This is a genomic window from Streptomyces agglomeratus (assembly GCF_001746415.1).
GTDB classification, from domain to species: Bacteria; Actinomycetota; Actinomycetes; order Streptomycetales; family Streptomycetaceae; genus Streptomyces; species Streptomyces agglomeratus.
Genome location: NZ_MEHJ01000001.1, coordinates 6,267,724 through 6,380,388, shown reverse-complemented (window position 1 = coordinate 6,380,388; position 112,665 = coordinate 6,267,724). Strand labels below are relative to the sequence as shown.

At 71.0% G+C, this 112,665-nt stretch carries 107 protein-coding genes and 1 tRNA gene (2 of these 108 cut by a window edge); 45 read left to right on the top strand and 63 right to left on the bottom strand.

What is annotated here, in order from left to right; genetic code table 11:
• Both AS594_RS27900 and AS594_RS27895 read right to left on the bottom strand, forming a co-directional pair.
• Window positions 1-691 carry the start of an ABC transporter permease/substrate binding protein gene (locus tag AS594_RS27900; RefSeq protein WP_439794510.1) on the bottom strand. 1,205 nt of this gene lie to the left of the window's left edge, so the window shows 691 of its 1,896 coding nt (coding positions 1-691); its start codon is at window positions 689-691; the stop codon falls past the left edge of the window.
• A gap of 7 nt (window positions 692-698) precedes the next feature.
• Window positions 699-1,916: a quaternary amine ABC transporter ATP-binding protein gene (locus tag AS594_RS27895; protein WP_079144372.1), complete on the bottom strand. Its 1,218-nt coding sequence runs from the start codon at window positions 1,914-1,916 to the stop codon at window positions 699-701.
• Between the two features lie 195 nt (window positions 1,917-2,111).
• On the opposite strand from AS594_RS27895, the gene AS594_RS27890 reads away from it, so the two are divergent.
• Both AS594_RS27890 and AS594_RS27885 read left to right on the top strand, forming a co-directional pair.
• Entirely contained in the window at window positions 2,112-3,017 is a 906-nt protein-coding gene (locus tag AS594_RS27890; protein WP_069929599.1) for a 5'-3' exonuclease, read from the top strand.
• 65 nt (window positions 3,018-3,082) lie between these two features.
• A complete protein-coding gene (locus AS594_RS27885) occupies window positions 3,083-3,931 on the top strand; it encodes a siderophore-interacting protein (RefSeq protein ID WP_069929598.1) in 849 nt (282 codons plus the stop codon).
• Between the two features lie 93 nt (window positions 3,932-4,024).
• Here the strand turns inward: AS594_RS27885 and AS594_RS27880 are convergent, their stop codons facing one another.
• Window positions 4,025-4,666: a MerR family transcriptional regulator gene (locus AS594_RS27880; protein ID WP_069929597.1), complete on the bottom strand. Its 642-nt coding sequence runs from the start codon at window positions 4,664-4,666 to the stop codon at window positions 4,025-4,027.
• Between the two features lie 174 nt (window positions 4,667-4,840).
• On the opposite strand from AS594_RS27880, the gene AS594_RS27875 reads away from it, so the two are divergent.
• The 6 genes from AS594_RS27875 (at window position 4,841) to AS594_RS27850 (ending at window position 9,976) form a co-directional block, all read left to right on the top strand.
• Window positions 4,841-5,764, top strand: coding sequence for a hypothetical protein (locus AS594_RS27875; RefSeq protein WP_069930832.1), 924 nt, complete (start codon window positions 4,841-4,843; stop codon window positions 5,762-5,764).
• On the top strand, window positions 5,761-6,246 hold the full coding sequence (locus AS594_RS27870; RefSeq protein WP_069929596.1) for an ABA4-like family protein: 486 nt from the start codon (window positions 5,761-5,763) through the stop codon (window positions 6,244-6,246). The genes AS594_RS27875 and AS594_RS27870 overlap by 4 nt, the downstream gene beginning before the upstream one ends.
• A 45-nt stretch (window positions 6,247-6,291) precedes the next feature.
• The gene (locus tag AS594_RS27865; RefSeq protein WP_069929595.1) at window positions 6,292-6,876 is read left to right on the top strand and encodes a sigma-70 family RNA polymerase sigma factor; all 585 of its coding nucleotides are present in this window, start codon (window positions 6,292-6,294) and stop codon (window positions 6,874-6,876) included.
• Window positions 6,873-7,637, top strand: a complete 765-nt coding sequence (locus AS594_RS27860) for an anti-sigma factor (protein ID WP_069929594.1) — start codon at window positions 6,873-6,875, stop codon at window positions 7,635-7,637. Before AS594_RS27865 ends, AS594_RS27860 begins: the two co-directional genes overlap by 4 nt.
• A 69-nt stretch (window positions 7,638-7,706) precedes the next feature.
• A complete protein-coding gene (locus AS594_RS27855) occupies window positions 7,707-9,071 on the top strand; it encodes a cryptochrome/photolyase family protein (protein ID WP_069929593.1) in 1,365 nt (454 codons plus the stop codon).
• 239 nt (window positions 9,072-9,310) lie between these two features.
• Window positions 9,311-9,976 (top strand): fasciclin domain-containing protein, encoded by a 666-nt coding sequence (locus AS594_RS27850; RefSeq protein ID WP_069929592.1) that lies wholly within the window; start codon window positions 9,311-9,313, stop codon window positions 9,974-9,976.
• 106 nt (window positions 9,977-10,082) lie between these two features.
• Here the strand turns inward: AS594_RS27850 and AS594_RS27845 are convergent, their stop codons facing one another.
• The 14 genes from AS594_RS27845 to AS594_RS27780 all read right to left on the bottom strand — a co-directional run bounded on the left by AS594_RS27845 (window position 10,083) and on the right by AS594_RS27780 (window position 24,451).
• Window positions 10,083-10,724, bottom strand: coding sequence for a TetR/AcrR family transcriptional regulator (locus tag AS594_RS27845; protein ID WP_069929591.1), 642 nt, complete (start codon window positions 10,722-10,724; stop codon window positions 10,083-10,085).
• Window positions 10,725-10,782: 58 nt separating this feature from the next.
• Window positions 10,783-12,168, bottom strand: coding sequence for a cytochrome P450 (locus AS594_RS27840; RefSeq protein WP_069929590.1), 1,386 nt, complete (start codon window positions 12,166-12,168; stop codon window positions 10,783-10,785).
• A 311-nt stretch (window positions 12,169-12,479) separates the two neighbouring features.
• Window positions 12,480-15,299, bottom strand: a complete 2,820-nt coding sequence (locus AS594_RS27835; RefSeq protein WP_069929589.1) for a DEAD/DEAH box helicase — start codon at window positions 15,297-15,299, stop codon at window positions 12,480-12,482.
• A 45-nt stretch (window positions 15,300-15,344) separates the two neighbouring features.
• A complete protein-coding gene (locus tag AS594_RS27830) occupies window positions 15,345-16,241 on the bottom strand; it encodes a diacylglycerol kinase (protein WP_069929588.1) in 897 nt (298 codons plus the stop codon).
• 18 nt (window positions 16,242-16,259) lie between these two features.
• Complete coding sequence (gene tatC / locus AS594_RS27825; RefSeq protein WP_069930831.1) at window positions 16,260-17,162, bottom strand: twin-arginine translocase subunit TatC; 903 nt, start codon at window positions 17,160-17,162, stop codon at window positions 16,260-16,262.
• Window positions 17,163-17,259: 97 nt separating this feature from the next.
• Window positions 17,260-17,541, bottom strand: coding sequence for a Sec-independent protein translocase subunit TatA (gene tatA / locus AS594_RS27820; protein ID WP_069929587.1), 282 nt, complete (start codon window positions 17,539-17,541; stop codon window positions 17,260-17,262).
• A gap of 216 nt (window positions 17,542-17,757) precedes the next feature.
• Window positions 17,758-17,955 carry a hypothetical protein gene (locus tag AS594_RS27815; protein WP_069929586.1) on the bottom strand — a complete coding sequence of 66 codons (198 nt, stop codon included), beginning with the start codon at window positions 17,953-17,955 and terminating at the stop codon, window positions 17,758-17,760.
• A 17-nt stretch (window positions 17,956-17,972) separates the two neighbouring features.
• Window positions 17,973-18,242, bottom strand: coding sequence for a hypothetical protein (locus AS594_RS27810; RefSeq protein ID WP_069929585.1), 270 nt, complete (start codon window positions 18,240-18,242; stop codon window positions 17,973-17,975).
• Window positions 18,243-18,256: 14 nt separating this feature from the next.
• Window positions 18,257-19,219: a helix-turn-helix transcriptional regulator gene (locus tag AS594_RS27805; RefSeq protein WP_069929584.1), complete on the bottom strand. Its 963-nt coding sequence runs from the start codon at window positions 19,217-19,219 to the stop codon at window positions 18,257-18,259.
• Window positions 19,220-19,241: 22 nt separating this feature from the next.
• Window positions 19,242-20,198, bottom strand: coding sequence for a helix-turn-helix transcriptional regulator (locus AS594_RS27800; RefSeq protein WP_069929583.1), 957 nt, complete (start codon window positions 20,196-20,198; stop codon window positions 19,242-19,244).
• A 120-nt stretch (window positions 20,199-20,318) separates the two neighbouring features.
• On the bottom strand, window positions 20,319-20,690 hold the full coding sequence (locus AS594_RS27795) for an FKBP-type peptidyl-prolyl cis-trans isomerase (RefSeq protein WP_069929582.1): 372 nt from the start codon (window positions 20,688-20,690) through the stop codon (window positions 20,319-20,321).
• Window positions 20,691-20,741: 51 nt separating this feature from the next.
• Window positions 20,742-21,689 (bottom strand): FKBP-type peptidyl-prolyl cis-trans isomerase, encoded by a 948-nt coding sequence (locus tag AS594_RS27790; protein WP_069929581.1) that lies wholly within the window; start codon window positions 21,687-21,689, stop codon window positions 20,742-20,744.
• Window positions 21,690-21,808: 119 nt separating this feature from the next.
• Window positions 21,809-23,170 carry a Pup--protein ligase gene (gene pafA, locus AS594_RS27785; RefSeq protein WP_069929580.1) on the bottom strand — a complete coding sequence of 454 codons (1,362 nt, stop codon included), beginning with the start codon at window positions 23,168-23,170 and terminating at the stop codon, window positions 21,809-21,811.
• A 9-nt stretch (window positions 23,171-23,179) separates the two neighbouring features.
• The gene (locus AS594_RS27780; RefSeq protein WP_069929579.1) at window positions 23,180-24,451 is read right to left on the bottom strand and encodes an MFS transporter; all 1,272 of its coding nucleotides are present in this window, start codon (window positions 24,449-24,451) and stop codon (window positions 23,180-23,182) included.
• Between the two features lie 65 nt (window positions 24,452-24,516).
• On the opposite strand from AS594_RS27780, the gene AS594_RS27775 reads away from it, so the two are divergent.
• Window positions 24,517-25,632: a LacI family DNA-binding transcriptional regulator gene (locus tag AS594_RS27775; protein ID WP_079144374.1), complete on the top strand. Its 1,116-nt coding sequence runs from the start codon at window positions 24,517-24,519 to the stop codon at window positions 25,630-25,632.
• A 72-nt stretch (window positions 25,633-25,704) separates the two neighbouring features.
• Here the strand turns inward: AS594_RS27775 and prcA are convergent, their stop codons facing one another.
• The 5 genes from prcA to arc form a co-directional block, all read right to left on the bottom strand.
• Window positions 25,705-26,451, bottom strand: a complete 747-nt coding sequence (gene prcA, locus AS594_RS27770) for a proteasome subunit alpha (RefSeq protein WP_037650577.1) — start codon at window positions 26,449-26,451, stop codon at window positions 25,705-25,707.
• A 53-nt stretch (window positions 26,452-26,504) separates the two neighbouring features.
• Window positions 26,505-27,350, bottom strand: coding sequence for a proteasome subunit beta (prcB, locus tag AS594_RS27765; RefSeq protein ID WP_069929577.1), 846 nt, complete (start codon window positions 27,348-27,350; stop codon window positions 26,505-26,507).
• Between the two features lie 159 nt (window positions 27,351-27,509).
• Complete coding sequence (locus tag AS594_RS27760; RefSeq protein WP_069929576.1) at window positions 27,510-27,728, bottom strand: ubiquitin-like protein Pup; 219 nt, start codon at window positions 27,726-27,728, stop codon at window positions 27,510-27,512.
• A gap of 125 nt (window positions 27,729-27,853) precedes the next feature.
• Complete coding sequence (gene dop, locus AS594_RS27755) at window positions 27,854-29,365, bottom strand: depupylase/deamidase Dop (RefSeq protein WP_338120185.1); 1,512 nt, start codon at window positions 29,363-29,365, stop codon at window positions 27,854-27,856.
• 247 nt (window positions 29,366-29,612) lie between these two features.
• On the bottom strand, window positions 29,613-31,379 hold the full coding sequence (gene arc / locus AS594_RS27750; protein ID WP_069930830.1) for a proteasome ATPase: 1,767 nt from the start codon (window positions 31,377-31,379) through the stop codon (window positions 29,613-29,615).
• Window positions 31,380-31,626: 247 nt separating this feature from the next.
• Between arc and AS594_RS27745 the strand changes: the two genes are divergently transcribed.
• Entirely contained in the window at window positions 31,627-31,941 is a 315-nt protein-coding gene (locus tag AS594_RS27745; RefSeq protein WP_069929574.1) for a ferredoxin, read from the top strand.
• Between the two features lie 4 nt (window positions 31,942-31,945).
• On the opposite strand, the gene AS594_RS27740 is transcribed toward AS594_RS27745, so the two are convergent.
• The 3 genes from AS594_RS27740 to AS594_RS27730 all read right to left on the bottom strand — a co-directional run bounded on the left by AS594_RS27740 (window position 31,946) and on the right by AS594_RS27730 (window position 34,932).
• Complete coding sequence (locus AS594_RS27740) at window positions 31,946-32,512, bottom strand: hypothetical protein (protein ID WP_069930829.1); 567 nt, start codon at window positions 32,510-32,512, stop codon at window positions 31,946-31,948.
• Window positions 32,513-32,671: 159 nt separating this feature from the next.
• Window positions 32,672-33,580 (bottom strand): tRNA (adenine-N1)-methyltransferase, encoded by a 909-nt coding sequence (locus tag AS594_RS27735; RefSeq protein WP_069929573.1) that lies wholly within the window; start codon window positions 33,578-33,580, stop codon window positions 32,672-32,674.
• Window positions 33,581-33,708: 128 nt separating this feature from the next.
• Window positions 33,709-34,932: a site-2 protease family protein gene (locus tag AS594_RS27730; protein ID WP_069929572.1), complete on the bottom strand. Its 1,224-nt coding sequence runs from the start codon at window positions 34,930-34,932 to the stop codon at window positions 33,709-33,711.
• A gap of 167 nt (window positions 34,933-35,099) precedes the next feature.
• On the opposite strand from AS594_RS27730, the gene AS594_RS27725 reads away from it, so the two are divergent.
• Both AS594_RS27725 and AS594_RS27720 read left to right on the top strand, forming a co-directional pair.
• Window positions 35,100-35,993, top strand: coding sequence for a RecB family exonuclease (locus AS594_RS27725; RefSeq protein ID WP_069929571.1), 894 nt, complete (start codon window positions 35,100-35,102; stop codon window positions 35,991-35,993).
• A 13-nt stretch (window positions 35,994-36,006) separates the two neighbouring features.
• Window positions 36,007-36,678 (top strand): response regulator, encoded by a 672-nt coding sequence (locus AS594_RS27720; RefSeq protein ID WP_069929570.1) that lies wholly within the window; start codon window positions 36,007-36,009, stop codon window positions 36,676-36,678.
• A 79-nt stretch (window positions 36,679-36,757) separates the two neighbouring features.
• Here the strand turns inward: AS594_RS27720 and AS594_RS27715 are convergent, their stop codons facing one another.
• The 4 genes from AS594_RS27715 to metH all read right to left on the bottom strand — a co-directional run bounded on the left by AS594_RS27715 (window position 36,758) and on the right by metH (window position 44,853).
• Entirely contained in the window at window positions 36,758-38,347 is a 1,590-nt protein-coding gene (locus AS594_RS27715; RefSeq protein WP_069929569.1) for an ABC transporter substrate-binding protein, read from the bottom strand.
• An 87-nt stretch (window positions 38,348-38,434) separates the two neighbouring features.
• The gene (locus AS594_RS27710; RefSeq protein ID WP_069929568.1) at window positions 38,435-40,036 is read right to left on the bottom strand and encodes an ABC transporter substrate-binding protein; all 1,602 of its coding nucleotides are present in this window, start codon (window positions 40,034-40,036) and stop codon (window positions 38,435-38,437) included.
• Between the two features lie 497 nt (window positions 40,037-40,533).
• Window positions 40,534-41,235, bottom strand: coding sequence for an HAD family hydrolase (locus AS594_RS27705; RefSeq protein WP_069929567.1), 702 nt, complete (start codon window positions 41,233-41,235; stop codon window positions 40,534-40,536).
• A gap of 99 nt (window positions 41,236-41,334) precedes the next feature.
• On the bottom strand, window positions 41,335-44,853 hold the full coding sequence (metH, locus tag AS594_RS27700; RefSeq protein WP_069929566.1) for a methionine synthase: 3,519 nt from the start codon (window positions 44,851-44,853) through the stop codon (window positions 41,335-41,337).
• A gap of 239 nt (window positions 44,854-45,092) precedes the next feature.
• On the opposite strand from metH, the gene AS594_RS27695 reads away from it, so the two are divergent.
• From AS594_RS27695 to AS594_RS27665, 8 genes are all read left to right on the top strand, one after another.
• Window positions 45,093-45,857, top strand: a complete 765-nt coding sequence (locus tag AS594_RS27695) for an IclR family transcriptional regulator (RefSeq protein ID WP_069929565.1) — start codon at window positions 45,093-45,095, stop codon at window positions 45,855-45,857.
• Window positions 45,858-46,102: 245 nt separating this feature from the next.
• A complete protein-coding gene (locus tag AS594_RS27690; RefSeq protein ID WP_069929564.1) occupies window positions 46,103-46,891 on the top strand; it encodes an MIP/aquaporin family protein in 789 nt (262 codons plus the stop codon).
• 40 nt (window positions 46,892-46,931) lie between these two features.
• A complete protein-coding gene (gene glpK, locus AS594_RS27685; RefSeq protein ID WP_069929563.1) occupies window positions 46,932-48,458 on the top strand; it encodes a glycerol kinase GlpK in 1,527 nt (508 codons plus the stop codon).
• 15 nt (window positions 48,459-48,473) lie between these two features.
• Window positions 48,474-50,084, top strand: coding sequence for a glycerol-3-phosphate dehydrogenase/oxidase (locus AS594_RS27680; protein WP_069929562.1), 1,611 nt, complete (start codon window positions 48,474-48,476; stop codon window positions 50,082-50,084).
• A gap of 190 nt (window positions 50,085-50,274) precedes the next feature.
• Window positions 50,275-51,288 (top strand): PAC2 family protein, encoded by a 1,014-nt coding sequence (locus AS594_RS27675; protein WP_069929561.1) that lies wholly within the window; start codon window positions 50,275-50,277, stop codon window positions 51,286-51,288.
• Window positions 51,289-51,523: 235 nt separating this feature from the next.
• Window positions 51,524-51,895 (top strand): DegT/DnrJ/EryC1/StrS family aminotransferase, encoded by a 372-nt coding sequence (locus AS594_RS45470; protein WP_206281723.1) that lies wholly within the window; start codon window positions 51,524-51,526, stop codon window positions 51,893-51,895.
• On the top strand, window positions 51,780-53,171 hold the full coding sequence (locus tag AS594_RS27670; protein WP_338120215.1) for a DegT/DnrJ/EryC1/StrS family aminotransferase: 1,392 nt from the start codon (window positions 51,780-51,782) through the stop codon (window positions 53,169-53,171). The genes AS594_RS45470 and AS594_RS27670 overlap by 116 nt, the downstream gene beginning before the upstream one ends.
• Window positions 53,117-53,830: a dTDP-glucose 4,6-dehydratase gene (locus tag AS594_RS27665; RefSeq protein WP_107382714.1), complete on the top strand. Its 714-nt coding sequence runs from the start codon at window positions 53,117-53,119 to the stop codon at window positions 53,828-53,830. Before AS594_RS27670 ends, AS594_RS27665 begins: the two co-directional genes overlap by 55 nt.
• Before the next feature lie 9 nt (window positions 53,831-53,839).
• Here the strand turns inward: AS594_RS27665 and AS594_RS27660 are convergent, their stop codons facing one another.
• From AS594_RS27660 to AS594_RS27640, 5 genes are all read right to left on the bottom strand, one after another.
• Entirely contained in the window at window positions 53,840-54,445 is a 606-nt protein-coding gene (locus tag AS594_RS27660) for a dTDP-4-dehydrorhamnose 3,5-epimerase family protein (RefSeq protein ID WP_069929559.1), read from the bottom strand.
• Between the two features lie 180 nt (window positions 54,446-54,625).
• Window positions 54,626-55,855: a cysteine--1-D-myo-inosityl 2-amino-2-deoxy-alpha-D-glucopyranoside ligase gene (gene mshC, locus AS594_RS27655; RefSeq protein WP_069930828.1), complete on the bottom strand. Its 1,230-nt coding sequence runs from the start codon at window positions 55,853-55,855 to the stop codon at window positions 54,626-54,628.
• 104 nt (window positions 55,856-55,959) lie between these two features.
• The gene (locus AS594_RS27650) at window positions 55,960-56,802 is read right to left on the bottom strand and encodes an SCO1664 family protein (RefSeq protein ID WP_069929558.1); all 843 of its coding nucleotides are present in this window, start codon (window positions 56,800-56,802) and stop codon (window positions 55,960-55,962) included.
• On the bottom strand, window positions 56,766-57,356 hold the full coding sequence (locus AS594_RS27645) for a DUF3090 domain-containing protein (protein WP_069929557.1): 591 nt from the start codon (window positions 57,354-57,356) through the stop codon (window positions 56,766-56,768). The genes AS594_RS27650 and AS594_RS27645 overlap by 37 nt, the downstream gene beginning before the upstream one ends.
• Window positions 57,357-57,429: 73 nt before the next feature.
• Window positions 57,430-58,116, bottom strand: a complete 687-nt coding sequence (locus AS594_RS27640; RefSeq protein ID WP_069929556.1) for a histidine phosphatase family protein — start codon at window positions 58,114-58,116, stop codon at window positions 57,430-57,432.
• A gap of 59 nt (window positions 58,117-58,175) precedes the next feature.
• Here AS594_RS27640 and corA point away from each other — a divergent pair, with 59 nt between their 5' ends.
• Window positions 58,176-59,168: a magnesium/cobalt transporter CorA gene (gene corA / locus AS594_RS27635; protein ID WP_069935472.1), complete on the top strand. Its 993-nt coding sequence runs from the start codon at window positions 58,176-58,178 to the stop codon at window positions 59,166-59,168.
• A 109-nt stretch (window positions 59,169-59,277) separates the two neighbouring features.
• Here corA and AS594_RS27630 read toward each other — a convergent pair whose 3' ends face one another.
• Window positions 59,278-60,066, bottom strand: coding sequence for a hypothetical protein (locus AS594_RS27630; RefSeq protein WP_069929554.1), 789 nt, complete (start codon window positions 60,064-60,066; stop codon window positions 59,278-59,280).
• Between the two features lie 249 nt (window positions 60,067-60,315).
• Window positions 60,316-61,365, bottom strand: coding sequence for an LLM class F420-dependent oxidoreductase (locus tag AS594_RS27625; protein WP_069929553.1), 1,050 nt, complete (start codon window positions 61,363-61,365; stop codon window positions 60,316-60,318).
• A 142-nt stretch (window positions 61,366-61,507) separates the two neighbouring features.
• On the opposite strand from AS594_RS27625, the gene AS594_RS27620 reads away from it, so the two are divergent.
• Window positions 61,508-62,491 (top strand): aldo/keto reductase, encoded by a 984-nt coding sequence (locus AS594_RS27620; RefSeq protein WP_069929552.1) that lies wholly within the window; start codon window positions 61,508-61,510, stop codon window positions 62,489-62,491.
• A 248-nt stretch (window positions 62,492-62,739) separates the two neighbouring features.
• Window positions 62,740-65,082, top strand: a complete 2,343-nt coding sequence (locus tag AS594_RS27615) for a helix-hairpin-helix domain-containing protein (protein ID WP_107358048.1) — start codon at window positions 62,740-62,742, stop codon at window positions 65,080-65,082.
• 87 nt (window positions 65,083-65,169) lie between these two features.
• Here AS594_RS27615 and AS594_RS27610 read toward each other — a convergent pair whose 3' ends face one another.
• Window positions 65,170-65,865 carry a hypothetical protein gene (locus tag AS594_RS27610; RefSeq protein WP_069929551.1) on the bottom strand — a complete coding sequence of 232 codons (696 nt, stop codon included), beginning with the start codon at window positions 65,863-65,865 and terminating at the stop codon, window positions 65,170-65,172.
• Window positions 65,866-66,168: 303 nt separating this feature from the next.
• Here AS594_RS27610 and AS594_RS27605 point away from each other — a divergent pair, with 303 nt between their 5' ends.
• A complete protein-coding gene (locus AS594_RS27605; RefSeq protein ID WP_018535088.1) occupies window positions 66,169-66,357 on the top strand; it encodes a DUF5703 family protein in 189 nt (62 codons plus the stop codon).
• A 74-nt stretch (window positions 66,358-66,431) separates the two neighbouring features.
• Here the strand turns inward: AS594_RS27605 and AS594_RS27600 are convergent, their stop codons facing one another.
• From AS594_RS27600 to AS594_RS27590, 3 genes are all read right to left on the bottom strand, one after another.
• Window positions 66,432-67,262, bottom strand: coding sequence for a chaplin (locus AS594_RS27600; RefSeq protein ID WP_069929550.1), 831 nt, complete (start codon window positions 67,260-67,262; stop codon window positions 66,432-66,434).
• A gap of 144 nt (window positions 67,263-67,406) precedes the next feature.
• Entirely contained in the window at window positions 67,407-67,640 is a 234-nt protein-coding gene (gene chpH / locus AS594_RS27595) for a chaplin ChpH (RefSeq protein WP_069929549.1), read from the bottom strand.
• 179 nt (window positions 67,641-67,819) lie between these two features.
• Window positions 67,820-69,154 carry a M20/M25/M40 family metallo-hydrolase gene (locus AS594_RS27590; RefSeq protein ID WP_069929548.1) on the bottom strand — a complete coding sequence of 445 codons (1,335 nt, stop codon included), beginning with the start codon at window positions 69,152-69,154 and terminating at the stop codon, window positions 67,820-67,822.
• Between the two features lie 137 nt (window positions 69,155-69,291).
• On the opposite strand from AS594_RS27590, the gene AS594_RS27585 reads away from it, so the two are divergent.
• Window positions 69,292-69,379, top strand: a tRNA-Leu gene (locus AS594_RS27585).
• A 50-nt stretch (window positions 69,380-69,429) separates the two neighbouring features.
• On the opposite strand, the gene AS594_RS27580 is transcribed toward AS594_RS27585, so the two are convergent.
• Genes AS594_RS27580 through AS594_RS27565 form a run of 4 tightly spaced genes read right to left on the bottom strand, consistent with a single transcriptional unit; the run spans window position 69,430 to window position 74,378 of the window.
• Window positions 69,430-70,068: an MBL fold metallo-hydrolase gene (locus tag AS594_RS27580; RefSeq protein ID WP_069935471.1), complete on the bottom strand. Its 639-nt coding sequence runs from the start codon at window positions 70,066-70,068 to the stop codon at window positions 69,430-69,432.
• Entirely contained in the window at window positions 70,065-71,153 is a 1,089-nt protein-coding gene (locus AS594_RS27575; protein ID WP_069929546.1) for an S-(hydroxymethyl)mycothiol dehydrogenase, read from the bottom strand. Before AS594_RS27575 ends, AS594_RS27580 begins: the two co-directional genes overlap by 4 nt.
• 58 nt (window positions 71,154-71,211) lie before the next feature.
• The gene (locus AS594_RS27570) at window positions 71,212-72,861 is read right to left on the bottom strand and encodes an amidohydrolase (protein WP_069935470.1); all 1,650 of its coding nucleotides are present in this window, start codon (window positions 72,859-72,861) and stop codon (window positions 71,212-71,214) included.
• A 41-nt stretch (window positions 72,862-72,902) separates the two neighbouring features.
• Window positions 72,903-74,378 (bottom strand): APC family permease, encoded by a 1,476-nt coding sequence (locus AS594_RS27565; protein WP_069929544.1) that lies wholly within the window; start codon window positions 74,376-74,378, stop codon window positions 72,903-72,905.
• Between the two features lie 99 nt (window positions 74,379-74,477).
• Between AS594_RS27565 and AS594_RS27560 the strand changes: the two genes are divergently transcribed.
• Window positions 74,478-75,239, top strand: a complete 762-nt coding sequence (locus AS594_RS27560; protein WP_069929543.1) for a TetR/AcrR family transcriptional regulator — start codon at window positions 74,478-74,480, stop codon at window positions 75,237-75,239.
• A gap of 147 nt (window positions 75,240-75,386) precedes the next feature.
• Here AS594_RS27560 and AS594_RS27555 read toward each other — a convergent pair whose 3' ends face one another.
• From AS594_RS27555 to AS594_RS27545, 3 genes are all read right to left on the bottom strand, one after another.
• Window positions 75,387-76,847 (bottom strand): amino acid permease, encoded by a 1,461-nt coding sequence (locus AS594_RS27555; RefSeq protein WP_069929542.1) that lies wholly within the window; start codon window positions 76,845-76,847, stop codon window positions 75,387-75,389.
• On the bottom strand, window positions 76,840-77,580 hold the full coding sequence (locus AS594_RS27550) for a FadR/GntR family transcriptional regulator (RefSeq protein ID WP_079148760.1): 741 nt from the start codon (window positions 77,578-77,580) through the stop codon (window positions 76,840-76,842). Before AS594_RS27550 ends, AS594_RS27555 begins: the two co-directional genes overlap by 8 nt.
• Before the next feature lie 99 nt (window positions 77,581-77,679).
• On the bottom strand, window positions 77,680-78,381 hold the full coding sequence (locus AS594_RS27545) for a FadR/GntR family transcriptional regulator (RefSeq protein ID WP_069929540.1): 702 nt from the start codon (window positions 78,379-78,381) through the stop codon (window positions 77,680-77,682).
• A gap of 135 nt (window positions 78,382-78,516) precedes the next feature.
• Here AS594_RS27545 and AS594_RS27540 point away from each other — a divergent pair, with 135 nt between their 5' ends.
• On the top strand, window positions 78,517-79,038 hold the full coding sequence (locus AS594_RS27540) for a gluconokinase (RefSeq protein ID WP_069929539.1): 522 nt from the start codon (window positions 78,517-78,519) through the stop codon (window positions 79,036-79,038).
• A 7-nt stretch (window positions 79,039-79,045) separates the two neighbouring features.
• A complete protein-coding gene (locus AS594_RS27535) occupies window positions 79,046-80,443 on the top strand; it encodes a GntT/GntP/DsdX family permease (protein WP_069929538.1) in 1,398 nt (465 codons plus the stop codon).
• Here AS594_RS27535 and AS594_RS27530 read toward each other — a convergent pair.
• From AS594_RS27530 to AS594_RS27515, 4 genes are all read right to left on the bottom strand, one after another.
• A complete protein-coding gene (locus tag AS594_RS27530; RefSeq protein WP_069935468.1) occupies window positions 80,429-81,076 on the bottom strand; it encodes a cytochrome b/b6 domain-containing protein in 648 nt (215 codons plus the stop codon). The genes AS594_RS27535 and AS594_RS27530 overlap by 15 nt on opposite strands.
• Entirely contained in the window at window positions 81,060-81,725 is a 666-nt protein-coding gene (locus tag AS594_RS27525) for a molybdopterin-dependent oxidoreductase (RefSeq protein ID WP_079148885.1), read from the bottom strand. The genes AS594_RS27530 and AS594_RS27525 overlap by 17 nt, the downstream gene beginning before the upstream one ends.
• Before the next feature lie 190 nt (window positions 81,726-81,915).
• Window positions 81,916-83,466, bottom strand: a complete 1,551-nt coding sequence (locus tag AS594_RS27520; RefSeq protein WP_069935466.1) for an APC family permease — start codon at window positions 83,464-83,466, stop codon at window positions 81,916-81,918.
• Window positions 83,467-83,592: 126 nt separating this feature from the next.
• On the bottom strand, window positions 83,593-84,543 hold the full coding sequence (locus AS594_RS27515) for a hypothetical protein (protein ID WP_069935465.1): 951 nt from the start codon (window positions 84,541-84,543) through the stop codon (window positions 83,593-83,595).
• Between the two features lie 168 nt (window positions 84,544-84,711).
• On the opposite strand from AS594_RS27515, the gene AS594_RS27510 reads away from it, so the two are divergent.
• Window positions 84,712-85,167 carry an ASCH domain-containing protein gene (locus AS594_RS27510; RefSeq protein WP_069935464.1) on the top strand — a complete coding sequence of 152 codons (456 nt, stop codon included), beginning with the start codon at window positions 84,712-84,714 and terminating at the stop codon, window positions 85,165-85,167.
• A gap of 95 nt (window positions 85,168-85,262) precedes the next feature.
• On the opposite strand, the gene AS594_RS27505 is transcribed toward AS594_RS27510, so the two are convergent.
• The gene (locus AS594_RS27505) at window positions 85,263-86,918 is read right to left on the bottom strand and encodes an FAD-binding dehydrogenase (RefSeq protein ID WP_069929532.1); all 1,656 of its coding nucleotides are present in this window, start codon (window positions 86,916-86,918) and stop codon (window positions 85,263-85,265) included.
• Window positions 86,919-87,034: 116 nt separating this feature from the next.
• Here AS594_RS27505 and AS594_RS27500 point away from each other — a divergent pair, with 116 nt between their 5' ends.
• From AS594_RS27500 to AS594_RS27470, 7 genes are all read left to right on the top strand, one after another.
• Window positions 87,035-87,616, top strand: a complete 582-nt coding sequence (locus AS594_RS27500) for an NUDIX domain-containing protein (protein WP_069935993.1) — start codon at window positions 87,035-87,037, stop codon at window positions 87,614-87,616.
• A 132-nt stretch (window positions 87,617-87,748) separates the two neighbouring features.
• Window positions 87,749-88,147: a YidH family protein gene (locus AS594_RS27495; RefSeq protein WP_069929531.1), complete on the top strand. Its 399-nt coding sequence runs from the start codon at window positions 87,749-87,751 to the stop codon at window positions 88,145-88,147.
• Window positions 88,144-88,503 (top strand): DUF202 domain-containing protein, encoded by a 360-nt coding sequence (locus AS594_RS27490; protein WP_069929530.1) that lies wholly within the window; start codon window positions 88,144-88,146, stop codon window positions 88,501-88,503. The genes AS594_RS27495 and AS594_RS27490 overlap by 4 nt, the downstream gene beginning before the upstream one ends.
• 100 nt (window positions 88,504-88,603) lie before the next feature.
• Window positions 88,604-88,900 (top strand): hypothetical protein, encoded by a 297-nt coding sequence (locus AS594_RS27485; protein WP_069930826.1) that lies wholly within the window; start codon window positions 88,604-88,606, stop codon window positions 88,898-88,900.
• Between the two features lie 157 nt (window positions 88,901-89,057).
• Window positions 89,058-89,969, top strand: coding sequence for an MBL fold metallo-hydrolase (locus AS594_RS27480; protein ID WP_069929529.1), 912 nt, complete (start codon window positions 89,058-89,060; stop codon window positions 89,967-89,969).
• 129 nt (window positions 89,970-90,098) lie between these two features.
• Entirely contained in the window at window positions 90,099-91,124 is a 1,026-nt protein-coding gene (locus AS594_RS27475) for a phosphotransferase family protein (RefSeq protein WP_069929528.1), read from the top strand.
• Window positions 91,125-91,132: 8 nt separating this feature from the next.
• Window positions 91,133-92,353 (top strand): acyl-CoA dehydrogenase family protein, encoded by a 1,221-nt coding sequence (locus AS594_RS27470; RefSeq protein ID WP_069929527.1) that lies wholly within the window; start codon window positions 91,133-91,135, stop codon window positions 92,351-92,353.
• Between the two features lie 128 nt (window positions 92,354-92,481).
• On the opposite strand, the gene AS594_RS27465 is transcribed toward AS594_RS27470, so the two are convergent.
• The 3 genes from AS594_RS27465 to AS594_RS27455 are packed head-to-tail and all read right to left on the bottom strand — an operon-like array spanning window position 92,482 to window position 95,557.
• Window positions 92,482-93,075: a TetR/AcrR family transcriptional regulator gene (locus AS594_RS27465; protein WP_028815694.1), complete on the bottom strand. Its 594-nt coding sequence runs from the start codon at window positions 93,073-93,075 to the stop codon at window positions 92,482-92,484.
• A gap of 41 nt (window positions 93,076-93,116) precedes the next feature.
• A complete protein-coding gene (locus AS594_RS27460) occupies window positions 93,117-94,796 on the bottom strand; it encodes a class I adenylate-forming enzyme family protein (protein WP_069929526.1) in 1,680 nt (559 codons plus the stop codon).
• Window positions 94,793-95,557: an SDR family oxidoreductase gene (locus tag AS594_RS27455; RefSeq protein ID WP_069935463.1), complete on the bottom strand. Its 765-nt coding sequence runs from the start codon at window positions 95,555-95,557 to the stop codon at window positions 94,793-94,795. Before AS594_RS27455 ends, AS594_RS27460 begins: the two co-directional genes overlap by 4 nt.
• 179 nt (window positions 95,558-95,736) lie before the next feature.
• On the opposite strand from AS594_RS27455, the gene AS594_RS27450 reads away from it, so the two are divergent.
• The gene (locus AS594_RS27450) at window positions 95,737-96,987 is read left to right on the top strand and encodes an exo-beta-N-acetylmuramidase NamZ family protein (protein WP_069935462.1); all 1,251 of its coding nucleotides are present in this window, start codon (window positions 95,737-95,739) and stop codon (window positions 96,985-96,987) included.
• A gap of 97 nt (window positions 96,988-97,084) precedes the next feature.
• Here AS594_RS27450 and AS594_RS27445 read toward each other — a convergent pair whose 3' ends face one another.
• Window positions 97,085-99,922, bottom strand: a complete 2,838-nt coding sequence (locus AS594_RS27445) for a penicillin acylase family protein (protein ID WP_069935461.1) — start codon at window positions 99,920-99,922, stop codon at window positions 97,085-97,087.
• A 190-nt stretch (window positions 99,923-100,112) separates the two neighbouring features.
• On the opposite strand from AS594_RS27445, the gene AS594_RS27440 reads away from it, so the two are divergent.
• Complete coding sequence (locus AS594_RS27440) at window positions 100,113-100,724, top strand: hypothetical protein (RefSeq protein WP_069929522.1); 612 nt, start codon at window positions 100,113-100,115, stop codon at window positions 100,722-100,724.
• Window positions 100,725-100,815: 91 nt separating this feature from the next.
• Here the strand turns inward: AS594_RS27440 and soxR are convergent, their stop codons facing one another.
• A complete protein-coding gene (gene soxR, locus AS594_RS27435) occupies window positions 100,816-101,307 on the bottom strand; it encodes a redox-sensitive transcriptional activator SoxR (protein ID WP_069935460.1) in 492 nt (163 codons plus the stop codon).
• A gap of 123 nt (window positions 101,308-101,430) precedes the next feature.
• On the opposite strand from soxR, the gene AS594_RS27430 reads away from it, so the two are divergent.
• On the top strand, window positions 101,431-101,892 hold the full coding sequence (locus AS594_RS27430) for a MaoC family dehydratase (RefSeq protein ID WP_069929520.1): 462 nt from the start codon (window positions 101,431-101,433) through the stop codon (window positions 101,890-101,892).
• Window positions 101,893-101,928: 36 nt separating this feature from the next.
• On the opposite strand, the gene AS594_RS27425 is transcribed toward AS594_RS27430, so the two are convergent.
• The 3 genes from AS594_RS27425 to AS594_RS27415 form a co-directional block, all read right to left on the bottom strand.
• Entirely contained in the window at window positions 101,929-102,567 is a 639-nt protein-coding gene (locus AS594_RS27425; RefSeq protein ID WP_069929519.1) for a TetR/AcrR family transcriptional regulator, read from the bottom strand.
• Between the two features lie 74 nt (window positions 102,568-102,641).
• The gene (locus AS594_RS27420) at window positions 102,642-102,929 is read right to left on the bottom strand and encodes a YiaA/YiaB family inner membrane protein (RefSeq protein ID WP_069929518.1); all 288 of its coding nucleotides are present in this window, start codon (window positions 102,927-102,929) and stop codon (window positions 102,642-102,644) included.
• 98 nt (window positions 102,930-103,027) lie between these two features.
• Entirely contained in the window at window positions 103,028-104,179 is a 1,152-nt protein-coding gene (locus AS594_RS27415; protein ID WP_069929517.1) for an acyl-CoA dehydrogenase family protein, read from the bottom strand.
• Window positions 104,180-104,250: 71 nt separating this feature from the next.
• On the opposite strand from AS594_RS27415, the gene AS594_RS27410 reads away from it, so the two are divergent.
• The 6 genes from AS594_RS27410 (at window position 104,251) to AS594_RS27385 (ending at window position 109,206) form a co-directional block, all read left to right on the top strand.
• Window positions 104,251-104,937, top strand: a complete 687-nt coding sequence (locus AS594_RS27410) for a TetR/AcrR family transcriptional regulator (RefSeq protein WP_069929516.1) — start codon at window positions 104,251-104,253, stop codon at window positions 104,935-104,937.
• Between the two features lie 14 nt (window positions 104,938-104,951).
• Window positions 104,952-105,782 (top strand): ArsR/SmtB family transcription factor, encoded by an 831-nt coding sequence (locus tag AS594_RS27405; RefSeq protein ID WP_079148759.1) that lies wholly within the window; start codon window positions 104,952-104,954, stop codon window positions 105,780-105,782.
• A 115-nt stretch (window positions 105,783-105,897) separates the two neighbouring features.
• Window positions 105,898-106,737 carry an IS1634 family transposase gene (locus AS594_RS46325; protein ID WP_240509096.1) on the top strand — a complete coding sequence of 280 codons (840 nt, stop codon included), beginning with the start codon at window positions 105,898-105,900 and terminating at the stop codon, window positions 106,735-106,737.
• A gap of 32 nt (window positions 106,738-106,769) precedes the next feature.
• Window positions 106,770-107,645 carry a hypothetical protein gene (locus tag AS594_RS46320; protein WP_240509095.1) on the top strand — a complete coding sequence of 292 codons (876 nt, stop codon included), beginning with the start codon at window positions 106,770-106,772 and terminating at the stop codon, window positions 107,643-107,645.
• Window positions 107,642-108,409 carry a hypothetical protein gene (locus AS594_RS27390; protein ID WP_069929515.1) on the top strand — a complete coding sequence of 256 codons (768 nt, stop codon included), beginning with the start codon at window positions 107,642-107,644 and terminating at the stop codon, window positions 108,407-108,409. Before AS594_RS46320 ends, AS594_RS27390 begins: the two co-directional genes overlap by 4 nt.
• Complete coding sequence (locus AS594_RS27385; protein WP_069929514.1) at window positions 108,406-109,206, top strand: isocitrate lyase/PEP mutase family protein; 801 nt, start codon at window positions 108,406-108,408, stop codon at window positions 109,204-109,206. The genes AS594_RS27390 and AS594_RS27385 overlap by 4 nt, the downstream gene beginning before the upstream one ends.
• A 134-nt stretch (window positions 109,207-109,340) precedes the next feature.
• Here the strand turns inward: AS594_RS27385 and AS594_RS27380 are convergent, their stop codons facing one another.
• From AS594_RS27380 to AS594_RS27370, 3 genes are all read right to left on the bottom strand, one after another.
• Window positions 109,341-110,714 (bottom strand): MFS transporter, encoded by a 1,374-nt coding sequence (locus tag AS594_RS27380; protein ID WP_069929513.1) that lies wholly within the window; start codon window positions 110,712-110,714, stop codon window positions 109,341-109,343.
• Window positions 110,715-110,947: 233 nt separating this feature from the next.
• Complete coding sequence (locus AS594_RS27375) at window positions 110,948-112,033, bottom strand: Zn-dependent alcohol dehydrogenase (protein ID WP_069935459.1); 1,086 nt, start codon at window positions 112,031-112,033, stop codon at window positions 110,948-110,950.
• A gap of 20 nt (window positions 112,034-112,053) precedes the next feature.
• A protein-coding gene (locus AS594_RS27370) for an aldehyde dehydrogenase family protein (protein ID WP_069929511.1) crosses the window boundary here: on the bottom strand, window positions 112,054-112,665 show its final stretch. 783 nt of this gene lie beyond the right edge of the window; the window shows 612 of its 1,395 coding nt (coding positions 784-1,395); its start codon lies beyond the right edge, outside the window; it ends in the stop codon at window positions 112,054-112,056.

The window sequence follows — 112,665 nt, the reverse complement described above, 5'->3', positions numbered from 1 at the left end:
CCGCGCCGCCCAGGCCGCCGGCGCCGACCATGCCGGCGATGACCACCATGGACAGGCCCAGCATGATGACCTGGTTGACGCCGGCCATGATCGTCGGCAGGGCGAGCGGGAGCTGTACGCGCAGCAGGGTGTCGCGGGGGCTCGTACCGAACGCCTGGGCGGCTTCGACGAGGTCGCCGTCGACCTGACGGATGCCGAGTTCGGTCATGCGTACGCCCGGGGGCAGCGCGAAGATGATCGTGGCGATGATGCCGGGGACCGCTCCGACGCCGAAGAACAGCACGCCGGGGATCAGGTAGACCATGGCGGGCATGGTCTGCATGAAGTCCATGACGGGGCGGGTCGCGGCGCTGACCGTCTTCGAGCGCGCGGACCAGATGCCCAGGGGTACGGCGACGGCCAGCGTGATGACGGTCGCGACGAGGACCAGCGAGAGGGTCGACATGGCGTCGTCCCACATCTCGACCGAGTCGATGAGCGCGAAACCGGCGAAGGCCAGGGCACCGGCGGTCAGGCCGCGCAGCCGGCACGCGACGACCGCGAGGATGCCGGCGAGCAGGAGGGGGTGCGGGGCGGCGAGAACGGTGTAGATGCCGTCCTGCATGCCGCTGATGACGGTACTGGCCGCGTCGAAGACGGGCGCGAGGTGGGTCTGGAGCCAGTCGACGGCGTCGTTGACCCACTCGCCCATGGGGATCCTAGGCACGGGCGATCACCTTGCTCGTGGGGCGGTCCGGTGCGGTGGCGTCGCTCGTGGACCGGTCCGGTGTCGTGGCGTCATTGGGCTTCGCGGTGTCGCCGGGGCTCCTGGCGTCGACCGGGCCGGCGCCCTCGGGGTGCCGCCCGGAGGTCATCGGTTCGCCGAGGACCGCCAGCAGCCGGGCGCGCCCCACAACGCCGATGAGCGTGCCATCGGCGCCGGTCACGGCGACGGGCGCGCCGCTGGTGGAGCAGGGAGTGAACAGTTCGACGATCGGGGTGTCGGCGGGAACGGTCGCGGGGGCCGCGTCCAGCACGTCCCGCGCGTCGCGCAGCTCCCGGCCGTCGTCCGTCCTCGTACCGAAGGCGGTCCCGGGGTCCGTCATGACGGCGCCCGCCGTGAGCACGCGGGAGCGGTCCACGTCCTGGGTGAAGGAGGCGACGTAGTCGTCGGCCGGAGTGACGAGGATGTCCTCGGCGGTGCCCAGCTGGACGATGCGCCCGTCGCGCATGACGGCGATGCGGTCGCCGAGGCGCATGGCCTCGTTGAGGTCGTGGGTGATGAAGACGATGGTTTTCTTCAGGCGCTTCTGGAGTTCGAGGAGCTGGTCCTGCATGTCGCGGCGGATCAGCGGGTCGAGGGCGCTGAACGACTCGTCCATCAGCAGGAGATCGGCGTCGGTGGCGAGCGCGCGGGCCAGGCCGACGCGCTGCTGCATACCGCCCGACAGCTCGTCGGGCCAGGATTTCTCCCAGCCCTTGAGGCCGGCGAGTTCCAGGGCCTCGGTGGCGCGCTTCTCGCGTTCGGCGCGCGGGACGCCCTGTACTTCGAGGCCGTACCCGGCGTTCTCCAGAACGCTCCGGTGCGGGAACAGCGCGAAGTGCTGGAACACCATGCTGATCTTCGAGGACCGTACGGCGCGCAGCGCGGCGGGGTTCAGCGCGGTGAGGTCCTGTCCGTCGAAGAGGACCGTGCCCGCCGTCGGCTCCAGCAGCCCGTTGAGCATCCGCAGCAGCGTCGACTTGCCGGACCCGGACAGCCCCATGACGACGAAGATCTGGCCCGGCTCCACGGAGAACGAGGCGTCGATCACCGCGGCCGTCGTCCCGTCGGCGCGCAGCTCGTCGCGGTCCGCTCCGCTTTCGAGCCTCCGTACCGCCTCTTCGGGTCGTCTGCCGAACACTTTGTACAAGTGGTCGGCCTGAAGCCTGGACACATACACCTCACGTGTTGAACCGGGGAGCGGTACGGATTCGGCCCGCCGGCCCCGTCAAGAAGTTGAAATCCCAACGGGGTCCGCTCCGGGGCCGCGCCTGCCCTTACGTGTATAGGCCAAACACAAGAGTGATCCACTTCACGCACCGGCCGCCGGCACGGCGTACGGCATCATCAGGGTGTGACGCGACGCCTGATGCTCCTCGACACCGCTTCCCTCTACTTCCGCGCGTACTTCGGGGTTCCCGACTCCGTACGCGCCCCGGACGGCACGCCCGTCAACGCCGTACGCGGCCTGCTCGACTTCATCACCCGGCTCGTCCAGGACCACCACCCCGACGACCTCGTCGCCTGCATGGACGCCGACTGGCGGCCGCACTGGCGGGTGGAGCTGATCCCCTCGTACAAGGCGCACCGGGTCGCGCTGGAGACGGCGACCGGGCCCGACGAGGAGGAGATCCCGGACACGCTCTCGCCCCAGGTACCGGTCATCGAGGACGTGCTCGACGCGCTGGGGATCGCCCGGGTGGGCGTCGAGCCGTACGAGGCGGACGACGTGATCGGCACCCTGACGGCACGCGCCACCGGGCCCGTCGACATCGTCACCGGCGACCGCGACCTCTACCAGTTGGTGGACGACGCCCGCCGGGTGCGCGTGCTGTACCCGCTGAAGGGTGTCGGCTCGCTCCAGGTCACCGACGAGACGTGGCTGCGGGAGAAGTACGCCGTGAACGGTCCCGGGTACGTCGATCTGGCGCTCCTGCGCGGCGACCCGAGTGACGGACTTCCGGGCGTTCCCGGGATCGGCGAGAAGACGGCCGCGAAGCTCCTCGCGGCGTACGGCGACCTCGCCGGGATCATGGCGGCGGTGGGTGACCCGATGTCCCGGCTGACGCCGTCGCAGCGCAAGCGGCTGGACGAGTCGCGGGACTACATCGCGGTCGCGCCGAAGGTGGTGCGCGTCGCCTCCGACGTACCGCTGCCGGAATTCGACGCCGCGCTGCCCGCCGAGCCGCGCGATCCGGCCTCACTCGCCGAGCTGGCGGCGCGGTGGGGACTGGGCGGGTCGCTGGAGCGGCTTCTGACCACCCTGCGCGGCTAGGCTGCTACCGTGACTTAGGTAAGCCTAAGCATGGTCTGAGCGCGCGAGAGTCAGGGGACAGCGCCGTGGCAGAACGAACGGCTCGCAAGACACCGCAGGCCCGTGAGGCGCAGGTGGTGCGCACCGAGCGGATCACACCGCACATGGTTCGTGTCGTCCTGGGCAGTGAGGGGCTGGCCGGACTCACGGCCGACGAGTTCACCGACCACTACATCAAGGTGCTGTTCCCGGCGGCCGGAGCGGTCTACCCGGAGCCGTTCGACATGGCCCGGATCCGCGAGGAGTTCCCGGCCGAGCAGTGGCCGGTCACACGGACGTACACGGTGCGCGCGTGGGACGCCGTACAGCGCGAGCTGACGGTCGACTTCGTGGTGCACGGCGACGAGGGCCTGGCCGGCCCGTGGGCGGCGCGGGTGCGGCCCGGTGAGACGGTGCGCTTCCTGGGCCCCGGCGGCGGTTACGCGCCGGACCCGGCGGCCGCCTGGCATCTGCTGGTGGGCGACGAGAGCGCGCTCCCCGCGATCGCCGCGTCCCTGGAGCGGATGCCGGAGGGCGCCGTGGTGCACGCCTTCGTCGAGGTGGCGGGCCCCGAGGAGGAGCAGAAGATCGGCACGCCGGACGGCGTGGCGGTGAACTGGCTGCACCGCGGCGGGAAGCCGGTGGGCGAGGCCCTGATCGCCGCCGTGCGCGGGCTCGACTTCCCGGCGGGCGACGTCCACGCGTTCGTCCACGGTGAGGCGGGCTTCGTGAAGGACCTCCGCCGCCACCTGCGCGTGGACCGCGGGATCGCGCGTGAGCGGCTGTCCATCTCGGGTTACTGGCGCCTCGGGCAGGACGACGACGCCTGGCGCGCGGTCAAGCGCGAGTGGAACGAGCAGGTCGAGCGCGAGCAGGAGCCGGCCGCCTCCGCCTGACCCTGTTCCGTACGGACCGCACTCGGCCCCCCTCCGGCACCCGGTGGGGGGCCTCGCCGGTCCTCCGTACGGCCCGGCTCCCCCGCCCGGCACTCACCGGGGAGCCTTGCCACCTCCGTACGTACGGGCGGACTCGTCCACCTGCGCGAGTCTGCGCAGCGCCATGAAGACCGCGTCGCCCATCACCGTGCCGATCACCACGCTCTCCACCAGGTCGTCCATGGCCGCCCGCCCGGCGACGTACGCGAGGTCCGCGCGGGCCACCGCCTGCGCGGCGTCCGCGTAGTCGTCCAGCACGCGGGCGAAGCCGCCGTGCCCCAGCCGGCCGAGCGCGGCCAGCGCCGCCACCAGGGCGCCGACGGCCGGGTTGCCCGGATCGACCCGCCATGCGCGGCGGGCGATCAGTGCGGCCACCTCCTCCCGGGCCGCCGCCGCCTCGTCGTCCGTCTCGTCGCCGTGCCGCTTGATGATGCTGTTCGTCGCCTGACCCAGTACGTCGTGCACCGGCCGGCCGGGATCGTCGACCGCCGCGAGGACCTCCCGGATGGCGGCCACCTTCAGCCCGCCCACGTCGAGCAGTGCGCGGATCAGCCGCAGCCTGCGCTCGTGCGTCTCGTCGTACGCCGCCTGGTTCGGGCTGGTCAGCAGCCCGGGCGGCAACAGCCCTTCCCGTACGTAGTACTTGACCGTCGGCACGGGAACCCCCGTTCTGCGACTCAACTCACCGATGCGCACTTCGCGTTCACCTCTCCCTGCTTGCCAAGTCCCCATCTCATCATAGATAGTTCCGCTATCGGATAGCAGAGAGTGTCACTATCTATTTCTGAGAGGGGAATCCCTGTGCGCATCACGGCTTCATCCCGTCCATGGCTCGCCTGGCACCGGCCGTTGCTCGTCTTCTCCGCCGTGATGGCTGTCCTCGCCGCCGTCTCGGCGGTGGGGATGGCCGTCGACGACCGGGTACTGGCGGGCTCGGCGATCTGGTTCAAGCCCCTCAAGTTCTCGGTGTCGCTGCTGATGTACGCGATGACGCTGGCCTGGATGCTGTCGCTGGCCACGCGCGGCCGCAGGGTGGGGTGGTGGGCCGGCACGGTCGTCGCGGTGACCGGTGCGATCGAGATGGCCGTCATCGTCGGCCAGGTGGTCCGCGGCCGGCGAAGCCACTTCAACTACGCGACCGCCTTCGACGCGCTGCTGTTCAACGTCATGGCCGTGACGATCGTGACGCTGTGGATCGGCTCACTGGTCATCGCGGTGCTGCTCTTCCGCTCCCGGCTGGCCGACCGCGCCTCCGCCTGGGCCGTCCGGCTGGGCGCGGTGATCGCACTGATCGGCGCCGCCCTCGGCAATCTGATGACCCAGCCCACCCCCGAACAGCAGGCGGCCGGCGGCCGGGGCGTCTCCGACGTGGTCGGGGCGCACAGTGTCGGGGTGCCGGACGGCGGCCCCTCGATGCCGCTGACGGGCTGGTCGACGACCGGCGGGGACCTGCGCATTCCGCACTTCGTCGGCATGCACGCCCTTCAGCTGATCCCGCTCTTCCTGCTCGTCCTCGTCGCGCTCGCCCCGCGTCTGCGCCGGCTGCGCGACGCGCGGGTGCGACTGCGGCTCGTGCTGGTGGCGTCCGCCTCGTACGCCGCCGTCCTCGCCCTGGTCACCTGGCAGGCACTGCGCGGCCAGGCGCTGATACACCCGGACGGCGCGACACTGACGGCCGCGGCCGTGATCGTGGCCGGCTCGTTCGCGGGAACGCTCGTATCGCTGCGTACGACTCCCTCACGGGAAGCGCCGGAGCCGGTCCCGGACACCACCACCAAGGAGCTCGCCGCATGACCGGAGTCCTCTTCGAGATCACCTTCTGGCTGGCCGCGCCCGTCTGGCTGCTGCTGATCCTCGCGCCCTCCTGGGGGCCCACCACGCGGCTCGCCGCGTCACCCTGGACCGTCGCGCCGGTCCTCGTCGTCTACTTCACCATGGCCCTCCAGGTCTTCCCCGAACTGTGGGCGGCGGTGTCGGCGCCCGACATCGACGTGTTCCGCGATCTGGTGCTCAAGGCCAACGGCGCCGGGGCGGTCTGGGCGCAGATCATCGCCTGGGACCTGCTGATCGGCCAGTGGATGTTCCTCGAGGCGCGCAGGCTCGCCATCCATCCGCTGGTCATGGGCCCGCTGCTGGTCCTGACGATCCTCCTCTCGCCCTTCGCCCTGCCGCTCTTCCTGGTCCTGCGCGTGGTGAGGAGCAGGAAGACGATGAAAGAGGCAATGATCTCCGTACAGGACCAATCCAGGGGGCCCGCGGCTCCGAATGCGCTGTGAAGCCCGTTCTGGGCCTCACCGGACCGCACCGTGGAGGAAAGCCGCGTGAACGAAGTCGTGCACATCGGGGGTATCGCCCCCGCGCCGCCCGATCTCCAGGAGCTGCTGGGGAAGGTGGCGCGGGGCGACCGTGACGCCTTCGGCCTGATCTACGACGCGGTCTGCGGGCCCGTCCTCGGCCTGGTGCGCGCGGTGCTCCGCGATCCCGCCCAGTCGGAAGAGGTCACCCAGGAGGTGCTGATCCAGGTCTGGCGGGGCGCCGCGCGCTTCCAGGCGTCACGCGGCTCGGCCATGACCTGGGTGCTCACGCTGGCCCACCGGAGGGCCGTCGACCGTGTGCGGTCCGCCCAGGCGTCCTCGGACCGCGAGCGGAAGGCGGCGATGCTGGAGCAGACGCCCGCCTACGACGAGGTGACCGAGGAGGTGGAGAGCCGTCTCGAACGCGAGCAGGTACGCCGCTGTCTGCGCACCCTCACGGAACTCCAGCGGCAGTCGGTGACGCTCGCCTACTACCGGGGGCTGGCCTACCGCGAGGTGGCCGAACTGCTGGCCGTACCGCTCGGCACGGTCAAGACTCGCCTGCGCGACGGCCTGATCCGGCTGCGCGACTGCCTGGGGGTCGGCGCATGAACACCGCGGAGCTGCACACACTGACCGGGGCGTACGCCCTGCACGCCCTCGGCCCCGAGGAGCGCGCGGAGTTCGAGCGGCACCTCGACGACTGCCCGCCCTGCGCCCAGGAGGTGCGTGAACTCGGCGCCACCGCGGCGCGGCTGGGCCTCGCGGTGACCGTGACACCGCCCGCCGGGCTCAAGGAGCAGGTGATGCGGCGGATCACCGCCGAACGCCAGGACCCGCCCAAGGTCCAGCAGCCCGTCCCGGGCGCCGCCGCCGGGCGCCGGGGACGGACGCTGCCGCGTCTGGCGCTCGCCGCCTGCCTCGCGGCCGCCACCGCCTTCGGCGGGGTGGCGGTGTGGCAGCACCAGGAGGCGCGGGACGCCCAGGAGCAGGCCCAGCGGTCCGAACGGCGGTCCGAGGCGCTTGCCTCGGTGCTGGCCGCGCCGGACGCCAGGGTCACCACCGGAAAACTGACGGACGGCGCGACCGCCACGGTGGTCGTCTCGCGCGACCGCGACAAGGCCGCGTTCCTGGCCTCCGGCATGCCGGAGCCGCCGAGGGGCAAGGTGTACCAGCTGTGGTTCGACGACGGGGGCACCATGCGGTCCGCCGGGCTGATGGACCGCTCGGTGCTCGCACGGCCGGCGCTCGCGATGCTGATGGACGGTCCCGTCGGCACCGCCCGGGCCATGGGCATCACCGTCGAACCGGCGGGCGGCTCCCCGCAGCCGACCACGGCCCCCCTGGCCCTGATGGACTTTCCGGCCGCTTGACGCGGACCGGCGGGAACAACCCCCGGCTGGGACAACCCTGGCAGGAGACACCGGAATGCGGGAGCGCGAATGAATGTCGCCGTGGTGCTGTTCACCTCGGACCTGCGGCTCCACGACCAGCCGGTGCTCGGCGCGGCGCTGCGCCGGGCCGAGCAGGTGGTGCCCCTGTTCGTACGGGACCGGGGGGTGACGGAGGCGGGCTTCGACGCGCCCAACCGGCGTGCCTTCCTGGCCGATTGCCTGGCCGGCCTGGACGCCGGGCTGCGTGAGCGGGGCGGGCGGCTGGTGATCCGTACCGGTGATGTGGTGGACGAGGTCTGCCGGGTGGTGGCCCAGTGCGGAGCCCGGGAGGTGCATGTGGCGGGCGGGGTCACCCACTACGCGTCGCGCAGGGAGGACCGGCTGCGCACCGCTCTCGGGAACGTCCGCTGTGCGCTGCACGTCCACGACGCGGTGGTCACGGCGGTGACGCCCGGACGCGTCACCCCGGCCGGGCGGGACCACTTCGCCGTCTTCACGCCGTACCTGCGCAAGTGGGAAGCGGCCGGGGTGCGCGACGTCGCGCCGGCCCCCCGGTCCGTGCGGGTGCCGGACGCGGTCGGAAGCGATCCCCTGCCGACGCGTCGAGCCGTCACGGGAACGTCGCCCGCTCTGGCGAAGGGCGGTGAGCCGGAGGGCCGCGGACGGCTGCCCGCCTGGCTGGCCGACGGCGTCGAAGCATACGGAGAACGTCAGGACGACCTGGCGGGCGACGCGACGTCCCGGCTGTCGCCCCACCTCCACTTCGGCACTCTCTCCGCGGCCGAGCTGGTCCACCTCGCGCGCCGCAGGGGCGGCCCCGGCGCGGCGGCGTTCGTACGCCAGCTCGCCTGGCGGGACTTCCACTACCAGGTCCTCGCGGCCCGCCCCACCGCGTCGTGGACCGACTACCGCACGCGCGGCGACCACTGGCGTACGGACGAGCGGGAGATCGCCGCCTGGCAGGAGGGCCTGACGGGGTATCCCGTGGTGGACGCGGCCATGCGCCAGCTGCGGCACGAGGGGTGGATGCACAACCGGGGCAGGCTGCTCACAGCGAGTTTCCTGGCCAAGACGCTGTACGTCGACTGGCGCGTGGGCGCCCGGCACTTCCTGGATCTGCTGGTGGACGGGGACGTCGCCAACAACCAGCTCAACTGGCAGTGGGTGGCGGGCACCGGTACGGACACCCGCCCCAACCGGCTGCTCAACCCGCTCGCCCAGGCCAGGCGGTTCGACCCGAGGGGCGACTACGTGCGCCGGTGGGTGCCCGAGCTGGCGGGGCTGGCCGGGGCGGCCGTGCACCAGCCGTGGACGGTGCCGGGACCGGAACGGGCTCGGATCGACTACCCGGATCCGGTGGTGGATCTGGCGGAGGGCCGTGCCCGGTTCGAGCGGGCGCGCGGTCTGAACTGACCGGGGACGGGCTCCTGCGAGCCCTGCGCGGGCGCCCCGCGGCAAAAGAGGCCGGCCGGATCCGCGGAAGGACCAATCCGCGGGTGCGGCGGCACCGAATAGCGGGTGTGAGCGGAGATCAGGAAGCAATGGCAGCACGGGGCGACGCTCCTGGGCGGGACAGCGCCCCGAGTCGTGACAGCGCGTCCGGCGCCTTCGCAGGCCCTCTTCGTACGTACCCCTTGAAGGAGAACACCACCATGAACACCACCCGCTTCCAGCGCATCGCCGTCGTCGTCGCAAGTGCCGCGCTGCTTCCGCTGTCGCTGACCGCCTGCTCCAGTGACGACAGCAAGGCCGGCGGCGCCGCGGGCTCGCCGGGCGCGGCGGAGGACTCCTCGCGGTCCTCCGAGTCCGCCGATTCCGCGACGGGCAGCCAGGCGTCGTCGTCGGACAAGCCGTTCGGTCCCGGGTGCGCGTCGGTTCCCGAGGACGGGGCCGGCAGCTTCGACGGTATGGCGAAGGACCCGGTCGCGACGGCCGCATCGAACAACCCCGCGCTGTCCACCCTGGTCACCGCGGTCAAGAAGGCCGGCCTGGTGGATACGCTCAACAGCGTTGAGAACATCACGGTGTTCGCGCCGACCAACGACGCCTTCGCGAAGATCCCGAAGGCGGACCTCGACAAGGTACTCAACGACAAGGCCACGCTCACCAAGATCCTGACCTACCACGTGGTGGGGCAGAAGCTGACGCCTAAGCAGCTTGAGAACGGCTCGTACGAGACGCTCCAGAAGGGCATGCTGACGACGTCCGGCTCCGGCGAGTCGTACAAGGTCAACGATGCGGCGAATGTGGTCTGCGGCAACGTCCCGACGGCCAACGCCACCGTCTACATCATCGACACCGTCCTGATGCCCAAGTAGACGGACCGCGTGGCGGGCTTGAGCCCCCGGCCCTCCCGTGACCGGCCGCTGACCGCCCCCTCCGTGACCGGCCGACCGACCCTCCCATGACCGGCTGCCCGGCCGGTCAGCCGGCCGGGCGCTCCGGGATGCCGGCGATGCGCAGCGCCGCGTCCGCCGTCGCGGCGGCGAAGACCTCGGGCGCGCGCCCGGGGTCGGAGCGGTGGATCAGTATGACGCCCTCGATGAGCCCGAACACGAGGTCCGTACGGAGCGCCAGCTCCCCCTCACCGAGTGCGCCGCACTCCTTCGTCGCGGCCAGCAACCGCCCGTAGGCGTCCTTGAGATCGGACCGCACCCGGCGGAAGCCGGCGAACGCCTCCGTACGCACCTCGGGGAGCAGGTAGAGCGCGCCGAGGTTGTGCGGGCCGCCGCACAGCAGTTCGACGTCGGAGCGGCAGAGTTGCCAGAGCCTGACCTCCGCCGACACCGTCGGGTCGTCGAGCAGGCGGTGAGCGAGGACCAGGGACGGGGCGACCGTGGACTCCAGGAGGCCCGCCAGCAGCTCCTCCTTGCCCGCGACATAGTGGTACATCGTCGCCTGGCGCATCCCGGCGCGCTCGGCGACGGCACGGGTCGTCGTGGCCGCGTAACCGCGGGTGGTGAACAACTCCGCCGCCGCTTCGAGAAGTTCCTCGCGGGGTGTCAGTCCGCTGTCCGGCCGCTGCTGGGCGCGCGGCCGGCCGACCCGCCGTCCTGTGGTGCTCATGCGGCCGATCGTCGCATATCCACGCCCCCTCCCCGTTCCTGCCGCGCGCTGCCCCGCCCTACCGCGCCCGCACCGTGGCCAGCACCTCGCGGTCCGGCTGGAGTGTGAGCGCCGGCACCGGCCGTATCTCACCCGGGTCGACATCGAGGTCGAACCGCCGTGCCACCACGGCCAGCACCAGCACCGCCTCCACCATGGCGAACCGCGCCCCGAGGCAGGCCCGGGGCCCGCCCCCGAACGGGAACCACGCGTACTCCGGTATCTCGTCGCCGCCGTCCGGGTCCCACCGCTCGGGCCGGAACTCATCCGGCTGCGGGAACCACCGCGGGTCGCGATGAGTGGCCCACTGGCTGCTCCACACCCGCGTCCCCGTCACCAGCGGCAGCCCACCGATCCGCGCGCCCTCCCTGGCCACCCCTGTGAGCAGCCAGATCGTCGGATACAGCCGCAGCGTCTCTTTCACCACCGCCTGCGCGTACGTCAGCCGCGCGTAGTCGTCAAAGCCCGGCTCGCGGTCGCCGAGCACCCGGTCCAGTTCGCCGGCGAGAGCCTCCCGCACCCGTGGATTGCGTGCGAGCAGGTACCACGCCCACACCAGCGTGCTGCTGGTCGTCTCGTGGCCGCCGATGTACAGGGTGACGGTCTCGTCGCGTATCTCCTCGTCCGACAGCCGCTCCCCCGTCTCGTCCCGGGCGGCGAGCAACCGGCTCAGCAGGTCTGGACGCTCCTCGTCACCTCGCCGGTGCCGCGCGACGACGCGGGCGACCTCGGCGTCGATGACCTCGGCCGCCCTCTTGATCCTCGCCCGCCCCGGCGTCGGTACCCAGTCCGGGAGAAGCGCCCCGATGCCGCTGAACTCCGCGCCTATCTCGCGCTGGGCGACGTCCATGGCCCGCCCGATCGCCTGGGCGTCGGCGTCGGTGTCCGCGCCGAAGATGGTGCGTACGGCGATGCGCTGGGTGAGGGCGGCCATCTCCCGCTTGATGTCGATCCGTTCGCCGTCCGACCACCGGTCGGCGAGCTCCACCGCGCACCCGGCCATCGTCGCGGCGTACGACCGCACCTGCTTGGGCCGTACGGACGGCTGCACCAGCGACCTCTTCCGCCGCCAGTCCGGCCCCCGCGCCACCACCACCCCGTTGCCCATCACCGTACGGAACGCGATGCCGAGCGCGGGCTGGTCGAAGGTCCGCTCCGTCTCGGTCATCAGCTCGCCGATGTGCTCCGGGTCGGCGAGGAAGAGCGAGGGTTTCGGGCCGAACCGCCAGCGCACCATGTCGCCGCGCGCCCGCAGCCGTTCGAAGAAGGCGAGCGGGTCCTTCCCGAACTGCGGAAGGTTCCCGAGGACCGGCACCCCGCGCGGACCGGCCACGGTCGTCCCCGGCCTGTTGGGCCGCGGCCCCTCGGGCTGTGCGCCGACAGCCGCACCGGTGTCCGTGGTCATGACGGGTCTCCCCTGCTCAGGTGGTGCGCACCGTGTCGTGCGCTCCGCGTGACCCCATCGAAGCGCACAGGTCCGACACCGCACCACCCCTGTGGATAACCATCAACCACACGTCACACAGGCCCCGTTGACAACACCCGCACACCAATGCGCCGCTCCCCCTCAGGTTTCCAGGTGGAAGCGGCGCACCAGCGGCACTCAAGACCCAACAGGCCAACAGGTCCAACAGGTCCAACAGGTCAACGTCACGCCGGCCCCCACCCTCTCAGCCCGCCAGCCCCTCAGTCCTCAGCCCTCAGCCCCTCAGCCCCTCAGCCCACCGACGAGTACGCGACAACGCCGCGCAGTACGGCATCGACCGCCTTGCGCGCGTTCTTCGTGACCGTGCTGCCTTCGGCCGAGGAAGGCGCGGCCGCCGCGATCTGTCCCAGTACGTCGATGACCTGCTTGCACCAGCGGACGAAGTCACCCGCCGGCATCTCCGCCTCGCGCAGCACCTCGTCGAGGCCCTTGCCCGACGCCCACATGTACACCGCCCAGGCGAAGCCGAGATCGGGCTCGCGCTGTCCGACCCCCTCAGCCTGGTTGATCTTGAAGTCCTCCTCCAGGGCGTCGAGCCGGCCCCAGATGCGGACCATCTCGCCCAGTGCGATCTTCGCGGGCCCGGTCGGCACCTTCGGAGCGACCGCGTCGTCCGCCTGGCGCGCCTCGAAGACCAGGGCCGAGACGCACGCCGCCAGTTCGGCCGGCTTGAGCCCTTCCCACACGCCCTCGCGCAGACACTCGGACGCGAGCAGGTCGAGCTCGCCGTAGAGCCGGGCGAGCCGCTTGCCGTGCTCGGTGGCCTCGTCGCCGCGCAGATAGTCCAGCTCGGTCAGCAGGGCGTAGATCCGGTCGAAGGTACGGGCGATGGTGTTCGTCCGTCCCTCGATGCGCCGCTCCAGCTGCTTCGTGTCCCGCTGGAGACGGTGGTAGCGCTCGGCCCACCGGGCGTGGTCCTCGCGCTCGTCGCAGCCGTGGCACGGGTGCGCGCGCAGCTCGGTGCGCAGCCGCGCGATCTCACGGTCGTCGGCCGCGGCGGCGCGCTGCTTGCGCTGCCGCTCGGGCGCGATGTGCCCGGCCTTGGTCCGCAGCGCGGAGGCCAGATCGCGCCGCGACTGCGGACTGCGGGCGTTGAAGGACTTCGGGATGCGCATCCGTTCCAGTGCCTCCACCGGCACCGGGAAGTCGATCGACGCGAGCCGCTTGACCTGCCGCTCGGCCGTGAGCACCAGGGGCCGAGGCCCGTCGTGCTGGTCGAATCCGCGGTGCCCGTTGGCACGTCCGGCGGGCAGCCCCGGGTCCAGCACCAGCGCCAGTCCCGCGAACTTGCCGGTCGGCACATGGATGATGTCGCCGGGCTTGAGCTTCTCCAGCGACGCGGCCGCCGCGACCCGCCGCTGGACGGCGCCCTGCTTGGCCAGCTCGGTCTCGCGCTCCTTGAGATCGCGGCGCAGCCGCGCGTACTCCTCGAAGTCCCCCAGGTGGCAGGTCATGCCCTCCCGGTAGCCCCGGATGCCCTCTTCGTTCTTCTGGACCTGCTTCGAGATCCCGACGACCGACTTGTCGGCCTGGAACTGCGCGAAGGAGGTTTCCAGCAGCTCGCGCGACCGGTGCCGTCCGAACTGCTGCACCAGGTTGACCGCCATGTTGTACGACGGCCTGAAGCTGGAGCGCAGCGGATACGTACGCGTCCCGGCCAGACCGGCGAGCGCGCCCGGGTCCATGCCGCGCTGCCAGAGCACGACCGCGTGGCCCTCGACGTCGATGCCGCGCCGCCCGGCCCGGCCGGTCAGCTGCGTGTACTCGCCCGGGGTGATGTCGGCGTGCTGTTCGCCGTTCCACTTGACCAGCTTCTCCAGCACCACCGAGCGGGCCGGCATGTTGATGCCGAGCGCCAGCGTCTCGGTCGCGAATACGGCCTTGACCAGCCCTCGCACGAAGAGCTCCTCGACCACCTCCTTGAAGGTCGGCAGCATCCCGGCGTGGTGCGCCGCGATGCCCCGCTCCAGGCCCTCCAGCCATTCGTAGTACCCGAGGACGTGCAGGTCCTCGCCCGGGATGGAAGCCGTACGCTCCTCGACGATCTCGCGCACCAGCAGGCGCTCGTCCTGGTCGTTGAGCCGCAGTCCCGCGTACAGGCACTGCTGTACGGCGGCCTCGCACCCGGCCCGGCTGAAGATGAAGGTGATCGCCGGCAGCAGGCCCGCGCTGTCGAGCCGCTCGATGACCTCGGGCCTGGCCGGCGTCCAGATGCGGCTGCGCTGTCTGCGCTCCCGCTCGCGGTCCGCCTCCCGCATGTTCCCGCGGCCGCGGCCTCGCGCGAACGGACTGCTGTTCTCCATCCGCGCCATGCGCACCAGGTCGGGGTTGACCTCGCGACGGCCGCCCCGGCCGTCGTCGGACTCCTCGAAGAGGTCGTACATCTTGCGCCCGGCGAGCACGTGCTGCCACAGCGGCACGGGCCGGTGCTCGGACACGATCACCGCGGTGTCACCGCGGACGGTGTCCAGCCAGTCACCGAACTCCTCCGCGTTGGACACGGTCGCCGACAGCGACACCAGCGTCACCGAATCCGGGAGGTGGATGATCACCTCTTCCCAGACGGCCCCGCGGAACCGGTCCGAGAGGTAGTGCACCTCGTCCATCACCACATAGGCGAGCCCGCGCAGCGCCTGCGATCCCGCGTACAGCATGTTGCGCAGGACCTCGGTGGTCATGACGATCACCGGGGCGTCCGGGTTGACGCTGTTGTCGCCGGTCAGCAGCCCGACCTTGTCGGCGCCGTAGCGTCTCACCAGGTCCTGGAACTTCTGGTTCGACAGCGCCTTGATGGGCGTGGTGTAGAAGCACTTACGGCGCTCCGCCAGCGCCAGGTGCACGGCGAACTCGCCGACGATGGTCTTGCCCGAACCGGTCGGGGCGGCCACGAGCACGCCCTTGCCGGCTTCGAGGGCTTTGCACGCCTCGACCTGGTAGGGGTCCAGATCGAAGTCGTACAGCTCACGGAAGGGGGCGAGCTGGGTGGCCTGCTCGGCCGTGCGGATCCGGGCAGCGGCGTAACGCTCAGCTGGTGAAAGGTCCTCTGTCATCTTGTCTTCGAGCCTACCCGCCACGTATGACAGTCAGCCCGATCTTTAAATACGCGGACCGAGCACCCGCACCGCACCCGCCACGCACTCGGCGGTGAGCGGCAGCGGCCCGAGCGGTTCCCCGTCGGCGTACCCGGTGATCCCCGCTGCCACCAGCTCGACCCTGGCCGCCCGGTGGACGGCGACCTTGGGGTGGCCGAGGTGCGTCCCCCGGTACACCTGGGGAAAAACCTTGATCAGGGTCGTACGGGAGCAGTCCCCGACCACCGTGACGTCGAAGAGCCCGTCGTCGGTGCGCGCACCGGCGCAGATCCGCATCCCGCCGCCGTACGAGGTGCCGTTCCCGACGGCCACCAGCGTCGCCTCGACCTCGTGGACATCGCCACCGTCAAGCGTGATCCGGTACGGCACGGGTCTGAAGGAGGCCAGCTCCGCGATCATCGCCAGGTCGTACTTGAAGCGCCCGAGGGGCCACCGCATCCGGTTCCCCCGGTCGTTGACCCGCGAGTCGAACCCGGAGGCCAGCACCGTCCCGAACCAGGTCTCCCCCACCCGCCCCAGGTCCACATCCATGAGCCGCCCGCCCTTGAGCGCCTCGGCGGCCAGCCGCCCGGCCCCGGCCGGGTCCCGCACGGGCAGTCCGAGCGTACGGGCGAAGTCGTTGCCGGTCCCCACGGCGATCACGCCCAGCGGCGTGCGCGTCCCGGCGACCGCCTGGAGCGCGAGCGAGACCATCCCGTCCCCGCCGACGGCTATGAGGGCGCCGGTCCCGCCGCCGACGGCGTCGCGTGCCCGCCGCAGCGCGTCGTCCGCGTCCTGACCGAGGACCGTGCGTACGGAGAATCCGGCGTCCCGCAAAGCGGAAGCGGCCGGCTGCGCGGCGTGCGCGCCCCGGCCGCGTCCGGCGGTGGGATTGACGAAGAGGGTGATCTCACTGGTCACCCGGCGGACCCTACAAGGTCAGGTGACGTCGTCGTAGCCGTTCAGCTGCTTGCGTCCCGGCCCGAAGCTGTCGGCGCCGGCCTGCTCGGGAATGGCGCGCGCGGCGGGAACGGCTTCGATCCCGCCGACGGGCTCGGGGGTGAGGTCGAGCACGGATGCCTCGTCGTCGTCCAGTTCGGCGTCCGGATCGTTTCGCCTGCGGCGCTTGTCATTGAGCAGCGCGAAACCGACCGCCACGAAGTACAGGACGATGATCGGACCGGCCAGCGCGAACATGCCCACCGGGTCGGTGGACGGCGTGGCGATCGCGCCGAAGACGAAGATCCCCATGATGACGCCGCGCCACCACCCGGCCATCCGCTTGCCGGTGACGACACCGGCCGCGTTCAGCATCACGAGCAGGAGCGGCAGCTCGAAGGAGAAACCGAAGATCAGCACCATCCTGGTGGTGAAGTCCAGGATGGTGTCGACCTCGAGGAAGTTGGCCGCGGTGTCGGGGGTGATGCTCAGCAGCACCTTCATGCTGACCGGCATGATCAGGTACGCCAGGTACACGCCGGCGGCGAAGAGCGGCACGGCCGCGGCGGCGAAGTAGTACGTGTACTTCTTCTCGGTCTTGTGCAGGCCGGGGGCGACGAAGGCCCACAGCTGGTACAGCCACACCGGGCAGGACACGATGATGCCCGCCATCAGGACCACCTTGACGGTCGTCGTGAACGGCGAGAGCAGGTTGTTGTACGAGATGGTGGCGCACTTGCCGCCGGTCTCGATCACGTCCTTGGCGCACCGGGGCACGGGCGAGGAGAGGAACTCCATCAGCTCCTGGCTGTAGAACGCCGCGGCCACGGACGCGACGACGATCGCGAGCATGGCTTTGGTGAGCCGGTTACGGAGCTCACGCAGATGGTCCGCGAGCGGCATGCGCCCCTCGGGGTCCTTCTCCTTGTTGTTCGAGCGGGCAGGCTTGAGCAACCCACGTCCTCATCTCGTGCGGCAGGCCACGATCCGCGACCTTGGGTCAGCGCTGATGCGTTTCGGTGGGCTCGGCGACGGGCCGGGCGCTGGTCACGTCACCGGGCGCGGCCTTGATCGTCCGCGGGGCCGGGGCCGTCTGGTCGGCCGGCGGGTCGGCGGGCGCGGGGTCCTGCCCCTCCGACTTCATGGCCTTGGCCTCGCTCTTGAGGATGCGGGCCGACTTCCCCAGCGAACGCGCCATGTCCGGAAGCTTCTTCGCACCGAAGAGCAGGACGACGACGAGGAGGATGAGGATGATCTCGGTGGGGCCGATCTGTCGGAACATAAGCGTTGTCTACCTTCTCACCGAGGCGGCATGGGCTGAGCTGCGAGCTGCGGCCGCCCGGACGTGTGTCCGCATCGCGACCGACTGCGATCGTAACTCGCACAGGTAAACGTCGAGCAATCCCTGTGCATACTTTCCTTTTGCGGCCCGCGCCTCGCTCCTGGAACCGCTGCACCAGCGTACCGTCCGGTCCCCGGCCGCCTGCCGCCGCGCCTGCTACCGCCAGGCTTCGCCGGTGCGGGCCAGGTTCTCCGCCGCCCGTTCCAGGTTCTCCGCCGCCTTGTTGATCTCCTGGGAGGTGTCGGCGACCTGCCGCCCGAGGCGCTGGACCTCGATGAACACCCGGATCGCGAGAACACCCAGTACAGCGAGACCACAGAAACCAAGAGCGATTGCGAGCATCGGCCAGAGCATGCGCAGAGCCTAGACGCTCAGACGGTGGAGTGGAGCCGGAGCGTCCGGACCCCGCCCCCGGTGAGCAGTTCGACGATGCGCTCGCCCGCCGGTTTGCGCACCGCCGCCTCGCACTCCGGGCAGGTGAACGAGTAGAACGTCGTACGGCGGCTGGCGCCGATCGCCAGGCGCAGGGAGCCCGCCGACAGTTCGAAGCGGGCACCGCAGTCGGGGCAGCCCGCCCTGAAGAGGACCGGGCCCACCTGGGCATGGATTCCCTGAGCGGGGATCCCTGGCAGTAGCGACATGTCCACCTATCTCCTTAGACCTGGCCGGGGCTCTCGTACGCCGCGAGCGCCTCGCGGGCCGCTTCCCGCGCGCTGACCGCCAGTTCCGGCGGCGACACGATGTGGCCGTCCCTGCCGAGCCGCAGCGCGAGCCGCCGCAGCGAGGCGGGTTCCGGCGTGCGCAGGGTGATCCGCAGGCCGCCGTCGGGCAGCTCCTCCGCGCTGTCGTGCGGGTAGTACTCGGCGACCCACCGGCCGCCGGGCCCGACCTCCACCACGACCTCGGGGTCGTCGGCCGAAGGCTGCACCAGCCCCTCCGACAGGTCGCGCAGCTCGATCTCCGGCGGTACGGACGGCTCGTCCAGCAGTTTGATCTCGGCGACCCGGTCGAGGCGGAACGTACGCCGCGCCTCGGAGAGCCGGCACCACGCCTCCATGTACGTGTGGCCGACGGCGAAGAGCCGGATGGGGTCGACCTCGCGCTCCGTGAGCTCGTCGCGCGCCGGGGAGTAGTAGCGCAGCCACAGCCTGCGCCGCTCCGAGATGGCGCGGTCGACGTCGGCGAAGACCCCGCCCTCGGATTCGAAGGTCACCGAGAGCCGGGAGCTGGCGCCCGCCGCCTCGCCCGCCGCGGCCTCCAGCTTCGCCGTGGCGCGCAGCAGTGCCTGCCGGTCACCTTCGCGCAGGCCGGGCAGTGTGGAGACGGCGCGGGCGGCGACGAGCAGCGCGGTGGCCTCGTCGGCGGCGAGCCTCAGCGGCTCGGCGACGTCGTCGGGGTTGTGCCACCAGATCCGGTCCCCGTCGGTGTCGATGTCGAGCAGGTCGCCGCCCCGGAAGCTCGTGCCGCACATGGGCAGCACGTCGAGGTCGGAGATCAGCTCGTCCTCGGTGATCCCGAAGGCGCGGGCGACATCGCTGACGTGCGCGCCGGGGCGCTCGCGCAGATACGTCACCAGGGAGAGCATCCGCCGGGTCTGGTCGATCGCGTTCGTGGCCATGGTGACTGTTCCTCGGTCCTTCTCAGTCCTTGGCCACGGCGCGCAGCCGGTCCACGACGTCCGCCCGCAGATCAGCGGGCTCCAGTACGACGACTTCGGGGCCGAGCTCGACGAGCCAGGCGTCGAGCCCGTGACCGTACGGGATCGCCAGCTCGTCCCAGCCGTCGCCCAGGTCCCGCACGGCGGTGGCCCTGGCCCGGAGCGGGTAGCCGGAACCCTGGCGCAGCTTGATCAGCGCGCTGCGGGTGGCGGTCTCGCCCGCCCAGCTCTCGACGGTCTCGCGTACGGTCACGACGTCCGGCACCTCGGCGGTGAAGGAACCGGCGCGCGAGCGGACCTTGCCGGTGATCCGGGAGAGCCGGAAGACACGCTCGGCGCCGCGCTCGCGGTCCCAGCCGGCGAGGTACCAGTGGCCGCGCCAGCACTCCAGCGTCCACGGCTCGACCTGTCGGGTCTCGGCGCGGGCGGAGTTAGCCTTGCGGTAGTCGAAGACGACGGGGCGCCGGTCGCGGCAGGCGAGCATCAGCGGCTCGAAGGCCGTCTCGTGGACCGGGATGCGGGGTTCGAGGGCGCTCTGGTGGCCTTCGTACGGGTCCTCCGCCTCCGGCATGCCCGCCGCCCGCAGCTTCTGGAGCGCGCCGCTGGCGGCGCCGGCGAGGCGGGCCTGCTGCCAGACCTTGGCGGCGAGGCCGAGTGCGGCGGCCTCCTCGGCGTCGAGGGTGATCGCGGGCAGGCGGTTGCTGTCGCGGCGGGCCAGGTAGCCGACGTCGCCGTCGAGGTTCTCGACGGTTTCGATGACCAGGCCGAGTTCGCGCAGATCGTCCTTGTCGCGCTCGAACATCCGGTTGAAGGAGTCGTCGGTGCCTGCCTCCAGGTAGGCCTCGATGGACTCGCGCAGTTCCCGCTTGCTGAGCGGGCGCCGGGTCCCGAGCAGGCACAACGCCAGGTTCATCAACCGTTCGGCCTTGGCAATCGCCATCGGCACCCTCTCTCTTGCTCTACGACCCTCGACCGTACCGCCCCGGGGTGTCGCGGCAAAAGCCGAGGGCCCCACGCCGGACGGCGTGGGGCCCCTCTTGTCTGGCCTGGTGCTGCTTGATCAGACGGCGACGAGGTCGCAGACGAAGATCAGCGTCTCGCCCGGCTTGATGACGCCGCCGGCGCCACTGTCGCCGTAGGCGAGGTGCGGGGGAATGATCAGCTCGCGGCGGCCGCCGACCTTCATGCCCTGCACGCCCTGGTCCCAGCCGGCGATGACGCGGCCGGCGCCGAGCGGGAACTGAAGCGGCGTGCCGCGGTTCCAGCTGGAGTCGAACTCCTCGCCGGTCGAGAACGCCACACCCACGTAGTGGACCTTGACGTTGTGGCCCGCCTTGGCCACCTCGCCGTCGCCCTCCCAGATGTCCCTGATCTGAAGGTCCTTCGGCGGCTCTCCACCCGGGAAGTCGACCTCGGGCTTTTCGATGCTCACGGAAAATGCTCCTCTTACTGCGAACTGGACAACCGGGACAGTCTTACATCCTCACATCACGGCGAGGATGTCCACCTGGAACACCAGCGTCGAGTTGGCGGGGATGGACTGCTGCTTCTTGTCACCGAAGCCCTGGTCCGGCGGGATGACGAGGAGCACGCGGCTGCCGGCCTTCTTGCCGACCAGACCGTCCTTGAGGCCCTTGAGGGTGACCTGCTCCAGGGCGAACTGCTGGGTCTTGCCCTGGGCGTACGTGCTGTCGAAGAGCTTGCCGTCCTTCCAGACCAGCCCCTGGTAGGCGACGGACACCGTGTCGGTGTTCTTCACCACGGCGCCGTCGCTCTCCAGGACGTAGCTGGAGACGAGCTTCTTCGGCGGGTCCGTCTTCTTCGGCATGGTGACCTTCGGCGCCTTGCCGTCGGTGTTGGTGCCGATCTTGGGCAGGTCGATGTTGTCCTGCGCGACCTCGGCGCCCTTGGCGGAGGCCGGGATGCTCTTGGCCTTCAGGATGTCCACGACGAAGACCAGCGTGGCGTTCGGCTTGATCGTGGGGGGCTGGCCCTGCGCGCCGTAACCCATGTCGGGCGGGATGACGAGCTGGACGCGGCTGCCGACCTTCTGGCCCTCCAGGCCCTTGTCCCAACCGGGGATGACCATGCCCGCGCCGAGGGTCAGCGGGAAGGGCTGCTTGCGGTCGAAGCTGTTGTCGAAGGGCTTGGTGGAGTCCCACTGCTGACCGAGGTAGTTCACCTCGATGGCGTCACCCTTCTTGAGGGTCGCAGCATCGTCCTTGCCCTTGCTCAGGACCTCTGTCTTGAGCTCCTTGGGCGGATCGCCCTCCCCCTTGGCGAGGGTGGGCTTCTCGCCGAACTTGGCTCCCGCGGTGATCGCCGGCAGTCCGTTCTTTGACGAGGTGGAGTCGGAGCCCTTGTCGTCGCCGCACGCCGCTGTCGAGAGCAGCAGCAGGGGGACGACAAGCAGGCCGGCAAGTCGGCGCACGTGTTCCTCAGATCTCAGACGGCACAGTAGTCGCCCGCCACTCTAAGGCGTGGCGCGGGCCCGGCACGAGAAACGTGCGGGGCCCGCGTCGCGTTCCGGCTGATCCGGCAAGGACCGGATCACATACCGGCGATGAGCTTTTCCACCCGGTCGTCGACCGACCGGAAGGGGTCTTTGCACAGCACGGTGCGCTGCGCCTGGTCGTTGAGCTTGAGGTGCACCCAGTCGACGGTGAAGTCCCGCCGCTGTTCCTGGGCCCGGCGGATGAAGTCACCGCGCAGCCGGGCGCGGGTCGTCTGCGGCGGCACCGACTTGCCTTCGAAGATCTTCAAGTCGTTGCAGATGCGCGCGGCTTGTCCCTTCTTCTCCAGCAGGTAATAGAGCCCGCGCCGACGGTGGATGTCGTGGTAGGCGAGGTCTATCTGGGCGACCCGGGGGTGCGACATGGTCATGTTGTGCTTGGCGCGGTAGCGCTCGATGAGTTTGTACTTCATGACCCAGTCGATTTCGGTGCCGATCCGGTCGAGGTCCTCCGCCTCGATCGCGTCCAGCGCGCGGCCCCACAGTTCGAGGACCTGCTCGACCGTGCCCGTACGGATGCCGCGGCGGTCCACGAAGTCCACGGCCTTCTCGTAGTACTCGCGCTGTACCTCTATGGCGGACGCCTCGCGGCCGCTGGCCAGGCGCACCTTGCGCTGCCCCGTGGTGTCGTGGCTGACCTCACGGATGGCCCTGATGGGGTTCTCCAGGGTGAGGTCGCGCATCACGGTGCCCGCCTCGATCATGCGCAGGACGAGGTCGGTGGCGCCGACCTTGAGCAGCATGGTCGTCTCGGACATGTTCGAGTCGCCGACGATGACGTGGAGCCTGCGGTAGCGCTCGGCGTCCGCGTGCGGTTCGTCGCGGGTGTTGATGATCGGCCGGGAGCGGGTCGTGGCGGAGCTGACGCCCTCCCAGATGTGCTCGGCGCGCTGGCTGACGCAGAAGACCGCGCCACGCGGGGTCTGGAGCACCTTGCCGGCCCCGCAGATGAGCTGTCGGGTGACGAGGAACGGGATGAGGATGTCCGCGAGCCTGGAGAACTCTCCGTGGCGGGCCACCAGGTAATTCTCGTGGCAGCCGTAGGAGTTTCCCGCAGAGTCGGTGTTGTTCTTGAAGAGATAGACGTCGCCCGCGATTCCCTCCTCGTGCAGGCGGCGTTCGGCGTCGACGAGCAGGCCTTCGAGAATGCGCTCGCCCGCCTTGTCGTGGGTGACCAGCTCGGTCACATTGTCGCATTCGGGAGTTGCGTATTCCGGATGCGATCCCACGTCGAGGTAGAGGCGGGCGCCGTTCCGCAGGAAGACATTGCTGCTGCGGCCCCATGACACAACACGGCGGAAGAGGTAGCGCGCCACTTCGTCAGGTGACAGACGGCGCTGTCCCCTGAACGTGCACGTGACGCCGTACTCGTTCTCCAGCCCGAAAATGCGGCGGTCCATGACTGAACATTACGCCTGATGGCCTGTCCTGAAACCGGGTTCGGCCGCACCGATTCGATCATTTTCGCAAGGCATTACGACAGAGTCCGTGGGAAGAGGCGTGGCGACGGGAATCGCCAGAACCCGGCGGGTGGCCAGCAGGACAAGCAGCGCGGCCACTCCGCCGCCCGCCGCGACGGCGAAACTCGCGGCCGTGCCGCCGTACTCGACGGCCGGTCCCGCCGCCCCGGTTCCCACCGCTGCGCCTACGCCGAAGGTGGTGACCAGCCAGGAGAACGCCTCGGTGACGGTGCCGCGCGGGGCGTGCCGGTCGACGACGATGAACGCGCAGGCGAGCGCGGGGGCGAGGAAGACTCCGGACACGGCGGCGAGCGCGACCATCGCGGGGATTCCGGGGGTGAGCATCAGTGGCAGGTAACCGGCCGCGAGCAGCGCCACGATGAACCGCAGCCGCCGCTCGGGGGCGCCGGCCCACTGCCGGGCGCCGTACACCAGGCCGCCGGCGAGGGCGCCGAGGCCGAGCGCCGCCATCAGCCAGCCGTACACCGCTTCCCGGCCGTGGTCGTCGGCGTAGGCGACACCCGCGACGGTGATCGAGCCCAGGGCGAGGCCGACGAAGAAGAACGACCCGAGGAGAGCCAGCAGGCCCGGGGAGCGCAGGGCGCCCAGCCAGTGCGCCTCGCGGGGCGCCGAACGCCAGGTGCGCGAAGGCTCGGAGAGTACGACGGAGAGCGCGCCCAGCACGCCTATGGCGTTGATGACGAGCAGCGCGGCGGCCGGCGACCAGAGCGCCACGAGCAGCGTGACGAGCAGGGGGCCGACCGTGAACATGATCTCCTGCGCCACCGCGTCCATGGCGTACGCCCGGTGCACCCGGTCCTCGCGGCCGAGCACGCCGGGCCACAGGGCCCGCAGGCCGCCTTCGAGGGGCGGGGTGAAGACGCCGGCGAGGGCCACGGCGGCGTACGCGAGGGGCAGCGGGTCGATGCCGGCGAAGGTGAGCAGGACCATGCCGAGGGCGGACAGGACGGCGGCGGGCAGCTGCACGCGCGGCTGCCCGAACAGGTCCACGGCGCGGCCGAGCAGCGGCTGCCCCACCGCGTTTCCGAGTCCGTACACCGCGGCGAGGCCGCCGGCGAGCGAGTAGCTGCCGCCCTCGGCGCGGGTGAGGAGCACGATCGCGATGGGGGCGGTGGCGTTCGGCAGCCGTCCCACCAGGGTTCCCGCCAGGAGGCGCGCGGCGTACCGCGTCCTCAGCAGTTCCGCGTATCCCGCGGCCATGTCTGCCCCTCTCCGCTCCGGCACCTACCGAAGTTGTACGTATAACGTCCGGTGTCATACGTACCATGAGCCAGTCCGCGTGGTCCACCTCGCGGCCCGAAGCCGTTGCTGCGGAGGCACGAGTGACCAGCCCGGACGACACCCCGGACGAGACGTACGACGCCGTCGGCGCCGAAACGCCTCCCACGCCGCCGACCAGCAGGGACGTCGCCCGCGCCGCCGGGGTCTCGCAGGCGACCGTCTCGCTCGTACTGGGCGACAAGTGGCGCGGGCGTGTGTCGGAACGCACCGCCGATCTGGTGCGCGGGGCCGCCCGGGAGCTCGGGTACCGCCCCAACCTCGCCGCCCGCAACCTGCGGCTCGGCCGGACCAGGACCGTGCTGCTCGTCGTGCCCGCGCTGACCAACGAGTTCTTCGCCCGGGTGTACGCGGGCGCCGCCCGCACAGCCGCCGAGCACGATTTCGGCGTCGTCCTCTACCCCTCTCCCGAGGGCACGGGTCCGGCCCGGGACCCCTTCGCCTCGGCGCAGGCGGCGCTGGACGGCGTCATCGCGTCCTCCATGGCCACCGGCGCCCTCGGCGCCATCCGGGGCGCGGGGCTGCCGCTGGTCATGCTCGACAGCGACCCGGCGGACACGGGCGCCGCCGCCCACGTGAACCTCGACATCGCCGACGGCATGCGCCAGGTGACGGAGCATCTGCTGGGCCTGGGACACCGGCGGTTCGTCCATCTCGCGTCGGCCGTGGCGTCCTGGACGTTCGACGTACGCGCCCGCGCCCTCCGCGACGAGCTGCGCCGCCGGGCCCCGGACGCCGTCGTACGCTCCGTGCCCGCGCCCCTGGACGTACACGGAGCCAGGAAGGCCGCGGAAGGGGCCCTGACCGGCCCGGGGCCGCGGCCGACGGCGCTGGTCTGTGACGACGACATCGTCGCGGCGGGCGCCTGCAAGGCGGTACGCCGACTGGGACTGCGGGTGCCCGAGGACGTCTCGGTCACCGGCTTCGACGACCTCGCCCTGGCGACGGCCGTGGAGCCGGAACTGACGACCGTGCGGCTGCCCGCCGAGCAGGTCGGAGAGCGGGGCATGGCCGCGCTGCTGGCCGTCCTGGACGGCCGGCGGCCCGAGGGCGGCGACATCCCCGTGGAGCTGATGGCGCGCGGCTCCACCGCACGCGCCTGACGCACCGCCGGGTCATGCGTGTGCCCCGGACCGCCGGCGGCCCGGGGCACCGAACGATTCCGTCCGCAGCCGCTACTCCTCGGTGTCCGACGGGGTGTCGGTGGGTGTGGCCGCGTCGCCGTCCGCCTCCAGCAGGCGGGCGAGCTGACGGCCGACGATGCGCTTGAACTTCCGCTCCTGCGGGCGCGTACGGTCCAGGACCGCCACCTCGAGCCGCTCGGCGGGGATCTCCCGCTCGCTGCCGTTGGTGTCCCGGGACAGTGCCTGTACGGCCAGCTTGAGCGCCTCCGCCAGCGTCATCCCGTCCCGGTGGCGCTGGTCGAGGAAGCTGCTGATCTGCTCCGCGTTGCCGCCGACCGCGACCGAGCCGTGCTCGTCCACGATCGAACCGTCGTGGGGCAGCCGGTAGATCTGGTCGCCCTCGGGGCGGGCCCCGACCTCGGCGACGACCAGCTCCACCTCGTAGGGCTTCTCCGCGTTGCTGGAGAAGATCGTGCCCAGCGTCTGCGCGTAGACGTTGGCGAGCCCACGGGCCGTCACGTCTTCGCGGTCGTAGGTGTATCCGCGCAGATCGGCGTACCGGACGCCGCCGATCCGCAGGTTCTCGTACTCGTTGTACTTGCCGGCCGCGGCGAAGCCGATCCGGTCGTAGATCTCGCTGAACTTGTGCAGCGCGCGGGACGGGTTCTCGCCGACGAATACGATGCCGTCGGCGTATTGCAGCACGACAAGGCTGCGACCGCGGGCGATGCCCTTGCGGGCGTATTCCGCCCGGTCGGCCATGGCCTGCTGGGGTGAGACATAGAACGGCGTCGACACCGGCTATCCGTCCCTTTCTGTCGTTGTCACGTTGATTCCAAGGACAGGAGCCGTCAGAGGAGCGCGGCCCGGGGACCGTCGGGCTGCTCCAGCCGCCGCTCGAGGATCGAGCGCGCCAGCTCGGAGGACTCCGCCTCGGTGAGCCTCCGGAACCCCTCTTCGGTGATCACGGTGACGATCGGGTAGATACGGCGGGCCACGTCCGGGCCGCCGGTCGCCGAGTCGTCGTCGGCCGCGTCGTACAGCGCCTGGACCACCAGCGTGGTCGTCTGCTGTTCCGTCAGGTCCTCGCGGTAGAGCTTCTTCATCGAGCCGCGGGCGAAGATGGAACCGGATCCGGTCGCCGCGTATCCCTGCTCCTCGGAGCGGCCGCCCGTCACGTCGTACGAGAAGATGCGGCCCTTCTCACGGTCGACGTCCCAGCCCGCGAAGAGGGGCACGACGGCCAGGCCCTGCATGGCCATGCCCAGGTTGCTGCGGATCATCGTGGAGAGCCTGTTCGCCTTGCCCTCCAGGGAGAGCTGGGCGCCTTCCACCTTCTCGAAGTGTTCGAGCTCCAGCTGGAAGAGCCTCACCATCTCCACCGCGAGACCGGCGGTGCCGGCGATGCCCACCGCCGAGTACTCGTCGGCGGGGAAGACCTTCTCGATGTCGCGCTGGGCGATCATGTTGCCCATGGTGGCCCGCCGGTCACCGGCGAGCACCACGCCGCCGGGGAACGAGGCGGCGACGATCGTCGTGCCGTGCGGTGCCTCTATGACGCCCTTGACGGGCGGCAGGACGCGCCTTCCCGGCAGCATCTCGGGCGCGTGGTCACCCAGGAAGTCCATGAATGACGACGAGCCCGGCGTCAGGAAGGCTGCCGGCAGACGCCCGGTGCTACGAGGGTTGGCTTCCACGCGTTTCCTTCCGGATAGGCGGCGGCCCGCCGCTGGGAGGCCGGGCCGGTCTTACGAACTGTGCACGGACCATACCCGTACGGTCGCCGGTCATCCGTCCCGGTGTGCCGGACCTGGGTCCGGGGCCACCGGGACGGACAACGGGCGGGACAACGGGCCTTACTCCCCGCCCTTTTGGACGAAGGAGCGCACGAAGTCCTCGGCGTTCTCCTCGAGCACGTCGTCGATCTCGTCGAGGACGGAGTCGACGTCGTCCGAGAGCTTCTCCTGGCGCTCCTTGAGGTCCTCCGAAGCCTGCGCGTCCTGCGCGGTCTCCTCGGCCTCCCCGGTGGAACGCGTCGCCTTCTGCTGTCCGCCGTCGGTGTCCTTGGTCGCCATCTCTACCTCACCCCGCTCGCTCGGTTCGATGTCCTTGATCAGACCCTACAAGCGGGGTCTGACATCCGCGCCGTACTTTCACAACGCGTGGGGATCACCTCGATGATTCCCACTCGCCGGCCCTTTCAGCCGCCCGAGAGCACCCGGACCAGGTCTTCCGCCGTCCTGCACCGGTCGAGAAGCTCCTTGACGTGATTACGTGTACCGCGCAACGGTTCCAGCGTGGGCACGCGCTGGAGCGAGTCCCGGCCCGGCAGGTCGAAGATCACCGAGTCCCAGGAGGCCGCGGCGACATCGTCCGCGTACTGCTCCAGGCAGCGGCCGCGGAAATAGGCCCTGGTGTCCTCAGGAGGCTTCGTACCGGCCCGCAGGACCGCTTCCTCGTCCAGTAGCCGCTTCATCTTCCCGCGGGCCGCCAGGCGGTTGTACAGCCCCTTCTCGGGCCGCACGTCGGCGTACTGGAGGTCCACCAGATGCAGCCTCGGCGCGTCCCAGTCCACGCTGTCGCGCCTGCGGTAGCCCTCGAGGATTTCCCGCTTGGCGATCCAGTCGAGCTCGCCCGACAGGCTCATCGGGTCGTTCTCCAGCCTGTTCAGGACGTCCTCCCAGCGGGACAGGACGTCCTTGGTCTGGTCGTCCGCGTCGACGCCGAACCGCTCCTCGACGTACTTGCGCGCCAGTTCGAAATACTCCATCTGAAGCTGGACGGCGGTGAGTGTCCGGCCGCTGCGCAGCGTGATCAGCCGTTGCAGCGTCGGGTCGTGCGAGACCTGGTGCAGGGTGCGCACCGGCTGGTCGATCGCCAGGTCGACGTTGATGAAGCCGTCCTCGATCATGGACAGCACCAGGGACGTCGTGCCCAGCTTCAGGTACGTCGAGATCTCGGAGAGGTTCGCGTCGCCGATGATCACGTGCAGCCTGCGGTACTTCTCGGCGTCGGAGTGCGGCTCGTCGCGGGTGTTGATGATGGGGCGCTTGAGCGTGGTCTCCAGGCCGACCTCGACCTCGAAATAGTCGGCGCGCTGGCTGATCTGGAAGCCGTGCTCGTGGCCGTCCTGGCCGACGCCCACCCGGCCGGCGCCCGTGACGACCTGCCGTGACACGAAGAACGGCGTCAGGTGGCGCACGATGTCCGAGAAGGGGGTCTCCCGCTTCATCAGGTAGTTCTCGTGCGTGCCGTAGGAGGCGCCCTTGTTGTCGGTGTTGTTCTTGTAGAGGTGGATCGGCTGGGCGCCGGGGAGCTGGGCGGCCCGCTCGGCGGCCTCCGCCATGATCCGCTCGCCGGCCTTGTCCCAGAGGACGGCGTCCAGCGGATTGGTGACCTCCGGTGAGCTGTACTCGGGGTGCGCGTGGTCCACGTACAGCCGCGCGCCGTTCGTCAGGATGACATTGGCCAGGCCGATGTCCTCGTCCGTGAGCTGACTGTTGTCGGCGGCCTCCCGGGCGAGGTCGAAGCCTCGCGCGTCCCGCAGCGGATTCTCCTCCTCGAAGTCCCAGCGGGCGCGCCGCGCCCGGTGCATCGCCGCCGCGTAGGCGTTGACGATCTGGGACGAGGTGAGCATGGCATTGGCGTTGGGGTGGCCGGGGACGGAGATCCCGTACTCCGTCTCGATGCCCATTACTCGCCGTACGGTCATGCGGCCCTCCTTGCCCGGCGTCGCCCCCGGACGGGGGCGGCACTCAAGTACCGCTTGTTCTCCGGTGCGTGTGCGGTGCCCGGCCCCGCACTGCGCGACTCGGCGGTACCGAAGAGCCTAGAACGCCTCTGCCCTGGTAGGGAGATCAATTCCGTCATTGCTCTGGTGTGGTCGGTGTGGCGGCCGGTGTGGCTGGAAAGCAACCGGCTGCGGATGCCCGGGCGGGCACCCGCAGCCGGTCTGCGATCTACAGGTACTGACCGGTGTTTGCCACCGTGTCGATGGAGCGCCCGGTGTCCGCACCCTGTTTTCCGGTGACGAGCGTGCGGATGAATACAATCCGCTCGCCCTTCTTTCCGGAGATTCGGGCCCAGTCGTCCGGGTTGGTGGTGTTCGGCAGGTCCTCGTTCTCCTTGAACTCGTCCACGCAAGCCTGGAGGAGGTGGGAGACCCGGAGGCCCTTCTGGTTCTGGTCGAGGAATGCCTTGATGGCCATCTTCTTGGCCCGGTCGACGATGTTCTGGATCATCGCGCCGGAATTGAAGTCCTTGAAGTACAGGACTTCCTTGTCGCCGTTCGCGTACGTGACCTCGAGGAAGCGATTTTCCTCGGACTCGGCGTACATCTGCTCGACGACCGACTGGATCATGCCGTGGACCGCGGCCTCCCTGGAGCCGGTGTGCTCGGCCAGGTCGTCCGCGTGCAGCGGCAGGGTGGAGCGGAGGTACTTCGCGAAGATGTCCTTCGCCGCCTCCGCGTCCGGACGCTCGATCTTGATCTTGACGTCGAGCCGGCCGGGCCGCAGGATCGCGGGGTCGATCATGTCCTCGCGGTTGGAGGCGCCGATGACGATGACGTTCTCCAGGCCCTCCACACCGTCGATCTCGGCGAGCAGCTGCGGAACGATGGTGTTCTCCACGTCCGAGCTGACACCCGAGCCACGGGTGCGGAAGAGCGACTCCATCTCGTCGAAGAAGACGATGACGGGGGTACCCTCGCTCGCCTTCTCCCGCGCACGCTGGAAGACCAGGCGGATGTGCCGCTCGGTCTCACCGACGTACTTGTTGAGGAGCTCAGGGCCCTTGATGTTGAGGAAGTAGCTCTTCCCCGCGGGCTGGCCGGTCACCTCGGCGACCTTCTTGGCAAGGGAGTTGGCGACGGCTTTCGCGATCAGCGTCTTGCCGCAGCCGGGCGGACCGTAGAGCAGGATGCCCTTCGGCGGTCGCAGTTCGTGCTCCTTGAAGAGGTCGGGGTAGAGGTACGGCAGCTCGACCGCGTCGCGGATCAGCTCGATCTGGTTGCCCAGACCGCCGATCTTGTCGTAGTCGACGTCCGGGACCTCTTCGAGGACGAGCTCCTCGACCTCGCTCTTGGGGATGACTTCGTAGACGTAGCCGGACCTGGGCTCCAGCAGCAGGGCATCGCCGGGGCGGATGGTGACGTCCATCAGCGGCTCGGCGAGCCGCACCACCCGTTCCTCGTCGGTGTGCCCCAGCACCAGGGCGCGCTCGCCGTCCTCAAGGATCTCCTTGAGGGTGACGATTTCCCCGGCCCGCTCGAACTCCATGGCCTCGACCACGTTGAGGGCCTCGTTGAGCATGACCTCCTGGCCACGCCGGAGCTCTTCGAGCTCCACGCTGGGGCTGACGTTCACCCGCAGCTTGCGGCCGCCGGTGAAGATGTCGGCCGTGCCGTCCTCGTTCGCCACGAGGAAGACACCGAAGCCGGCCGGCGGCTGCGCAAGCCGGTCGACTTCTTCCTTGAGGGCCACGATCTGGTCGCGGGCCTCGCGGAGCGTATTGGCGAGCCGCTCGTTCTGCGCGGACACGCCGGCCAAGTTGGTCTGCAGCTCGACGATCCGCTCTTCGAGAATCCTCGTATGACGCGGAGAGTCGGCGAGCTTGCGGCGCAGGACGGCGATTTCCTGCTCGAGATAGGCAACCTGGCCGGCGGGGTCCTCAGACCCTCGCCCCGGCCGGATGCCGCGGTTGATGTCGTCGTCGTGGGCTGCCACGGTCCTCACCTCCTCCAAGGGGAGCTGGACGCTTCCTGACCCTACCTGGGCGGGTGCGGGTTGAAACCCCTAGATCACAAAGACTGCGGGGTGTGTCCGATCTTCACCCTTGCGTACTCCCTCACACCAGGGGAATACCCACCCATCAACATCGGAAAGCGGCCGGTTGTATCGTCGAAGTGTTCAACACCCGTCAGGGCTGGCTCCAATTGCTACAACCGCGCAGAAAACGGCAGGAGATACGACCGTGCAGCAGAAGGCTCCCACCGACGACGGCGCACAGACCGGCGACCCTCTCGAGGTGTGGATCGACCAGGACCTCTGCACCGGGGACGGCATCTGTGTCCAGTACGCCCCGGAGGTCTTCGAGCTCGACATCGACGGCCTGGCCTACGTGAAGAGCCCCGCCGACGAGCTGCTCCAGAGTCCCGGCGCCACAACGCCCGTCCCCCTGACCCTTCTCAACGACGTCGTCGACTCCGCCAAGGAGTGCCCGGGCGACTGCATCCACGTACGGCGGGTTTCGGACCGGGTGGAAGTCTACGGACCCGACGCGGAGTGACGGATCACATACTGCGCGCGTCCGGCACGACGGTCCGGGCGAACTTGCCGCCCTTCCACTGCCACTTGACCCTCTCCCGCCGGTCCGGGCAGCAGCGCGGCACCTCCGGCGACGAGTAGCCGAGGAGGGTCGCGGAGACCGTGCCCGCGCGCACAGCGAGGTCGGTGACACCCACCCCGTCCGCCGGGTCCACCAGGGTCGCGACGACGCGCGAAGGTCCCGTGAGTACGAAGACGCCGCTCGGCGGGGTGCCGATTCCCGACACGCAGCGCACGACCGCCACCGTCTCGGGCCGTCCGTCGCCGTCGAGGTCGCCGGAGCCCTGCTTCACCACCCCGGGCTTGTGGCCGCGGCAGTCCAGTGGGAACACGGCGCTCGACGCGTCGGGGGCGGCCGGCGGGGCGGTATCAGCCGGTCCGGCGGCGGCGGGGGCCGTCTGGGACGCGGTGGCGGCTTCCGGCTGGAGCAGGCCGGCCACGGCGACGACCGCGGCCATGGCGGCGGCGGTGGCGAGCCAGTGCACCGGGCGGGGCCGGGTGTGCGCGAGGTCCAGGGCGGCGGGGGTCTGCACGCGGGGTGTCTCCTGGGAGCTGTACCGGTGGGTGGCGAGCATCGTGCCACACGTCACAGCCGGACGGAATGGCAGGGTCCGAACCGTAACGGAAAAGCGCCGCCACCGAGTTCCCCGGTCGGTCGGGGAACTCGGTGGCGGCGCTGGCTCGTTGCCGGATCAGCCGCGGGAGGCCGACCCGCTCTCGCTTCCGGGTCCCGTGTAGTCCTCGCCGTACGCGCCCTTGGCGGGGCGGCGGCGGCGCAGCGGGGGCTCCACGCCGTCCGCGAGGCGGCGGGCGGTGAGGAGGAAGCCGGTGTGGCCGATCATCCGATGGTCGGGGCGGACGGCCAGGCCCTCGACGTGCCAGTTGCGGATCATCGACTCCCAGGCGGTCGGCTCCGCGAAGCAGCCGATCTCGCGGATGGACTCGACGGTGCGCGCGAGCTGCGTGGTGGTGGCCACGTAGCAGCAGAGGATGCCGCCGGGCACGAGCGCCTTGCGCACGACCTCCAGGCACTCCCACGGAGCGAGCATGTCCAGGATCACGCGGTCGACGTCGGTGTCGGACAGGTTGTCCTGGAGGTCGCCGACGGTGAGCTGCCAGGCGGGGTGCGGACCGCCGAAGTAGCGCTCCACGTTCTGCGTGGCGATCTCGGCGAAGTCCTCGCGGCGCTCGTAGGAGTGCAGCATGCCCTGGTCACCGATGGCGCGCAGCAGGAAGCTGCTCAGCGAGCCGGAGCCGACCCCCGCCTCGACGACGCGGGCGCCGGCGAAGATGTCGGCGAAGGCCAGGATCTGCCCCGCGTCCTTGGGGTAGACCACGGCGGCACCGCGGGGCATGGACAGGACATAGTCGGGGAGCAGGGGGCGCAGCGCGAGGTAGGCGACGTTTCCCGTGGTACGGACAACACTGCCCTCGGGAGCACCGATCAGCTCGTCGTGGGGGAAGGAACCCTTGTGGGTGTGGAAATTCTTCCCGGCCTCGAGCGTGAACGTGTAGTGGCGTCCCTTGGGGTCGGTGAGCTGGACCTGGTCCCCGACCTGGAAGGGGCCGCGACGTCGGGCGGCACCGGTCGGTTCGGACATGTGACCAGCCTACCGGTCTTTTGGGGGGCCGATTCGCCGCGGTGCGCCGCCGGAGGGTCGCGGCCTGCCCGCCGCCGCGCGCGGGCCGTGGCACGGCCTGTCCGCCGGCGCGCACGTGCCGTGGGCTGCTACTGCGGGCGGGCCATGGCCGACACGAAGGCGCGCTCCACGTCGGCGGTGGACAGCACGCCGTAGATCTCGCCCGTCTCCTCGACCACCAGGTACTCGGTTGCGGGTGCGGCGCGCAGACGCTCCAGCAGGGCCTCGCCCGCCAGCTCGGCCGCGATCTTCATGTCCTCGGTGAGGTCCTGCGCGAGCCCGCTCACCGCCACCCACGGCCTGCGGTGTTCCGGTACACCGACGATGGCCGCCTCCCGGACGACGCCGGTCGGCTCCCCCTGGCCGTCGACGACGACCAGCGCGCGGGCCCCGGCCGCGTTGGCGCGGCGCAGGGCTTCGGAGAGCGGCGTGGCGGATTCGACGGGGACTGCGCGCCGGGTGAGCGTACGGGCCCGCAGGTCGGGGAGGTGTTCGCGCAGCCGGGCCATGCGCAGGCTGTTGCCCGCGCCGGTCCAGATGATCGCGGCGAGGATGGCCGCGAGCAGGGCGTCGGTGACGGTCTCCATGCCACCGATGTCCTCGGTGGAGTTGCCGAGGGCGCCGGTGTGGGTGAGCAGCGGGAGGCCGATGAGGACGGCGACGGCGAGCGCCCTGCCGACCCAGGCGGCGGCGATGGTGCCGCTCATCGGCTTGCCGGTGATCTTCCATACGACGGCCCGGAGCATCCGGCCGCCGTCCAGCGGCAGACCGGGCAGCAGGTTGAAGGCTGCGACGATGAGGTTGGAGATCATCAGTCCGGCCAGCAGGACGCCGGGCACGGTGCCGGGCTCCACGATCCGCATGCCGGCGTAGAACACTCCGCCCAGGACGAGCGAGAGCAGCGGGCCGACGAAGGCGAGGACGAACTCGCGCCCCGGGGTCTCCGACTCCTTCTCGATCTCCGACACTCCGCCGAAGAACTGGAGCTGGATGCGGCGCACCGGCAGCTTGAAGCGCAGCGCCGCGACCGTGTGGGCCAGTTCGTGGACCAGTACGGAGGCGTAGAAGGCGACGGCGAAGAAGAGGGAGACCAGATAGCGGAGGTTGCCCAACTCCGGGAGAACACGGTCGAGCTGACCGCCGAAGACCCACGTGATGAGCGCCGCGACGAGGAACCAGCTGGGGGCGACGTAGACGGGCACGCCGAACGGGCGGCCCATGAGGAGGCCGCCGCCCGGCTCGCGCGGGCGCTGCGGCTTGCCGCCGCTCCCGTCGCTCTCGCCGCGCTTGTCGCGCTCGCCGCTCTCGTTCACAGGGGCCCTTCGTTCGCAGGCGTCCTCGCGCCGCGTCCGCCGGCCACGCAGCGCGAGAGGGGTCTGCCGTCGATGGTATGCGGACTGCCGCCTGACGCTCCGCCTCGGCTCCCGTTTTGAGGCCATTGATGCCGGACCTGCCAGTGGTGGGTCTTAGGGTCTTGGGCATGACTACGAGTTCCGGTCGGGCCGACGCTGCCCAGCGCCCCATGTCGCTCTCCCCCTCGCGGGCGAGCGATTTCATGCAGTGCCCGCTGCTCTACCGGTTCCGGGTGATCGACAAGCTGCCCGAGAAGCCGAGCGAGGCGGCGACCCGGGGGACGCTGGTGCACGCCGTGCTGGAGCGGCTCTTCGACGCCCCGGCGCCGGAGCGCACGGCCGGGCGGGCCAGGGCGCTGGTGCCCGGGCAGTGGAACCGGCTGCTGGAGTCGAAGCCCCAGCTCACGGAGCTGTTCGCGGAGGACCCCGAGGGCGAGCGGCTGGCGCGCTGGCTGGTGGAGGCGGAGGAGCTCGTCGAGCGGTGGTTCACCCTGGAGGACCCGACCCGGCTGGAGCCGGCCGAGCGGGAGCTCTTCGTCGAGACGGAGCTGGAGTCGGGGCTGCGGCTGCGCGGCATCATCGACCGGGTGGACGTGGCGCCGTCGGGCGACGTGCGGATCGTCGACTACAAGACGGGCAAGGCGCCGCGGCCGGAGTACGCCGAGGGCGCTCTGTTCCAGATGAAGTTCTACGCGCTGGTGATCTGGCGGTGGAAGGGCGTCGTACCGCGCCGGCTTCAGCTCGTGTACCTCGGCAGTGGGGACGTGCTGACGTACGACCCGGCCGAGGCGGACCTGGAGCGGGTGGAGCGCAAGCTGCTGGCGCTGTGGGAGGCCATCAGGGAAGCCACCGAGACGGGTGACTGGCGCCCGCGCCCGACGAAGCTGTGCGGCTGGTGCGACCACCGGGCGCACTGCCCTGAATTCGGCGGCACTCCCCCGGCGTACCCGCTGCCCGTCGCGCTGACCGTGCGCCCGGCCGATCCGGCCGAGGAGGGCCAGGGCAGAATGGGGCCGGTCTAGAGAAGGAGACTCCGTGGCTATCCGCGTCCTACTGGTCGACGACCAGCCCCTGCTGCGCACCGGCTTCCGGATGATTCTGGAGGCCGAGCAGGATCTCGCGGTCGTCGGTGAGGCCGGAGACGGTCTCCAGGCACTCGACCAGGTCCGGGCGCTTCAGCCCGATGTCGTGCTGATGGACATCCGGATGCCGCGGATGGACGGCGTGGAGGCGACCCGTCAGATCACCGGTCCGGGCAAGGACGGCCCGGCGAAGGTGCTGGTGCTGACCACCTTCGACCTCGACGAGTACGTCGTGGAGGCGCTGCGCGCCGGGGCCAGCGGCTTCCTGCTGAAGGACGCGCCCGCCACCGAGCTCGTGCAGGCGATCCGGGTGGTGGCCGCGGGCGAGGCGATGCTGGCGCCCAGCATCACGCGCCGGCTGCTCGACAAGTACGCGGACCACCTGCCGTCCGGCGACGAGCAGGTTCCGGACACGCTCCACACCCTGACCGACCGTGAGGTCGAAGTGCTGAAGCTGGTGGCCCGCGGCCTGTCCAACGCGGAGATCGCCGCCGATCTCTTCGTGAGCGAGACGACCGTGAAGACACATGTGGGACACGTGCTGACGAAGCTCGGCCTGCGCGACCGCGTACAGGCCGCGGTGTACGCGTACGAGAGCGGCCTGGTCAGGCCCGGCGCCCAGTAGCACCGGCGAAGGAACGGACGCCGGACCCGGCCCGAGGGGGCCGCGTCCGGCGTCGTTCGTACGGGGCCGACGGCTGGGCTCAGCCCTTGCTGATCTCCCAGAACCGGAAGACCGTCGACGCGTCCAGGGTCCACTCCAGGCCCGAGATGTCGTCGTAGGCGACGGCGTACTGCTTGCCCTGCCACAGCGGGATGATCGGCACCTCGTCGGCGACGATCTCCTGGAGCTTGCCGAAGTCCTCCTCCGCCATGGGGCGGTCGGTGGCGGCGGCGGTGTCCGGGATGATCCCGCCGGTGATCCGGCGGTTCTCGTAGTTGTTGGCGAGGACGTTGTCCTTGCCGAAGAACGGCTGGGTGAAGTTGTCCGGGTCCGGATAGTCGGGGACCCAGCCCTTCACGTACACGCCGTACTTGCCGGCCGCGATGTTCTTCTCGTACTGCTCGATCTCGACCGACTCGACCGTCGCGTCGAAGAGGCCGCTCGAGTTGAGCTGCTTGGCGATGGCCTCGAACTCCTGCACCGTGGCGGGTCCGTAACGGCTGGGCGTCGCCCAGAGGGTGACCTTCACCTTGTCGGTGATGCCCGCGCCGCGCAGGGCCTGCTTGGCCTTGGCGGGCTGCGGGCTGCCGCCGTAGGTGTCGAAGAACGCCGTGTTGTGGGCGCCGATGCCGCTCGGGATGATCGAGTACAGCGGGGTGGCCGTGGACTGGTAGACGTCCCGCACCAGCGCGTCGCGGTCGATGAGGAACGCCATCGCCTTGCGCACGGCGGGCTTGCCGACGACCGGGTCGTTCACGTTGAAGACCAGGTGCTGGACCTCGGCACTGGAGCCCTCGACGACCTCGATGCCCGTGTCCTCCCCGGCCTTCGCGTTCTCGAGCTCGGCGATGTCACCGGCCATCAGGCCACGGTAGGCGATGTCCACGTCGCGCCGCTTGAGCGAGGCGGCCAGGGCCTTCTGGTCACCGTGGAAGAACTTCATGGTGACGCCGTTGTTCTTCGTCTCGGCGGTCCCCTTGTAGTTCTCGTTGACGGAGAAGGACGCGTCGGCGCGGCCGAAGGAGTCGAGTGTGTACGGACCCGAGCCGACTGCCTTGCTGTCGGTGCGCAGCTTGTCGAAGGCGTACTCGCGGTGGTCGACGATGGAGCCGGCGCCCGAGGCGATCTTGCTCGGGAACGTGGCGTCGGGCACCTTCAGGCGGAAGATGATGTTCTTCTCGTCCGGCGTCTCGATCGTGTCGATGGAGCCGAGCATGACCGCCGCGGGGCCGGCCTTGTCATTGATCTTCAGCGAACGCTCGAAGGAGTACTTGACGTCCTTCGTGGTCAGGTCGTTGCCGTTGCTGAACTTCAGGCCGTCGCGCAGCGTGCAGCGGAAGACCGTGCTGGCGCCCTTGTCGAAGTCGCACTTCTCCGCGGCTTCGGGCTGCGGTACCGAACTGCCCTTGGGGAAGCTCAGCAGCGACTGGAAGACGTTGTTGAACAGCAGCCAGGAGCCCGGGTCGTAACCCGATGCCGGGTCGGTGGCCAGCACCTCGTCCGACATTCCGATGACCACACCGCCGTCAGTGCCCCCCGAGCCGCCCTTCTCGGTGCCACAACCGCTGAGCAGCCCCGCCGCCAGTCCCGCAGCAAGCGGGGCCGTCAGCCACTGATTACGCCTTTTCACTGATCCTTGCCTCACAGATTCGATGAATTACCTACCGGCGACGCGGTCTTCGCGGCCCGGCTTCTGAAGGACTACTGCCTGCCGGCGTCAGGCGACGCCGCGGCCCAGCTCCCACAGCTGAAGGTCGGCCGAGGAATTGACGGCCCATTCGACGCCGGTGATGTCGTCGCGCGCGGCGACGTACTGCTTGCCCTGCCACAGCGGCAGCACCGGTACGTCGTTGGCGACGATCTCCTGGATGCGCTCGAACGGCCCCGCGGCCGCCGCCCGGTCGGCCGCGCGGCGCGACTCGGGGATGAGCTTGTTCCTGGCCTCGCTGTTCACGTACGGGGAGTTGAGGAAGTTGTCCTCGTCCAGGAACGGCGCGACGTAGTTGTCGGCGTCCGGGAAGTCGGGGAACCAGCCCATGCCGTAGACGGCGTACTCGCCGCGCTTCTGGCTGTCACGGAACTTCGACCACTCGGTGCCCTTGATGTCGGCGTCGAAGAGGTTCGTGGAGTTGAGCTGCTCCTGGAGCACCTCGAACTCCTTCTTCGTCGCCGGACCGTAGTGGTCGGTCGTGTAGTTCAGCGTCAGCTTCACCGGCGTGCTGATGCCGGCCGAGCGCAGGATGCCGGCGGCCTTGGGCCGGTTGGGCTCGCCGTACTTGTTGAAGAAGGCGTTCCGGTGTCCGGTGATGGTGTTCGGGATGAGCGAGTACAGCGGCTCGGCCGTCGCCGGGTAGACCTTGCTCGCGAGGTCCCCCCGGTCGACGACGGCGGCCAGGGCCTGGCGCACCGCCCTGCTCTTGACCGTGGAGTCCTCGGTGTCGAAGCCGAGGTAGCGGATTTCCAGGCCGGGCATCTCGATGAGGTCGATACCCTCGGCCGGGTTCTCCGACAGGTCCTTGATCTGCTCGGGCTGGAGGGTGCGCGTCATCAAACTGATGTCGCCGTCCTTCAGCGCCTTCTCCATGGACTCCGTGTCGGCGAACGACCGCAGTTCGATCTTGTCGTTCTTGAGCTCCAAGTCGCCCTTGTACTGGGGGTTCTTGGTGAAGACCGCCTTGACGACCCGGTCGCCCTCGGTCTCGGTCGTCAGCGTGTACGGGCCCGAACCGTCGGCGTCGAAGCCGTCGCGGAGCTTGTCCGCCTTGTACGTGCCGGAGTCGACGATGGCCGCGGCGGGCGTCGCGATCTTGTACGGGAACGTGGCGTCCGGCGTCCGGAGGTGGAAGACGATCTCGTGGTCGCCGTTGGTCTCGATCGTGTCGATGTTCGAGAGCAGCGCGACCGGACCGTTGTTGTTCTTGATCTTCAGCACGCGCTCGACCGAGAACTTGACGTCCTCCGCGGTGAGCGCGTCGCCGTCGGCGAACTTGAGGCCGCTGCGCAGGGTGCAGCGGAAGCTCTCGTTCTGGGTGTCCGTGAAACCGCACTTCGACGCAGCGTCCGGTACCGGCTCGCCGCCGCCGCGCGGCACGTGCATCAGCATCTGGACGGTCTGCCGCAGGACGTTCCAGGCCCCCGCGTCGTAGGCGAACGCCGGGTCGAAGGGGGCCGGAGCGTCCTTCGTGGCCACGAACTGGTCCGTGGTGCCCACGACAATGGCGTCACCGCCCTTGCCGCCGCCGTCCGGGGCGCCGCACGCGGCGAGCACCGGGGCGAGCAGGCCGATCACGGCCGGCAGCACCAGAGTCTTGCGGTTCATCCTGGACGTTCTCCCTCATCCGGCACTGAGTTTCAGCGTGTACGGGATACTCCGCCGCGGCCGCCCGGTCGGGGCGGTGCGATCGGGCCGGGATCAGAGCGATCGGTTCTGTGGTACCAGCAACTGGTTGAGCGCTGGAGCACATGGTGGTGCGGCGAAGTTCTCGTGTTGAGATTAGTGGGAATCGCCGGGGAGGCCGGACCAGGGCGGCGCCGCCCCGTTATCGGCAGGTGCTCAGGCGGGCCCGCGGGTCGGCACGGCGGGGCGGGCATGATTCGTACACCGCTCCACCAATCGGGACACATGGACGTCAAATATGGGCCCTCAAGGGCGTTTTGGCGTCGGCGGGCGCTGCCGAGGGCGGCCCGTGGGTGACAAAGGTCACCCATTGAATACTTTTGTTCGGGTGTGTATTTCTATTTGTTCGCGTCACGCAAAATGAACGGTCCAATGCCGAGAGTTTCCGCTCAATAGCGAAAGCACGCTCGGTGCACAGATCAGTTCATTCTTGTGATGAGGGTCGTGAGAAAAGCGAGATCGACTTCTTCCAGCGATCCCACGACCACCCGGCCGCGCGCGGGCGCGATGGGCGCGACGGACGGGACGGCCACCACCCGGCACCCGGCGGCCTCGGCGGCCGCCACACCGGTCGCCGTGTCCTCGACGACCGCGCATCGGCCCGGAGTGGCCCCCAGCAGCGCCGCGGCGTGCAGGTACGGGTCCGGGTGCGGCTTCGTACGCGCCACCTCGTCGCCCGCGACCGTGAGGGTGAACATGTCGCGGCCCAGCGTCTCCAGGACGCGGTCGATGATGCGCCGGTGCGAGGCGGAGACGAGGGCGGTGGGCACCTCGTGGGCGGCCAGTTCCGCCAGCAGCCGCGCCGCGCCGGGCATCAGCGGCACTCCGCGCCCGATACGCTTCTCGAAGCGGTCGTTGAGCAGCACGGTGACCTCGGGCAGGGTGATGTCCGCGCCGGTGACCTCGATGAGGTAACCCGCACTGCGGGTCATCGGCCCGCCGACGACCACGTCGCGCCACGCCTCGTCCAGCACATGCCCGAGGTCCGCGAAGACCTCCGCCTCGACCTCCCACCAGAAACCCTCGGTGTCCACCAGGGTGCCGTCCATGTCGAGGAAGACCGCCTGGAGTGCCGAGCCTTCGGCCGTACGGGTACTGGGCGCGGGGACGGTACTGGTCATCCGGGCACACCTCCTGGAGGGACGAGAAGGCCGGCCGTCTCCCCAGGTGGGAAGGCGACCGGCCTGCGCTGGACCGACCAGTGTACGACGCGTGGGGGCCTATCGCGCGTTGAAGTACTTCGCCTCGGGGTGGTGGATGACGATCGCGTCGGTGGACTGCTCCGGGTGGAGCTGGAACTCCTCCGACAGGTGGACGCCGATCCGCTCCGGCTGGAGCAGCTCGGCGATCTTCGCGCGGTCCTCCAGGTCCGGGCACGCCCCGTAACCGAGCGAGAAGCGCGCGCCCCGGTATTTCAGAGCGAACATATCCTCGACGGCGTCCGGGTCCTCGGCCCCGAAGCCGAGCTCGCTGCGGACGCGGGCGTGCCAGTACTCGGCCAGCGCCTCGGCCAACTGGACGGACAGGCCGTGCAGTTCCAAGTAGTCGCGGTAGGAGTTCGATTCGAACAGCTCGGCCGTGGCCTCACCGATCTTCGAGCCCACGGTGACGACCTGGAGGCCGACCACGTCCGTCTCGCCGGACTCCTCCGGGCGGAAGAAGTCCGCGAGGCACAGGCGGCGGCCGCGGCGCTGGCGCGGGAAGGTGAAGCGGGTGCGCTCGGATCCGTCGTCGTTGAGGAGGATCAGGTCGTCGCCCTTGGAGTGGCAGGGGAAGTAGCCGTAGACCACGGCGGCTTCGAGCAGGTTCCTGGTGTGGAGCTGCTCCAGCCAGCCGCGCAGCCGCGGGCGGCCCTCGGTCTCCACGAGCTCCTCGTACGTCGGCCCGTCGCCGGTCCGTGCCTGCTTGAGGCCCCACTGGCCCTTGAACAGCGCGCCCTCGTCGAGCCAGGAGGCGTACTCCTGCAGGCCGATGCCCTTGACGACCCGGGTGCCCCAGAACGGCGGCTGTGGAATCCGGTTGTCGACGGACACGTCGGACCGTACGGAGCCTTCCGGCTCGTCGACCTCCAGCACGGCGGCCGTGGCCTTCGTCGGGACGCGGCGCTGCTTGAGCTCGGGGAGCTTCGCGCCGGGGACGCCGCGCTTGACGCCGATAAGGGCGTCCATCAGGCGCAGTCCCTCGAACGCGTCGCGGGCGTAGCGGACTTCGCCCTCGTAGATCTCGTGCAGATCCTGTTCGACGTACGCCCTCGTCAGGGCCGCGCCGCCGAGGATGACCGGGAAGTCGGCGGCCATCTTGCGCTGGTTGAGCTCCTGGAGGTTCTCCTTCATGATCACGGTGGACTTGACCAGGAGGCCCGACATGCCGATGACGTCGGCCCTGTGCTCCTCGGCGGCTTCCAGGATCGCGGAGACGGGCTGCTTGATGCCGAGGTTGACGACGGTGTAGCCGTTGTTGGACAGGATGATGTCGACGAGGTTCTTGCCGATGTCGTGGACGTCGCCGCGGACGGTGGCCAGCACGATCGTGCCCTTGCCCTCGTCGTCCGTCTTCTCCATGTGCGGCTCCAGGTAGGCCACCGCTGTCTTCATGACCTCGGCGGACTGGAGTACGAACGGCAGCTGCATCTGGCCGGAGCCGAACAGCTCGCCGACGACCTTCATGCCCTCCAGCAGCGTGTCGTTGACGATGTCCAGGGCCGGGCGCTCGGTCAGGGCCTCGTCGAGGTCCGCCTCCAGGCCCTTCTTCTCGCCGTCGATGATGCGGCGCTGGAGGCGCTCGTCGAGCGGCAGGGCGAGGAGTTCCTCGGCCTTGCCGGCCTTCATCGACTTGGTGTCGACGCCCTCGAAGAGCTCCAGGAACCGCTGGAGCGGGTCGTAGCCCTCCTCACGACGGTCGTGGATCAGGTCCAGGGCGACCTTGATCTGCTCCTCGTCGAGGCGGGCGATCGGCAGGATCTTGCTGGCGTGCACGATCGCCGAGTCCAGCCCCGCCTTCACGCACTCGTCGAGGAAGACGGAGTTCAGGACGATGCGGGCGGCCGGGTTGAGGCCGAAGGAGATGTTCGACAGGCCGAGGGTGGTCTGTACGTCGGGGTGGCGCCGCTTGAGTTCACGGATGGCCTCGATCGTGTTGACACCGTCCTTGCGGGACTCCTCCTGCCCGGTGCAGATGGTGAAGGTGAGGCAGTCGATGAGGATGTCCGACTCGTGGATGCCCCAGTTGCCGGTCAGGTCGGCGATGATGCGCTCGGCGACAGCGACCTTGTGCTCGACCGTGCGGGCCTGGCCCTCCTCGTCGATGGTCAGCGCCATCAGCGCGGCGCCGTGCTCCCGCGCCAGCGCGGTGACCTTCTGGAACCGGGACTCGGGACCGTCGCCGTCCTCGTAGTTGACCGAGTTGATGACCGCGCGCCCGCCGAGCTTCTCCAGGCCGGCCCGCAGGACGTCCAGCTCGGTGGAGTCCAGCACGATGGGCAGGGTGGAGGCGGTGGCGAAGCGGCCCGCCAGTTCCGCCATGTCGGCGGCGCCGTCACGGCCCACGTAGTCGACGCACAGGTCGAGCATGTGCGCGCCCTCGCGGATCTGGTCGCGGGCCATCTCCACGCAGTCGTCCCAGCGGCCCTCCAGCATGGCCTCGCGGAACTTCTTCGAGCCGTTGGCGTTCGTACGCTCGCCGATGGCCAGGTACGACGTGTCCTGACGGAAGGGGACGGTCTGGTAGAGCGAGGCGGCACCGGGCTCGGGGCGCGGGTCGCGCGCGGTCGGGGTGAGGTCGCGTACGCGCTCGACGACCTGGCGCAGGTGCTCGGGCGTCGTACCGCAGCAGCCGCCCACCAGGGAGAGGCCGTAGTCGCGTACGAACGCCTCCTGGGCGTCGGCCAGCTCCTCGGCCGACAGCGGGTAGTGCGCGCCGTTCTTGCCGAGAACGGGAAGGCCGGCGTTGGGCATGGCGGAGATCGGGACGCGCGAGTGGCGGGCGAGGTAGCGCAGGTGCTCGCTCATCTCGGCCGGGCCGGTGGCGCAGTTCAGGCCGATCATGTCGATGCCGAGCGGCTCCAGCGCGGTGAGCGCGGCGCCGATCTCGGAGCCCAGCAGCATGGTGCCGGTCGTCTCGACCGTCACGGAACAGATCAGGGGGACGCTGACGCCGGCCACGTCCATGGCGCGGCGGGCGCCGATGATCGCGGACTTGGTCTGGAGCAGGTCCTGGGTGGTCTCCACCAGGAGCGCGTCCGCGCCGCCCGCGAGCATGCCTTCGGCGTTCTGCTGGTAGGCGTCGCGCAGCGTGATGTACGGGGCGTGGCCCAGCGTCGGCAGCTTGGTGCCGGGGCCCATGGAGCCGAGGACCCAGCGCTGGCGGCCGTCCCTGGCCGCGAACTCGTCGGCTACCTCGCGGGCGATGCGGGCGCCCGACTCGGACAGCTCGAAGACGCGCTCGGGGATGTCGTACTCGGCGAGGGCGGCGAAGTTCGCGCCGAAGGTGTTGGTCTCGACGCAGTCCACGCCGACCGCGAAGTACTCCTCGTGGACGGTGCGCACGATGTCGGGGCGGGTGATGTTGAGGATCTCGTTGCAGCCTTCGAGGTTCTCGAAGTCGTCGAGGCTGGGGTCCTGCGCCTGAAGCATGGTTCCCATCGCCCCGTCGGCGACCACTACACGGCTGGCGAGTGCTTCGCGGAGGGCGTCGGCGCGGCTGCTGTGCCTGGCAGGCGTGGGGGTTGGCAACGAGGCCATGGATCTGCTCCCTGGGGTGCGACGGCTGTCGGCTTTGCGTCTTCCCGGCGGAAGGCGCACCTGGCCAGCGTAGCCGTGACCCCGTCCCTGGCGTGAAGGCGTCCCACGGGGCGGACGGTGTCGCGTCCTTGGCGTGTTCTGATGGCTCACGGTCGCCGGGTGGGCCTCGGACGGTGACGCCAGGTCGGCATGAGCCGATAGTGTTCAGCATTGTCGAACCGAGGTGGAGGTGGCCGAGCGTGGCGAAGAACATCCAGTCGCTCGAGCGGGCGGCGGCGATGCTGCGCCTGCTCGCGGGGGGCGAGCGCAGGCTCGGCCTGTCCGAAGTGGCCTCGTCCCTCGGACTCGCCAAGGGTACGGCGCACGGCATCCTGCGCACCCTCCAGGCGGAGGGATTCGTCGAACAGGACCCCGCCTCCGGCCGCTATCAGCTGGGGGCCGAGCTGCTGCGCCTGGGCAGCACCTACCTGGATGTGCACGAGCTGCGCGCCCGCGCGCTGGTGTGGACCGACGACCTGGCCCGCTCCAGCGGCGAGAGCGTCTATCTGGGCGTACTGCACCAGAAGGGCGTGCTGATCGTCCACCACGTCTTCCGGCCGGACGACAGCCGGCAGGTGCTGGAGGTCGGCGCCATGCAGCCGCTGCACTCCTCCGCACTGGGCAAGGTGCTGTCGGCGTACGACCCGGTGGCGCACAACGAGGTCGTCGAGAACGAGCGCAAGACCTTCACCCCGCACACGATCACGGACGCCGAGGACTTCGAGGCGGTGCTCGACCTGACCAGGGCGCGCGGCTGGGCGGCCGACGTGGAGGAGACCTGGGACGGGGTGGCGTCGATCGCCGCCCCCATCCACGACCGCCGGCGGATGCCGGTCGGCGCCGTCGGCATCACCGGGGCGGTGGAGCGCGTCCGTGACGGCGGGGGGCTGCGCGCCGAGCTGGTGGCGGCCGTACGGGACTGTGCGCGCGCCGTTTCGCGCGACCTGGGCGCAAGCCGCTTCTGAGGCGCGTCACCCCACTTCCTGTCACGCTGGTAACGATCGCGAAACCGGTCGCGGAACTCTTGACGCGCGTCTTAACCGGGGGCAAAACTGCCGTTCATCGGTCGGCAATGCCGAACACCTACCGGCAATACGCGCTAGAGTGTGGCAACGCCAAGGGACCGGCTAGGCCCTCACCGAGGGCGCGGACCACCCGGAGGGACCCGGGGTTCGCCTTTCCCCTGGAACGAAGGACAAAGGAGTCGCGGGTGTCCAGCTCCGACATCTTCATCGGCGAGATCATCGGTACCGCCGTGCTCATCCTGCTCGGCGGCGGCGTGGTCGCCGCCGTCGTACTCAAGCGCTCGAAGGCCCAGAACGCCGGCTGGCTCGCCATCACCTTCGGGTGGGGCTTCGCCGTCATGACCGCCGTCTACATGACCGGCACGCTTTCCGGCGCTCACCTCAACCCGGCGGTCACGGTCGGCATCGCGATCAAGGACAGCGACTGGAGCAACGTTCCGGTCTACGTCGCAGGTCAGATACTCGGCGCCATGATCGGTGCCGCACTGGTCTGGATCGCGTACTACGGCCAGTTCCAGGCCCACCTCACGGACCCGGAGATCCTCGCGGAGCAGCCGGCCGAGGAGGGCATGGTCGACCAGAAGGCCGCGCCCAACGCCGGCCCCGTGCTCGGCGTCTTCTCCACCGGTCCTGAGGTACGGAACGTCTGGCAGAACCTGGCCACCGAGATCATCGGCACCGTCGTGCTCGTTCTCGCGGTGCTCACCCAGGGCCTCAACGACAGCGGCAAGGGTCTCGGCGTGCTCGGCGCGCTGATCACCGCCTTCGTCGTCGTCGGCATCGGCCTCTCGCTCGGCGGCCCGACCGGTTACGCGATCAACCCGGCCCGTGACCTCGGGCCGCGCATCGTGCACGCCCTGCTCCCGCTGCCGAACAAGGGCGGCTCCGACTGGAGCTACGCCTGGATCCCCGTCGTGGGCCCGCTGATCGGCGGAGCCGTCGCCGCGGGTATCTACAACATCGCGTTCGCCTGAGCCGACCGGCCGACCCTCTACAGACCTCCGGGAGCACACCGTGACCGACGCACACACCACCGGCCCGTTCATCGCGGCCATCGACCAGGGCACCACCTCCAGCCGCTGCATCGTCTTCGACAAGGACGGCCGGATCGTCGCGGTCGACCAGAAGGAGCACGAGCAGATCTTCCCGAAGCCGGGCTGGGTCGAGCACGACGCGGCCGAGATCTGGACCAACGTCCAGGAAGTCGTGGCCGGCGCCATCGGCAAGGCGGGCATCACGCCCGCCGACGTCAAGGCGATCGGCATCACCAACCAGCGCGAGACCACGCTGCTGTGGGACAAGAACACCGGCGAGCCCGTCCACAACGCCATCGTGTGGCAGGACACCCGCACCGACGCGCTCTGCAAGGAGCTCGGCCGCAACGTCGGCCAGGACCGCTTCCGCCGCGAAACCGGCCTGCCGCTGGCGTCGTACTTCGCGGGCCCCAAGGTCCGCTGGCTGCTCGACAACGTCGAGGGTCTGCGTGAGCGCGCCGAGGCCGGCGACATCCTCTTCGGCACCATGGACTCCTGGGTCATCTGGAACCTCACCGGTGGCACCGACGGCGGCGTACACGTCACCGATGTCACCAACGCCTCGCGCACGCTCCTCATGAACCTGCACGAGATGCGCTGGGACGAGAAGATCCTCCAGTCGATGGACATCCCGTCCGCCGTGCTGCCGGAGATCCGCTCCTCCGCCGAGGTGTACGGCGTCGCCAAGGCCGGACCGCTGATGGGCGTGCCCGTCGCGTCCGCGCTCGGTGACCAGCAGGCCGCCCTGTTCGGCCAGACCTGCTTCTCCCAGGGCGAGGCCAAGTCGACGTACGGCACCGGCACCTTCATGCTGATGAACACCGGTCACACACCCGTCAACTCGTACAACGGCCTGCTGACGACCGTCGGATACCGCATCGGCAACCAGAAGGCCGTCTACGCCCTCGAAGGCTCCATCGCCGTCACCGGCTCGCTCGTCCAGTGGATGCGCGACCAGATGGGCCTGATCAAGTCGGCCGCCGAGATCGAGACGCTGGCCTCCTCGGTCGAGGACAACGGCGGCGCGTACTTCGTGCCGGCCTTCTCCGGCCTGTTCGCCCCGTACTGGCGTCCCGACGCCCGCGGTGTGATCGCCGGCCTCACCCGGTACGTCACCAAGGCGCACATCGCCCGTGCCGTCCTGGAGGCCACCGCCTGGCAGACCCGCGAGATCAGCGACGCCATGACCAAGGACTCCGGCGTCGAGCTGACGGCCCTCAAGGTCGACGGCGGCATGACCTCCAACAACCTGCTGATGCAGACGCTCTCCGACTTCCTGGACGCACCGGTCGTGCGCCCGATGGTCGCCGAGACCACCTGCCTCGGCGCCGCCTACGCCGCCGGCCTGGCCGTCGGCTTCTGGTCCAGCACCGACGAGCTGCGCGCCAACTGGCGCAGGGCCGCCGAGTGGACCCCCCGCATGGACGCGGACACGCGGGACCGCGAGTACAAGAGCTGGCTCAAGGCCGTCCAGCGGTCCATGGGCTGGATCGAAGACGAGAGCTGACGAGGAGTTACGAAAATGACCACCCTGCAGAGCGTCCCGGCCCTCGGGACGCGCCCGGCCGACGGCTGTGCCACGAGCCGTGCCGAAACCCGGGAACACCTTTCCAAGGCGACGTACGACCTCCTGGTGATCGGCGGCGGCATCCTGGGCATCTCCACCGCCTGGCACGCCGCCCAGTCGGGACTGCGGGTGGCCCTGGTGGACGCCGGCGACTTCGCCGGCGCCACCTCCTCCGCCTCCTCCAAGCTGCTCCACGGCGGACTGCGCTACCTCCAGACCGGCGCGGTCAAGCTGGTGGCGGAGAACCACTTCGAGCGGCGCGCCGTCTCCCGGGACGTCGCGCCGCACCTCGCCAACCCGCTGACCTTCTACCTCCCCGTCTACAAGGGCGGCCCGCACGGCGCGGCCAAGCTGGGCGCGGGCGTCTTCGCCTACTCGGCACTGTCCGCCTTCGGCGACGGTGTCGGCCATGTGATCAGCCCGGCGAAGGCCGCGCGTGCGGTGCCCGAGCTCCGTACGGACGACCTCAAGGCCGTCGCGGTCTACGGCGACGACCAGATGAACGACTCGCGCATGGCCCTGATGACGGTCCGGGCCGCCGTCGATGCGGGCGCTACCGTCCTCAACCACGCCGAGGTCACCGGCCTGCGCTTCACCAACGGCAGGGTCACGGGCGCGGAGCTCAGGGACCGCCTGGACGGCTCCGAGTTCGGTGTGACGGCCCGTCTGGTGCTCAACGCCACCGGGCCGTGGGTCGACCACCTGCGCAAGATGGAGAACCCGAACGCGGCGCCCTCCATCCGCCTCTCCAAGGGCGCGCACCTGGTGCTCAAGCGGACCGCCCCCTGGCGGGCCGCGCTGGCGACGCCGATCGACAAGTACCGCATCACCTTCGCGCTGCCGTGGGAGGACCAGCTGCTGCTCGGCACGACCGACGAGGAGTACGAGGGCGACCCGGCGGACGTCGCGGTCAACGAGAAGGACATCGCCCAGATCCTGGACGAGGCCGCCTTCTCGATCCGCGACCAGCAGCTCTCCCGCGACCTGATCACGTACTCCTTCGCGGGTCTGCGGGTGCTGCCGGGCGGTCCCGGTGACACCTCGAAGGCCAAGCGCGAGACGGTCGTCACCGAGGGACGCGGCGGGATGCTGTCGGTCGCCGGCGGCAAGTGGACGACGTTCCGTCACATCGGGCGCACCGTCATGAACAAGCTCGCCGCCCTGCCCGGCCACCCGCTGGGCGAGGACATGGAGCCGATCTCGCGGCTGCCGAAGAAGCTGCCGCTGCCGGGCATATCCAACCCGAACGCGGTGGCGCACCGGCTGCTCGTCGACGGCGGTACGCCGGGCCCGCGGATGGCCGCCGACACCGCCCGTCACCTGGCCACGCACTACGGCTCGCTGTCGTTCGACATCGCGCGGCTGGCCAACGAGGACCCGGCACTGGCCGAGCGCGTCCACCCCGACGCGCCGGAGATCTGGGCGCAGGTCGTGTACGCACGCGACCACGAGTGGGCCGAGACGGCGGACGACGTACTGCGCCGCCGTACGACGCTGACGATCCGGGGCCTGGCCACGGACGAGGTCCGCGCCAAGGTCGAGGACGTGCTGGACCGCCGCGCCTGAGGCACCGGGCGTACGGGGGGACGGGTAAGGGGCGGCCGCATGGGCGGTCGCCCCTTACCCGTGCCGGGGATCCGGCGGTTGATCCGACGGGCGCCGGGCACGCTTCCCCCATGCGCATCGGGCGTCACCGCACCTGGTTGAAGCCGTAAGGTTGGTGCGTGCACAAGGGAACTTCGAAAGGGGGCACTGGGTGATCGAGCTCGAGGGGGTTCCCGAGCTGATCGACCCGGTCATGGTGGCCGCGTTCGAGGGCTGGAACGACGCCGGCGACGCCGCCTCCACCGCGGTCGCGCACCTGGACCGGGAATGGAAGGGCGAGGTCTTCGCGGCGCTCGACGCCGAGGACTACTACGACTTCCAGGTCAACCGGCCCACGGTGTTCATCGACGGCGGAGTCCGCAAGATCACCTGGCCCACGACACGGCTCTCCGTGGTACGGATCGGCGGCGACAAGCCCCGTGACCTCGTCCTGGTGCGCGGCATCGAGCCGTCCATGCGGTGGCGTTCGTACTGCAACGAGATCCTCGGCTTCGCCCACGAGCTGGGTGTCGAGATGATCGTGATCCTGGGCGCGCTGCTCGGCGACACCCCGCACACCAGGCCGGTGCCGGTCAGCGGCGTGACCTCGGACGCGGATCTGGCGCGGACCATGGACCTGGAGGAGACCAAGTACGAGGGCCCCACGGGCATCGTGGGCATCCTCCAGGAGGCGTGTACGCACGCGGGCGTGCCAGCGGTGAGCCTGTGGGCTGCCGTACCGCACTACGTGTCGCAGCCGCCGAACCCCAAGGCCACGCTGGCGCTGCTCAACCGCCTCGAAGACCTCATCGACCTGCGCATCCCGCTGGGTGAACTGCCCGAGGACGCGCGGGCGTGGCAGGTCGGCGTCGACCAACTGGCCGCCGAGGACAGCGAGGTGGCGGAGTACGTGCAGTCGCTGGAGGAGGCGCGGGACACCGTGGAGCTCCCCGAGGCGACGGGCGAGGCCATCGCCCGCGAGTTCGAGCGGTACCTGCGGCGGCGCGACGGCGGTCCCGGCCCCGGTCACGCGACGGACGGGGGCGACACCAGCGGTACGTACCTGCGCGACAGCTCCAGCGGCCGCGCGCGGCCCCCCAGGCCGCCGCGTGCGGAGCCCGAGACCCAGCAGGGCACGGACAGCGCGGAAGGCTCCGACGGGGCGGAAGGCTCCGCGGAGGAGTAGGGCGAGCGAGTGGCGTGACGCGGGGCGGTGCCTTCGGGCACCGCCCCGCTGCCGTCGGCGAACCGGCGTCACGGGCCCGCTGCCGTCGGAGCGGCGTCCCGGCTGTGGTCGTCGGAGCGGCGTGCCGGCTGTGCTTGACCGGGTGGACACCTGGGCGTTATATGGACATATACGTCGTAAACGTAGGACGTAAAGCTGTCTGTCGGCAGGGTGCACATCGGATCGAGGTCACGCGATGACCGTCCATCGTCTCCACATCCCGCCTCGCGGCGGCTCCCCTGCGGGCCGTACGTCCGCCGACGACGGCCGGCAGCAAGTGCCGTTCGCCGCCGCCACCATCAGCGGGGAAGCCCGCCGCGCGGCGCAGCGGGTCCTCGCTTCGGGGTGGCTGACCACCGGCCGTGAGACCCAGCGGTTCGAGGAGGAGTTCGCGGCGTACGTGGGGGCGCGGCACGCGGTCGCGGTGAGTTCCTGCACCCGCCGCGATCGAGCTGGCGCTGCGCGCGCTGCGGCTGCCGCCGCGCAGCCGGGTCCTCGTACCGGCCATGACGTTCTGCGGGGCGGCCGAGGCGATCGTGCACGCCGGGCTGCGTCCGGTGCTGGTTGATGTCGAGCCGCACACCGGCCTGGCGTCCCCGCGCACGGTGGCGACCGCCGTCCGTACCTGCGGCAGGCCGTCCGCCATGGTCGTCCTGCACTTCGCCGGGGCGCCCGCGCCGGTGGAGGAGCTCGCCGAGGCGGCGGGACTGGGGCCCGGCCTCGTCGTGGAGGACGCCGCCCACGCACTGGGGACCTTCGTGGGCGGGCGGCCGGTCGGCGCGCTCTCGGGCGCCGCGTGCTTCAGCTTCTACGCGACCAAGAACCTGCCCGTGGGCGAGGGCGGCATGGTGACCACGGACAACGAGCAGACCGCCGCGTGGATCCACCGCGCGCGGCTGCACGGGATGTCGGCGGACGCCTGGCGCCGCAACGCACCGGGCGGCGACTGGGCGTACACCGTCGAAGAGGCCGGGCTGAAGGCCAACATGACTGATGTCCAGGCCGCGATAGGCCGCGCGCAACTGCGCCACCTCGACGGCTGGCAGCGCCGCCGCGAGGCCGTGGCCCGCCGTTACGAGGACGGACTGCGGCAGGTTCCGGGACTCGTGCTCCCCGCCGGCCCCCCTGCGGGCCGCCATGCCTGGCATCTGTACGTGGTCCGGGTCCTGAGCGGGTTCGGGACCGGCCGCGACGAGCTGATCGGACGGCTGGCGGAGCGCGGCATCGGCACCTCCGTGCAATTCATCCCCCTGCACCACATGCCGTACTTCCGCCGGCACGCGATCATCCCGCCCGAGGGGCTGCTCGGGGCCGAGTCTCTCTTCCCCCAGCTGCTGTCGCTGCCCATGTACCCGGCCCTGCCGGAGCGGGCGGTGGACCGCGTCTGCGCCGAGATCGCCCGGCTGGCGCCCGCGCCGCGTCGCGTCCCGGCCGCCCGTCCGGCGGCGGCGCGGCACGGCGCCCCGCGGTCCGACCGCACCGGCGGCCTGCGCACTCTCGTGGCCGGTGCGGGCGAGGCCGGCCGGGCGCTGGCCAGGGATCTGCGCGGCGCACCGGGCTTCGGACTGCTGCCGGTGGGTTTCGTGGACGACGACCCCGGCAAGCGCGGGGCGGACGGGGTGCCCGTACTGGGCACGCTCGACGACATCGGGCGGCTCACGCTCGCGCACGGCATCGAGGTGGTCGTGGTGGCCATCCCCGGACTGAGCGCGGAGCGGTTCCGCCTGGTCACCACGCTGCCGAAGCGGCGGGCGCCGGCGTCCGCGACCTGCCCTCCTTCATCGCGGCCATGCGCCGCGATGTGGTGGGCAGCGACATGCGGGCGCTGGACGTGCACCGCCTGATCGGCCGCTCCGAGATGCACGTGGTCAGCCCCGAGGCGCGTTCTGTCATCGCGGGCAAGCGCGTCCTGGTCACCGGCGCCGGCGGATCTATCGGCAGTGAACTGTGCCGGCAGGTACGCGGCTTCGAGCCGAGCCGGCTGTACCTGCTCGACCAGGCGCTCGCCTGCCACCGCACCCACGGACTCGACGTACGGGTGACGCGGGCGTCCAACAACTTCGGCCACCACCAGTACCCCGAGAAACTCGTCCCGCTGTTCATCACGAACCTCCTCGACGGCGAGAAGGTCCCGCTGTACGGCGACGGGCTCAACGTCCGCGACTGGCTGCACATCGACGACCACGTGCGGGGTATCGAGCGGGTCCGTACCGCCGGGCGGCCCGGCGAGGTCTACAACATCGGCGGCGGCACGGAGTTGTCGAACAAGGAGCTGACCGGACTGCTGCTGCGCGCCTGCGGCGCCGGCTGGGACATGGTCAGGCACGTCGGGGACCGCAAGGGCCACGACCGCCGCTACTCGCTGGACTGCACGAAGATCCGCACGGAGCTGCGTCACGAACCCCGCAAGGACTTCGCCACCGGCCTCGCCGAGACCGTCGCCTGGTACGAGGGGCACCGCTCCTGGTGGGAGCCGCTGAAGGCACACGCCGCCGCCCGCTGAGCCGGGCCGCTAGTGCGTGTCGCCCTCGCGCAGGCCGCGCCGGTAGGCCGCACAGCTCTCGTACGACGGCAGCAGCCCCTGCCGTTCCGCCTCCGCGAGGGTGGGCGCCGCCTCGTCCTTGGGCGAGAGCAGCGGGGTCACGTCCGCGGGCCACGCGATGTCCAGCGCGGGATCGAGGGGGTTGATGCCGTGCTCGCGCTGCGGCGCGTATCCCTCGGAGCAGAGGTAGACCACCGTCGCCTTGTCGGCCAGTGCCATGAAGGCGTGTCCGAGGCCCTCCGAGAGATAGACGCAGCGGCCGTCGCCCTCGTCGAGCCGTACGGTCTCCGATCGGCCGAACGTGGGTGAGCCGGTACGGATGTCCACCACGGCGTCCAGGACTGCGCCCCTGACACAGGTGACGTATTTGGCCTGGCCGGGCGGGACCTCGGCGAAGTGGATTCCGCGGACGGTCCCGCGCGCCGACACGGAGCAGTTGGCCTGCGCGAGACGCAGCCCGTGCCCGCTGGCCCCGCGGAACCGGTCGTCGGCGAACCATTCGCGGAACGATCCCCGGCTGTCCGTGAAGATCTGCGGCTCGTGGAGCCAGCTCCCCTCGATGCCCAGTGCTTTCACGCGACCGCTTCCTCGACCCGGCCAGATCCGCGCGATCCGGCGCCCGGCCTCCCATTCAACGCGCCGACGGGGACAAATGCCGCAAACAACACCCCTGTGCCGGAACAGCCGCCGCCCCCGGCCCTCTCGTCACGGAGAGGACCGGGGGCGGCGGAAACGGGAAGCGGCGACGAGCGGCGGTTACAGGGCCACGCCGAGCAGCGCGTCGACCGCACGCGAGACGACACCGGGCGCGCCTTCGTCCGTACCGCCCTCGGACGCCTGACGGGCGGCCCAGCGGTCCACGGCGGCGATGGCGGCCGGCGTGTCGAGGTCGTTGGAGAGCGCCTCGCGGATCTCCTCGACCAGGGCGTCGGCGGACGGCCCGTCGGGACGGGACACGGCCGCGCGCCAGCGCCCGAGCCGCTCCAGGGCGTCTTCGAGCACCTGGTCCGTCCACTCCCAGTCGGCCCGGTAGTGGTGCGCGAGCAGCGTGAGGCGGATGGCCGCCGGGTCCACGCCGTCGCGGCGCAGCTTCGACACGAAGACCAGGTTGCCTTTGGACTTCGACATCTTCTCGCCGTCCAGAGCGACCATTCCGGCGTGCACGTATGTCTTGGCGAACGGGTACTCACCGGTCAGCGCCTGGGCGTGGGAGGCGCCCATCTCGTGGTGCGGGAAGGCGAGGTCGGATCCGCCGCCCTGCACGTCGAAGCCCATCCCCAGGTGGTCCAGGGCGATCGCGACGCACTCGATGTGCCAGCCGGGCCTGCCGCGGCCCAGCGAGGCGCCGTCCCAGCTCGGCTCGCCCTCACGGGCGGCCATCCAGAGCATCGGGTCGAGCGGGTTCTTCTTGCCGGGGCGCTCGGGGTCGCCGCCGCGCTCGGCGGACAGCAGCCGCATCGCGTCGGCGTCGAGCCCGGAGACCTCGCCGAAGTGCGGGTCGGCCTCGACGGAGAAGTACACGTCCCCTTCGAGGTCGTACGCCGCGCCCGCGTCCCGCAGCCGCTCGATGAGCGGCACGATGCCGGGTATCGCTTCGACGGCCCCGATGTAGTGCTGCGGCGGAAGCATCCGCAGGGCGGTCATGTCCTCGCGGAAGAGCGCGGTTTCGCGCTCCGCGAGTTCGGTCCAGTCGTGTCCGTCGCGGTTCGCCCGCTCGAGCAGCGGATCGTCCACGTCCGTGACGTTCTGGACGTAGTGAACCTGCCGCTTGGTGTCGAGCCACACGCGCTGCACGAGGTCGAACGCGTTGTAGGTCGCCGCGTGACCGATGTGGGTCGCGTCGTACGGCGTGATTCCGCAGACGTAGATACGGGCGACGGGACCGGGGTCGAGGGTGATCAACCGACCGGTCGCGGTGTCGTGGATCTGGAGGTCGCGGCCCTTGCCGGGCAGGGCGGGGACCTCAGAAGCGGGCCAGGCATGCATGCCTTGAGCGTAACCGGACGCACGTTCCGGATACGAACCGGATACGGAAACGTGTCCGGCGAGCCACTGTTGCGCGAAGGGGATCGCCAGCGGCGGCGATCCGGCTACACCGGCGGCCAGGGAATGGCCGGCCACTCGCCGCTCGGCGCCGGGTGACGTGCGGTGGTCCGCAGCGTCGCCACCCGTCCCCGCAGCGCGTCCAGTTCCGCCGGGGTGATCAGTTCGGCCATGCGGGTGGCGAGCGGGCGCTCCGGCGCCAGCTCCCGCGCCAGCCCGGCCAGCATCTCGGCGGCCTCGGCCGTCAGCGGCTCCCCCGCCCAGCCCCACAGCAGCGTGCGGAGCTTGTCCTGCGTGTTGAACGTGACGCCGTGGTCGATCCCGTACAGCTTGCCGTCCGCCGTCGGCAGCAGATGCCCGCCCTTGCGGTCGGCGTTGTTGATGACCGCGTCCAGGACCGCCAGCCGGCGCAGGCGCGGGTCGTCGGCGTGCACCAGCAGCGCCGTACGCCCCTCCCCCACCTCGGCGAAGGCGATCGCCTTCCAGCCCTCGGCGGGCTCCTCGTCCTCGACGAGGGCCAGCAGCCCTCCGTCGGGCCCCGGGTCGGCCGCCTCGATCCACAGCTGGCACATGCCCTCGCCGTACGGCCCGTCCCGCAGCACGGTCGGCGGTACGAGCCCCCACCCGGTCGCCCGGGAGATCTCGTACGCCGCCACCTCGCGCTGCGCGAGCGTGCCGTCCGGGAAGTCCCACAGCGGCCGCTCACCGGCCACCGGCTTGTACACGCAGGACGCCGACACTCCGTCGTACTCGATCCCGCAGTAGAGCACCGCGTTGGACGCCTCCCCCACGCGTCCGCGCGCCGTGAGGTGCCCCTTCGCCAGAACGGTGAGGAGCTCGGTGTCCGCCGGAGTCACGCTCCGCGGCGGTATCCGTTCTGACGCGGGCATACGTGTCCCTCCGGGTCGAGAGGCAGGCTGCACAGCGGGCACGGCGGCCGGCCGGCGTTGACGACTTCGAGGGCCCGCTTGGCGAAGGCCCTGGCCTGCGCGCCGCTGAGCCGGACCCGCAGCATCGGAGGGCCGTTCTCCTCGTCCTGGAGCAGCCGTTCCTCGGCCTCCGCGAGATCCTCCTCGGTCTCCACGTCCAGCTCGACGAGGGCCTGTGCCTCGACGATCATGCGCTGTTCCTCACCGTCCCAGGCGAGCGCCATCGTGCCGACGCGGAACTCCTCCTCGACGGGGGCGTCCAGCGGCGCGCTGTCGGTGACGTCGGCGGGGGCCACGGCCGGCACGGGGGCGTTGCCCCCGGTGCGGCGCACTACTTCGTCCAGCAGCTCGTCGATCCGCTCGGCGAGCGCCGCGACCTGGGTCTTCTCCAGGGCGACGCTGGTGACACGGCCGGCCGCGGATGCCTGAAGGAAGAACGTACGACGTCCAGGCAGCCCGACCGTACCGGCGACGAAGCGGTCCGGCGGATCGTAGAGGAATACCTGACGGGACACGTCCTGTCTCCCTTGAATTCGAATCGTCTGTACGCGCGGTCCTGGGGCGCGTCCACCCTACTGCGCGGAGCGATCACGGTGCGCCCGCACCGCCCCCTACGGCCGCGTCCCCGTCACCGGCGCTCTCACGCGGCGCCAGGGAGGAGAGGTCGCCCGTGTCGCCGAGGCGTACGAGAAAGGGGCGCAGCCCGGTGTACCGGATGGCCGTAAGGGAACACGGGTCCACGTGAATCCGCTGGAAGAGGTCAAGATGAAGCCCGAGTGCGTCCGCGACGACGGACTTGATGATGTCGCCGTGAGAGCACATGAGATAGACGGCGTCCTCGCCGTGCTCGGCCTCGATCCGCGCGTTCCAGTCCCGTACGGCGTCGACCGAGCGGGCCTGCATGGCGCGCATCGACTCGCCGCCGGGGAAGGTCACGGAGGAGGGGTGCTGCTGCACGGCGGCCATGAGCGGCTCGTCGGAGAGTTCGGCGAGCTTGCGGCCCGACCAGTCTCCGTAGTGGCACTCCCCGATCCGCTCGTCGGTGTGCAGCGCGAGACCGGGCCGCGCGTCGAGCAGCGGCTGGAGGGTCTGCCGGCAGCGTTCGAGCGGGCTGGTGACCGCGGCGGCGAGCGGCACCCCGGCCAGCCTGCCGGGCAGCGCGGCCGCCTGGGCGGCGCCGCGCTCGTCGAGCGTGACGCCCGGCGTCCAGCCGGCGAGCAGCCCGGCGGTGTTGGCGGTGGAACGTCCGTGCCGTACGAGGATCAGCGTGGCCATGGCCGCCAGCCTAGGCCGAAGCCGGCTCCGGGGTGTGCCGGGGCCCTTACCGGGGGAGGATGCGCGCCGTGATCGTCGACTGTGCCATTTACCGGGAAGGGTGCCGCACGCAGGGCCCTTCCGACTTCTCCGACGCGCTCTCCGAGGCGCGGGCGGCCGGTGACGCCTTCCTGTGGATCGGGCTGCACGAGCCGACCGAGAAGGAGTTCGACCTCGTGACCACCGAGTTCGGGCTGCACCCGCTGGCCGTCGAGGACGCCCTGCGCGCCCATCAGCGGCCCAAGCTGGAGGTGTACGACGACTCGCTGTTCGCGGTGCTGAAGCCGGTGATGTACGAACCGGAGAGCGACACCGTGACGACGGGCGAGCTGATGGTCTTCGTGGGCGACTCGTTCGTGGTGACGGTGCGGCACGGCGAGGGCGCCCCGCTGGCGGCCGTGCGCGACCGTCTGGAGGCCGAGCCGCAGGTGCTCCGGCACGGTCCGACCTCCGTCCTGTACGCCGTCAGCGACGCGGTCGTCGACCACTACATAGAGGTCGGCGCGGAGCTCCAGACCGACCTGGAGGAGCTGGAGGCTGAGGTCTTCGCCCCCGTCGGCCGCGACTCGACGAACACCGCCGCGCGGATCTACACCTTCAAGCGGCAGGTACTGGAGTTCCGCCGCGCGACGGGGCCGCTCGCCCAGCCGATGCTGCGGCTGTCGAGTCCCGGTCTGCCGTTCGTCGACGAGCACGCGCAGCCCTTCTTCCGGGACGTCAGCGACCACCTGACCCGCGCGAACGAGCAGGTGGACGGACTGGACCGGCTGCTGTCGGACATCCTGTCGGCGCATCTGGCGCAGATGAGTGTGCGGCAGAACGACGACATGCGGAAGATCTCGGCATGGGCCGCGATGGCCGCCGTCCCGACGATGGTCGCCGGTGTCTACGGCATGAACTTCGAGCACCTGCCCGAGCTGAGGTGGATGTGGTCCTATCCCACCGTGGTCCTGGTGATGGTGCTGTGCGAGATCGGCCTGTTCCGGCTGTTCAAGCGCCGCGGCTGGCTCTGACGGGCGGAGCCGGGCACGGCGGGCACCACCGCGCCCGCCGGAACGCCGCGGGGCGGTCGCGGCAGCCGCGCCGACGGGGCTGCCGCGGCGGGCGCAGCCGCGGCGCCGCTCAGACGACTCCGGCGGCGGATGTCGCGGCCCCGCCCAGCGCGTCCCGCCGCTCCGGCATCGTGAGGCTCACCGTGCGCCGCCAGCCGCCGAGGCGCTCGTACGCGTACATGGCCCGGATGCCCGCGGCGAGTACGGCGGACTTGACCTTGGGCCACTTGAGGATGCGGCCCATGTGGGCCATCACGGCGAGGCTCACGTCCCGGTAGACGCGGCTTTCCGCCATGGCGCACTCCCGCAGGACGCGCTGGATCGTACGGCCGTGGCCGGCGCGGGCCAGCCGCAGGAGCTCCTCGTGGCAGTACGAGAGGTGGTTCTCCTCGTCGTGGCAGATCATCCTGATCGGCCTGCCCGCCTCGGGATGGTCGCCGAAGTACTTGACCAGCATGTCCATCTGGTCTGCGGCCCGCTGTTCGGTCACCCGGCTGTGCGAGAGGTAGACGAGGATGTCCTCCTCGGTCAGCGGCTCGTCGCGGCGGAGCTTGTCGTGGGCGAGGCCGATGCCGCGCTGTTCGAGCCGCATCGTGTAGTCGGTGTCGGGCGGGACCGGGACCGGTTCGAGCTGCCGCTTCTTGAGCAGGGCCTCGAAGAGCCGGCCGTGCTTGTCCTCGTCAGCGCCGTGCCGGGTGATCTTCGGCGCGAGGTATCTCAGGCTCTCGGGCACCAGAGCCGCGATCCGGGCGTTCTCCCACCCGCCCTGACTCTCGCCACTGGCGGCTATGGAGCAGAAGAGCTGGAAGGAATCGTCGTTGTCGAGAATTTCCTGGAAGATCGTTCGGGCCGACAGCATCGCCTGATACCTCCGTTGCCTCCGGGCGGACGTCCGCAAAGAACAAGTCAAGAGCGGTACGGGACAGCAGGCAACAGGAGCGGCGGTCAACTCGGCCGGACGGATGAACACGGGGGTGGGAGGGGTGCGTAACCCCTCGGCGCCGTGAGGCGTTGTTGTGCATGACGGCCGTGGCGGGGAAGACCCCCGAGCCCCCACCACGGCCGCAGACTTCCTTCCGTTAGCGCCTTCCTTACCCGTCCCGCGCGGCTACGCCAGACCGGCGAGCTCCAGGGCGTCGGCGCCGGCCCGCAGGGCGGTGATCCGCTCGTCGAGAGTGAAGCCGGCGGGAGACAGCGTCAGCGTCGTCACCCCGGCGGCGGCGTACGCCTGCATCCGCTCGGCGATCCGCTCCACGGAACCGAGCAGGGCCGTCTGCTCGATCAGCTGGTGCGGGACCGCCGCTGCGGCGCCCTGCTTGTCGCCGGACAGGTACTTGTCCTGGATCTCGGCGGCTTCCTTCTCGTAGCCCATGCGCTGCGCGAGCTGGTTGTAGAAGTTCTGCTTGCGGCTGCCCATGCCGCCGACGTACAGGGCGGTGTACGGGCGGAACATGTCGGCCAGCGCGCTGACGTCGTCGCCCACCGCGAGCGGCAGGGTGGGACACACGTCGAAGCCGTCCATGGTCTTGCCGGCCTTCTCGCGGCCCGCGCGGATGTGGCGGAGCGCGGTGTCCTCGATGTGCTCGGCGGAGGGGAAGATGAGCAGCGCGCCGTCCGCGATCTCGCCGGTCTGCTCCAGGTTCTTGGGCCCGATCGCCGCGATGTAGAGCGGGATGTGCTCGCGCTGCGGGTGGACGGTGAGCTTCAGCGGCTTGCCGGGGCCGTCGGGCAGCGGCAGCGTCCAGTGCTCGCCCTGGTACGACAATCGCTCGCGGGTCATGGCCTTGCGGACGATCTCGACGTACTCGCGGGTGCGGGCCAGCGGCTTGTCGAACTTCACGCCGTACCAACCCTCGGAGACCTGGGGTCCCGAGACGCCCAGGCCCAGGCGGAAGCGGCCGCCGGAGAGGGAGTCGAGGGTGGCGGCGGTCATCGCGGTCATGGCGGGGGTGCGGGCGGGGATCTGGAAGATCGCGGAGCCGACGTCGATGCTCTCGGTCTGGGCGGCCACCCAGGAGAGCACGGTGGCGGCGTCCGAACCGTAGGCCTCGGCGGCCCAGCAGACGTCGTAGCCGAGCCGGTCCGCTTCCTGGGCGACGGCGAGATTGTCGCCGTCCATCCCAGCGCCCCAGTAACCGAGGTTGATGCCGAGCCGCATGCCGCTCCCCTTACTGATCAGTAACGTCCCTGTGTCCGGGACTCTAGCGCGCGGCGGCGAGATCCGTCAGGGGGCGGGCCTGTCCACAGGACTTGTCCACAGGTCTCCTGCCGCCGGGCCCCCGGCCAGTAATCTCGCGGCCATGGAGCAGAGGCATCTCGGCCGCACGGGCCTGCGCGTATCGAGAATCGGGCTGGGCACCCTCACCTGGGGCCGGGACACCGACGAGCACGACGCCGCCGACGTGTTGAAGGCCTTCTGGGACGCGGGCGGCACGCTCGTCGACACGGCGGACGTGTACGGGGACGGGGAGGCGGAGTACCTGCTCGGGCAGCTCGTGGAGCGGCTCGTTCCGCGACGGGATCTGGTCATCGCGACCAAGGCGGGCAGCGTGCCCGATCCGGACCGGCGCTTCGACGGCTCACGCGGCCATCTGCTGGCGGCGCTCGACGCGTCGCTGGAGCGGCTCGGCACGGATTACGTCGACGTGTGGCAGGTGCACGCGTTCGACGCGGCGACGCCGCTCGACGAGACGCTCCAGGCGCTGGACATCGCGGTCGCCAGCGGACGGGCGCGGTACGCGGGGGTGTCCAACTTCTCCGGCTGGCAGCTCGCGAAAGCCGCCACCTGGCAGCTCGCGGCGCCCGGCGTACGCACCCGGCTGGCCAGCACACAGATGGAGTACTCCCTGCTCCAGCGCGGTGTGGAGCGCGAGGTGCTGCCTGCCGCGCTCGACCTGGGGATCGGGCTGCTGCCGTCGTCGCCGCTCGGCCGGGGTGTGCTCACGGGCAAGTACCGGCGCACTGTTCCGCCGGACTCGCGCGGCGGCTCGGAGCACCTCGCCGGGTTCGTCGCGCCGTATCTGGACGACGCCGCGAGCCGCATCGTGGACGCGGTGGCGACGGCCGCGGACGGTCTCGCCACCACCCCGCTCCAGGTGGCGCTCGCATGGGTCCGCGACCGGCCCGGCGTGGTCGCCCCGCTCGTGGGCGCGCGCAACGCGCGGCAGCTCGCGGCGGCATTGTCAGTGGAGGCGCTTAGTCTTCCAGACGAGATCTGCCGGGCTCTCGACGACGTGTCGGCGCCCGTGCACCGCTATCCCGACCAGGACTGGAGCACGCTGTGACTGCGCTTCCCCGGGGGGCGAGCCCCGGATCCCCGGCCGGCCCCCGCGACACGACCGCGGCGGCCGGCACCGAGCCTGTCACCGGGCCGGCGGTTCCGGCACCGGCACCCGCCGGGAACGACGGGAAGCCGCACACCGAGAGCGCCACCACGGCTCCGGCGGCCGGCCCCGGAGCCGGCCAGGAGGCCGGGACCACCGGCGATGCGACCGGGTCCCCGGCGGACGCGACTGAGGACGCAGGTACCGAAGTGCAGCACGACGACAGCCCGGAGCCCTCCGAGGACGGTCCCCGGGCCGACGCGCCGGACCCCGAAAACCGCTCGGGCGGCGCCGGGGAGAACCTGGCGGACGCCGGGGAGCCGTCCGCCGGTACCGGGGAGCGCGTGGCTGAGGGCCACGACGAAGACGCGGCCGAGCTCGCGCAGCCGTCCGCCCGGGTCGGTGACGAGCCGGTCGCAGCCTCAGCCGGTCCCGTCGGGGAGGGCGAGAGCGAGGGCGAGGGCCCGGAGCCTTCGGCCGGTGCCGGTGAGGGTTCGGCGGACGAGGGAGCGACGGCCGCCGGCGGCGAAGGCGCGGCCGGTGTGCCGCAGTTGTCCGAGGCCGAGGCCGAGATCGCCGCTCAGCGGGCGCTGCGCGAGCGGATCGAGCGGCGCAAGGCGGAGAAGACCGCGCCCGTGGAAGCCGGGGCCAAGCTGAGCGGTCAGGCCGCCGATCTGCTGGCGGCCGTACGGGCCGTGGAGAGCGGCGCGAAGTCCGGGGACGCGTTCTTCGCTTCCCCGGCGCCCGCGCCGCGCCGCGTCGCGCCCGCTCCGGCCCCCGCTGCCGCGCCACCGCGGGCCGCCCCGGCGGCCGGGTCCGTCGCCCCTCCCGCGGAGGCGGTGGCTTCCGTACGGGCCGTGCTGGCCGAGGGCGGTGCTCCCGAGACACTCGCCGGGTCCGTCGCGGGCGCACTCGGGGAGCAGGCCGGACAGGTCCTGCGCGACGACCCGTGGCAGCTGCTGGCCGTACCGGGCGTGCGTCCCGAACAGGCCGACGGATTCGCGCGCGCCCTGCTCGGCGCGGAGTGCGGCCCCGGTGACGAACGCCGGACGGCGGCGCTGATCGGCTGGCTGCTGGAGCGGGCAGCGGTCCAGGGCCACACCGCCCTGGAGTCGGGCGCCGTCCGCGAGGCGCTGGCCGGGTACAAGGTGCCGGACCCGGACGAGGCCGTGCGGCACGCGGTCGCCGAGGGTGTGGTGCTCGTCTTCCAGGACAGCGGCAAGGACGGCGGCGCCGCCGAGGACGCCGACAGCGACGAGCCGTTGGAGGTGCTGCTGGGACTCGACCGGTATGCCCTCGCCGAGGAGAGCCTCGCGGACGGCCTCGCCCGGCTGGCCAGTACGTTCGACAAGGAGGCGGCCGGGGCGGGCGACTGGGACCCGGGCCCCGTCCCGCCCTCCGCCGCCGAGCTGATCCGGGCCGTCGCGGCGAACGGCCTGGTCGCGCACACCGGCGGCGAGACCGCCCGCGCCGAACCGGCCGCGCTGGTCACGGTGGCACGCGCGCGCGGCCTGCGGGCGTACGCCGCTTCGCACAGCGCGGACGGCCGCCGCCGCCTGGCCGCCGCCGTCGACGAAGCGTCCGCCGCGGTCACGGTCTCCGGTCTGCTGGCCGGTACGGAGGGCCCCGGCCGCGACGAGGACGGCCTGTTCGCCCTCGATCTGCTGGTCGTCCTGGACGCGCCGCAACTGGACGTGGAGACGGCGGCGGTCCTCGTGGAGTCGCTGGCGGACGGCACCAGGCTGGTCCTCAGCGGCGACCCCGGCGTGCTGTCGTCCGCCGGTGCGGGCCGGGTCTTCGCCGATCTGCTGGCCGCCCGCGCGTGCCCGCACATCGTTTCGCGTACGCCCGATCCGGGCCCCATCGGCGAGCTGGTCTCCGGAATCGGGATCGGCGAGCTGAACCAGGTCGAGGCGCCGGGCAAGGAGGTAGTGATCGTGCCCGTCCGCGACGCGGGCGAGGCCATGCACCGTACGGTCCAACTGGTCGCCGACTCCGTGCCCCGCGCCTTCGGGGTGTCCACCGCGCAGACCCAGGTGATCACACCGGGGCACGGCGGCTCGGCGGGCACCCGCGCCCTGAACGCCGCGCTCAAGCAGCGGCTGAACCCCGGCCCCGGCCGGTTCGGCGGCTTCGACCCCGGCGACCGGATCGCGTACGTCCCGGCGCCCGGCAGGACCCTGCCCGGCACGGTCCTCTCGGCGGACTCCGAAGGTCTGCACCTCGACTGCGAGGGCACACCCGTCGTCGTACCCAAGGACCGGGTGGAGACCGCCATACGGCACGCCTGGGCACTCACCGCACACCAGGCGACCGGGATGCGGTGGCCCGCCGTCGTGGTCGTCCTGCCCGGCGACGCCGCCCAGGCGCTGACCCGCCCGTGGATCTACACCGCGTTCAGCCGCGCGGAACGGCACCTGTCGGTGGTCCACGGTGTCGACCAGGCGCTGCCGCGCGCGGTGACCGGAATCCCTGACCGGCCGCGCACCACGCGCCTGCGCACACTGCTCCAGCCTCCCGCCGAGCAGCCGGCCGAGGAGGCCGCCCTCTAGGCGGGCGGGTCCGGGCCGAGGCCGGGCCGACGGCCTGGGCCCGGCCGCCGGCGCCGCCCAGCCCCGCCCAGCCCCGCCCAGCCCCGGTCAGCCCTGGTCGGGACCGTCGGCCTCGTCGAACTCGTCGTCGAAGACCGAGCTGACGTCGAAGCGGCACACGACCCGCTGCGGATCGGCGTGCTCGAACGGGGCGTTCAGCCACTCCCCCGGCTCGGGCAGGTCGTCGGCGGCGGCGACCCACAGCGTGGAGTCGCCCTCCTCCAGGCCGAATTCCTTGTGCCGCGAGGCGATTTCGTCCGGTTCGTACTCGCCGAAGAGCACGCCGAGTGCGGCATGGACGCTGCCGCCGACGAGCGCCACGGCATTGCCGCGTTCCTCGGCGTCGATGTCCGTGTCGACCTCGACCTCGATCTCCGGCGCGTCGATGTCAGGGTCGGCATCGGCGATCCGCTGCGCCTGGGCGAGCAGGCGCTGCGTCTCGACCACCGCGTAGTCGCGGCGGATCAGTACGCTCACCGCGTTGGGCTCCTCGGGCCCGGTGTACGGGGGCAGAGAGTCGTCGGACCCGGGAATCTCGAAGGGGGTGACCTCGTCGTAGCGGTCGTAGAGCCGCTCGTCGTACGCCTCGGCGGCCGCGGCAAGCTCGTTGAACGCGTCGTACACGGCGGGGTCGTCGTCCCCGGTGCGGCGTTCGACCGCGTCGAGGTGACGGTCGAGCGCGGCTTTGACCGCCTCGGCGGCGGCGCGTACCTCGGCAGCAGTGGGCTGCGCAGCATCAGACATAGTGCAGACGCTATCCGTACCGGGGCTCTGCCCGCACAACAGATACGCATCCGACGCCGAGGCGGCCTGCCCCGATCGCAGGCTCATCCTTCTGATCAGGCAAAACGCCTCTCTTCCCCTCCCCAACGCCACACAGTCGTTGCTCACCTCGGCCGGGCTCCCCGCCGACCTGCCCGCGCGGGGCGCAAGCCGGCAGCCATAAGGCCGGACATCCAGGGCATTTGCGGCCTGCCAGGCTTGACCAGGATTTTTACCCTTTCAATCCCGTTGCTCCGCTCAGTCGCTCCCCGCACAATGGACGCGATGCCGGAATACGAATTTGTCGACGTGTACGTCCCTCGCGGGGTTTCCCGCAAGGAGGCGACCCGTCTGCTGACGGACCATGCCGAGTACGGACACTGGGAGTTGGACCGACTGAGTCTGCGCCGTGACGGCAGCCGCCGCGTGCGGCTGCGCAGGCGCATCATCCGACAGGTACGAGCCACCTGGTGAAGACGGAGCGGGCCCCGCGATCGCGGGGCCCGCTCCGTTTCCCGCGCCGGCCCTGCCGGCGCGGGTCTCCTGCCCTACGCCGCCGAACGGGACCGGCGGTACAGCACCGCACCGGCCAGCAGCAGCCCCGCACCCGCCGGGATCACCACGCCGAGCGGAGCGCCGGCGCCGGTCTCCGCGAGCGCCTCGAGCCCCTTGGGCTGGGTGACGGTCTGGATGTCCGGGCCGTCCGGGCTGCCCGGCTCACCGGGCGCCGCGGGCTCGTCCGGGTCCGCGGGCACGCCGGGCTCCGTGGGCTCACCCGGTTCTCCGGGCTCTCCCGGCTTGCCGGGCTCCGTGGGCTCCGCCGGCTGGCCAGGCTTGCCGGGCTCTCCGGGCTTCCCCGGCTCCCCGGGCTTGCCGGGCTCTCCCGGCTTCCCCGGCTCCCCGGGCTTCCCCGGCTCTCCCGGCTTGCCCGGAGGCTTCCCGGTCGAGTCGTTGGCGCACTCGTTGCCCGTGGCGGCGTTGCCGAGGCCGCCGACGGTGACCGTGTTCCCGCAGGCGTTCACGGGCGCGTGGACCGGTGCCTGGACGTTGTTGCCCGAGCCGACGCCGGGCGAATCGCTCGTACGCCCGTCCGCGGACGAGCCGCCGCCGTGGGTCCTGCCGGGCTTCGAGCCCTTCGAGTCGTTGACGCAGCTGTTGCCCATGGCGGGGTTGAGCACCCCGACCACGTTCACGGTGTTGCCGCACACATTGACCGGGACGTGGACGGGAGCCTGCACGGAATTCCCGGAGAGTACGCCCGGGGAATCCGACGCGGATCCCTCGGCCCCCGAACCGGCGTGCGCGTTTCCGCCGCCCATGGCCAGCAGACCACTGGCGGCCGCCACGGTGATCAGGCTCTTCGTCGTTACCTGCCGCATTGGTACGTTCCTCTGCCTCTTGCCTTCACCGAATGCCCGCGAACGTTGTGCCGGCCGCGGGCCGACTGCCCAGCGGCCCCGGAGTGCATGGAGCGCACTCCGGGGCCGCCCGGGACTCAGACCCTTACGGGTTCATGCACAACGTCACTTGTTGACGCAGGTGTTGCCGAAGGCGGGGTTCAGCAGCCCGATCACGGAGACCGTGTTACCGCACGCGTTCACCGGCACGTGGATCGGGGCCTGGACGACGTTGCCCGAGAGCACGCCGGGGGACTTGACAGCAGCACCCTGGGCACCCGAGTCGGCGACGGCGATGCCCGCGCCGGCGAGAACCAGACCACCAGTGGCAGCCGCAGCAGCGACGACCTTCTTGATCATTACTTTTCCTCCTTGTTGGCAACGAATGCGATCCCAGCCGCGGACCGCACACCTTGTAACGAAGGGAAAGTAATGGGGCTACTAGCCTATGGTCTCATTCACTCTTTTCAGTCAAATAGCACGTCCGGCCGATTAGTTGGAAAGTCGTTTCAGCACTTGTCGGTTCAGCGGTCGCCGGTTCAGCAGTTGTCCAGGAAGCGGTCCAGGACCCGTACGCCGAACTTCAGCCCGTCCACCGGAACCCGCTCGTCCACGCCGTGGAACATCCCGGCGAAGTCCAGCTCGGGCGGCAGCTTCAGCGGTGCGAAGCCGAAGCAGCGGATACCCAGGTCGTCGAAGGACTTGGCGTCGGTGCCGCCGGAGAGCATGTACGGGACGGCCCGCGCGATGGGGTCCTCGGCCCTGAGCGCCACCTGCATCGCGTCGACGAGGCTCCCGTCGAAGCTGGTCTCCAGCGCCTTGTCGCCGTGCACGTCCTCGCGCCGCACGCGCGGGCCGAGGATCCGGTCGAGGTCGGCGAGGAACTCGTCCTCGTACCCCGGGAGGAAGCGCCCGTCGACATGCGCGGTCGCCTGCCCGGGGATCACGTTCACCTTGTAGCCCGCGCCGAGCATGGTCGGGGCGGCGGAGTTGCGCAGCGTGGCGCCGACCATCTTGGCGATGCCGCCGAGCTTGGCGAGCGTCGCGTCCATGTCCTCGGGGTCGAGGGGGGTGCCGAGCGCGTCGGAGAGCTCGTCCAGGAAGGACCGTACGGTCTTGGTCACCCGCACCGGCCACTTGTGGCGCCCGAGCCGCCCGACCGCCTCGCACAGCTCGGTGATGGCGTTGTCGTTGTTGGTCATCGAGCCGTGACCGGCCGTACCGTCCACAGTGAGCCGCATCCAGTGCATGCCCTTCTGCGCCGTCTCGACGAGATACAGCCGCAGGTTCTCGTTGACCGTGAAGGAGAAGCCGCCGACCTCGCCGATCGCCTCCGTGACGCCCTCGAAGAGCCCCGGGTGCTTGTCGACGAGATACCGCGCCCCGTACGTACCGCCCGCCTCCTCGTCGGCGAGGAAGGCCAGCACCACGTCGCGCGGGGGCTTGCGGCCACTGCGCATCCGCTCCCGTACGACCGCGAGGGTCATCGCGTCCATGTCCTTCATGTCGACCGCGCCCCGGCCCCACACGCAGCCGTCCGCGATCTCGCCCGCGAAGGGGTGGTGCGTCCAGTCCTGGGCGTTCGCCGGTACGACGTCCGTGTGCCCGTGGATGAGCAGGGCCGGCTTGGACGGGTCCTCGCCCTCGATCCTGGCCACGGTGGAGGCCCGCCCCGGGTGGGATTCGAAGATCTGCGGTTCGAGCCCCACCTCGGCGAGCTTCTCGGCGACGTACTCCGCCGCCGCCCGCTCCCCCGGTCCGGAGTGGTCTCCGTAGTTGCTGGTGTCGATCCTGATCAGGTCCCGGCAGAGGTCGGTGACCTCGTCCTCGCCCGAGACCGTGCCGGCCCTGCCTGCCGTCTTCGACTCGCTCACGCTGCTTCCTCCCACTGGCTGTGCTGGTGGTCCCCCTCATCCTCCCGCTGCCCCGCAAGGGGGTGTGATCAGGGGGTCTGAATGTTTGCTATGGTTTTCCACGTCGGAACGGCCCAGGGCCGCGAGACAGACACCTTGTCCGGGTGGCGGAATGGCAGACGCGCTAGCTTGAGGTGCTAGTGCCCTTTATCGGGCGTGGGGGTTCAAGTCCCCCCTCGGACACCAGCGAAGAACCCCCAGTCGAACTGGGGGTTCTTCCGTTTTCCGGGCCCGTCTCAGTGGCCTCTGGTGATCCACTCCTGGAGGTGCGGGGCCTCGGCCGCGACGGTGGTCCCGTCGCCGTGGCCGGTGCATACCCGCGTCTGCGGCGGCAGCGTGAGCAGCCGGTCACGGATCGAGTCGACGATCGTCGGGAAGTGCGAGAAGGAGCGGCCCGTGGCGCCGGGGCCGCCCTGGAAGAGGGTGTCTCCGGTGAAGACGGTGGCCAGCTCGGGGGCGTACAGGCAGACCGCGCCGGGGGCGTGGCCCGGGGTGTGCAGGACGGTCAGTGCGATCCCGGCGACGGTGAGGACCTGGCCGTCGGCGAGCTCCCCGTCGGGGGTCCGGTCCGGGTGGGTCTGCTTCCACAGCGGCAGGTCGTCGGGGTGCAGGAGGACCGGCGCCCCGGTGGCCTCGGCGAGGGCCGGGGCGGCGTCGATGTGGTCGTTGTGGGCGTGGGTGCAGACGATGGCGCGCAGCGTACGGCCACCGAGCACGGCGGCGATGGCCCGGGCGTCGTGGGCCGCGTCGATGACGATCGCCTCGGTGTCGTCGCCGACGATCCAGACGTTGGTGTCGACGTCCCAGGTGCCGCCGTCCAGCGAGAAGGTGCCCGAGGTGACCAGGTGGTCGATGCGTGCGGGTGCGGCCGTCATGAGAACTCCACCACCGAGCGCAGTACGTCGCCCTCGTGCATGCGCGCGAACGCCTTCTCGATGTCGCCCAGGCCGATGGTCTCGGTGACGAAGGCGGCGAGGTCGATACGGCCCTCCTGGTGCAGGTCGATCAGCATCGGGAAGTCGCGGGAGGGCAGGCAGTCGCCGTACCAGGACGACTTCAGGGACCCGCCCCGGCCGAAGACGTCGATGAGCGGGAGGTCGAGCCGCATGTCGGGGGTGGGGACGCCGACGAGGACCACGGTGCCGGCCAGGTCACGGGCGTAGAACGCCTGCTTGTACGTCTCCGGGCGGCCCACCGCCTCGATGACGACGTCGGCGCCGAATCCGCCGGTGAGCTCGCGGACGGCCTCGACTGGGTCGGTGGAGCGGGAGTTGACGGTGTGGGTGGCGCCCATGGTGCGGGCGGTCTCCAGCTTCCGGTCGTCGATGTCCACAGCGATGATCTTCGCCGCGCCCGCGAGCCTGGCGCCGACGATCGCCGCGTCCCCGACGCCGCCGCAGCCGATGACGGCGACCGAGTCGCCCCGGCCGACCTGGCCGGTGTTGATGGCGGCGCCGATGCCCGCCATGACGCCGCAGCCGAGCAGGCCCGCGACGGCGGGCCGGACGGACGGGTCGACCTTGGTGCACTGTCCCGCCGCCACCAGGGTCTTCTCGGCGAACGCGCCGATGCCGAGTGCCGGGGACAGCTCGGTGCCGTCGAGCAGCGTCATCTTCTGCCGGGCGTTGTGGGTATCGAAGCAGTACTGGGGGCGCCCGCGCAGACAGGCCCGGCACCGGCCGCAGACCGCCCGCCAGTTGAGGACGACGAAGTCGCCGGGGGCGACCTCGGTGACGCCTTGGCCGACCGACTCGACGATGCCAGCGGCCTCGTGGCCGAGGAGGAAGGGGAAGTCGTCGTTGATGCCGCCCTGTTTGTAGTGCAGGTCGGTGTGGCAGACGCCGCACGCCTGGATCTGCACGACGGCCTCGCCGGGGCCCGGGTCGGGGACGAGGACGGTCTCGACCCGCACCGGCTCGTTCTTCCCCGGTGCGATCACCCCTTGGACCTGCTGTGTCATACGTGAACTTCCTTCCTCGCGCGTCGAGTACGGGCACCGCTTTGGCACCGTACTCGCTCTACAGACCGGCGTCGTAGACCTGCCGTCCGCCCACGTAGGTGCGTGCCACCCGGGTCGCGGCGATCTCGCCGGGGGGCGCCGCGTACGGGTCGCGGTCCAGTACCACCAGGTCGGCCAGGAATCCGGCGCGGACGCTGCCGGTGTCGTCGAGGTGGTTCACGTGGGCGGAGCCCGCCGTGTAGGCGGTCAGGGCGTCGGTCAGGCCGATGCGCTGCCCGGGGATGAAGACCGGTCCGGTGCCGCCGGGCTCGACGCGGTTCACGGCGGTGTGGATGCCGTGCAGCGGCTCGGGGCTGCTGACGGGCCAGTCGCTGCCCGCCGCGAGGGTGGCGCCGGAGCGCAGCAGGGCGGCGAAGGGGTACTGGTGGCCGGCCCGTTCCGGGCCGAGGAACGGGATGGTCAGCTCGTCCATCTGCGGCTCGTGCGCGGCCCACAGGGGCTGGATGTTGGCGGTGGCACCGAGTTGCCGGAAGCGGGCGATGTCGTCGGGGTGGACGACTTGCAGGTGGGCGAGGTGCGGGCGGGTGTCGCGCCATCCGTTGGCGGTGCGGGCCGCTTCGACAGCGTCCAGGGCCTCGCGTACGGCGCGGTCGCCGAGGGCGTGGAAGTGGGCCTGGAAGCCGAGGGCGTCGAGCTCGGTGACGTACCGGCGCAGGTCGGCGGGGTCGATGAAGCTGGTGCCGCGGTTGGCGGTGGGGCAGCCGCAGCCGTCCAGGTACGGGGCGAGGAGCGCGGCGGTGCCCGTCTCGGCGACTCCGTCCACCATGATCTTCACCGATCCGGCGCGGAACCGGCCGTGGCTCAGCTCCGCGCGTCGGGCTAGGAGTTCGGGGATCTGTTCGGCGCCGCGTTCGCGGTCCCACCACAGGGCGCCGGCGACGCGGGCGGTGAGGGAGCCGTCGCGGGCGGCGGTGAGGTAGGCGTCGGCGGGGTCGTCCATCGCGCCGAAGGAGCCCACGATGGCGTCCTGCCAGGCGGTGACGCCGTACGAGTGGAGCAGTCGCTGGGCCCGGAGGAGTGCGGCGAGCCGGTCGGCGGGCGTGGACGGCGGGACGAGGCGGGCGACCAGCTCCATGGCGCCCTCCTGGAGGAGGCCGGTGGGCTCGCCGCTGCCGTCGGCGGCTCGCTCTATGCGGCCGTCGGCGGGGTCGGGGGTGGTGCGGTCGACGCCGGCGAGTTCCAAGGCGCGGCTGTTGACCCAGGCACCGTGGTGGTCGCGGTTGGGGAGGTAGACGGGGCGGTCGGGGACGACGGCGTCGAGCAGGTCCTTCGTGGGCGCGCCCGCGTCGAACGCCTCCATGGACCACCCGCCGCCGGTGATCCACTCCTCTTCGGGGCGGGCTTCGGCGTACGCGCGTACGGCGGCCACTGTCCCGGCAGCCGTACGCGCGGCCGTCAGGTCGCAGTGGGCCAGTTCCAGACCGGCCGCCACCGGGTGGATGTGGGCGTCCTGGAAGCCGGGGAGCAGGAGTTTCCCTTCGAGGTCGACCACTTCGGTCTGGGGGCCGATGAGGTCACGTACCTCGTCGTGGCCGACGGCGGTGACGCGGTCGCCGGTGACGGCGACGGTGGTGGCGCGGCTGCGGGCGGCGTCCAGGGTGAGGACGGGGCCGCCGGTGAAGACGAGGTCGGCGGGGGTGTGGCGCATGGGTGGGTTCCTTAGAGGGGGTTGGCGGGATTGGTGTGGGGTCAGACGGACAGGGGTACGGCGTCCGGGTCGGTTCCGCGTCCGGTGACGAAGTAGGGGGACTTGCGCACCCACTTCGCCCAGGCCGCCGCGACGAATCCGCTCAGCACCATCACGGCGGGGCACGCGAGCATGAACCAGCCGTTGTCCGCGCTGATTTCGAAGTGGTCGGCGGAGGTGTAGAAGGTCCAGCAGAGGTAACCGCCGAGGGCGAGCAGTACGGCCGCGCTGAGCACCGGCACCACGACGACGCGCGGTGTGGAGCGGAAGCGCGCGGCGGCGGCGAGCGCGGTGAGGGCGTAGTAGAGGGAGACGACGACGCCGATGGCGTTGACGGAGGCCAGGATCACGTCGGCGATCTTCGGGAGGACGAGGGAGAGGAACGCGACGGCCGCGGCGACGCAGCCGATCGCGACCGTGCCGGCCGCCGGGGTTCCGTACCGCGGGCTGATCCGCTGCCAGAGCGGGCCCATCGTACGGTCGCGGCTCATCGCGAACATGCCGCGCACGGTGGGGATCACGCCGGCCTGGAGGGAGGCGACGGCGGAGAAGGTCAGCGCGATCAGCGGGAGCGCGGCGAGCGGCTGGTCGGCGAGGCGGTCGCCGAAGAAGGTGAGGCCCTGGGCGCCGTTGCCGGCGAGTTCGTCCCTTGACAGGACGCGCTGGAAGGCGAAGGAGCCGAGCAGGAAGAGGCCGAGCATGGTGAAGAGGGTGATCAGTCCGGCTCTGGAGGCGTCCTGCGGGTCGCGTACCTCCTCGTTGACGCTGAACGAGGACTCGAAGCCCCAGTAGCAGAAGACCGAGAGGAGGAGGCCCTGGGCGAGGGCCTGGCCGGAGGGGATGGTGAAGGGGTTGAGCCAGTCGAGGCTGAAGGGGTGCGGGCCGGCGACGAGTCCGTAACCGCAGAAGGCGAGCAGGACGGCGTACTCGAAGACGAGCAGGTACTTCTGGAGGTTCGCGGCCGTGCGCAGGCCGGTGACGGCGGTGAGGGTGACGGCGATCAGGACGAGGATGCCCAGCGCGGTCGACTGGGCGGTGGAGTCGGGGTCCAGGGTGAGGCCGGCGACGCCGCGTACGCCCGTCTCGCGGACGAGCTGGAGGAGGGCGGAGCCGGTGACGGCGGTCGTGTAGGAGAGGAAGACGACCGTGGCGACGAGGCCGATCCAGCCGACGAGGAAGCCGAGCCAGGGGCTGAGGGAGCGCCCCACCCAGACGTAGCCGCTGCCCATGTTGGGCTCGGACCTGTTGAGCCGCGTGTACGCGCTCGCGATGCCGAGGACCGGCAGGAACGCCAGCAGCATGATGATCGGCAGGTGCAGGCCGACGACGCCCGCCGTGACGCCCAGGCCGATGCCGATGCTGGTGGTGGCGGCGGTGCTGGAGGCGGCGATGGCGAAGCCGTCCATTACGCCGAGGGTCCTGGTGAGCGTGCCGGGCGCGGGCGGGCCGCTGCCGTACGGGGTCTTCGATGACGTCATCGCGGCTCCTTCACCGGGGGGCCACGACGGCCCCGATGGCGGCACATCGAACTCCGCCGGGCCTTCACACGTCAACAGTGTTGTCGTAACGTGCGCGGCATGAGTGAGCGAGTGGTGCCGGAGGAGGGGCGGCGGCGCAGGCGGCCCACCAAGCGGGGCACGGTGCTGTCCGAGGAGCTGATCGTCGCCACGGCGCTGCGGCTGATCCATGAGCACGGCGCGGCGGCGCTCACCGTGCGGCGGCTCGGGGCAGCGCTGGGGGCCGACCCGAGTGCGCTCTACCGGTACTTCCGGGACACCGACGATCTGTTGCTCGCGGTGGCCGACGAGCTGATCGGGCGTACGCTGCGGCGGTTCCGGCCCAGTGGGCGGTGGCGGGCCGATCTGCGGACGCTGGGGATGATGATGCACGCCGAGTACCAGGCGCATCCGCAGGCGGCGATGCTGACGTGCGCGCGGGTGACGGGGCGGGCACACGAGATCCAGGCGGTGGAGACGATCCTGGGGATCCTGCGCGGGGCCGGGTTCCCGGACGCGGAGGCGGTGCGGATCTACCACGTCTTCGTGGACCAGACGCTGTCGTTCGCGGCGCTGGACGCGGCGACGCTCGCGCTGCCGGCGGGGGCGCGGGAGGCGGAGGAGGCGGCGTGGCGGGGGACGTACGCGCGGCTGCCGGCGGACAGTCATCCGCACATCGCCGCGACCGCGCGGGTGCTGGTGGCGGAGATGGCGGGCAGCGGGTATCCGGCGGCCCTGGAGATGGTGCTGGCGGCGGCTCAGGCGCGGCTGGGGGCCGCCGCCTCCCCCGGCCCGCCCCGTCCCGGCGGCCGGGCACCCGTTTCGGGACGCCGGCCGGGCTGAAGCGCGGGGTCGCGGGACGCGGGGTGGTCGCGTGTGAGGGGGCACGTCCGGGGCGTGGAACGACCGCGCCGACGCGGCTCGGGAGGAGCGGCGTCGGCGCGGGGGGACTCGCGGGCCCCTCAGGGCGTGCGGGGCGCGTGTGGTGGGTCAGAGGGTTTCGCGCCCGGTCGCGACGGCGGCCACGCGCTTGCGCACCATGAACCAGCCGCCGACCAGCGCCGCCGCGATCAGCGGGAGGCACATCACGGTCGTACGGCCCACGCCGCCGCCCCACCACATCAGGACGACCACGGAGGCCAGGAAGGCCAGCGTCACGATCTGCGTGTACGGGGCCCACGGCAGGCGGTAGGACGGGCGCGTGACCCGGCCGTCCTTCGAGCGGTGCCAGAACAGCAGCGAGCAGAGCATGATCATGCCCCAGGTGCCGAGGATGCCGATCGACGCGAAGTTCAGCACGATCTCGAACGCCTCGCCCGGCATGACGTAGTTGAGACCCACGCCCAGGACACCGAAGCCGGCGGTCAGCAGGATGCCGCCGTACGGCACCTGGCCCTTGTTCATGCGGCCGGTGAACTTGGGCGCGGAGCCCGACAGCGCCATCGAGCGCAGGATCCGGCCCGTGGAGTACAGGCCCGAGTTCAGGCTGGAGAGGGCCGCCGTCAGCACGACGAGGTTCATGACGTCCGCGGCGCCGGCGACGCCGAGCTTGTTCATGACGGTGACGAAGGGGCTCTCGCCGCCGGAGTACGCCGTGTACGGGAGCAGCAGCGCGAGCAGGACGACGGAGCCGACGTAGAAGATGCCGACGCGCCACATGATCGAGTTGATCGCCTTCGGCATGATCTTCTCGGGGTTCTTCGTCTCGCCGGCGGCGACACCGCACAGCTCGACCGACGCGTACGCGAAGACGACGCCCTGGATGACCAGGAGCATGGGCAGCATGCCGACGGGGAACAGGCCGCCGCCGTCGCTGATCGTGGAGAAGCCCGGGGTGTGGCCGTCGAGCTGGTGCTGGGTGACGACCAGGTAGATACCGATGGCCATGAAGACGACCAGGGCGGCGACCTTGACGATCGCGAACCAGAACTCCATCTCACCGAAGTACTTCACCGAGATCAGGTTCGCGGTGAGGACGACGGCGAGGGCGATCAGCGCGAGGACCCACTGCGGTACGTCGCTGAACATGGCCCAGAAGTGGGCGTAGGTGGCGGCCGCCGTGATGTCGGCCACGGCGGTGGTCGACCAGTTGAGGAAGTACAGCCAGCCCGCCGCGAAGGCGCCCTTCTCCCCCATGAATTCACGGGCGTACGAGACGAAGGCGCCGGAGGACGGGCGGTAGAGCACCAGCTCGCCCAGCGCGCGGACGACGAAGAAGGCGAAGACACCGCAGACGGCGTACGCGATGGCGAGGGACGGACCCGCTCCGGCCATGCGGCCACCGGCGCCCAGGAAGAGGCCGGTGCCTATCGCGCCGCCGATGGCGATCATGTTGATGTGGCGGGACTTCAGGTCCTTGCTGTAACCCTCGTCACCCGCGTCGACATGTGGGGATGTCGATACGGGATCGGCGGGACCGGCGGGGGCCGCAGACAGTGTGCGGTCACTCATGCTGTTTCTTCGCCTTCATTTGGGGGTGCTGTGCGGTACCGGGCCGCACGATCGTGTTCAAGGTGGTCTCGACGTGTTCGAGGTGCGCGGCCATGGCCCGCACCGCCGCTCCTTCGGAGCCGCCGACGATCGCCTCTACGAGCGCCCGGTGCTCGAGGTCCGACTGGCGTCGTCGGTCCCCGAGCTGGTTCAGGAAGGTGGACTGCCGGGCAAGGGCGTCCCTGATCTCTTCGATGATCTTGCGGAAGACAGGGTTGCCCGAAGCCTGGGCGACGGAAATGTGGAAGAGCGTGTCCAGCGCCACCCAGGCGGTGGGGTCGGGCTCCTGCTCCATCTTCCCGATCAGGTGCGTCAGCAGGTCTACGTCGTCCTGCGTGCGACGGGTAGCAGCGTAACCCGCCACGGGGATCTCGACGTGCCGTCGCACTTCGATCAGGTCCCGGGCGGAGTACGCGCCGAAGACCGGGTTCTGGACCGGTCCGCCGGCCGCGACGTACGTGCCCTTGCCGGCCCGGGACACCGTGAGGCCGAGCGCCTGGAGCGCGCGCAGGGCCTCCCGTACGACGGAACGGCTGACCTCGAAGCGCTTTCCGAGTTCGGCCTCCGTGGGGAGCTTCTCGCCGACGGCGAGTTCACCCCGCTCTATGGCGTCCCGGAGGTGGGTGAGGACGGCTTCCATCGCGCTGATGCGCCGGGGTGCGCCGCCACCTGTCCGGCTGTCTGACAAGACCATGCGGAGAATGCTCGGAGGTCGGACATACAAGCGTCAAGAGTGTTCAGAGAGTTGATTTAAAGCAAACAAAAGGATAATGGGGCGGACATTACGGGCGCCCTACGGGGCCAGTACGTCGAGCTCCTGGAGCGCGCCGACCGCGATCTCACGGGTCAGCCGCTCCGCCCGCGGCGCGTCGCCTTCCCTTACGGCTTCGGCGACTTGGACGTGCAGGGTGACGGCCGCGGGGTCGGGGTCCTCGAACATCACCTGGTGCCTCGTGCGTCCGCTGAGGACTTCGGCCACCACGTCACCGAGGCGGGCGAACATCTCGTTGCCCGATGCGCGCAGGACGACGCGGTGGAACGCGATGTCGTGCACGAGGTAGGCGTCGAGCTGCCCGCCCCGCGAGGTCGCGACCATCCCGAGCGCCTCCTCGGTGAGTGCCGCGCACTGCTCCGGGGTCGCGAACCGCGCCGCGAGCCCCGCCGCCACAGGCTCCACGGCGGAGCGCAGCACCGTGAGGGAGCGCAGCTGGCGGGGGCGGTCGGCGCCGGCCAGCCGCCACCGGATGACCTGAGGGTCGTAGACGTTCCACTCCTCGGTGGGGCGTACCGTCACGCCCACCCGGCGGCGGGACTCCACGAGGTGCATCGACTCCAGGACCCGGATCGCTTCGCGGATCACCGTGCGCGACACGTCGAAGCGCTGGGCGAGCTCGTCCGTGCGCAGCACGCTGCCGGGCGGGTACTCACCGGCGGTGATCGCGGGACCGAGGCTTTCCAGCAGCTGGGCGTGCAGCCCCCGGGGCTGGTTGGTCATGGGGCTCAGCCTACGGGGCGGCCGTCACGAACAAAAGTACGACGTTTATGTCACAGCCTCTTGAATACGTCGTACCTAATGGGTTTCAGTAGCGCGACGGACCGATGTCGATGAAGACAGCGAGGCACTCCACTCATGAACAGCCCCCACGTCGTCGTGGTGATGGGCGTGGCAGGGACCGGCAAGACCACCATCGGTCCCCTGCTCGCCGCCCGGCTCGGCGTCCCGTACGCCGAGGGTGACGACTTCCACCCGCCGGCCAACATCGCCAAGATGTCGGCCGGTACTCCGCTGGACGACTCGGACCGGTGGCCCTGGCTCGACGCGATCGGCGAGTGGGCCCACGGCAGGGCAGGGCTCGGCGGCGTGGTGAGCAGCTCCGCGCTCAAGCGGGCCTACCGCGACCGGCTGCGCGCCGCCGCCCCCCATGCCGTGTTCCTGCATCTGACGGGCGACCGTGCGCTGATCGAGGAGCGGATGCGGGAGCGCAGGGGCCACTTCATGCCGACCGCGCTGCTCGATTCGCAGTTCGCCGCCCTCCAGCCGCTCCAGGCGGACGAGGCGGGCGTGGCCGTGGACGTCTCGGGGTCTCCCGAGGACATCACCGAACGAGCCGTCGCGGCCCTGCGCCGGCTCGACGACGACTTCAGAAAGTAGAGCCACCGTGACCAGTCTCAGCGTCGAGACGCTGGCAGCGGGCGCCGTCGAGCCGATCACCTCGGCGGGCAACGGCCAGTTGGGGATGGCAGTCCTCGCCGGCATCGCCGTCATCGTCCTGCTCATCACGAAGTTCAAGCTCCATGCCTTCCTGGCGCTGACCATCGGGTCGCTGGCGCTCGGGGCGTTCGCCGGCGCCCCGCTCGACAAGGCCATCACGAGCTTCTCGACGGGCCTCGGCAACACCGTCGCGGGTGTCGGTGTGCTCATCGCGCTCGGCGCGATCCTCGGCAAGCTGCTGGCCGACTCCGGCGGCGCGGACCAGATCGTCGACACGATCCTGGCGAAGGCGAGCGGCCGGGCGATGCCCTGGGCGATGGTGCTGATCGCCAGCATCATCGGGCTGCCGCTCTTCTTCGAGGTCGGCATCGTGCTGCTGATCCCGGTGGTGCTGCTCGTGGCCAAGCGCGGGAACTACTCGCTGATGCGGATCGGCATTCCCGCGCTGGCCGGCCTGTCCGTCATGCACGGGCTGATACCGCCGCACCCCGGTCCGCTGGTCGCGATCGACGCGATCGACGCCAACCTCGGCCTCACCCTGGGGCTGGGTGTGCTCGTCGCGATCCCGACCGTGATCATCGCGGGGCCGCTGTTCTCCAAGTACGCCGCCCGCTGGGTGGACATCCCGGCGCCGGAACGAATGATTCCGCAGCGTCCCTCCGAGGACCTGGAGCGCCGTCCCGGCTTCGGCGCGACCGTCGCCACCGTCATGCTGCCGGTCGTACTGATGCTGGCCAAGGCACTCGTGGACATCGTCGTGGACGACCCCGCGAACGGCGTGCAGCGGGTCACGGACGTCATCGGTTCGCCGCTGATCGCGCTCCTCGCCGCCGTACTGGTGGGACTGTTCACGCTGGGCCGCGCCGCCGGGTTCACCAAGGACCGTCTCTCCTCGACCGTCGAGAAGTCGCTCGCCCCGATCGCGGGCGTGCTGATGATCGTCGGCGCGGGCGGCGGCTTCAAGCAGACGCTCATCGACGTGGGCGTCGGCCAGATGATCCTGGACTTCTCCGAGGACTGGGCCATCCCGACGCTGCTGCTGGCTTGGCTGATCGCCGTCGCCATCCGGCTCGCGACGGGTTCGGCGACCGTGGCCACCATCTCGGCGGCCGGTCTGGTCGCCCCGCTCGCCGCCGACATGTCGGCGTCGCACGCGGCCCTGCTGGTGCTCGCCGTGGGCGCGGGCTCGCTCTTCTTCAGCCACGTCAACGACGCGGGGTTCTGGCTGGTGAAGGAGTACTTCGGCATGGACGTCGGGCAGACGATCAAGACCTGGTCGGTGATGGAGACCATCATCTCCGTGGTCTCGCTGGGCTTCGTGCTGCTCCTGTCACTCGTCCTGTAGATCAGGACGGTCTTTCAACTCCCGCGCCCACAGCGGGTGTTCCTCTTCCGCCCACGCGCGGTCGACAGTCCCGGTGCGCATGCCGCGCCGGGACTCCGGCCGCGTCAGGGCCATGCCGATGTGCCCGGCGATCACCAGGCCCATGGCGAGAGCGAGCCAGTCGTGGACGAAGGTGGCGCTCGTACGCCACACCAGTGGCGCGAGGTCCGTGAACCACATCAGCAGTCCGGTGCCGAGCATCACCAGTACGGCGCCGGCGATCCACGCGGCGTACAGCTTCTGGCCGGCGTTGAACTTCCCGGCGGGCTGGGACGCGGCACTCGTGTCGCGCCGCAGCGCTGCCCGCAGCCACTGCCGGTCGTGCGGCCCGAACCGGTTGAGCCTGCCCAGGTCGGAGCGGAAGGCACGGGAGGCGAGGCCGACCAGGAAGGGCGCCGGGATCAGCAGCCCGGACCACTCGTGCACGGTGACCACGAGGTGGCGCCGGCCGACGAGTTCGGCGAGCTGGGGTACGTACAGACAGGCCGCCGTCGCGACGCACAGCAGCACCAGGCCGGCGGTGGCGCGGTGCACCCAGCGCTCGGCGCGGGTGAAGCGAAGCAGGCGGGCGGGGAGTTCAGACCGTAGGAGCATCGTCGCGTCCGTTCGAGCGGCCGACCCACGCGTCGACGTCATAGCCGCGCTCCTCCCAGTACCCGGGCCGGACCTCGCGGGTGACGGTGATGCCGGAGAGCCATTTCGCCGACTTGTAGAAGTACATGGGAGTGACGTACAGCCGCACCGGGCCGCCGTGGGCGTGCGTGAGCGGCTTGTCCCGCATGCGCAGGGCGACCAGTACGTCCTCGCGGCCGGCCTGCCGGAGGGTGAGGCTCTCGCTGTACGTACCGTCGAAGCAGGTGAAGCGGACGGCCCCGGCCTCCGGCTTGATACCCGCGGCGGCCAGCAGGCGTGACAGCCGCACACCCTCGAAGGGCGTGTCCGGGACCCGCCATCCCGTGACGCACTGGACGTCGCGCACGAGGCGGGTCTGCTCCATCGCCCGCAGGTCGTCGAGGGTGTACGTCGCCGGCCGGTCGACCAGGCCGTCGATCGTGAGCCGGTAGCTCTCCGGGCCCTTGCGCGGTACGGAGGAGGCGACGGAGTAGTAGCGGAAGCCGCCGCCGTTGGGCAGGAGGCCGGTCAGGCCGGTGGGGTCCTTGTCCGCGGCGGAGCCGAGGAAGGCTTCGAGCCCGTTCTGGAGGTACGGCGCGGTGGCCAGGCCCGCGGCGCCGAGGCCCAGCATGCCGAGGACGAGCCGACGGCCGACGGGAGCGCCGCCGCTGTCCGGGCCGGCCGGTGGTTGAGGAGTCACACGACAATTCGAACACCCGCGGCCTCCGAGGGCCAGTGGCCGCGGGTGCCCGTCGGAATTCCGGGTCGGATTCCGTCAGACCTGCCCAGCTTCCGGCCGGCTCGTGCCGGCCCGGCCCGGCTCAGACCTCCGTGGCCTGCTTCTCCAGTTGGAACGCCTCGTTGCCGAGTCCGATCCGGGCATGCACCTCGGGCTTCACCGAGCGCAGCACCGCGCCGTACACCAGGCCGCCGACGAGGGCTACGCCGATGATGCCCGGCAGGATCCAGTTCAGGGACGAGCCGGACCCCGCCCCCACCAGGATGCCGAAGTCCTTGACCGTGTAGAAGGCGATGCCCAGCAGGGCGACGGCGGCGATGCCGGAGGCGACGAGCCGTCCCGCCTGCGCGCGGCCGGCTCCCCGGCGGACGAAGAAGGCGATGACGGCCAGCGAGGCGGCGGCCATCAGCAGGATGACGCCGAGCGCGCCGACGTTGCCCATCCAGGTGAAGAGGTGCAGCACCGGCACGGTGGGGTCCCCGGCCGGCTTGTCGTCGGTGAACGCGAAGGCCAGGACGATGGCCAGGGACACGCCGGACTGGAGCAGCGACCCGGCGGCCGGGGCGCCGCTCGTCTTGTTCGTACGGCCGAAGGAGGCCGGCAGGAGGCCCTCGCGGCCCATGGCGAAGGCGTACCGCGCGACGACGTTGTGGAAGCTGAGCAGCGCGGCGAACATGCCGGTGACGAAGAGGATGTGGAGTACGTCGGTGAAGGTGGAGCCGAGCCTGCTCTCGGTGAGCGTGAAGAGGAGTCCGGGTCCCTGCTCCCCCGCCACCTTGACGATCTGGCCGGGTCCGGCGGCGACGCTGAGCGCCCAGGCGCTGAGGGCCAGGAAGAGCGAGGCGTAACCGACGGCGAGGAACATCACGCGCGAGACGACGATCTGCGGGCGGCTGGTCTCCTCGGCGTACACCGGGGCCTGCTCGAAGCCGACGAAGGCGGCGATGCAGAAGCAGAGCGCCGTGCCGAGCCCGGCGCCGGTGAGGGTCTCGGGGTTGAACGCCTGGAGGGACAGGCCCTCCTTGGCCGGGTCGGCGATCGCGGCCACGTCGAAGATCACGACCAGCGCGCACTCGACGACCAGCAGGACGCCGAGCACCTTGGCGTTGAGGTCGATCTTGAGCCAGCCGAGCGCGCCCACGACCAGCACCGCGACCAGCGCGGGGATCCACCAGGCGAGGGTGATGTCGAGGTAGGCGGCGAAGATGCCGGAGATCTCGAAGCCGAGGATTCCGTAGATGCCGACCTGCATGGCGCTGTACGCGACGAGGGCGACCAGCGAGGCTCCGGCACCGGCGGTCGGGCCGAGGCCACGGGCTATGTAGGCGTAGAAGGCGCCGGCGTTGTGGACGTGGCGGCTCATCTCGGCGTATCCGACGCTGAACAGCATCAGCACGACGCCGAGGATGACGAAGAGGAGGGGCTGGCCGACGATCCCCATCACACCGTATGTGGTGGGCATGACACCTGCGACGACCATGAGCGGGGCGCTCGCCGCCAGCACGGACAGCAGGAGGCCCGTCGTGCCGAGGCGGCCGGCCCGCAGCGCCCGCTCCTGCCCCTTGTACGTACGGATCTCACTGGCGCCGGTCTCTCTGCTTCTCTCGCTCGTGCTCGAACTGCCCGTCGACATGGCGGGGTTGTCCCTTCGCTTCGGTGAGGTGAGGTGAGGTGAGGTGAGGTGAGCTCGTGGGTGAGGTGGTGGGGCGGGGTGCCGCGGTGGGGTCCGGCGGCGGGGGCGGTCCGGTGCGCCGCGGCGTCATGCGAGCCCGAGCGCGGCGCTGCGCGCGGCGCGGAAGGCGCGGAGCGGGTCCCTGTGGGGGTAGGACCACGGGGCCTCGGTAGCGTGCGGCCCGACGCGGTTGAGGAGCGCGGCCGCCTCGGCGGGGCGCCCTTCGCATAGCTTCGCGTGGGCCAGGTAGTTGAGGTCGACCAGACGGCGCGGGTGCCCTTCGTGCTCCCACTCCAGCCACCAGTCGAACGCCGTCTTCATCACCTGGCGGGCGCGCCGGCCGGTCCAGTGGCCGGACAGTGCCGGGTCGTCCGGCACCTTGCCCGCGAGAGCGAGGGCACGGTACCGCTCGGCGTGGGCCACCACGGGGAGTACGGCGAGCGGGGAGTCGGCGGGAGCCTGTTCGGCGGCCCAGGCGGCGAAGTCGTACACCTCGTGGAGCGGGTCGCTCCCTATGTCGGGCCGCCGTTCGGCGAGGCGGGCGGCCATCAGGTGGTGGGCGTGATGGTGCTCCGGGTGGCGCAGCCGCACCTGGTCGAAGAGCTGCGTGACCTCTTCCTCCGTACCGAGGGACCGGGCCAGGAGCAGCAGGGCGAGCCACGGGGTCGGGTCGGCCGGCGACTGCTCGGCGGCGCGGCGGCATGCCTCGCGCGCGCGGTCCTCCGGCTCCTTGCCGCGCAGCGCGCCGAGGACGGTGGCGCATGCGATGAGGGTGACGGCGTCGGCGCTCTCGGGTTCGGCGAGCAGCCAGTCCCCGGCCCAGGCGGCGGCGCCGTTGGCCTCGGCGAGTACGACGAGACGGTGTCCCCGGCGGTCCCAGTCGTCGCCGGTCGCGGCGAGCAGGGAGCGGGCCCTGGTCCAGCGCCCCTGGGCCAGCTGGCCGCGTACGGTGACGAGTTCGGCGTCGTCGAGAGCGGCGTCGAACGAGGGGTCGGTACGGCGGCGCGAGCGGCCGAGGGATGGCGGAGGTGGGGGCATCCGCGGGTCCTCCACGGCGCAGTGTGCGAGCGTTTGATCACGCACAGCAAAGCGGTAGGGGGTAGTCCACGTCAAGGGCGGTCTAAACCAACTTTGCGCCGACATGGCGTAGTTGAAAGGGCACCGACCTGCGGAGACCGGTTTCTCCCGGGGCCTAGGCTGGTCCCCATGTCTCGATACCCATCGCTGCCGCCGTGTCTGCTGGCCTTTCCCGGACCGCTGCGGGACCGGCTGGTCGCCGCCGTGCTGTCGGGCGAGAAGGTCTCGACCACAGGTCTTCTCGCCGAGTACGAGGCGGAGAAGGAGGAACTGCCTCCGGTCGGCGAGCGGTCCGTGGTGATCGACTCCGACGGGCGCGAGGTGGCGGTGATCGAACTGACCGAGGTCCGGGTGCTGGCGCTCGGCGACGTGGACCTCCAGCACGCGCTGGACGAGGGCGAGGGCTACACCTCGGTGGCCGAGTGGCGCGCGGGGCACGAGAGGTTCTGGCACAGCGAGGAGATGCGGGAGGCGCTGGACGACCCGGGGTTCACGGTCGACGACACGACGATGATTGTCGCGGAACGCTTCCGGGTGGTCGAGCGGCCGGACGGCGCCGCCGTGCCGTCGCAGTCGCCCGCGTAGACGCCACCGCCACGACGGGTGACAGGGGCGCCGCGCGCGCCACCGGCCACGCGACCGCCTGCCGCCCCACCGGCCACGCGACCGCCCGCCGCCCCTCAGGCCACCGCCCGCGCCGCCGCGCGTCCCGCCGTACGGCCGGAGAAGAGGCAGCCGCCGAGGAAAGTGCCCTCCAGGGAGCGGTAGCCGTGAACGCCGCCGCCACCGAACCCCGCCGCCTCCCCCGCCGCGTACACACCAGGCAGCACACCGCCGCCCTCCGTGAGCACCCGCGAGGAGAGGTCGGTCTCCAGGCCGCCGAGCGACTTCCGGGTGAGGATGTGCAGGCGTACGGCGATGAGCGGCCCCGCCGCGGGGTCGAGGATGCGGTGCGGCGCGGCCGTACGGATCAGCTTGTCGCCCAGGTAGTTGCGCGCGCCGCGGATCGCCATGACCTGGAGGTCCTTGGTGAAGGTGTTGGCGATCTCCCGGTCCCGGGCGGTGATTTCGCGGCGCAGCCGCGCCTCGTCGATCAGCGGCTCCTTCGTGAGCGCGTTCATCCCGCGGACCAGCGACGCCAGATCCTTCTCGACCACGAAGTCCGCGCCCTTGTCCATGAACGCCTTCACCGGGCCGGGCACGTCGGCCCGCGCACGGCCGATGACGTCGCGGACGGACTTGCCCGTCAGGTCCGGGTTCTGTTCCGAGCCCGACAGGGCGAACTCCTTGCCGATGATCCGCTGGTCCAGGACGAACCACGTGTAGTCGTACCCGGTCTTCATGATGTGCTCGAGCGTCCCCAGCGTGTCGAACCCGGGGAAGAGCGGCACCGGCAGCCGCTCGCCCCTGGCGTCGAACCACAGGGACGAGGGACCGGGCAGGATGCGGATGCCGTGCTTGGCCCAGATCGGGTTCCAGTTCTGGATGCCCTCGGTGTAGTGCCACATCCGGTCGCGGTTGATCACGCGCCCGCCGGCCGCCTCGGTGACGCCGAGCATCAGACCGTCGACGTGTGCGGGTACGCCGGAGAGCATCGACGCGGGCGGGGTGCCGAGCCGCTCGGGCCAGTTGGCACGGACGAGATCGTGGTTGCCGCCGATGCCTCCCGAGGTGACGATCACCGCCTGGGCCCTGAGTTCGAAGGAGCCCGTCACCTCCCGGCTGCTCGCCTCTCCGCGCCCGGTCCCCGACGGCTCCAGGATCTCGCCGGTGACGGTGTCCACGGACCCGGCGCTGCGCGCGAGGCCGGTGACGCGGTGCCGGAACTTCAGCCGGACCAGGCCGCGCGCGACCCCTTCGCGGACGCGGCGCTCGAAGGGGGCGACGAGGCCGGGTCCGGTGCCCCAGGTGATGTGGAAACGGGGTACGGAGTTGCCGTGCCCGGTGGCGTCGTAGCCGCCGCGCTCGGCCCAGCCCACGACCGGGAAGAACCGCACGCCCTGCCCGTGCAGCCACGCGCGCTTCTCGCCGGCCGCGAAGTCGACGTACGCCTCGGCCCATGCGCGCGGCCAGTGGTCCTCGTCGCGGTCGAAGCCGGCCGTCCCCTGCCAGTCCTGGAGGGCCAGTTCGCGGCTGTCCTTGATCCGCATGCGGCGCTGCTCGGGCGAGTCGACGAAGAAGAGCCCGCCGAAGGACCAGTGCGCCTGGCCGCCGATGGACTGTTCGGGTTCCTGGTCCAGCAGGATCACCTTGCGGCCCGCGTCGACGAGTTCGGCGGTGGCCGCCAGGCCCGCGAGGCCCGCCCCGATCACGATCACGTCAGCGTCGTACGCCATGTGTTTCCGTCCTTGCCGGGGCGAAGTGGAGGCGAGAAGTTACCCGTGCGTCAGATCTTCGGCAGACGTGGGGCGGGGCGTCAACCGGTACGTGGCCGTGAGGTTTGATGGCCGGTATGACTCCTGCGAACCCCGGGCCCCCTGAGACGTGGCCGGCTCCCGCCGACGAGATCCTGGACGTCGTCGACGAGAACGACGAGGTGGTCGGGCAGGCCCCGCGCGGCGAGGTGTACGCCCGTGGCCTGCGCCATCGCTGCGTGTTCGTCCTGGCGCGGGACGGCGAGGGCCGGTACTTCGTGCACCGGAGGACGCCGGTGAAACTGGTCTTCCCCTCGATGTACGACATGTTCGTGGGCGGCGTCGTCGGCGCGGGCGAGTCCTACGACGAGGCGGCCCTGCGGGAGGCCGAGGAGGAGCTGGGGGTCAGTGGCCTGCCCTCGCCCGTACCCCTGTTCAAGTTCCTGTACGAGAGCGCCGACGGGGCGGGGGCCTGGTGGTCGTACGTCTACGAGGTGCGGTGCGAGCCGCCGGTCGCCCCGCAGGCCGAGGAGGTCGCGTGGCACGCCTTCCTGACCCGCGCGGAGCTGGAGCGGCGGATCGCGGAGGGCGCGTGGGAGTGGGTGCCGGACGGTCTCGCGGCCTGGGAGCGCCTGCGCGCGCTCGCGGGACCCGGGTCCTCGCATCCGGGGCCGGCCTGATCACGGCCTCCCCGGTCTCACCGCCGGCGCGCCCGCCGGGACTGTGCCCGCGCCGCGGGCTCCGGCGCGGGAAGCGGCCGGCACCGCGGCGTTGGCGGAGCCGCCGGCAGTCCGCCGGGTAGGGTGCGGCGGGTGACGGAGTTCGTGCGGAGTCTGCGGCTGTGGTTCGCGCCGCAGCGCGTCCGGGAAGAGGGCGAGACCCCCGACTACCGCTTCTCACTGGCCAATGAGCGCACCTTCCTCGCCTGGATCCGTACCGCGCTGGCTCTCATCGGCGGCGGCTTCGCGGTCGACCAGTTCCTGCCGGAACTGGCCTGGGGAGTGCGCGCCGGTATGGCGCTCGGGCTGCTGGCGGCCGGTGTGCTGTGCGCGCTTAGGGCCGTCAACCACTGGGTGCGCTGCGAACGGGCGATGCGGCGCGGCGAGGACCTCCCGGTCACCCGGTTCCCGACCGTACTGAGCCTCGTGGTGGCGGTCGTCGCCGTCCTCATGGTGGTGGTCGTCCTCTTCGGCTGGGAGGGCGGCGGTTGACCGGCCCGTCCGCCGCCGGTTCCGGACGCGGGTCCGTTCCCGGCCGTGTCCCCGCCAGGGATCCCGGTCTTCAGCCCGAGCGGACGCGGCTCGCCTGGCGCAGGACGACGCTGGCGTGCACGGTCGTGGCCGTACTGGCGGCGAAACAGGCGGTCCACGACGAGATCGGTGTGGCCGGGGTGGTCGCCGCCGCGCTCTGTGTGTTCGTGTGGCTGGGCTTCCTGCGCGTCGCCCACCGCCGTATCCAGGCCGTCGGCAGCTCGGCGCGGCCGGCGGCCATGCCGCTGCGGGCCGCGCTGACGGCGACGGCCTGCACGGTCGCATTGGCCTGCTTCGCCGTGGCGATCGTCCTCTGAGAGGCGCGCGCCGCAGGGCCGGAACACCAATTAAGTGGGCATTTCGGACTAACCTGGAGAGGGTGACGACCCATCCTGAACCGCAGCAGAGGTGAACGTCATGGCCACACTCCACCAGGAGCACACGACCCACGAGCACACGCACGGTCCGGACTGCGGCCACGCCGCGGTGCCGCACGGCGACCACACCGACTACGCGCACAACGGGCACATGCACCGCGCGCACTCCGGGCACTGGGACGAGTGCGAGTCGACGGATCACATCCCGCACAGCAGTCACTCCCATGAGCACGGCCGGGACTGCGGGCACAGCGCCGTCACGCACGGCGATCACCTCGACTACGTCCACGACGGGCACCGCCACGCCGCGCACGACGGCCACTGGGACGATCACTGAGCGGAGCGCGGAAAGCCGGACCGTTACGGGCCGTTCCGGACGTCTCCGGACGGTTTCGCACGCTTTCGGACGGCGCAGGACCTCCCTTCCCCCGGGCGGCACTCAACTGGCAGGCTCTGACCGACCAGTTCGGCCACCTGCCCACGGGGGAACCCCAGTGCCTGCCACTGATCCGTACACCGTTCAGCTCGCGCCCGGCGTGCACGCGTACATCCAGCCGGACGGCGGGTGGTGCCTGAACAACGCCGGGTTCGTCAGCGACGGTTCGTCGACCCTGCTCGTCGACACCGCCGCCACCGAGCGCCGCGCGCTCGCGCTGCGCGAAGCGCTCCTGGCGACCGGCGCACCGCTCCCCCGTACCGTCGTCAACACCCACCACCACGGCGACCACACCTACGGCAACGGCGTCTTCGCTCCCGGCGCCACGGTCGCCGGACACGACACCTGCCGCACCGAAGTGCTCGCCGCCGGGCTCCAGCTGCACCTGGTGTGGCCGGACAACGACTTCGGCGACATCACGGTCACCGCCCCCACCCTCACCTACAGCGACCGGCTCACCGTCCGGGCCGGCGGGACCGAGGTGCGGCTGATCCACCCCGGCATCGCGCACACCACGGGGGACTCGATCGTCCACCTGCCGGAGCACGGCATCGTCTTCACCGGCGACCTGGTGTTCCAGGGCGGCACCCCCTTCGTCCTCATGGGGTCGCTGAGCGGGTCCCTGCGTGCCCTCGGGGTGCTGCGCTCCCTCGGCGCGGACACCGTCGTCCCCGGCCACGGCCCCGTCACCGACCCGTCGGCGTACGACGCGACCGAGCGCTACCTGCGGTACGTCGCCGAACTCGCCGAGGCGGGGCACGCCAAGGGCCGTACGCCGCTGGAGACCGCCCGAGAGGCCGGACCCGGGCCCTTCGGCGGCCTGCGCGAGAGCGAGCGGCTCGTCGCCAATCTGCATCGCGCGTACGCCGAACTGGACGGCCTGCCGGAGGGTGCGCCGCTCGATCTGGTGGCCGCGTTCGGCGACATGGCGGCCATGAACGGCGGGAAAGCGGTCGCCTGCCACGCGTGATCCGCGTCTCGGGGTACGTCGGCACACTGGACGGCATACCGACTGGTCGGCATGATGAGTCACGACGTCCTGTCCGCTGGTCCACCGCGTCCACCGTGTCCACCGTGGCCGCCCCCCGGAGGTGCCCCCATGAGCGCAGTCCACCCGCCAGGTCTCGACCCCGAGCAGCTGCGCGGTCATCTCGACCGCGAGCGGCCCGGGCTGGTGAGCGGACCGCTCAGCGCCCGGCTCATCGAGGGCGGCCGGTCGAACCTCACGTACGCCGTCACGGACGGCACGTCCCGGTGGGTGGTGCGGCGTCCGCCGCTCGGCCACGTACTGGCCACCGCGCACGACATGAAGCGCGAGTACCGGGTGATCAGCGCGCTGCACCCGACCGATGTGCCGGTACCCGCGCCGCTGCTGCTGTGCGAGGACGAGTCGGTCATCGGGTCGCCGTTCTACGTCATGGAGTTCGTCGAGGGCGTTCCGTACCGTACGGCCGGCGAACTCGCCGCGCTGGGCGCCGAGCGCACCCGCGCCGCCGTGTTCGGCCTGGTCGACACGCTCGTGGCCCTGCACGCGGTGGACCCCGGCGCGGTCGGACTCGGTGACTTCGGCCGCCCCGAGGGCTTCCTCGACCGGCAGCTTCGCCGCTGGGGCAAGCAGCTCGACGCCTCGCGCAACCGCGAACTGGCCGGTATCGACGAGCTGCACGCCACCCTCGGGCGCTCGCTGCCCGACTCCCCCGCGCCCACCGTCGTGCACGGCGACTACCGGCTCGACAACGTCCTGATCGGCGGTCCCGACGACCGGATCAACGCCATCCTCGACTGGGAGATGTCGACCCTCGGCGACCCTCTCACCGACCTCGGCCTGCTCGTGATGTACAGCTCCGAGCTGGGACTGCCCGACTCCCCCGTCTCCACGACGGCCGGCGCCCCGGGCCACCCGTCGGCCCGCGAGATCGTCGAGCGGTACGCCGCCGGGTCCGGCCGGGACACCTCCGCCATCGCCTGGTACACGGCGTTCGCCTGGTTCAAGCTCGCCGTGATCCTCGAGGGCATCCACTACCGCTACACGCTCGGGCAGACCGTCGGCGCCGGCTTCGACCGGATCGGCGACCTCGTGCCCGTCTTCATCGAGCACGGCCTGACCACCCTCCAGGAAGGCTGAGACCCACCATGGATTTCGCATACGACGCACGGACCGAAGAGCTCCGCACCAGGCTCCTCGCCTTCATGGACGAGTTCGTGTACCCGGCCGAGGCGGTCGCGCACGAGCAGCGCGAGCGGCTCGCCTCGCCCTGGGACACCCCGCAGATCGTGGAGGACCTCAAGGCGGAGGCGCGCCGGCAGGGCCTGTGGAACCTCTTCCTGCCGGACGCGGAGTACGGCGCCGGGCTGACCAACCTCCAGTACGCGCCGCTCGCCGAGATCACCGGCCGCAGCCCGCACCTGGCCCCGACCGCGCTGAACTGCGCGGCGCCGGACACCGGGAACATGGAGCTGCTCGCGCAGTTCGCCTCGGACGAGCAGAAGAAGCAGTGGCTGGAGCCGCTGCTCACGGGCGAGATCCGGTCGGCGTTCGCGATGACCGAGCCGGAGGTGGCGTCGTCGGACGCGACGAACATCGAGACCCGGATCGAGCGGTCGGCCGACGGCTCCGAGTACGTCGTCACGGGCCGCAAGTGGTACATCTCCGGGGCGATGAACCCGGACTGCAAGATCTTCATCGTGATGGGCAAGACCGACCCGGACGGTACGGACGTCCGCCGCCAGCAGTCGATGATCCTGGTGCCGCGCGACACGCCCGGCGTCGAGATCCGGCGCGCGATGCAGGTGTACGGGTACGAGGACCACTCCCACGGCGGTCACGCCGAGGTCGTCTTCGACGGAGCGCGGGTGCCCGCGTCCGCCCTGGTCGGCGAGGAGGGCAGCGGCTTCGCCATCGCGCAGGCCCGCCTGGGACCGGGCCGGATCCACCACTGCATGCGGCTGATCGGCATGGCGGAGCGGGCGATCGAGCTGATGTGCCGGCGGGCGGTGGAGCGTACGGCCTTCGGCAAGCCGCTGGCCCAGCAGGGCGTCGTACACACCTGGATCGCGGACGCGCGGGTGGCGGTCGAGCAGCTGCGGCTGCTGGTGCTCAAGACGGCGTGGCTCATGGACACCGTGGGCAATCGCGGGGCGCACACGGAGATCCAGGCGATCAAGATCGCGACGCCGCGGGCGGTCGTCGACATCATCGACAAGGCGGTGCAGCTGCACGGCGCGGGCGGCGTTAGCCAGGACTTCCCGCTGGCGGAGCTGTGGGCGGGCGCGCGGACGCTGAAGCTGGCGGACGGGCCGGACGAGGTACACCAGCGGTCGCTGGCGCGGCGGGAACTGAAGAAGTACGTGTAACCCGGCCGGGGTGGGCGGGACTGCGGGCGGGCCGCCGCGCGTAAGTCCCCCCACCCCGCCCCCTTCACGAACCGGGGCGAGTCGGGAAAGCCTCACGCAGCGGCTCCGCCCGCGGGCCGCGTCACGGCCTACGGCCGCAGCGCCCTCAGCAGCAGGTCCGCCAGGTGGTCCGCGACCTGCTGCGGCGTCAGGGGCCCGTCCGGGCGGTACCACGTCGACAGGTGGTGCACCGATCCGAAGTGGTAGTCCACCACCAGATCGGCCGGGGTGGCGGTCGAGAAGACGCCCGCCTTCTGCCCCTCCTCCACCAGCGCCCGGAACCGCTCGTGGTACCGGCGCCGCTCCGCCCGCACCTGCTTGTCCTTCTCCGGACTCAGATGGTGCATCGACCGGAAGAAGATCGACGCGTCGTCGAGGTTGTCGATGGTCGTCACGACCACGTCCGCCGCCGCGTCCCGCAGCCGCTGCTCGACCGGCGCGTCGGCGTCCGCGAACGCGTCGAGCCGCTCCTGCTGGAGCCGCAGGACCCGCGCGTACACCTCGTGCAGCAGGTCGTCCTTCGAGCCGAAGTAGTGGTAGAGCGCGCCCTTGGTGACGCCGGCCGCCTCGACGATCTCCTGCACCGAGGTGCGGTCGTAACCGCGCTCGGCGAACAGGCGGGTGGCGGCGGCCAGCAGCCTCTGGGGGACGGGGATGCCGCTTCCGTCCGTCGTCCTGGCCATGTGCCGCCACCTGCCTTTCGTCGAAACAACCGGTTGAGGGTTCAGGAACGGGAACGCAGTTCCCGCCTGAGGATCTTCCCACTCGCCGTCTTGGGAAGTTCGGGCAGGATCTCCACTTCGCGCGGATACTTGAACGCCGCCAGCCGCTCCTCGCAGTAAGCGGAGATTTCGGACGGCGCGGTCTCGGAGCCCGGACGCAGGCTGACGTACGCCTTCACACTCTCCCCGCGGTACGCGTCGGGGATGCCGACGACGGCTGCCTCGCGCACCGCCGGGTGGGTGTAGAGGACGTCCTCGACCTCGCGCGGCCAGACCTTGAAGCCCGACGCATTGATCATGTCCTTCTTGCGGTCGACGACGTACAGCCAGCCGCCCTCGTCCATGAAACCGATGTCCCCGGTGCGCAGCTCGCCGCCGGGGAAAGCCTCGGCGGTCACCTCGGGGCGGCGCCAGTAGCCGGGCACGACCTGCGGGCCGCTGACGGCGATCTCGCCCTGCGCGCCGAAGGGCACGTCCGCGCCGTTCTCGTCGACGACGCGCACGACCGTGTCCGGCCCGGGCACACCGACGGAGAGGGTTCCCGAGGCCGGGTCGACCGGGGCTTCCTTCTCGGGCGGCACGGCCGCGCAGGGGGCGGTGCACTCGGTCAGGCCGTAGCCGTTGCGGATGTACGGGCCGAAGCCCGCCCGGAACTTCTCCACCAGCGCCGGGGGCACCGGCGCGCCGCCCGAGGAGATGACCTCGAAGGAGGCGAAGTGCTCCGGCGTGACACCGGGGGTCGCAGCCAGCGCCATGAAGGCGGTGGAGGGGCCGACGGTGTAGGCCGGGCGGTGCTCGGTGAACGCGTCGAGGACGACGCCGGGATGGAAGCGGTAGGCGAGGACGAGCGTGCCGGCGTTGGCGACACAGACGGCCAGTTCGCAGACCATGCCGGTGATGTGGAAGAGGGGCGCCAGGGCGAAGTACGCCGATCCCTCCGCTATGGGATGGCCGGTGCGCTGACGCTCGGCGTTGTACATGATCCCGCCGTGCATGTTCATGGCGCCCTTGGGCGTGCCGCTGGTGCCCGAGGTGTAGCTGATCAGCGCCACGTCGGTGGCGGTGAGCTCCCGGTCCGCCGGGGCGGCGAGCCCCTGGCGGGCGACGGTCAGCAGGTCGTCCGCGTCGGAAGCCGGAGCGGCCCGCTCGAAGTTGAGGACCCGGGTGTCGTCGCGGCTCTGGAGGTCGAGTTCGCAGGCGGTGAGGGTGATGCGTACGGACGAGTCCGCGGCGGTCTCGCGCAGGTACCCCTCCCACGCGCGGTCCGAGCAGATCAGCGCGGTCGCCTCGGCGTCCCCGAGCGCGTGCGCCACCTCGGCCGACTTGTACATCGGGTTGAGCGGTACGACGACGGCCCCGGCCTTCCAGGCACCGAGCAGGGCGATGACGAAGTGCGGGCTGTTCTGGAGCATGATCGCGACGCGGTCGCCGTGCCGCAGGCCCTTGGCGGCCAGGTGCCCGGCGACGGAGTCCGACAGCCCGTCGGTCTCGCGGTAGGTGAGGCGGCCGTCGAAGTAGGCGAGCGCGGTGTGGCCGGGCGCGCGCGCCACGGCGTCGCCGAAGGCGTGCAGCAGGGTGGCCGGCGGGTTCACGGGCGCCCGCTGGGCTTCGGTGAGCTGGGCGAGCCAGGGCTTGGCGGCGTAGAGCGACGCGGTCGGGGTGTCCTTGGTCGGCTCGCTCATCGGCCTGCTTCCTCCCACTTCCGCTGAAGGTGGTTCATGTTCGTCAGCCAGCGGTCGGGGTCCCCGGCGCGTGCCTGGTAGTACCCGGCGACCTCGGCGTGCGGCAGGATCAGGAAGCGGTCGGCGGCGATCCCGTCGAAGAGCGCGTCGGCGACGTCATCCGGCTCGATGGCGGTGGGCGCGAGAACCAGCTCGCCCGCCGAGCCCGCCGCGGTCAGCATGTCGGTGCGTACACCCTGCGGGCATATCGCGTGCACCTTGACCCCGCGGTGACGGTAGGTCAGCGAGAGCCATTCCGCGAAGGCCAGCGCGCCGTGCTTGCTGACGCTGTACGGGGCGGCGCCGACCATGGTCAGCAGGCCGGCCGCCGAGACGGTGGAGACGAAGCGGCCGCTGCCGCGCTCCAGCCAGTCGGGCAGCAGCGCCCTGGCGGCCCTGACGTGGGCCATCACGTTGACGTCCCAGGCCGCGGCCCAGACCGCCTCGTCGGCGAAGGCGTCGCCGGGTGAGGCGAGGCCGGCGTTGGCGCAGTACACGTCGACCCGGCCGCCGAGTGCTTCGCGGGCCTCGTCGACGACGGCGGAGGCGTCGCCCGCGACGGCGGTGGCGCCGGTCTCGTCGGCGATCGCCTTGATCTTCTGCGCGTCGAGGTCGTTGACGACGACGCGTGCCCCCTCGGCGGCGAATCTGCGCGCGAGGGCGGCTCCGATGCCGCCTCCCGCGCCGGTGACGACGACTCCCGCGTCCTGGAACTGGCTCATCTTGAGGCCCGCCTCTCCTGCCGATCCCGACGGCAACTTCGGCAGACTAACCGGTCGGTATGCCGCAGCGGAAGGGGCCGGTCGCCGCCGACCCGCCCGGCCCGGCTCGTTCCCCGCGGCGGTCTCGCGCGCTAGCGTGCGTGGCCATGACAGACGGCGCCGAGCACGGAGGTACGGGGATGAGCCTGTCCAGACGCGGATTGCTGGCCGCAACGGGGGCGGCGGGGGCCGCCGGGGCACTCGGCGCCACGCCCTCGGCGGCGGCCGGGCGCCCCGGGCGGTTCCGGGTGCGTACCGGCTTCGACCGGCTGGCCGCCGACGGGTACGCGCTCCTCGCGGGCCAGAAGGTCGGCGTCGTCACCAATCCGACGGGCGTCACCTCCGACGTACGCCACATCGTCGACGTCATGCACGCGGACGAGCGGGTGAATCTCGTCGCCGTCTTCGGACCCGAGCACGGCTTCCGCGGGACCGCGCAGGCGGGCGGCTCGCAGGGGCGCTACGACGATCCGGCGACCGGGCTGCCGGTGTACGACACGTACGTGAAGAGCGGGCAGCCGCTCGCCGACATCTTCACGGCGTCGGGCGTGGACACGATCGTGTTCGACATCCAGGACGCGGGCGCGCGCTTCTACACGTACATCTGGACGCTGTACGACTGCATGGTGGCCGCCGTGCTCGCCGGCAAGCGGTTCGTGGTGCTCGACCGGCCGAACCCGGTGACGGGGCGGGCGGCACTCGGCCCGGTCCTCGACAAGGCGTTCGCGACGTTCGTGGGGCGCGAGCCGATCGCACAGGCGCACGGGATGACGGTCTGCGAGCTGGCCCGGCTCTTCAACGGCGAGTTCCTGACGCGGCCGGTGGCGCTGGAGACGGTGAGGATGTCGGGCTGGCGGCGCGGCGACTTCTTCGACCGGACGGGCCTGCCCTGGGTGCCGCCGAGCCCCAACATGCCGACGCCCGACACGGCGCTGGTGTACTCCGGCACGTGTCTCTTCGAGGGCACGAACCTGTCGGAGGGGCGCGGCACGACGCGGCCGTTCGAGCTGCTGGGCGCGGAGGGCGTCGACCGGGCGTGGGCGGAGGCGGCGAACGCGGCCGGGCTGCCGGGGGTCCACTTCCGGGAGGCGTACTTCGCACCGGTGTTCTCGAAGTTCCAGGGGAAGACGGTCGGCGGCGTACAGCTGCATGTGCACGACCGGGACGCGTACGACCCGGTGCGCACCGGAATCGCCCTGCTGATCACGGCGAAGAGGAGCTGGAGCGGCTTCGCCTGGCGGGCCGACCACTGGATCGACAAGCTGACGGGCAACACGCGCGTCCGCACGATGATCGACGCGGGGGCGGGAACGGACGAGGTGGTCGGCGCCTGGCGGTCCGACCTGGCGGCGTTCAGTTCCGTACGGCGGGAGTACCTGCTGTACCGCTGACGCTCACCGGCGGCGGAAGGGCAGCCGGCGACGGCCCGTGGCGGTGGGCCCTCGCCGGCTCCTCCGGTGTGCGTACGGTGTGCGGTCCGCCTCCTCCTCAGCGGTGCGACGGGTACTCGGCCACCATCTGGAAGGTCGGGCGGTTCTGCCAGTGCATCGCCGGGTGGGTGAGTCCGCCCACCGCGCGGTGCACGATCGAATCGGCGCACCACTGCTCCCCGGCCTTGCAGCTCTCGTCACCCGGATAGACCTCGGTGGCGGGCCGCGCGACGGCCTGCTTCAGGGTGGCGAGGAGCGTGTCGCGGCAGGCGGAGAGTTCGCCGCCGCCGCAGTACGTCCTCGCCAGCGGGCCCTCGACCCGCTGCCCCAGGACCTTGCGGAGGTCCTTGTCGACGTAACTCCACCAGCCGTACTGGAAGGCGGAGCCGGCGTGCGCCCCGGTCGGGCCGTGGCCGGCCGACGGCGCCTCGTCGGTGCTGAGACTCCTGGTGAGTTCGCGGTACAGCTCGTCGCCGAGTCCGGGCCTGAACTCGGCCTCGACGAGCAGCGGCCACCAGGCGTCCATGATCCGCACCGCGTCGGGATGCGTGTAGGTCCGCGATCCCTGCGCCGTCTCCCGGCGCTGGGTCCCGGCCGCGCGCCAGGACTCCAGTTGCTGGACCGCCCCGGCGAGGTCGGGGTCGGTGACGGGCTTCGAGCGCAGCACCTTGAGGAGTTCGGGCAGGACGTCCTCGCCGCGCAGGTCCGTGACGGCCGCCTCGGCCATGGCCCGGGTCAGGGAGGCGCGGGTGACGCCGCCGTCCGCGACGAGCTTCCCGACGCGGTCGTCGAGGAGGTCGCCCCGGTGGACCGAGCCGTTGCCGAAGCCCGCCGCGGTGTAGTCCTCGGCCTGCTTGTTGTTCCAGGAGATGTAGTAGTCCTGGCCGGTGGACTGCGGGTGCTCGGCGGGCCGGGTGTAGGCGGCCGTGTTGAACAGCGGGTCGAAGTCCCGCCATTCGTACGCCTTCTCCGCCTTCACCGGCAGCGAGGCGTCGACCCCTTCGGCGCGCACCGGGTTCATGCCGCTGTTGTAGTAGGCGGCGGTGCGCGAGTCCGCGTAGAACCAGTTGAAGGCGTAGTCGATGCTCTCGGCCGCCTTCTGGAAGGACGCGGCGTCCCGCACGTACGACGGGTCGTTGAACATCTGGAAGCCGATGATCGAGTCGGCCTCGTGGCGGTAGGTCGAGCGCAGCGAGGTGTACGCGACGGGCTTGCCGCCGACGGTGGCGCGGTGCGTCACCGTGCCGTACTTCGTGCGCCAGACCTGCATCCGGTACGAGCCGGCCGCGGTGGAGTCGGCCAGGGTCGGCTTCCAGGCGTTGCGCTTCTCCAGCTTCTCCATGGGGGTGCAGGCGCCCCGGAAGAGGTAGTGGGAGGACGACTTGGAGGGCGCGGCGCCGCCGGGCTCGCACAGCTCCACGGCGTACGTGTCCGTGATGTCCTGCCCGGCGGAGGTGGCCGACCAGGCGTAGTCCTGGCCCCGGCCGAGCTGTACGTACATGCCGACGCCCGCGAAGGACGCGCCCCGGGCGCTGATGCCGGGTCCCTGGAGCTCCTGGAGCATGAGCAGTTGGGGGGCGAAGTAGCCGGTCTGGGGGCCGAAGACGGCGACCGGGTTTCCGCTCGCGGTGTGCTCGCCTGAGACCAGCAGGGCGTTCGACATGCCCCGCTTCTTCGTGAAGTCGGCGCCGGGCAGCACCCCGTCGTCGTACATGCCCTGGAGGGGCTTGAGCCGCTTCGGGGCGTCGACCGGGTCCTTCCGGCCGGCCTGCCCGGCCTTCGCCGCGCCCTCGCGGTCGTACACGAGCTGCTCGGGGGTCACGGAGCCGCGGTCGGGCAGGGCCGTCCCGCGCGGGTTCTCCGGTTTGCCCGCGTACGGGAAGCGGGTGCCGTCGTTGACGGTGAGGACGGCTTCCGGGTCGTTGCGCTGGCGGAAGGACTCCCAGACCTCGGTGCCCTCGGCGACGCCGTACTTCTGCTGCGCGGCGAGCAGCGACAGCGCGGCCTGGACCTCGCCGCCGCCTCCCCCGCCGAAGAGTCCGCCGACGACGGAGGCGAGCGCGATCAGGTCGGTGACCTTGAAGGGTTTGATCTCGCCGATGTTGGTGATCGCGTCGACCTTGCCGGTGAGGACGTACTCGCCGGGGAAGTACCGGCCCTTCTTGGCCTTCTCGCGGTAGGAGTTGATGCCGTCGACGTACGCCTGCGCGTCGGCCATCGCCAGCTCGCCTCGTTCGCCCTTGGTCGTCCGTATCCGCTCGACCTGGGCCTGGAAGTCCTCCTCGGTGTACGGGGCCTGCGGCCAGAACTGCTGCTCCAGGCCCTGGTTGGCGAGGGCGCCGCCCGCGAAGGAGGTCAGTTCGCCGCGGCCGATGTGCCGGAAGAGGTCCATGAGCCAGAGCCGGTCCTGGCCCGCCGCGTAACCGGCGCCGAATTCGGTCCCGTAGCGGGTGGTGCCCTTGATGTGCGGGACGCCGGTCGCCTTGTCGCGGGTGATGGTGACGTCGTCGCGGGGCCGGATCACGGAGGCCGCCTGGCCCTCGGGGACGCCGAAGGAGCCGTCGTTGAAGAAGTCGGTCAGTTTTTCGTCGGTCAGGCCCTGGTGGCCCGCGACGAGGGCGTCGTACTTCGCCATCTGGTCGGAGCTGTGCGCGGGACGGGTGCCGAGGACGCGGTGGGCGAGGATTTCGGCGAGGGTGGCGTTGCCGTTCTGACCGGGCGGCAGGATGTCGTCGCACTGGCCCCGGCAGTGGTCGGTGACGGGGCTCGCGACCTGGTCGGGGGCGGTGTCGGCGGTGGCCGTGGGCAGGGGGGACAGCAGGCCGGCGGCGAGGGCAATCACCGCTGCCGACAGGGCTGTTCTGTGCCGTGCGGGACCGGTACGTCGTCGTCGCATGCGTGGGCTCCTTGGGGGAGGACGGTGCGACGGAGGTTACTGGCGGTACGGTGCGGCCGGAAAGTGAGCATGCGTCACCTTTTCGAAATCCCCACTGATAAGGTCCATTCGATTTTCGATGGAGCCGAATGGGGCACCCGTACGTCCACTCTGTGACGCCGAAGTACCAGCGACGGAGGTGGCAAGTGCAATGGCCGGTTTCCGAAGTCTTGCGAGACAGGTGCGCGACCCGCGGTGCGACCTGGCACTGCGGCGGTATTCGCTGCGCAAATGCTTGGAGCGATTTGCCCCTTATGGGCACCGGGCGACCTGGGATCATCTGTGTTCGAGGCACAGGATCGAACCGGAGGACAGGGCGCCCGATCCTGCGCGGCTGGTGGCCGCGCTCGACGAGTTGGAGGAGGCGCGGGCCGTCTGGCTCGCCTACGAAGTGGAGTTCGCCCACCGCCGCAAGCGCGAGAAGCACGACGGGCTGCGGCGCCCCGGCTCCTTCGACGACTGGCACCGCCGCACCTGGGGAGGGTGCGGAGTGGCCTGGTGCGACGATCCCGCCGTCCATCCGGTGGCACCGCTCGGCGACGTACTGCGCCGGCTGATCTCCGCCCTGGAGTCCGACCCCGGGGAGACCTGCCCGGTGTGCGCGGAGAGCAGGATCGTCTGGAGGCAGGGGCTGGCGCACGACCCGTGGTTCGGGCCGGTCTGCACGGGCTGCGGAATACTGGTGCCACAGCCCGTTCTGACCCCCGAGGCGCTGGCGGAGTCCAAGAGAATACGGCGCAGGGAACTGGCGTCCGTGGCGTGAGCGCGCGGGGGCGCGGCGCCCGTACGGCCGCCGCGCCCGCGCGTTGCCCGTGCCGCGACCCCCCGGGTGGTCCGGAGGCTCCGGGGGCGGCTCAGACGCGCCGCTTCTCCCTGGCCCCCTGCCCGTTCCGGCGCTCCGGGAGCAGCCGGGAGCCCGCCATGCGCTCCCCGATGACGTCGTCGGGGTTGGACAGTACGCACGTCTCCAGCGACAGACAGCCGCAGCCGATGCAGTCGGTGAGGTGGTCGCGGAGCCGGCTGAGCTGCGTGATGCGCTCGTCCAGCTCGGAGCGCCACGCCTCGGAAAGCCGCGCCCAGTCCTCGTGGTTGGGCGTGCGCTCCTCGGGAAGTTCGGCCAGGGCGTTCCTGATCGTGGCGAGCGGGATGCCGACGCGCTGGGCCGCGCGCACGAAGGCGACGCGACGCAGGGCGTCACGGCCGTAGCGTCGCTGGTTGCCCGCGGTCCTGCGGCTGGAGATCAGGCCCTTGGACTCGTAGAAGTGAAGGGCGGACACGGCGGCGCCGCTGCGCGCGGACAGCTGGCCGACCGTGAGCTCGTGGATCTTCTCTGGTATCTGCGGCACTCCCCGAACCCTACTGGGCCTCCGTTGACAGAACCCGGGAGCCCAATCATGCTGAGCAAGCGCTTAGACACCCAAGTGGTCGGAGCTTGATGGTGCAGCCGTACGAGAGGCAGGGGCCGGGACATGGCAGAGCCGAGGATCTTCACGTCCGCCGAGGAACTGCGCGCCGGGGTCGGCGAGCAGATGGGGTACAGCGAGTGGCTGGAGGTCGACCAGAAGCGGATCGACCTGTTCGCCGAGGCGACCGGTGACCACCAGTGGATCCACGTGGATCCGGAGAAGGCCGCGGCGGGCCCGTTCGGGACGACGATCGCGCACGGCTATCTGACCCTGTCCCTGCTGCCGGCGCTCGTCCCGCAGATCATGCGGGTCGAGGGCATGAAGATGGGCATCAACTACGGCTCCAACAAGGTGCGCTTCCCGGCCACCGTGCCGGTCGGCTCGCGCCTGCGGGCGACCGCCGTGCTCAAGGACGTGACGGAGGCGGGCGGCGGCGTACAGGTGACGGCCGTCGTCACGGTGGAGCGCGAGGGCGGCGACAAGCCGGCGTGTGTCGCGGAGTCGGTGTCCCGCTACTACTTCTGAGACGCTCGCCCCCGCGCCGCTACGGCCCGCGGGCCGTTACCGGTTCTTCGCGGCGACCATCCTGAGGACGAGGTCGGCGTACAGCTCGCCGACCTCGTCGGGCGTCCTGCGTCCCTGGGCGTTGAACCACCGCGCCACGTCGATGCACAGCGACAGCACCGCGAGCGTGGTGCCGGGGACGTCGGGGACGTCGAACTCCCCCGCCTCCACACCGTCGTTCAAGATGCGGCGCACGGCCGCGTCGGTGCGCCGGCGCAGCTCGACGATCTCGCTCCGGTGCTCGTCGCTGAGCGCGTCGAGTTCGTACTGGACGACGCGCGCGGTGGTGTGCCGTTCCGCGTGCCAGCGGACGAAGGAGCGTACGGCGCCGTCGAGCCGCTCGGCGGCCGTGCCGGGGGCCTGCGACGCGGCCTGGAGGATCTCCAGGGCCTTGTCGTGCCCGATGCGGCTGATCCGGTGGAGCAGCTCTTCCTTCGTCTTGTAGTGGATGTAGAGCGCCGCCGGGCTCATCCCCGCGCGGCCCGCGATGTCGCGGGTCGTGGTCGCGTGGTAGCCGCGCTCCGCGAACGCCTCGACGGCGGCGACCAGGAGCTTCCTGGCCGCCTCGGGGGTGACCTCACCCCACGGCGTGGCCGTGTCGTCGCGTGGCTCGGCCGATTCCTCCGCCGCACTCATGGCTCGCCCCTTCCGTCCGACAGGAACGAACACCATACCCCGAAGGTGAGCAAGCGCTTAGAACCTGCCGGTACTCACAGCTTCTGGAAGGGGTCGTGCTCGGCGAGGAGCTTCTCCAGGCGGGCCTGGTCGACACGGCTCACGATCTGCCCGGCCTCCTGCCGGTCCCTGATCACCTTGGCGAGGGTGAAGGCAGAGGTCACCAGGTACAGGACGCCGATGCCGAGAAAGGCGCGCACCCACGGGTCGGCGTCCATGTACAGGATGCCGAGGGTCACCGCTCCCAGGGCCACCACGAAGGCGGCGACCGCCTGCCCGTAGTAGGCCGTCGTGTTCTGCTGCTTTACCGGTGTGTCGCTCATGACGACAGCATGGCCAGGAGCGGCGCGGGTCACATCCGCTCACGTACTCACCTCAGGTACTCAGGCGCCGGACGGCCCGACGGCCCCCCGCGCCTGGTTCAGAAGGCCGAGACTCCGGTCAGGGCGCGGCCGATGACGAGCTTCTGGATCTGGCTGGTGCCTTCGTACAGCGTCATCACGCGGGCGTCGCGCAGCAGTTTGCCCGCCGGGTACTCGTCGATGTAGCCGTATCCGCCGAAGACCTGGAGGGCGTTGTTCGCGGCCCGTACGGCGGCCTCCGACGCGAAGAGCTTCGCCGTCGACGCCTCGGTGACGAAGGGCCGGCCGCGGTCGATCAGATCGGCGACGCGCCAGGTCAGCAGCCGGGCCGCGTCGACGTCCACCGAAATGTCGGTGATCAGCTCCTGTACGAGCTGGTGGTGCGCGATGGTCCTGCCGAACTGCTCACGCTCGGTGGCGTACTTGACGGCCGCGTCGAGGGCGGCCTGGGCTATGCCGACACAACCGGCGGCGACCGACATGCGGCCCTTCGCGAGGGCCGACATGGCGACCGAGAAGCCCTTGCCCTCGGGCGCCATCATCGCGGAGGCGGGGACGCGTACGTCCTCCAGGAACAGCTCGGCGGTCGCCTGTCCGCGCAGCCCGAGCTTGCCGTGGATCTCGCGGCGGGTGAGACCGGGGGTGTCGGTGGGGACGAGGAACGCGGAGACGCCCTTGTGGCCGGGGGCGTCGGTGGAGCGGGCGAAGAGCAGCACGACGTCGGCCCAGGTGCCGTTGGTGATGAACATCTTGGAGCCGTTGACGACGTAGGTGTCGCCGTCGCGCACGGCGCGGGTGGTGAGGTTCCCGGCGTCGGAGCCGGTACCGGGCTCGGTGAGCCCGAAGCAGCCGACCAGTTCACCGGAGGTGAGGCCGGGCAGCCACTGCCGTTTCTGCTCCTCGGTCCCCCAGTGCGCGATGGTTTTGGCGGCCAGACCGAGCGATACGGACACGATGCCGCGCACCGACGAGTCGCCGCGGCCGAGTTCCTCGGTGACGAGGCAGTACGCGAGGTGGTCGCCGCCGGAGCCGCCGTACTCCTCGGGGATCGTCAGGCCGAGGAAGCCGAGCCCGCCGAGCTTCTTCACGATCGCGCGGTCGACGCTCTCGGCGCGGTCCCACTCGACGACGTGCGGCCTGATCTCGCGGTCGGTGAAGTCCTTGGCGAGCTGCCGCACCGCGGTCTGCTCCTCGCTGAGCTCCAGATTCATCCCGGCACCCCACTCGTATCCCGGTTAATTAGCACTGCTAGTTTCTGGCTGGCATGCCTACTATGTGCCGCATGGCCCGACCGCGCAAGCCCCTCCTCAGCCGTGACCGCATCGTCGGCGCGGCGAGTGCGCTCGTGGACTCCGAAGGGCTCGGCGCCGTCTCCACGCGCCGGCTCGCGGCAGAGCTCGGGGTCAGCGGACCGTCGCTCTACAACCACTTCCGCAACAAGGACGAGATCCTCGACGCGGTCGCCGACGGGGTGAGCGCCAAGGTCGATCTGTCGATGTTCGACCCGGCGGACGGCCGCGACTGGCGGACCGCGCTGCACGATTACGCCGTCTCCTACCGCGCGGCCCTCACCGAGCACCCCAACATCGTTCCGGTGCTCGCCCGCGGCCCCGGCCGGCGCCCGGCCGGCCTGCGGGTGGCCGACGCCGTGTTCGGGGCGATGGTCCGGGCCGGGTGGCCGCCCGCCCAGGCGACGTACATCGGCGCGCTGATGCGGTACTTCATCACCGGCTCGGCGCTCGGCTCGTTCGCGAGCGGCTTCGTCGACGACGAGACGGCGTACGACCCGGAGGACTATCCGCACCTGGGCCAGGCGCATCTCCTCGCGGAGCGGCGGCAGAAGGTCGACGAGGGCGCGTTCGAGACGGGGCTGCGGGCGCTGATCGAGGGTCTGGCGTTGCAGTACGAGCAACTCTCACCCGCCAAGGAGCGGCCGGGGACGGTTCGGCGGACGCCGAAGGGCCGCTGACGCATCCTGACACCATGAACTCCGTACACTCCGCCGCGTCCCCGGTGGCTTCCGCGTCTCCGGCCCCCGCGACACCCGGGTCCGCGGCCACCGTGTCCGTGTCCCCCGCCGGGCGGCTCGCCGCCCTGGCCACGCTCCTCGCGGACGAGACGCGGGCCTCCTTCTGCCTGGCGCTGCTCGACGGGCGGGCCTGGACGGCCGGTGAACTGGCGCGTCACGCGGGGGTGGCCGCTTCCACCGCGAGCGAGCACCTCGGCAAGCTGGTCGCGGGCGGCCTGCTCACCGAGGAGCGGCAGGGCAGGCACCGGTACGTCCGTCTCGCGGACCCGGCCGCCGCCCACCTGGTCGAGGACCTCGCGGGGCGGGTGGCACTGCCGGGAGACGGGCAGGGCGACGCGCCGCGCTCGCTGCGGGCCGCGAGCGCGAGCAGCGCGATGGCGCGGGGCCGCACGTGTTACGACCACCTCGCCGGACGGGTCGCCGTCGTGATCGCGGACGCGATGACGGTCCGGGGTCTGCTGGTCCAGGACGCCGGGTTCGCGCTCACGGAAGCGGGGCTGGACTGGTTCGGCGCGCTGGGCATCTCCCTCGCGCACACGGGTCGGCGCCCGTTGGTCCGTTCCTGCCTCGACTGGACCGAGCGCCGGCCGCACCTGGCGGGGACGGCCGGGGCGGCGCTGTGCCGTCACGCGCTGGACGCGGGATGGTGCGTACGCATCGGCTCGCAGCGGGCGGTGAAGGTGACGCGGGAGGGGGCACGGGCGCTCGGGAGGTCCTGGATGTCGAGACGCGGGCGCTGGGCCTCTAGTCCCGTACTTCGCGGGTCGTTGATTCGTATGGTGTGACCGGTCCGGGAGTGTCCCGGGCCGGTCGCAGGGCGTTGGTCCGGATGTGTCGATGACTTCCCGGTCCCCGCGGCCACGATCTGAGCGTCAGCGCCTTGAAGTGGTGGTGACGTCCGTGGTGGAAAAGCGTCTGGGCGCTCTGCCTGTCGCTGCCGAGTTTCTGCGCCGGCTGGACGTGGCCGGGATCGTCGACGAGGTGTGTCCAGGCGGCGCGAGCGCGCATCTGACGCACGGGCAGGTCATCGAGGCGCTGGTGGCCAACCGGCTGACCTCGCCCGCACCGCTGGTGCGCGTCGGGGACTGGGCCCGCACCTGGGCGGTGGAGGAGGTCTTCGGCATCACACCAGACCTCCTCAACGACGATCGCCTGGCCCGTGCGCTGGACGCGATCGCCCCGAAGCTGGAAGTCGCCGCCGGCACCGTCGGCGCGCGGGCGATCACCGAGTTCGGGATCGACGTCTCGCGGCTGCACTGGGACATGACCAGCATGTCCGTCCACGGCGCCTTCCCCGCCCAGGACCAGGACGAGCAGTACCCGCTGATCGCCTGCAACGGGCATCCCAAGGACCGGCGGCTGGACCTGAAGCAGATCCAGACCGGGCTCGCGGTGACGGCCGACGGCGGGATCCCCGTGCACTCCCGGGTCTTCGACGGCGCCGCCGCCGAGGTCCGTCAGGTCGTCGGCGCGATGAACGACCTCAAAGCGATGGCCGGCACCCGCGAGTTCTTGATGGTCGCCGACTCCAAGCTGGTGTCCTACTCCAACATCACCGCCCTGCTTGAGGCCGGGGTGGAGTTCGTCGCGCCCGTCCCAGCCGCGCAGATCAAGGACGAGGTCTACGCGGTCCTGGATCCTCAGCGGGGCGAGCCCGTCGACCGGGTGCCTGACGGGACGAGAGGAAACCCGAGGCGGAACGGGAGACCTACCGGGTCCTGGAGGACACCCACACGCTGACCGGCCGCCGCAAAAGCGATCCGCCGCTGACCGTGCGCCGGATCCTGGTCCACTCCACCGCCGTCGCGGCCGGCCAGCAGGCTGCCCGGGCCAAACGACTGGCCAAAGCCGCCGAAGACCTCGACAGGCTCACCGCCGCGGCGGGCGGACGGCACTACAAGACCAGAGAGAAGATCGTTGCCAGGATCGGCGTCATCGCGACCAAGCGCCGCGTCACCTCCTGCCTGCGCTGGCACATCACCACCGACGAGCACGGCACCCCCAGCCTCACCTGGCACTTCGACCAGGACGTACTGGGAGCCGAAACAGCCGTCGACGGCTGGTGGGCGCCGATCACCAGCGTCCCGGCCGAGAAAGCCGGCCCGGCCCACGTCCTTATCCATTACAAGGGCCAGGGCACCGTCGAACGGCGTTACCACGACTTCAAGGGCCCCCTCGCGGTGGCACCGGTCTTCGTGCAGCACAACCGGCGCGTCGCCGCGCTGATCCAGGTCATCTGCCTGGCCCTGCTCGTCTTCTGCCTGATTGAGCGGCAGGTTAGACGCGCGCTCGGCCCCGACGAGACCATGCCCGGCCTCTACCCGGACAACCGCCGCGTCCGCCCCACCGGCCGGATGATCCTCTACCAGCTCGGCGAACTCACCCTGCGGATCGGCAACGTCACCGACCCGCCAACCGTCCAGATCAACCGCGGCGTCCAACTCCACCTCCTCGACCTACTCGACACCGACATCACGCAAACCCGCTGGCCACAGACCAAAAACGGTCACCCGCGAAGTACGGGTCTAGTACGGCGCGGCCGACGCGCCGCCCGTTCACGTGCCGCGCCCCTCGTCCCGTGCGGCGGACCCGCTCCAGCACAGTTCGGCGCGCGCCGAACGGTCACGGCCCTACCTTCAGGGGCATGACGACATCCACCCCGGACGCCCGCGCCGTGCTCCGCGACCCCCGGTTCCTCGTGCCGCGAGCGCCCTCCGGCGGCGCGCCCGGCACCATGCGCTGGCTGCGCGCAAGCGTGGCCCGCTTCAGCAACGGCGCCGCGCACACCCGTCGCCGGGCCCTGGCCGAGGGCGAGTTGGCGCGCCTCGACCCCGCCGCCCTGCGGGAAGCCGCCAGGGTTCTGACCCGGACAGCCGCCCCGGACGCGGCGCCCTATGTACCGGTGGCCGTCCTGGGCGCCGCGCTCGGGGCGCGCGGGGAGGTCGTCGCCGCGACGCGTGCGGTGGCGGCGGCGTACCAACCCGGCGCGGCACCGGAGCTGACGGCACGCGCCGACCAGGGCGTACGCACCCTGGCCGGCCTGCTCCCGGACGGCGGGCCCGAGAGCGTCGCGAACCGGATCGGGCTTCTCGTGCAGACCTGCGACGCCACCGCCGCACTGATCGTCAACGCCCTCGCCCGGGCGGCCGAGCGCCGAACCGGCCTCCCCGTCGATGACTTGGTGGCCGACACCCTGCGCCTGGCCCCGCCCGTGCGCCGCACGCGGCGCGTCGCCGCCGCCGGAGCCGCGCTGGACGGCCGGCCCGTGCCCAAGGGCAGCGACGTTCCCGTGGACCTGGCGTCCGCCGACGCCCCCTTCGGCCACGGCATCCGCCCGTGCCCCGGATCACGGCACGCCCTGGCCCTGGCCTGCGGCGTGCTCGACGTACTCCTGGAGGACAACCGCTCGTGAACCAGCACCGGTACGACGCGTTCCGCGACCTGCACCACCGGCCCGGGACCCCGCTCGTCCTCCCCAACGCCTGGGACCACGCCTCCGCCGCCGCACTCGCCGCGGCCGGTTTCGCCGCCATCGGTACGACCAGCCTCGGCGTCGCCTCGGCCGCCGGCAAACCGGACGCGACCGGCACGGCACGGGAAGAGACGCTCCGCCTCGGGCGCGGGCTCGCGCGGCTTCCGGTCCCCGTCACCGTGGACATCGAGGGCGGCTTCGGCGCGGACGCGGACTCGATCGCGGCGCTCGCGGCGGATCTCGTACGGGCGGGAGTGGCCGGGGTGAACATCGAGGACGGCCGCCCGGACGGCACCCTCGCGCCGCTGCCCCTCCAGCGGGAACTGATCGGTGCCATGAAGGAGGCCGCGCCGACGCTGTTCGTCAACGCGCGCACGGACACGTACTGGCTGCCGGGCCATACCGGCGAGACGGCGCGGCGGCTGACCGCCTACCAGGAGGCGGGCGCGGACGGCTTGTTCGTACCCGGATTGCAGGACGAGCCGGTGATCGCGGCCCTGACGGCGGAGTACAGGGCGCCGCTGAACATCCTGTACGCGCCCGGCCGGCTGACGGTCGCGCGTCTGGCGGAGCTGGGGGTGGCCAGGGTGAGCACGGGATCGCTCCTGTTCCGGGCGGCTGTTCAGCACGCGGTGGACCTGGCCGGCGCGGTGGCCCGCGGCGAGGGGGACGCGGACGCCGGGGGCGTGGTGGCGTACGCGGTGGCCGACGGCTGGGCGGACGCGTACCGGATGTGACGGAGCCGGGAGGGCGGGCACGGGCACTGCGCCCGCCCCGGGCTCCCGCCGCTCCCACGCCGCACGGGCCGCGGGCCGCCGGCTGAGCGGGAAGGTTCCCGCCCAGCCGGCGGCCCGGAAGGCCCGAGGCGGGGTCAGGACCCGGCCGGCGCCTCGGCGTGCGCCGCCTCGGCCGGAGCGGCCTCGGCCGCCGCCGCCCGGTTGGCCAGGATCTTGATCGAGACCAGGGCGATGACAGCCAGCCCGATGATGTACGCCGACACCGCCATCGACGTGCCGGTCGCCTCGAGCAGCAGCACCATCATGAACGGCGCCAGGCCGCCGCCGAAGACCGCCGCGATCTGGTAGCCCAGCGACGCCCCCGTGTACCGCATCTCCGCGGTGAACAGCTCGGCGAACAGCGCCGCCTGCGGCCCGTACATGATGCTCAGGAAGCAGCTGGTCACGAACGTGCCGACCGCCAGCCACAGCAGCGACTTCGTGTCGATCAGCAGGAACATCGGCACCGCCCACACCAGCAGCCCCACCGCGCCCAGTGCGTAGATGCGCAGCCGGCCGATGCGGTCGGAGAGCGCCGCCGAGGCGGGGATCAGGACGAGCTGGGTGAGGCTGACGCACAGGGAGACGGCGAGGACCGCGCTGCGTTCCATCTCCAGTTCGCGGGTCGCGTAGTCCAGCACCCCGGTGATGATGATGTAGAAGGTCGCGGTGTTGACGGCGAACGACCCGCCCGCGAGGAAGACCGTGCCGAGGTGCTTGGTCAGGATCGTACGCAGTGGTGAGCGCGCCGCGCCCTTCTCCTGCTCCGCCAGCGCCTGCTCGGCCTCCCGGAAGGCCGGGGTCTCCTCGACCCGTGTGTGGATGTACCAGGCGAGCACCAGCACCAGCACGCCGACGAAGAACGGCACCCGCCAGCCCCAGGACGCGAACGCGCTCTCGCTGGTCGTGGCGCCCGCGACGAGGAAGACGGTGTTCGCCGTGACGACGCCGATGGGAACGCCCAGCTGCACCAGGCTTCCGTACAGGCCGCGCTTGCCCTCGGGGGCGTACTCCGTGGCCATCAGCATCGCGCCGCCCCACTGGGCGCCGACGGCGATGCCCTGCATGACGCGGAGCAGGACGAGCAGGACGGGTGCGGCGATGCCGATGGTCTCGTACGTCGGCAGGAGGCCGATGCCGGTGGTGGCCAGGCCCATCAGCGTCAGGGCCAGGACCAGCATCGGCTTGCGGCCGTGCTTGTCGCCGAAGTGGCCGGCGATGACACCGCCGACGGGGCGGGCGAGGAAGCCGACGGCGAAGGTCGCGAAGGCGGCGAGCACGCCCGCCGACGAGCTGCCGGACGGGAAGTACAGGTCGCCGAGCACGAGGGCCGCGGCGATGCCGAAGACGAAGTAGTCGTACCACTCGACGGCCGAGGCGAGGGCGGCGGCGGTTGCCACCTTGCGCCGGTTGCGGTCGTCCGGCGTGGCTGCCGTGGTGCCCGTGAGCGGGGAAGATGCCGTGTCCATGCGGTGCACACTCCGGTGGGTGCGGGGCGGGGAGGGGGACGAGAGGGGGGTGGCTCCGAGACGTGCCGGGACCGTACCGACCGGATGGTACGGAGGTCAACGGGTCCGGGGCCGCGACTTTCCCGCCGCCTCGCCCGTCCCCGCCGCGACCCGTCCGCGGGCAGCACGAGCACCCCGGCCGCGCAGGGGCGGCCGGGGTGCCGGGGTGGGGCGTGAATCGCCCCGGGAAGGCGTTAGAAGACGACCAGCGCGCGACCGCCCTTGCCCGCGATCATGTTGTCGAAGGCGGCGGGAATGCCGTCGAGCCCGATCTTTTCCGTGACCATGCTGCCCAGGTCGAGGCGGCCGGCGCGGATGTGCCCGGCGAGTACGGGCAGGTCGCGCGCCGGGTCGGAGTTCCCGTACACGCAGCCCGTCAGCGTACGGCCGAAGTGGAAGATCTCCAGGGCGTTGAAGGTGACCTGCTGGTCCTTGCCGCCGATGCCGACGACCGTGGTGCGGCCGCCGCGCCGGGTGGAGTCCCAGGCCGTACGGATGGTGACGGCCCGGCCCACGCACTCGATCGCGACGTCCGCCCCCTGCCCGCCGGTGAGCTTGCGGATCTCCCTGGCCGTCGTCTCGGAGGCGATCAGGAAGTCGGTGGCTCCGGCGGCCCGCGCCAGTTCCTCCTTCTCCGGCGAGACGTCGACGGCGACGATCCGCCCGGCCCCGGCGATGCGGGCGGACTGGAGGACGGCGAGTCCGACCCCGCCGACGCCGAAGACGGCGACCGACTCGCCCTCGCGGACCCGCGCGCTGTGGTGGACGGCTCCGTAACCGGTGAGGACCGCGCAGCCGAGCAGCGCGGCGTCGGTGAGGGGGATGCCGTCGGGCACGGGCAGGACACAGTTCGCGGCGACGACGGTCTCCTCGGCGAACGCGGCGACGTTCAGGCCGGGGTGGAGGTCGGTGCCGTCGGCGGTACGGGCGTACACATCACCGGTGCCGGACAGGGCGTTGGCGCACAGCCACACCTCGCCGATGCCGCAGTGGTGGCAAGCGCCGCAGGACGGAGCCCAGTTGAGGGCGACCGCGTCACCGGGGGCGACGTGCGTGACGCCCTCCCCCACGGACACGACGGTGCCCGCGCCCTCGTGGCCGAGTACGGCGGGAACCGGCACCCTCATCGTGCCGTTGGAGAGGGAGAGGTCGGAGTGGCAGACCCCGGCGGCGGCGAGACGGACCCTCACCCGGCCGGGGCCGGTGGCCGGAAGGTCGATGTCGGTGATCTCCAGTGGAGCACCGACGGCGGACAGGACTGCGGCGCGGACGCGGGACATGGTGTGGGTGGCTCCCCGGCTCAGAACTGGAGGGACTTGGTCTGGAGGTACTCGGAGAGGCCGTGCGAGCCCAGCTCGCGGCCGACGCCCGACTGCTTGTAGCCGCCGAAGGGCGCGAGCGGGTTGAAACGGCCGCCGTTGATGTCGACCTGCCCGGTGTCCATGCGGCGCGCGAAGGCCACGGCCTCGGCGTCGTCGGCCGCCCAGACGGCGCCCGCGAGGCCGTAGACCGTGCCGTTGGCGATGCGCAGCGCCTCGGCCTCGTCGGTGTACTTCAGGATGGAGACGACCGGTCCGAAGATCTCCTCCTGCGCGATGGTCATCTCCGGGGTGACGTCCGCGAAGACGGTGGGGGCGACGTAGTACCCCTTGTCGAGCGGAGCCTCGGGGCCGCCCGCGACGACGCGCGCGCCCTCCTCGACGCCCTTCTCGATGTAACCGCGCACGCGTGCCTGCTGCTTGGCGTTGACCAGCGGGCCGACACGGTCGCCGACGGTGTACTTCGCCACGGCGGCGGCGGCGGTGGCCACGGCCTCGTCGTACTGGTCCTCGTGGACCAGCATCCGGGTCCAGGCGCTGCACGTCTGGCCGGAGTTGCCCATGACGTTGGCGATGCCGACGCCGACCGCCTT

What these genes read in the sequence shown, in the direction of transcription:
- AS594_RS27415 (WP_069929517.1), bottom strand. Translation starts at nt 104,179, where the DNA reads ATGAATCTGGAGCTCAGCGAGGAGCAGACCGCGGTGCGGCAGCTCGCC.
- AS594_RS27465 (WP_028815694.1), bottom strand. Translation starts at nt 93,075, where the DNA reads ATGGCCAGGACGACGGACGGAAGCGGCATCCCCGTCCCCCAGAGGCTG.
- AS594_RS27620 (WP_069929552.1), top strand. Translation starts at nt 61,508, where the DNA reads ATGGAGCAGAGGCATCTCGGCCGCACGGGCCTGCGCGTATCGAGAATC.
- AS594_RS27530 (WP_069935468.1), bottom strand. Translation starts at nt 81,076, where the DNA reads ATGCTCCTACGGTCTGAACTCCCCGCCCGCCTGCTTCGCTTCACCCGC.
- mshC (WP_069930828.1), bottom strand. Translation starts at nt 55,855, where the DNA reads ATGCATGCCTGGCCCGCTTCTGAGGTCCCCGCCCTGCCCGGCAAGGGC.
- AS594_RS27625 (WP_069929553.1), bottom strand. Translation starts at nt 61,365, where the DNA reads ATGCGGCTCGGCATCAACCTCGGTTACTGGGGCGCTGGGATGGACGGC.
- AS594_RS27565 (WP_069929544.1), bottom strand. Translation starts at nt 74,378, where the DNA reads ATGACGTCATCGAAGACCCCGTACGGCAGCGGCCCGCCCGCGCCCGGC.
- AS594_RS27735 (WP_069929573.1), bottom strand. Translation starts at nt 33,580, where the DNA reads ATGTCCGAACCGACCGGTGCCGCCCGACGTCGCGGCCCCTTCCAGGTC.
- tatA (WP_069929587.1), bottom strand. Translation starts at nt 17,541, where the DNA reads ATGTTCCGACAGATCGGCCCCACCGAGATCATCCTCATCCTCCTCGTC.
- chpH (WP_069929549.1), bottom strand. Translation starts at nt 67,640, where the DNA reads ATGATCAAGAAGGTCGTCGCTGCTGCGGCTGCCACTGGTGGTCTGGTT.
- pafA (WP_069929580.1), bottom strand. Translation starts at nt 23,170, where the DNA reads ATGGACCGCCGCATTTTCGGGCTGGAGAACGAGTACGGCGTCACGTGC.
- AS594_RS27570 (WP_069935470.1), bottom strand. Translation starts at nt 72,861, where the DNA reads ATGCGCCACACCCCCGCCGACCTCGTCTTCACCGGCGGCCCCGTCCTC.
- AS594_RS27775 (WP_079144374.1), top strand. Translation starts at nt 24,517, where the DNA reads ATGAGCCAGTCCGCGTGGTCCACCTCGCGGCCCGAAGCCGTTGCTGCG.
- AS594_RS27725 (WP_069929571.1), top strand. Translation starts at nt 35,100, where the DNA reads ATGACTACGAGTTCCGGTCGGGCCGACGCTGCCCAGCGCCCCATGTCG.
- AS594_RS27780 (WP_069929579.1), bottom strand. Translation starts at nt 24,451, where the DNA reads ATGGCCGCGGGATACGCGGAACTGCTGAGGACGCGGTACGCCGCGCGC.
- AS594_RS27500 (WP_069935993.1), top strand. Translation starts at nt 87,035, where the DNA reads ATGACTCCTGCGAACCCCGGGCCCCCTGAGACGTGGCCGGCTCCCGCC.
- AS594_RS27375 (WP_069935459.1), bottom strand. Translation starts at nt 112,033, where the DNA reads ATGTCCCGCGTCCGCGCCGCAGTCCTGTCCGCCGTCGGTGCTCCACTG.
- AS594_RS27855 (WP_069929593.1), top strand. Translation starts at nt 7,707, where the DNA reads ATGAATGTCGCCGTGGTGCTGTTCACCTCGGACCTGCGGCTCCACGAC.
- AS594_RS27805 (WP_069929584.1), bottom strand. Translation starts at nt 19,219, where the DNA reads ATGGCCACGAACGCGATCGACCAGACCCGGCGGATGCTCTCCCTGGTG.
- AS594_RS27460 (WP_069929526.1), bottom strand. Translation starts at nt 94,796, where the DNA reads ATGAGCGAGCCGACCAAGGACACCCCGACCGCGTCGCTCTACGCCGCC.
- AS594_RS27845 (WP_069929591.1), bottom strand. Translation starts at nt 10,724, where the DNA reads ATGAGCACCACAGGACGGCGGGTCGGCCGGCCGCGCGCCCAGCAGCGG.
- dop (WP_338120185.1), bottom strand. Translation starts at nt 29,365, where the DNA reads ATGACCGTACGGCGAGTAATGGGCATCGAGACGGAGTACGGGATCTCC.
- AS594_RS27540 (WP_069929539.1), top strand. Translation starts at nt 78,517, where the DNA reads ATGAACAGCCCCCACGTCGTCGTGGTGATGGGCGTGGCAGGGACCGGC.
- tatC (WP_069930831.1), bottom strand. Translation starts at nt 17,162, where the DNA reads ATGCCGCTCGCGGACCATCTGCGTGAGCTCCGTAACCGGCTCACCAAA.
- AS594_RS27420 (WP_069929518.1), bottom strand. Translation starts at nt 102,929, where the DNA reads ATGAGCGACACACCGGTAAAGCAGCAGAACACGACGGCCTACTACGGG.
- AS594_RS27835 (WP_069929589.1), bottom strand. Translation starts at nt 15,299, where the DNA reads ATGACAGAGGACCTTTCACCAGCTGAGCGTTACGCCGCTGCCCGGATC.
- AS594_RS27485 (WP_069930826.1), top strand. Translation starts at nt 88,604, where the DNA reads ATGGCCACACTCCACCAGGAGCACACGACCCACGAGCACACGCACGGT.
- AS594_RS27705 (WP_069929567.1), bottom strand. Translation starts at nt 41,235, where the DNA reads ATGACCAGTACCGTCCCCGCGCCCAGTACCCGTACGGCCGAAGGCTCG.
- corA (WP_069935472.1), top strand. Translation starts at nt 58,176, where the DNA reads ATGCGCGCCGTGATCGTCGACTGTGCCATTTACCGGGAAGGGTGCCGC.
- AS594_RS27850 (WP_069929592.1), top strand. Translation starts at nt 9,311, where the DNA reads ATGAACACCACCCGCTTCCAGCGCATCGCCGTCGTCGTCGCAAGTGCC.
- AS594_RS27525 (WP_079148885.1), bottom strand. Translation starts at nt 81,725, where the DNA reads ATGCTGGGCCTCGGCGCCGCGGGCCTGGCCACCGCGCCGTACCTCCAG.
- AS594_RS27560 (WP_069929543.1), top strand. Translation starts at nt 74,478, where the DNA reads ATGAGTGAGCGAGTGGTGCCGGAGGAGGGGCGGCGGCGCAGGCGGCCC.
- AS594_RS27445 (WP_069935461.1), bottom strand. Translation starts at nt 99,922, where the DNA reads ATGCGACGACGACGTACCGGTCCCGCACGGCACAGAACAGCCCTGTCG.
- AS594_RS27510 (WP_069935464.1), top strand. Translation starts at nt 84,712, where the DNA reads ATGTCTCGATACCCATCGCTGCCGCCGTGTCTGCTGGCCTTTCCCGGA.
- AS594_RS27515 (WP_069935465.1), bottom strand. Translation starts at nt 84,543, where the DNA reads ATGCCCCCACCTCCGCCATCCCTCGGCCGCTCGCGCCGCCGTACCGAC.
- AS594_RS27870 (WP_069929596.1), top strand. Translation starts at nt 5,761, where the DNA reads ATGACCGGAGTCCTCTTCGAGATCACCTTCTGGCTGGCCGCGCCCGTC.
- AS594_RS27580 (WP_069935471.1), bottom strand. Translation starts at nt 70,068, where the DNA reads ATGACGGCCGCACCCGCACGCATCGACCACCTGGTCACCTCGGGCACC.
- AS594_RS27475 (WP_069929528.1), top strand. Translation starts at nt 90,099, where the DNA reads ATGAGCGCAGTCCACCCGCCAGGTCTCGACCCCGAGCAGCTGCGCGGT.
- AS594_RS27640 (WP_069929556.1), bottom strand. Translation starts at nt 58,116, where the DNA reads ATGGCCACGCTGATCCTCGTACGGCACGGACGTTCCACCGCCAACACC.
- AS594_RS27575 (WP_069929546.1), bottom strand. Translation starts at nt 71,153, where the DNA reads ATGACACAGCAGGTCCAAGGGGTGATCGCACCGGGGAAGAACGAGCCG.
- AS594_RS27380 (WP_069929513.1), bottom strand. Translation starts at nt 110,714, where the DNA reads ATGGACACGGCATCTTCCCCGCTCACGGGCACCACGGCAGCCACGCCG.
- AS594_RS27890 (WP_069929599.1), top strand. Translation starts at nt 2,112, where the DNA reads ATGCTCCTCGACACCGCTTCCCTCTACTTCCGCGCGTACTTCGGGGTT.
- AS594_RS27545 (WP_069929540.1), bottom strand. Translation starts at nt 78,381, where the DNA reads ATGACCAACCAGCCCCGGGGGCTGCACGCCCAGCTGCTGGAAAGCCTC.
- metH (WP_069929566.1), bottom strand. Translation starts at nt 44,853, where the DNA reads ATGGCCTCGTTGCCAACCCCCACGCCTGCCAGGCACAGCAGCCGCGCC.
- AS594_RS27600 (WP_069929550.1), bottom strand. Translation starts at nt 67,262, where the DNA reads ATGCGGCAGGTAACGACGAAGAGCCTGATCACCGTGGCGGCCGCCAGT.
- AS594_RS27875 (WP_069930832.1), top strand. Translation starts at nt 4,841, where the DNA reads ATGGCTGTCCTCGCCGCCGTCTCGGCGGTGGGGATGGCCGTCGACGAC.
- AS594_RS45470 (WP_206281723.1), top strand. Translation starts at nt 51,524, where the DNA reads ATGACCGTCCATCGTCTCCACATCCCGCCTCGCGGCGGCTCCCCTGCG.
- AS594_RS27425 (WP_069929519.1), bottom strand. Translation starts at nt 102,567, where the DNA reads ATGAGTGCGGCGGAGGAATCGGCCGAGCCACGCGACGACACGGCCACG.
- AS594_RS27430 (WP_069929520.1), top strand. Translation starts at nt 101,431, where the DNA reads ATGGCAGAGCCGAGGATCTTCACGTCCGCCGAGGAACTGCGCGCCGGG.
- AS594_RS27440 (WP_069929522.1), top strand. Translation starts at nt 100,113, where the DNA reads ATGGCCGGTTTCCGAAGTCTTGCGAGACAGGTGCGCGACCCGCGGTGC.
- AS594_RS27650 (WP_069929558.1), bottom strand. Translation starts at nt 56,802, where the DNA reads ATGCCCGCGTCAGAACGGATACCGCCGCGGAGCGTGACTCCGGCGGAC.
- AS594_RS27610 (WP_069929551.1), bottom strand. Translation starts at nt 65,865, where the DNA reads ATGTCTGATGCTGCGCAGCCCACTGCTGCCGAGGTACGCGCCGCCGCC.
- AS594_RS27550 (WP_079148760.1), bottom strand. Translation starts at nt 77,580, where the DNA reads ATGGTCTTGTCAGACAGCCGGACAGGTGGCGGCGCACCCCGGCGCATC.
- AS594_RS27760 (WP_069929576.1), bottom strand. Translation starts at nt 27,728, where the DNA reads ATGGCGACCAAGGACACCGACGGCGGACAGCAGAAGGCGACGCGTTCC.
- AS594_RS27665 (WP_107382714.1), top strand. Translation starts at nt 53,117, where the DNA reads ATGCGCCGCGATGTGGTGGGCAGCGACATGCGGGCGCTGGACGTGCAC.
- AS594_RS27860 (WP_069929594.1), top strand. Translation starts at nt 6,873, where the DNA reads ATGAACACCGCGGAGCTGCACACACTGACCGGGGCGTACGCCCTGCAC.
- AS594_RS27520 (WP_069935466.1), bottom strand. Translation starts at nt 83,466, where the DNA reads ATGTCGACGGGCAGTTCGAGCACGAGCGAGAGAAGCAGAGAGACCGGC.
- AS594_RS27410 (WP_069929516.1), top strand. Translation starts at nt 104,251, where the DNA reads ATGGCCCGACCGCGCAAGCCCCTCCTCAGCCGTGACCGCATCGTCGGC.
- AS594_RS27680 (WP_069929562.1), top strand. Translation starts at nt 48,474, where the DNA reads ATGACCACCCTGCAGAGCGTCCCGGCCCTCGGGACGCGCCCGGCCGAC.
- AS594_RS27810 (WP_069929585.1), bottom strand. Translation starts at nt 18,242, where the DNA reads ATGTCGCTACTGCCAGGGATCCCCGCTCAGGGAATCCATGCCCAGGTG.
- AS594_RS27450 (WP_069935462.1), top strand. Translation starts at nt 95,737, where the DNA reads ATGAGCCTGTCCAGACGCGGATTGCTGGCCGCAACGGGGGCGGCGGGG.
- AS594_RS27815 (WP_069929586.1), bottom strand. Translation starts at nt 17,955, where the DNA reads ATGCTCTGGCCGATGCTCGCAATCGCTCTTGGTTTCTGTGGTCTCGCT.
- AS594_RS27455 (WP_069935463.1), bottom strand. Translation starts at nt 95,557, where the DNA reads ATGAGCCAGTTCCAGGACGCGGGAGTCGTCGTCACCGGCGCGGGAGGC.
- AS594_RS27555 (WP_069929542.1), bottom strand. Translation starts at nt 76,847, where the DNA reads ATGAGTGACCGCACACTGTCTGCGGCCCCCGCCGGTCCCGCCGATCCC.
- AS594_RS27840 (WP_069929590.1), bottom strand. Translation starts at nt 12,168, where the DNA reads ATGACCACGGACACCGGTGCGGCTGTCGGCGCACAGCCCGAGGGGCCG.
- AS594_RS27800 (WP_069929583.1), bottom strand. Translation starts at nt 20,198, where the DNA reads ATGGCGATTGCCAAGGCCGAACGGTTGATGAACCTGGCGTTGTGCCTG.
- AS594_RS27605 (WP_018535088.1), top strand. Translation starts at nt 66,169, where the DNA reads ATGCCGGAATACGAATTTGTCGACGTGTACGTCCCTCGCGGGGTTTCC.
- AS594_RS27390 (WP_069929515.1), top strand. Translation starts at nt 107,642, where the DNA reads ATGACGACATCCACCCCGGACGCCCGCGCCGTGCTCCGCGACCCCCGG.
- AS594_RS27470 (WP_069929527.1), top strand. Translation starts at nt 91,133, where the DNA reads ATGGATTTCGCATACGACGCACGGACCGAAGAGCTCCGCACCAGGCTC.
- AS594_RS27710 (WP_069929568.1), bottom strand. Translation starts at nt 40,036, where the DNA reads ATGAACCGCAAGACTCTGGTGCTGCCGGCCGTGATCGGCCTGCTCGCC.
- AS594_RS27405 (WP_079148759.1), top strand. Translation starts at nt 104,952, where the DNA reads ATGAACTCCGTACACTCCGCCGCGTCCCCGGTGGCTTCCGCGTCTCCG.
- AS594_RS27505 (WP_069929532.1), bottom strand. Translation starts at nt 86,918, where the DNA reads ATGGCGTACGACGCTGACGTGATCGTGATCGGGGCGGGCCTCGCGGGC.
- AS594_RS27630 (WP_069929554.1), bottom strand. Translation starts at nt 60,066, where the DNA reads ATGCTGTCGGCCCGAACGATCTTCCAGGAAATTCTCGACAACGACGAT.